The sequence below is a fragment of the Anaerosporomusa subterranea genome, assembly GCF_001611555.1.
GTDB classification, from domain to species: Bacteria; Bacillota; Negativicutes; order Sporomusales; family Acetonemataceae; genus Anaerosporomusa; species Anaerosporomusa subterranea.
The window spans coordinates 1-115,343 of the sequence record NZ_LSGP01000006.1; the positions used below are offsets into that span (position 1 = coordinate 1).

Below are 115,343 nucleotides of genomic sequence, written 5' to 3' on the forward strand. Positions count from 1 at the left end.
GTTCAGTTTTCAAGGAGCTTCGGTTGCCAGCAGCTCCGCTGCTTCCAACCGCCGTTGCCGTTACCGGCGACGCTTATATATGTTAACATAACAAAAATCGTTTGTCAACATATATTTTGTTTTTTATATCGCCGCCATTATGAGCAAGTCATTATGGTTAAGCGACTTTTATATAGTACCACGCCTCGAAAGGCATGTCAACGGCATAATGAGGTTTTACCTCAAAAAACTCGACTTGTTAATAAGCCTTCCCTCTGGCGTTCAGACGACCCGTTGAAGAGCCCGTTCCCAAGGGCGTTCAGAAGGGTCCAGGTGTTGTTACCTACGAGACTAGTCATGCGCCTGATGCAAGCTGGTTGAATAGCATCACTAGGCGGCCCGAGGAAGCGAGCGCAGGCTTTGTTACCTATAAGACTGACTTGCGACCTGTAGAACAAAAGCTTGATAGCATCAGTACATTCGCAGGTACGGCAAGCGAACTCCCGCAGGGTCATTGCGCAACTCTCGGCGCTTTAGCGCCGTTCGCCGCTCTCGGCCGTCCATGGCCTTCGCGGCACCTGAACGTCCTGTTCAATGGAGTTGGCGGCATACCCCTTGTGGGTGCCAACGGCCGAACGCTATTGCCATCCTTGGCGCGTTCGGCACTAGCGCATCCATGCGCGTCGCAGATGGCCCCCGTGCTTGAAGAGCCCGCCCGCTTACCAGAAGGTTTTTGGCATAATCCGTGTAATCTTCCGCACCGGATTCCCCATGCAATCGTACTCACCAATCTGTTCGGCAATCTCGGTAACTGCAGAGGTAGCAATCATAGGCAGTCCGAGCTGATGAGCTGCTTCGGCAATTCCCCGGGCCCCTTTTTGCACAATATCAACAGTAGTCTCTTCTGCCAAATGCGTATTATTTAAGAGAGCATCAACTCTTCCCAGGGTAGAAACATATTCGAGAATGTTCTCAACCGTTGAGGTAAAGGGCCTGGACATATTAATGACAGCAATAATTTTTAAGTATGGATTTTCGTCGGCGCCTTCGATAAGATTAAAGATACGGGCGCCGTGCACACCATAGCCAATATCCATAATAATGCTGCCCTTTCGTCTGAGCACCCAGCGCATAGATCCCATGATTACACTGCCTGCCTCACCGAGACCAACTGTATCGCGGGTTTCCCAGGCGACTACATCAAGACCCATGGCCTCTAACTCACGCTTGATGGGGCGAATGGTATAACAAGGCTCTACTGTATCCAAGTCGACAAGAGTAACTGCGTGTCCGGTCCGATGCAGTGCAATCGCCCGGTTAACTGCATTTTCGCTTTTGCCGCTGGCGTATTCGCCAACATAGGCTTCCACAATTGGCGCTATCACTGTCACATTTACACCCTCCTTGTCCCCATAAACGTAGTCCGCCTTCTTCACCGATAGTATAGCAAATGAATCAAGCAATAAATAGTTTAAAAATAATTAACAAGATAACCCCCGGTAGGCCAAGAAAGCCAACAATCAAAGCGGTAACCGCATTGATTGCGATCGTAAAGCCAAAATAGGCTCCCACCCAATTCAGTAGCCATAGTACGACGCCGCCGATCAACCCATTGTAGATCAGCTTGAACACTAATCGTATGGGCATCAACAAAACTCTGCCGATAATATACAGCAGAAGCAGACCAAAAGCGAAAGCGATGATTACATTGACATCTGGAAGGATTGGCATATAATCCCCTCCTAATAGGATTTGAAGTTTTAATTCATTCTTCTTACTAACTATTGTACCTGGAAAACACATCTCTGTCAGCGAAAACCAGCGTTACTTATGCAAATTCTATGTAACAAGGGGCAGAAAGTATGACGATTCGTCCAAAAAAAATAATAAGGGCCAACTATATGGCCCTTATTTTCGTTTCATCGATCGTCACGCGTAGGAAAAGGTGAGTGAGTAATCCCTTGTCGTCTAGCCTCTTTCAATAAATAGGCGTATTTCTTTTCCGCCGCCTGTATCTGATAGACAGCATGATCGACCAAATCAGGATCAGAGACATTATCATAATACCTCTGCGCCATCAGCCAGTCTTGACGGGCTGCTTCTACAATTTCAGATAAGTCTGCTTCATGGACTACCGGCAGCGTATCATTCGCTAACCAGTTCTCCGGATTCAGCAAGCTATTTAAATGTTCAAGCCACTTGGCCTTCATCGTCCATCCCTCCTATATATGGCTAGTATTTCCATATACAGAAGTTCATAAACTTAGACCAAAAAAATAAGAAATACCGTTAACCGCAGAGTACGCAGATTACGCAGAGGATCCCACAGAGGGCTACGTTCCCTTTGTGTACTCTACGCACCCTCTGTGCACTCTGCGGCTAAAGTTTCTATACGCTTTAAGAAAACATTATTCCATTTCTCGGCGATTTTCCAGTGCTTTAGAAAGTGTTACCTCATCGGCGAATTCCAGTTCACCGCCCATGGGGAGACCGTGACCAATGCGAGTCACGATTAGTCCAAGTGGTTTCAGCAATTTGGATAAATACATGGCTGTTGCTTCGCCCTCAACGTCAGGATTGGTCGCAAGAATAATTTCGGTAACCGAGCCTAAACGAATGCGGGTTAGCAGCTCTTTAATTCTGATCTGATCCGGTCCGACGCCGTCGAGTGGAGACAAGGCTCCGTGCAGAACGTGATACAGCCCCTTATATTCGCGGGTTCGCTCCATTGCAGCCACGTCCTGTGGCTCTTCTACCACGCAAATAAGGGAGCGGTCGCGATTCTCTCCCTTGCATATGTAACAAGGATCGGTATCTGTAAGAGCAAAGCACTGCGAGCAGTAGCCGATTTTTGTCTTCGCCTCGATAATCGACTGCGCGAACGCTTCTGCCTGTTGAGAATCGAGAGTTAGTATATGATAGGCTAACCTGGCAGCAGATTTCGGCCCAATTCCCGGCAATCGCCGGAAGTGCTCAATCAGCTTGACCAGAGGCGCGACATGCTGCATTACAGCATTCCGGGCGGCAGATTCAGACCGCCGGTCAGTTTCCCCATCTCCTGGTTCGTCATGTCATCAACCTTTTTAATTGCTTCATTGACAGCTGCCAATACGAGATCCTCTAGCATTTCAACATCCTCTGGATCCACTGCACTCGGGTTAATTTTAATCGACTGCAGCTGTTTTTCACCATTAATAACAACCTTGACAGCGCCACCGCCTGCGGTGGACTCCAATGTGCGTTTTTTCAATTCTTCCTGCGTCTTAGCCATCTCAGCCTGCAGCTTTTGCACCTTTTTCATCATTTGATTCATGTTGCCCATACCACCCATATTGCCAAACATATAATCAGGCCTCCTTATTCTTTTTCCAGTTTTATTACTTTTCCGCCAAATATCTCCTGCGCTTGCTTAACGATAGGCGGCGGTTCATCAATAGCCTTAGGCTGGGTCGACGCGACAATAGCCGCTTGGCTCTTTTCTTCGTTCAATATACATTGAATATGTACCGAATGGCCGGTTATCTTCAATAGAGCCTGTTCAATGATGGCACGATAATCATCTTTCTCTGTGCGTTCTTTCGAAAAGGGAACGGAAAAGCGTATAATAGCCAGTTTATCATCCAAAGATTCCAGATGCCCCTGCGATACACAAGCATGGACCATCCGTTTCCCGCCATTAATCAATTCCCGCAGCACAGCGTCCCAAACGCCCTTGGCAGGAGCGGTGCCTGAAGCCGGTGCAGCCGGCGCTACTGGGGTTTGCTTTATGGCCGCTTTTGGCGCGGTAGGCTTAGGCTGGGGTATTTCTTGGGCTGGGGAGACTGGAGTCAGGCTTGGACTTTGACTCACCCGAATAGATGTACCCGCGGCAAGTGCTTGCTCAAGGCGACTAATCCGCTCAGACATAGCTTGGATATCATCAGAAGCTTCCCGGCAAGCTGATAAAAGCGCCATTTCTGCCGTAATTCGTGGATCCGCCGACCATTTGGTTTCATTAATTGCCTCATGCAGCAATGAAATCCAGGCAGAGACTCGCGTATAACCAAAAGCTTCACCTTGTCTGCTAAGAGTCTCCTTGTCGCCAGTATAGGATTCAAGAGCCAAGTCAGGCGCTGCCAGGTGGAGCAACAAGCTGCGAGCATGTTGGACCAGTTCGGTTAGAATTTGTCTGACATCCCTACCTAGGCCGATTAATTCATCCAATGTTAATAGCGCATCAATAGTATTGCGGTTCGCTATTGCATCAGTTAAGCGCCAAACCCATTCATGACCGACCAGACCTAATGTACCCCGTACATCATCAACTGTCACCCGGTCGCCGCCAATCGCAGCACACTGATCAAGGATGCTGAGCGCATCCCGCATGCCGCCGTCAGCGTGAGCCGCTACCAGTTTTAGTGCTTCCGGTTCGACATTGAGCCCACTACCTTTAGCGACTGCAGCCAGGCGCGCCTCAATTTCCGAAAGAGCAATCCGCCGAAAATCGTATCGTTGACAGCGCGAATGGATGGTTGCAGGAATTTTGTGCGGCTCTGTGGTCGCGAGAATGAATACAACATGACCGGGTGGCTCTTCTAATGTTTTTAACAATGCGTTGAAGGCTTCGGTGGTTAACATATGCACTTCATCAATGATATATACTTTGTAACGACCATCGACAGGCGCAAACTTAACTGTCTCCCGCAAGTCACGTATCTCATCAATACCACGGTTGGATGCAGCATCAACCTCGAGCACATCCATTGATATCCCGGCAGTAATTTTGTCACAGTTAGGACACTGGTTGCAAGGCTGTGGTGTAGGCCCGTGGATACAATTTAGCGCCTTGGCGAGGATTTTCGCCGTAGAGGTCTTGCCTGTTCCCCTCGGCCCGGTAAACAAATACGCATGTGCAATCTTGCCGCTCGACAAGGCATTGGTCAGAGTAGCGCGAATATGATCCTGACCGATCAAATTTTCAAAGTCTTGCGGCCGCCATTGCCGATATAGCGCAACATAGGACATGCTGTTCACCCCCGAACTGATATATTCCACAAAAACCGTCATTTCCCTGCCAATGACGGGGTAGTTAAGAAAAAGGCGCGCACGATCTTTGAGAAACGAAAGAACCGTTTTTTAGCCGCAAAAACGGTTAAAGTGGGCGCATAGCGCCTGCGCGAGGGTTCCGCAGGGGAACGATGCGCATAACATGCGTATAATATTTTTCTTCGTTCCCGCTTTAACCGCAGGCGCGCAGCGCCCTTCGCGTTACTTTAACCGGCCAATCACATTCTCTTTTATCGTTTTAAAAAGCTTAAACTTTCTAGTATATGCAAAAAAAGCAGCCTGCAATCGGCTGCTAAATAACTTCTTTAGGCTTTTCGCGTCGGGCTACGGTAAGAATCAGGCACCCTCGCGGCACATGAGAGTTGTCACTTACCGTTGCTTCCTTCCGGACCTGGCGGGGTTCATGAGTTCCCATTGCGCAAGACCCAACTCCTACCGTAGCCCGGCACGAAAAACTGTGAAAATATGGCGGAGAGAGAGGGATTCGAACCCTCGGTACCTTTTGAGTACACACGCTTTCCAGGCGTGCTCCTTCAACCGCTCGGACATCTCTCCGTACGTATCAAACAAGTGAATTTACTTGCTCAGAACAAAAAATATTATACCGTGCCAATGGCTCGTTGTCAATAGAACGGTGAATGTATTATTTCCCACAAACATACTAATTGACCATACTTCGTTATAAGACAAGCTGTTGCGACGGTTTTGGAGAAGCAGGGAGCACCGCTCCAATCAGATACGTAAAAAAGGAGGAAATTCACAAATTTGCTTATATTTAAAGAAGGGCAATTTGTGATTGATCGAGAATCAATAAGTATACTGTATTCACAATCCTATTTTGAAAGAAGGTATCGATCATGAGAAAACTTAAGACCATGGACGGCAATACGGCTGCGGCGCATATATCCTATGCGTTTACCGAAGTTGCTGCCATATTTCCCATCACTCCTTCGTCCCCAATGGCCGAAGGAGTGGATGAGTGGTCTGCTCAAGGCCGGAAAAACATCTTCGGCAATCCCGTACGGGTCGTCGAGATGCAGTCAGAGGCAGGCGCCGCGGGAGCGGTACACGGATCGTTGCAGGCAGGTGCGCTGACAAGCACTTACACAGCCTCGCAAGGTCTGTTGCTCATGATTCCCAATATGTACAAAATTGCCGGCGAACTGTTGCCTGGCGTATTCCATGTCAGTGCCAGGGCGCTTGCCGCTAACTCACTCAGCATTTTCGGCGACCACCAAGACGTCATGGCTGTCCGCCAAACTGGATTTGCCATGCTCGCTGAGAGCAGCGTGCAAGAAGTTATGGACTTAAGTGCAGTCGCTCACTTATCCGCGATCAAAGGCCGAGTACCTTTTGTCAATTTCTTTGACGGTTTTAGAACTTCCCACGAAGTACAAAAAATTGAAGTATTAGAATATGAGGAGCTGGGCAAGCTTGTTGACCGGGAAGCACTCGAAGCATTTCGAGCTAACGCTTTAACACCGGATCACCCTGTTGTCCGTGGGACAGCGCAAAACCCGGACATTTATTTCCAAGAACGCGAAGTTAGCAACCGCTTCTATCAAGCCATTCCCGACATGGTCGAAGAATATATGGGCGAACTCAGCAAGCTTACCGGTCGCGAATACCACTTGTTCAATTACTATGGCGCGCCAGATGCCGAGCGCCTCATCATTGCCATGGGCTCAGTCTGTGACACTATCGAAGAAACTGTCCGCTACATGAACGCGCAGGGAGAAAAAGTTGGCCTGTTAGTGGTTCATCTCTATCGCCCCTTCTCGCTGGAGCACTTCTTCAAATATATTCCTCAGACAGTGAAAAAAATTGCCGTTCTCGATCGGACAAAAGAGCCAGGCGCAATCGGCGAGCCTCTTTACCTGGACGTACAGAGCGCCTTCTATACAAAAGACGTCAGGCCGGTCATCGTCGGCGGACGCTATGGTTTGGGCTCGAAAGAAGTACTGCCTTCGCAAATTCTTGCTGTCTTTGACAACCTGAAGTTAGAGCAACCTAAAAATGGCTTTACGATTGGCATTGTTGATGATGTCACCGGACTATCGCTTGCCGACGGGCAAGATATCGACATCACGCCTAAAGGAACCAAGTCCTGCAAATTCTGGGGACTAGGCTCTGACGGCACGGTTGGCGCCAATAAAAGCGCTATCAAAATCATTGGCGATCATACCGACATGTATGCGCAGGCCTATTTTTCCTATGATTCCAAGAAATCAGGCGGCATCACCGTGTCACATCTACGTTTCGGTAATCAACCGATTAAAGCACCGTATTTGATCAACAAGGCTGATTTTGTCGCTTGCCACAACCAGTCCTATGTCGACAAATACAATGTTCTCGACGGTTTGAAAACAGGCGGAACCTTCCTGCTAAACTGCGTTTGGAGCAGCGAAGAACTGGAAGAAAAGCTACCAGCCGCTATGAAGCGATACATTGCTGACAAAAAAATCAACTTCTACACCATTGATGCCGTAAAGATCGCCCAAGAGATTGGTCTGGGCGGCCGGATCAATATGATTATGCAATCAGCCTTTTTCGCACTAGCACAGATTATCCCAGCAGCAGACGCGAGTAAATACCTGAAGGATGCAGTGGAGAAATCGTACGGCAATAAAGGCCAAGCGATTGTCGCCATGAATAATGCCGCCATTGATTTAGGAGTTTCCGCTGCTGTCAAAATCAGCGTACCAGCTTCCTGGAGCGAAGCCCTAGACCAAGCCGCTGCGACGGTTGATGTTCCTGGCTTTATTGCTGATATCCTCGTTCCGATGAACCGTCAGGAAGGCGATAAACTGCCGGTCAGCGCCTTCACCGGCATGGAGGACGGCACCTTCCCCAGTGGTACCAGCGCTTACGAAAAACGCGGCATTGCTATCGATGTGCCGGAATGGCAGCCAGAGCATTGCATTCAGTGTAACCAATGCGCCTTTGTCTGCCCCCATGCCTCCATTCGCCCAGCACTACTGAATGCTGACGAAGCGCAAGCCGCGCCTGAAGGCTTTGTGACTAAGCCGGCTGTCGGCATTAAAGATCTTTCCTTCCATATCGCCGTCTCCCCACTTGACTGCGCCGGCTGCGGTAACTGTGCTCAAGTGTGCCCAGCCAAACAAAAAGCACTCGTTATGAAACCACTTGCAACCCAGTTGGAGAGAACTGCACACTGGGACTATGCAGTTCAGGTTTCACCGAAAGCCAACCCATTGAATAAGCAAACCGTAAAGGGCAGCCAGTTTGAACAACCGTTGCTTGAATTCTCCGGTGCTTGCGCCGGTTGCGGCGAAACGCCGTATGCCAAGCTGATCACTCAGTTGTTCGGTGACCGGATGATGATTGCCAATGCCACTGGTTGCACCTCGATTTGGGGCGCTAGCGCACCAAGCACACCGTATACCACCAATCACCGCGGCCATGGTCCTTCCTGGGCAAACTCATTGTTTGAAGACAATGCCGAATATGGTCTTGGTATGTTTGTGGGCGTAAAACAACTCCGTGATTCACTGGCTGAAGAAATACAAGCCGCTTGCAGCTTAGACATTAGCGCCGAGCTAAAAGCCGGTTTGGAAGATTGGCTGGCAAACAAAGACAACAGTGTCAATACCCGTGAACGTGCTGACAAGCTAGTTGCTTTGTTAGAAGCCGCAGACCTTACTAACCCTGCATTGTCCGCCATTTACAAGAAAAAAGACCTGTTCGTCAAACGCTCCCACTGGATTTTTGGCGGCGACGGCTGGGCTTATGACATCGGCTACGGCGGTGTTGACCATGTTCTCGCCTCAGGCGAAGATGTCAATATCTTCGTATTTGACACTGAAGTGTACTCCAATACTGGCGGTCAGTCCTCGAAGGCTACTCCGACCGCAGCCATCGCCAAATTTGCCGCCAGCGGTAAACGCACCAAGAAAAAAGATCTCGGCATGATGGCAATGAGTTACGGCTATGTCTATGTCGCGCAAATTTGTATGGGCGCCGACAAGAACCAAGCCCTAAAAGCGATTGCCGAAGCAGAAGCATATCCAGGACCATCCCTCATCATTGCCTACTCGCCTTGCATCAACCACGGCCTAAAAGCCGGTATGGGCAATAGCCAGTTAGAAGCTAAAAAAGCTGTCGAATCTGGCTACTGGGCAATGTATCGCTTCAATCCGACTCTAAAAGATCAAGGCAAGAACCCCTTTAGCCTGGATTCGAAAGAGCCGACTAGCGACTTCAAAGAATTTCTCATGGGCGAAGTACGCTACTCTTCCCTCAAGAAGCAATATCCGGAGCAAGCAGACGCCTTGTTTGACAAGACTGCTAAAGACGCTACCGAACGCCTGGCCTCGTATAAGAGACTGGCAAAAGCTGAAGCCTAGTCCATAGCGAAAATAGCCCTTATCGGATAAACCGATAAGGGCTATTTCTCTAAGAGAGCTCAGGATATGATAGCACGAACGCCACTAGCGGCACTATGGACGACTAATCCCTCCACCTTCTTCTATGAGACGTGGGCGAAGTGATTGAAATGAAATATCCTGCGGATATGAAATAATTTGCTGCGCAAATGGTGAAATATTGCGGTTCAAACCGCAATTGTGAAATGAAATCCGCCTGCCAACTCTTATGCACAGCAGTGCATTTCATACGGCTTTGCCGTATTTCACCGCTCAGCGATTTCACCTGCCGGCAGGCGGATTTCATTGAAAAACCCTCTGAAATTATAATAATTTCAGAGGGTTTTTCTTGGCGGAGGAGGTGGGATTCGAACCCACGGACGGTTGCCCGTCACCTGATTTCGAGTCAGGCTCGTTATAGCCACTTCGATACTCCTCCAAGTGTAAATATGCATTTTTACTCTGGTTGCGATTTGCGGCGCATACGAAAAAACTGTTTCATAATCGCCGAGCATTCATCAGCACGAACCCCAGCGGTTACTTGCAGACTATGGTTAAGTGCTTGATGTTGAGTCACATTAAACACCGACTCCACAGCGCCCGCTTTATAATCAGCACTGCCGTATACCAAGCGGTCAACCCGGCTCATTACCAACCCGCCAGCACACATGGGACACGGTTCTATAGTAACATAAAGCGTGCTTCCGGTCAAACGCCAACGTTTAAGTTTCTCACATGCCTGACGGATAACAATCATTTCAGCGTGCGCCGTCGCGTCATGCCAAGTCTCGCGCATGTTGTGAGCTGAGGCGATCACTTCGCCATCAAGCGTCAGAATAGCGCCAATTGGCACTTCGCCTAGCTGATATGCCTTTTCGGCTTGCTCAAGAGCTAGCCCCATGAAGTAGCTGTCATCATTCATCTGTCTACACCAATCGTTTTCATCGACATTGATAGATACAAACGGCAGATTATATTTTATCACACGCATGCCACATTATGCAACTAGGTTTTGACACTAGGTTTTATCTGCCTTCCCTAATACCCTTACCTGTATCACTACGTAGGACTCTCACTCGCAGGAACTGCCCAAGTAGCTCGATGGCTATAACCAACAATAGAATAGCGAAAATCAGAGTTGACACTTCATGGTACATAAACAGCTTCATACTGATAATCAACTGGGTACCGATACCCCCGGCTCCCACAAATCCCAGAACAGTAGCAGAACGAAGGTTACATTCCCAGCGAAAAAGCGTATACGAAAGAAAGATCGATAAGCTCATGGGAAAACGGACAAATAGGAATTCTTGAAACTGGTTGCAACCACTTACTCGAGCAGTTTCTACTAACCGCAAATCCACCGCTTCGAACATCTCACCATACAGTTTGCCGAGAATACCAGTACTATGGGCAGCCAACGCTAGTATTCCCGGGAATGGACCTAATCCAACGGCAACGACAAATATGAGCGCCCACATGAGTTCTGGAATGCCCCGCAATAAGCCTAGCAGGGCACGCACAAAGTAGTAAACTAGCCACCGTAACGACCACTGAAGCTTCCCCAGTCGCCGAACATCAAACTCTTCCCCCTGCGGCCGGATCGCAACAACCGACAGAGGTAACGCAAATACAATGGCGAGAGCTGTCGACACAAGGGAAATCTCTACTGTTTCCCATAGTAACTTCAGTATTTGCCATAGAAATGGCGGACTTGTTTCCATCGGCCACAAGCCGGCAATAAAGCGTTGCACCGCTCTTACATTTTTAGGCTCTAATAACGTCCCAAAGGATACCCCCGTATCTAAGCCGCTATAAAAGATGCTGAGCAGCAGCCCTATGGCAATCAACCCATTTAACCAACCGGTCATTGAGGCAATCCCTCCTTGCTCCCGGTACTGGCCAACCGCGAATACCCGGCACTCTCAACAAATTTCTCGGGCGGGCCGTCAAAGCAGATACTTCCTTGCTCAAGCATTAAAATACGATCACAATACTTAATCGCATGATCGAGTTGGTGCAGATTCATTATCACAGTCTTACCCTGCAGCTTTAGCGATTGAAAGTTAACCAATATCAGGCTGGCGGTTGTGGGGTCGACAGAAGCAATTGGCTCATCGGCAAGGAAAATATCTGCTTGGCTATAAAGTGCTCTGGCTATAGCAACTCGCTGCTGTTGCCCACCCGATAATTCCTGACAACGTTCGCTAATCTTATCATCAATATTCAATTTCTCTAATATCTCTCGAATCTCGCCAGTTTCCCTCGCAGGCATCGCCATACGGCGGATTGTTTCATACCATGAGGCGCCCGCTAAGCGACCAAGAATCACATTACGTCTGACATCCAAACAGGGTATAACGTTATGATTCTGATAAACAGTAGCTATTCGCCCGCGTAGTTTACGCAGTTCTCCCCGAGTTACCGTACTCATATCGATACCAAAGAGAGTAAGGCCGCCGCCTGTCGGAAAGATTGCACCACACAGCAAACGCATAAGAGTGGTTTTACCAACTCCACTTTGACCGACAACGCCTACAAACTCCCCTTCGCTTATCGTAAAGGAAGCCGACTTCAGCCCCTGGCCATTCGAATATATTTTTGATACATTGTTTGCTACAACCAATTTCATACTAATCACCCTTAAAAAGAAGGCAGGAGACCTCTCCTGCCTTCTTGCCTATTTTTTCGGGTTTAAGAGACCAAGACGTTTTGCTTCCCGTTCGGCTTCAGCGTAATTGGCATCCGTTACCTTGGCAAATGCTGTCGCCCGCATGAGCTCAAGTACGGTAGGGTCCTGCATTGTGAGGAAGGCGTCAACAATTTTGGTTTCAAGCTGTTTATCAAAGCTGTCCCGTACAACCCAAGGATACCCTTCGACCAAGTGTTTTTCAAGCACTCTGATCTTCGCTTTATCCACAGTTCCCTTTGCGATAAGGCGATTTAAGATACGACCTTCGATACCGCCGGCATCTACTGTTGCATTTTGAACAGCTTGAGCAGTGGCATCATGACCGCCACTATACACCACATGCTTGAAATCATCCGGCACCTTAATTCCCGCTTTATCCAACATGACCCGTGGGTAAAGCGAGCCTGACGTAGAGCTAATGTCGCCAAAGGCGAATACCTTACCTTTAAGCTCTGCCACTGATTTACTATCTTTTTCAGTCGGCGCGATAATTAAGCTATAGTATTTCGTGGTATTCGTTTCTTGGTCAATTTCGGTTACGATGGGATGGATTTTTGCGCGTTGCTTAGCTTGAACATATGTAAGTCCACCGAAATACGCAACATCGAGCTTATCATTGGCCATCGCCTCAACAACACCTGCGTAGTCAGTTGCAACAAACAATTCCACCGGCATATTTATTTTCTCAGACAAATATTTGCGAAACGGCTCATATTGCGCTTTTATTTTGTCAGGAGCTTGATTGGGAACCAACCCAACTCTAAGCACCTCTTGTTTGGCTTTGTCCGCTTTCTTCGCGTCGGTTCCGCCGCAGCCAGCGAGTACAAAAATGGCGAATACTATAAATAGTAATACAGTAAATAACTTCTTGTTCAAACTAAATCCCTCACTCTTTATTTTTTCACTAATTTAGTGTATGGCGATAGCAGCAAATAGTCAATAGAAAAAATCTATTACTTTTATAGATAAAATCTAAAGTCAATTAGAGACAACAAAGCCCCGAGCGCTCTGCCGCCTTCATCTTTGCCGCCTGATTATTGGTGGAGATGTTCTGCAAGACAATGACATCACCTTCCATCTCCTGACTTCGGGGATATGGATGATCTTGCGACTGCCGTCCCGCAAGCAGGATCTCTGGCGTTCACCCTAGCAGCCAGTTTCAATAGATTTGCATTAGATTTTACAGCTTCTGCAGTAGGCCTCAGCAGCCAAGCAGGAACTTTCTAATTGGTGTCAGAATTTATCATTAAATGACGAATGAAGGAGGCACAACCTATGTACGATTATTTTAAAGTATTTATAAATAATGTACTTGATTATCTGGATGAAGGTGTCTACTTCACTGATTTAAACAAGAATATTCTCTATTGGAATAGCGGTGCTGAAACTATCACCGGCTATCGATTAGATGAAATCGCCATGCAAAAGTGCTGTCAAGTCATATCTCATACCAATATTAACGGCGAGCAGCTTTGTGACAAACAATGCCTAAGCACAAAAGTTATTGAAGAAGGAAAACTACAAGAAAACTTTATGTTTATTGTCCATAAAGAGGGGCATCTCGTTCCTGTCACGATCAGAACCTTCCCCGTCCATGATAAAGACGGCGAAATTACGGGCTTCATTGAATTAATCTCCGATAATTCTCGTCAAAAGCTCGGGCAGGATAAGGTGGGCGCTTTAACTAAAGCTGCCTATATTGACTCTCTTTCTGAGTTATTCAGTAAGCAATATATCGAAAATAGACTGCAAGCAATGCTGACGGAAGCGCCTGAAAAGAGGAAAGCGTTTAGCATCCTATATATCAACATTACTGGTTTTCGAGCGATTAATGAGGTGTATGGCGTTTCAAGAGCCGATAGGCTGCTGAAAATGGTCGCAAAGAAGTTGTCCACCGGTATTAGTTTTCCCAGCATTATCGGGAGGTGGCATGGAGCAAGCTTTATTGCCGTTGTGGAAACCACCAATAAGAGTCTGCTCCTGCTTCTGGCAGGTAAATTAAAAACGCTCATTTCTGAAGCTGACTTTTCCGTTGGCGAGGAGACTATACCCATTAAGGTGTCGGTCGGTTACGCAATCTCGCAAAGTTATGACACGCTAGACTACATCATAGAGCGCGCTACTAAGGCTTCCCTTGATGAAAAAGAAACAGAGGAGCCGCAAACGAGTAAAGTCGCACCCGCTATAAATAATCAACAGAAAAATCGCTTTCACTCTATCAGATCAAACCGGTGATCACATTATTATTGTTTAACCCAGAATAAAACAAACTAGGAGGCCGGGGGTTGTGTAAAAACACAGCCCCCGGCCTCCTAGTTTATATCTCGGCTTACAAATCGCGATCGGCAAAGGAAGCCTCGGGCTGGGGCTTTACCAATTCTTCGGCTCGCGTTAGAGCAAAATATTGAACGGCGGCGACGAGAATCAGCGCTACGCCAATCAGATAAATGCTACTATAGTTAGAGGCTTGATATGCAGAAGGTTTCGCTGATTCGTGTCCGCAAGCCGCATTGTTCAATAGTCATTCAAATGGTCTGGCGGACGAATGGCTATCTGTCGCCTGCCGTCACACATTTACTGTCCTATGCGGAGAATAACCTACGTTTAAGCGAATAGAAAAGATGCCCACGCTTTGCTAAGAAACAAGAGACTTCAAGAGCCCTATGACTCTTGAAGTCTCTTTAACCTTCTTATGGTGCTCCTGCGAGGGCATGACCCCTCTTAAGTTAAGTTACTTGGTAAAATACATACTCTTTCCTTGTTTCGATTCGCTTCGTATCTAAGCTTAGCCTCCTCAAATACCGCCTTTTCATGATCTGTTGTAAGTTCTAAAGAAGGCACAGGCATTGGATGCCCGCCAGCATTTATGGCTACCATCGAAAATAATGCTGTTAAAGCACAATTTGACGATTTCTCCTTATAAAGATCCTCCACGGACACGACAACTGAAACCTCCATAGAAGATTTTCCGACAAACGTCAAGTAGGCGTGGCAAGTTACTAAATTTCCGACATAAATCGGCTGATGGAATATAAGCTCATCTACCCTGGCTGTTACAACACTTGAACGGGCGTGTTTATGGGCAGCAACATACGCTGCATTATCCATCATCTTCATTATTTCTCCGCCATGAACATTTCCGGCAACGTTTGCTTGATGAGGAAGCATTACCATAGACATTGTTACAGTAGATTCTTGTATTGTTTTGCTTTTCATCTATTAATCCCCTTTTTCTGCTCCGTTGATCCGGTTACTAAGCTTACAGTATGTAGTCTTAGTTTGAATTCACTGGAATATACGAGGCCATTACGATACAAAGTTAACCTTGAAGCTGATGGTCTGGTTTCTATTAGTTCGCCAACGGACTCCAATGAGAACTATCCAGACTCACATAAAGAAGACAGCCTATAGGCCTCCGACCTAAGAGGGCGGCGGTTTACAGGCTGCGCTAAAAATTCCTCAATATATTTCAGACATCTAACGTTTCAAAGTAGCTTTTCCATAAGTCAGCGTATTGTTTACTGGACAAGCGGCAATACATTTAAAGCAATTGATACATTGTGCGTTACGGACATTTTGGCCGGCAGAAACCTGAATATTCATTGGGCAAGCCTTGTCGCACTGTTTACAATTCACGCAGGTCTCTGGATTTCTTTTGATCGTAAAAAACCGCGTTAGACTCGCCACGCCAAACTTAATACCCTCTGAACAAGCATAGTTGCAAAAAGGTCTTTCAAAGAAAAGCGCAACTGCCAAAAAACCGCCTACAACGAGAAGAGCTGCGGTTTGAACGGTTCGCCCTCCAGCAACTGCCATAAAAGATTTATAGGCATTAATCGGAACTACATCTGTGAGTGTCTTAGCGCCCAGCAGCAATACTGCCGCCATCAACAGGTACCTCGAATATTGTGCATAGCGCTGAAACTTTGGCGGCATTTTAAGTTTTCGCTCCCAAAAAAGCGATCCTATCTTCCCGAATATATCCTGAGCCGTTCCAAATGGACAAATCCAGCCGCAGAAATAGTTCCCGGCAACAAAGGCCAACGGTAACAAAATAATCAGTACTGGCCTGATACTAGAGTATAATCCGGCTACCACTACTAGTAAAAATATTATTTGTACTATGTTTCTAATCTGCTGCATCCTTTGCAAATCTGCGAAATTCGCCTTGCCGCTTTGCAGCTTACAATTGTTAATCATCTGTAATCACCTTTCCACATGCAATTTGATTGCTTACTCTTTGCAATAGGATATCAGGTGAATTTTATATTTTTATTAGATATAGATTAAAATCAGGTTAGAATTACGATTAACTCATGAAAAGCAATAATTATTTAGGCATCACGATTGAGGACACCGACATCGGAATACCAACAGAAGATCAAAGCAAATCTTTAACCGTTTTTACCGAGTTGATAAATCCCGGTCTTGCACTCCTAGCGCCAAATGGATTGCAGATCATCAAGTCTTCTGTAAAATCGTAATGCCAGAACCTGTAGCGGTGAAGTAACCATCGAGAACATAACGGGGATATCACCGCCGTAAATGCACAACCTACAACTACGAAAGGCCTGTTTAGCAATCTTATCACTCAAGTAGCCTAAAATGTCGGGAGGTAAAACACCACATATGGAATTGTTCCTTGTTATACTGCTTCTGCTATGCTTGATCGCTCTATCCAATATTTTAAACCGGTTTATTCCCTTTGTTCCCGTACCATTGATTCAAATTGGATTAGGCGTCATTGTTGCCTATCTTCCCTCTGGTATACATTTGCCGTTAAATCCCGAGTTATTTTTCGTATTATTTATTGCTCCCCTTTTATTTAATGATGGAACACGTATGCCAAGAGAAGCGCTATGGAATTTACGGTTGCCGATTCTTTGGCTAGCGTTGGGATTAGTATTTGTTACAGTATTTGTTATGGGATATGTTATTCATTGGATGATTCCATCGATTCCCTTGCCAGCAGCTTTTGCATTAGCGGCCATTCTATCACCGACAGACGCTGTTGCCGTTGGAGCTTTAGCGGGACGAAGCGCTCTACCCAAGGGAATAATGCATCTTCTTGAGGGAGAAGCCTTGATGAATGACGCTTCCGGTCTGGTCGCTTTTAAATTTGCCGTTGCGGCAGCCGTTACCGGTTTTTTTTCATTGGCGCAAGCAACAACTAGTTTTTTCCTCATTTCTATTGGCGGACTTGTTAGCGGGATATTACTTTCATTTGTTATTATACGCTTGCGTCTATTCATTCGCCGTTTAGGAATGGAAGACGCAACAATGCATATGTTGATCCAGATTCTAACTCCTTTTGTCATTTATCTGTTTGCGGAAGAAGTCGGAGTATCAGGTATCTTAGCTGTTGTCGCAGGCGGTATCATTCATGCAATTGAACGTGATAACTCAGAATCAAGGATGGCAAAATTGCAAATAGTTTCAGTAAGTACCTGGTCTGTCATTCTATTTATTTTAAACGGAGTTGTGTTTTTGATTCTCGGGTTACAGATCCCAGATGTGACAAGAGTAATCTTCCATGATATTGCAATTAGCAATACCCAGGTTATTTTCTACAGCATTGTCATTTCTCTAGCCTTGATACTACTTCGATTTGTCTGGAATTATTTATTTTGGAATGATAAGTGGATGTTGGAGAAGACAGATCTGCATATCTCACGCATGCGCTCTGTTCTCTTAATTTCTCTATCCGGTGTCCGGGGCGCTGTTACACTAGCCGGTGCATTTTCCATTCCCTATGTCTTACAGGACGGAAGTCCCTTTCCTGAGCGTGCATTAATTATCTTTCTGGCGGCTGGCGTTATTCTTTTTACCCTGGTTTCAGCCAGTATTATGTTGCCGATCCTAGCTAAAATTGGCGTAAACTCTATCGTTTCAAATCAAGTAGCGGCAGAATATATAGCCCGCAAGAAAATTATGAGGGGCGTGATTCAAGCATTAAAAGAAGAAATGAATTATGAAAACAAGGCAGCAACTTTGTCTGTCATTTCTCGTTACTATGAATTCAGGCAACTGCCTCTAAAAAATGAAAACAACTATTCGATAGGACAACCCTTCGGACAGGAAATGGCTATTCGCATGATCGGACTTCAGGCCGAGCAAATAGAGACAGAACATTTACTGCAAACCGGGCAGATCTCTCAAGATACAGCATACCACCTTCAAGAACACATCAATGCAGTGGAAGTAGCTTTGTCAAATAAACTACAATTTCAATTATTTCATTTCATTGCTTTAGTAAAACGAGCTATCTCTAGATGGCTTTCGTCTAACCAAGAAACAATAAAATCGGAAGAATACCTGCTCGCAAAAATAGAATTATCTAAAGCTGCGATTGCGGCCATTAGAGAACACATGAGCGAGGAAACGCGACAAGCTTCGCTAGACCTTATTGTCAGTTATCATAAGTCCATTGAACGATTGAGTACAAAGGCGCAGCATCCGCAAAAAAGAGCATTGTTTACTAAACAAAAAAAGGAACTACAGCTAAAGGCCGTTCAATTGGAGCGAAATGAAGTTCAAGCTCTTTTTGAAAGCGGCGAGATCAGCCGCGACATTGCAAATAAGTTACGAAAATCAATTAATTTTTTCGAAGCAACTATTCTCGATGATGACCTTAGCAGCTAATTCAGGAAGGCACCGTCACCTTTTTATGTTAAAACACATACCATATTAGTGGTATATTTAACAAAGTAACGTGAGATGACATGAAATGTCCTACATTGAAGTAGGAAAAGGGGTCAAGATTTTCGTAGAAGACTTGAACCCCGATGGAGAGAAGACAGCTCTCTTTATTCATGGTTGGCAGCGTATCACAAGATATTCGGGTATCAAGTTTGATCAGCTTCCCCGACATGGAAGCAGCCCCAAAATTGCCCTAGAAAAGCACAGATAAGAAGTGCGGACTCATCCTCCGACCCCGGTTTTCATTCAAGCCCTAAAACTTTTTTCTCCTTCTCGTTGTCATCATCCATACTCGTTCCCCCAACCTACTTATCTTCGTTTGGGCGTCAGATAAGTACGACTAGGATTTAGATGGAGTTAAAACTTCACCTGAATCCTAGTCGTATTTTTCTACCTAGCTCAATTTTCCCTTTCACTCATAAATAACTTAGCGATTTCCTTTAGTGCTAATGGAATTAGGCTAAACAGTATTACTAGCCCCCAGTCTCCTGCTGAAAGCATTTGAACCTTAAATGCACTTGCAAGAAACGGCACTGATATAACTACAAGTTGTAAAATAAACCCGACTACTATCGCACCGATTAGGTACATATTAGAGAATAATCCAACTTGTAAAATTGACTTAGTAGGATTTCTCATCGCTAATGAGTAGAATAACTGTGAACCAGCAAGAACTACAAATGCCATCGTTCTAGCATAGGTTAATACCTCTTCTGGTATAGTCTTTGACCCGAAGCTATAGCCGTATTCACGCAATCCAAAGTAGAAGGCAGCTAGCGTAAGAGCCCCAATTAGAGTTCCGCCAAGTATAGCTCTAACGCCGGCACCATTTGCAAAGAAGCTTTCTTTGGGATCTCTGGGTTTTTTCTTCATAACATCTTTATCACCAGGATCCACACCAAGAGCAATAGCCGGCAATGTATCAGTAATTAAGTTAATCCAAAGTAACTGAGTTGCTAGAAGAGGTACTGGCCAGAAGAATAATACGGATATAAAGATGGCAACAACCTCGCCTAGGTTGCATGAAAGAAGGAATATGACTGATTTCTTAATGTTATTGTATATATTTCTTCCTTCTTCTATCGCATGAACTATCGTGGAAAAGTTATCATCTGTAAGTATCATATCACTAGCACCCTTAGAAACGTCAGTACCTGTGATACCCATCGCAACGCCTATATCTGCCTTCTTTAGTGAAGGAGCGTCATTAACGCCGTCACCAGTCATAGAAACTATATTCCCATGTGACTGAAACGCTTGAACTATTTTGACCTTATGCTCTGGTGATACTCTGGCGAATACTCGATAATCCTTTATTCTTCTTGAGAATTCTTCATCAGATAATTCATCGATTTCAGCGCCAGTAATACTCTGTTGTATAGAAGCTGCAATTCCAAGTTCCTTGGCAATGGCAACTGCTGTATTTTTGTGATCTCCAGTTATCATTATCGGAGTAATACCAGCGCTCTTAGCTTCAACTATTGAATCCTTAACCTCAAGTCTAGGAGGATCTATCATACCAACTATCCCAATGACGGTTAAGTCTTTTTCCATTGCTTCCGGGTCGATGATACTAACAGTATCTTTAAATGCCGCACCAAGAACTCTCAATGCATTATCTGACATTTCTTCAGCAATCTTTAAGTAATTTGCTTTCATCTCTTCAGTTAATGGAATAACTTGACCATTAACTAAGGCGTTTTTTGATATCGTTAGAATATTATCGATCGCACCTTTGGTATGAACCCTATATGCATTTTCTTCCTTATTGAGAGTAGACATTAGCTTTCTATCTGAATCAAATGGCCTTTCGCCAACACGTTTATACTCTGAATGCAGCGTTCTTCTGGCTAGGTTATATTTATCACCAAGTACAACTAAAGCAACCTCCGTGGGGTCACCTGTGCTTTGTCCATTTTCATAGGTTGCATCTGAACATAGAACAAAGGATTTCATTAGTTCCTTTTCGTCTTGTTCTGCAGTCTGTCCCATTGCTTCCGCCTGGACATCCTTGAGGTTATCGAAAGTATAAAATTTTACAACCGTCATCTTGTTCTGAGTAAGTGTTCCTGTTTTATCCGAACAAATTATGCTTACAGAACCAAGTGTTTCAACGGCCGGAAGCTTTTTAACTATCGCGTTTATCTTGGACATTCTAGTAACGCCTAGTGCAAGAACGATAGCAACTATAGCCGGCAGTCCTTCCGGAATAGCAGCAACAGCTAAGCTTATTGCTGTTAAGAACATCTCAAATAAATCTCTCTTTTGGAATAGGGCAATGATAAATATTAGCACACATATTCCAATAGCGATGAATCCTAATGTCTTTCCTAGCTCATCCAGCCTCTTTTGTAGTGGAGTCATTTCCTCAATATCTTCATCCAATATCGTAGCAATCTTGCCAATTTCAGTGTCCATCGCGGTTGCTATAACAGCACCTTCACCTCTGCCATAAGTAGCTAGTGTTGACATAAATGCCATATTTGATTTATCGCCAATAGGAGTCTTAGGGTCTTCGTGTAAATCATCTGCATTCTTCTCAGAAGGGACAGATTCTCCCGTAAGCGCTGATTCCTCTATTTGAAGATTGGCACTTTCTATCAGCCTAAGATCAGCAGGTACAAATCTGCCGGCGTCAAGGACGATAATATCGCCAAGGACAATCTCTTCTGAATTGATTTCCTTTACTTCTCCATCACGTCTTACCAGTGATCTTGGAGTAGTCATTGCCTGAAGTGCTTCTATTGCCTTTTCCGCTTTGTACTCTTGAACGACACCGATAACTGCGTTCAAAACAACTACCAAAAGGATAATAACTGCGTCTACATATTCGCCAATGGCAACAGTAATAACTGCTGCGCCTAGCAGAACATAGATTAACATATCCTGAAGTTGCTCAAAGAATAACGAAATTAAGCTTTTTTTCGGTTTACCCTTTAGCTTATTTGCTCCATACTTCTCAAGTCTAGCTTTCGCTTCTGTCGTAGTCAGTCCCGTAGCTGGGTTGACATTTAGTTCGTTCAGAGCTTCTTCCTGTGATTTTGAAAACCACATACAGTCACACTCCTTTCATTTGGCTATATATTCAAGCGACCAATCCCGTCCTAAGAGAGGAAGGCCCTTACAGGCTTGCTTGTCGGCGCATAAATACATAGGAAAATTAGCCTGGATGCTGACGCGGTGTTAGAAGTTTAACCACTATGACGAAGGTTATGTATACGCGAATAGCGCTGTCCATAATTGCAAGTATGGAATATCACATGTAGCCAATACTCGGATGCGTCATTTTAGCCTTTTCCAGGGAACTGCCGGATCATGGATACCGTGGAATATAGTGGTTGAATCCGGCCTACTTTATATCATTTTCTTTCATTGATCATCTATTCCTGCCAAAACAGGCAAATAAATTCAAGTAATAAAGAGCTAACATCGAGTCACCAGGTGCCACACGATTCAATACTATACAGTAATTTATAATTTGGAGATGAATAGTGTGAATAGCATCAGGGTTCGCTTGCTGATCTGCTTTCTCCTGTTGTGTGGGCTACTAGCCGGATTTGCATCTACTGCGCTGGCCGCTCCCAGCCTTCATTGGCAAACAGAACAGGTCTATTACGACAGCCACGGAAGATTGATTATTGAAGGCTACTTCTATAACAACGGCACCCAGACAATTACTTGGATCAATTGGCAAGAATTAAAAGTTTATTTTCGTCAGCACAATACCCGATGGTGGTTGCAGGCAGCAGCGACATTCAACGATTTAAATGTTACGTTATACCCCGGCGATTCTGTCCGTTGGACATTCCGCATTACCAACGTAAGTAGGGCTTACTTCAACTATTATGATGTCAAGTGGAATGTCAATTATCAGTATCGAGCTACGCGGCTCTAGGAAGAATACTATTCTATTAGGAACAAACCAGAAAATTCATAGATAATACGGTCAAAGCAACAGGCTCCATAGACTAAATGTCTACGGAGCCTAATTCACATATGGGGCGCCCGGGAGGCCTCGAACCACCGGCACGCAGATTAGATTACTTAGCTTGTTTTTGCCAGGAGAACTCAGCCAATCCGTTAATTCGTTAAGAGTAACTTCTGCCATTCTCTATGTTCTTATGGCCCATACATAATTGAATAAAATTATGTAAAAGAGGCGAGATATACTTGTTTTTATGATAAACAATGCTAAACTGCCTCTTAAAATAAAGCCCATCTACATCTACGATAGCTAATTCACGATTTTTTACTTCCTTTTGAACTGCCATCCTTGACATTACTGAAATTGCAAGCCCAGCAGCCACAGTATTCTTAATTGTCTCAGCATTATTATAAACTCCATATATCTGCCAAGGGATTCCTTTGCTATTCATCACTGACTCAAAAAGTTCACGAGTACCACTCCCCTCCTCTCTCACAATAAATTCCATATTATCAATTTCTGATAGCTTGACACTACCTTTTTGGGCTAAGGGATGAGAGACACCACTCACGAATACAAGCTCATCATCCATAAACGGCTCACACAATATCCCTGGGGAATGAATCTTACCTTCAACCAATCCTATATCCACCTTATCCAACAGCAACATTCCTTCGATTATTTTTGTATTGTTAACAGATGAAATAATTTTGACATTAGAATTGCATTTAACAAATTCACCGATGATATCACTCAAAATGCAAGTTCCGACAGTAACACTCGCACCTAGCCTTATGACTCCATTATGTTCGTGCTCACGCATCACATCTTCCACTTCTCTACTTAGATTTACGATGTGCCGTGCATAAGTCATCAACTTTTGACCAGCAATAGTAAGAAATAGCTTCCGTCCAAGCCTTTCAAACAATTTTACATTGTAATACTTCTCAAGCTCCGCGATTGTCTGGCTCACTGATGGTTGTGCTATGTGAAGTTTATCAGCCGCTGCTGTCATATTTCCTTCATCAGATACACACAAAAAAACATTCAAATGTCGCAATGTCATAGTAACCCTCTTTTTTCGCTATAGGTAAATGCCTATCATTTTAATAGTATTATAGTATTTTACATGTCGATTTTCAAATGTTATTATCACAGTAGAAAGAGGAGGAGTCTGCGTGACAATAACCAGTAACTCTAACAGAATAGCACCAGGAGTTTGTCTAGCTGGTGCTATAGCCATTTTGGCCTGGTTTTTGGGAAGATTAGCTCCATTAATAGGCGGCCCGGTATTTGGAATAGTATTAGGCATGATTATCGCATTTTGGAAAAGACCCTCCAATTTCGAGAAGGGTATTACATTCACATCAAAAACAATACTGAAAGCTTCTATCATACTACTTGGATTTGAAATGAATCTGTTTAATATCTTTGAAGTAGGCGGCCAGTCTCTGTATATCATGGTTTTTACATTAAGTGCCGCATTTATTACCGCAGGGATTGTCGGGCATTATTTAAAGCTTGCAGGAAATACAAGTATCTTAATCGGCGTAGGCACTGCAATATGCGGCGGCTCGGCAATAGCCGCAACGGCCCCTGTTATATCTGCCACCGATAAAGATGTTGCCTATTCGATATCAACAATATTTTTATTTAATATAGCCGCAGTATTTGTTTTCCCCTTCGCAGGTCACCTTCTCGGCATGAGTGATATTGGGTTTGGGATGTGGGCAGGAACTGCAATTAATGACACTTCTTCTGTTGTTGCTGCAGGATATTCTTACAGCCACGAAGCAGGTAATTTCGCTACAATAGTAAAATTAACCCGTACACTGATGATTGTACCAATCACATTAGCACTTGCTATTTTTACAGCAAGAAAAAACGGCAGCAACAATAGTTTTAGCTTCTTAAAAATATTCCCATGGTTTGTTTTAGGCTTTCTTGCGGCTTCTGTTATAAGCACAACAGGATTTATTGCACCTTCTATTGGCAAAATGCTTGCCCAGATTGGAAAGTTTTTTATCATCATGGCCATGACTGCCATAGGTCTAAATACACATCTAAACGATCTAATCAGCAATGGTATTAACCCCATACTTCTCGGACTATCGTGCTGGATAGCGGTAGCTCTTATATCACTTATTGCGCAGTATAATTTGATGCTATGGTAACACGGATAACAGCTGTATTTTAACTTTAATCGTGCGGTACATGATTATTTACCCCTTCCCCTATGGGATTCGCGCTCGTCGGACTACGCAAGCGACAAAATAAGTAAAATCGTCCCTAGAATGCAAAAGGCTTCAAGAGCTAAATACTCTTGAAGCCTTAATTTCTATATGGTGGCCCGGGAGGACTCGAACCACTGCACGCGGTTTAGGAAACTACCTAGAACAGTAAACTTGTTCTATATCACCTAATCACCTAGACAGTTTATAATATGCCGCTAGAGAGGTAATAATATCATGATAGGAGTAGTCATCCTCTCAGTATATTTCTACAAGATTCTATATCATTTAAACCTTAATTAACTCGTAGTTACTTATAAGGGGGAGTTTATCCGTGACATTATGCCAATTAGATGACGAGAAGAAAAAGCATCTTCGAGATAAGCTAGAGGAAATATCAATAAAGACTAAAATCATCGTTGATGCGCTGGATCATAAAGAAGGATGTCTATTATGTGAGATCAAAACTATTAAAGATCTCTCCCTAGAGTTAAATGAATTGGCCTCCCTCTATCACTTCCAAACGTCCTTTTTATCCACGGTAACAGGAATGGAGGAAATAACCAATGCCGTCACAACCCTGTCAGAAAAAGGACATGGAGCTTTGATAGCCATAGAACAGACTGACAGTTTGGAACAATTCATCATCGCCTGTAACACTACCGGCACTTTTATCGGTGCAGAAGCATCGGCATTACTTTTGGAGTCTATCTTCTATCCGGGAAATCCTTTGCACGATGGCGCGGTAATCATTAGAGATGGAAAAATAGTATCTGCAGGCTGTGTACTCCCCCTATCCATTGAGAAATATACTAAGGAGGGAAAAAGACTTGGAACCCGTCACCGTGCCGCGCTTGGGCTAAGCAACCGTACCGACGCTATTATCCTCGCTGTTTCCGAGGAAACAAGAAAGGTATCCGTAATTCAACATGGTGTTTTGCATCCTATTGGGGTTAATATGTGCGAACACGGTATAAATCAAAATTTCAATCCCGCTGCTATCGACTATCAGCCCCTGAATAAAACTTTACAATAGTCTCAGTAAGTATGGGGCGACCCTGCGTCATAGGCGGGCAACGTGAGGCGCAGTTTACTTCGGGAAATCCATTTACACCGAAAAAATACGCTCCCGACTTATGCTACTTCACTCTTAGCTAAAGATTCTCGCCCAAAGTGATTTCTTTTTGTTTTTTTCTGCTATTGCCCTTAAACGCTCGTCCACTAATTGAAAGTGATTATTTAAAGCTAGGCCTTGAGTATCTATTCGTTCTGTAAGAATATCTATAGTTTCTTTAGCCTCTCGCAACTCTTCTTTAAGTTCTGCTTTTGTTTCTTGCAACTCTTCTTTAATCTTTGTCGTCTGTTCTTGCAAAGCTCGGCTCATCGCTTTGTTTGCAGCATTTTGCATAAGCCTTTGCATCGCCTGTTCAAGCTCTGCAACAGTAACTTGCCTAGCCATAGGCACAATAACTTCCCCAGCCATAGGCACAGCTTCTTTTATCTCTATTGCTTTATTAAACTGAAATTCTGGTAGCCGCCACTCTTCGCCGTAAGCTCCTACTACCTTTTCCGCTTGGTATTCTCCAGATTTTATTCTCCTGCGTATAGTATCTTTAGAAACACCTAGTAATTGAGCTACTTGATCTATGCTTAAATCACCCAATGTCTAATCCTCCCTATGCAATTGCATATACATTCTGCATACCGTCCGCAAACACTATATGAATTCTCGCCAGACAGTATATGCACCTGCATGTGCAATGAAAAAAAGGGCACACTGTTACAAAAATAAAATGCCCCTGGTGTTAGGGCATTTTATTGAAGGAGGCACTTGAAAATAATCAAGAATGGGGCAGTTTCGATTTTCCCAGTGACATAAAATTATCAGATTGAACAAGAATCGAAGTCATCAAAGCTGAAAAGCAGAAGTATGATGATAATGATGATGATAATCGCACTTCCACTTCCGCCAAATCCGCATCCGCCAAAGCCACGGCCCATAAAACACACCTCCTAGCTAGATATAATTCATAATATGCTGAATGAAAGAAAACGGTTACGATATAGAAAAACCGCCCACCGGTGAAGTGAATCCTGGCTAAGGAGACGAATTAGAAACCCTATGCGTAGAATTAATCAAGACTACGCACACTGGCACCGTTTCTCATGCGGTGTCAGTTTTGTTTTTAGATGGCAACGCTCGTAGTCGTAGTAATGAATATACTGTTCAATCGCTTCTCGGGCTTCGTCGATGGTAGTGAACTTACGTCGCTGTATCCATTCAGTCTTCAGCATGCCGCAGAAGTTCTCCATACAGGCGTTATCTAAGCAATTGCCTCGTCTTGACATTGATATACTCTTGGGTCAGGCGAAAATACGTGTGAGAGATGTATTGGAAGCCTTGGTCGCTGTGGAGTACTAGTCCATCGGCGGCCTTATCTTTTTGTAGCGCATCTTTAATTGTCCTGGTTACAAGATTGATGCTTTATTCTGTTCCAAGTCTATGACTAATAATAAGGCCATCGTATAAATCTTTGATTGCCGGGTAAAAGACGCCTTGTTCCGTGTGTATATTGGATAACTTGGTCTGCTATCGCTCTATTCTTCTTCATTAACATAATCCTCTCACCGAATCTATGCTTATCTCATTTTTACTACATTTTGCACTATATTTGGAGAGTTTTGGGTATAAAAAAGACTGCCGTCAATACTTTGTCGGCAGTTTGAGATGCAATGCATATTGCATTTTTTTGTCTGGTTGTAAATAAATATACGAATAAAATTAATAAATAAACAAGAAGATTACTTATAATAGTGATTACAGAATGTACGCATTCTTGTGAAAATCTGAACGTACACTATGTGATAAACTTAACTTTTCAAGACTATAGATATTTATAAACATCCGTGTTATTATGGTAAACATATTGTACGTTCTACTGGCTAAACAGCATACGCTATTGGTATGGCATTTGCAATATATGCCTTCCGGCTATGAGCGAACCGCTTATATATGTGTTTGTGCTAAAAATATAGCTATGATGCATACATCTAACGCAGCTTATACTTAAACGGATGTATGCTGATAGTTTTTCAATATATATGCAATTCTTACTATTATAAAAACTGTCGTTCCTTAGTACGGATTGTTGCAAACAATTGAATAGTTGTCAGTTGAGAAAAACTTAGTTTTCAAGTACGTTGTTGTAAAAGAAGGAGGAACTTATGTTAATTTTGTTAGGTTTTATCGTTTTAATGGGATGTCTTGTAGTCGGTGTCCGGAAGGGCGGTTTGGGATTAGCCGCAGTGTCTGGCATTGGATTAATTATTTTTATTTTTGGAATGGGCTTGAAACCAGGGAACCCACCGGTTGATGTTATGCTAACCATTATGGCAGTTGTTACCTGTTCAGGTTTTTTACAGGCGTCTAAAGGCTTGGATGTTATGCTTAAATATGCTGAAATGTTTTTGCGCAGTAATCCAAAGTATATTACAATTTTGGCGCCTATTACCACATGGTTCTTAACTGTATTGTGCGGTACCGGTCATGTAGTGTACGCAATGTTCCCAGTTATTTATGATATTGCTATTAAGCAAAATATTCGTCCGGAGCGCCCGATGGCCTCAGCTTCTGTTGCATCGCAGATGGGGGTTTGTGCCTCCCCAGCTTCAGTAGCAGTTGTTTCTGCAGTGGCTATACTTGCTGCCACGTCACATCCTTTTGGCGTAATGCAAATTCTTTCTATTTCTATTCCCGCCTCATTGTGCGGTGCTTTTGCCGCTGGATTGTGGAGTTTGAATCGGGGCAAGGATTTAGAGAAGGATCCAGAATTTCTTGCTATGATTGCTGACCCTGAGAAAAAAGCATTTGTGTATGGCGAAATAGAGGGACAAAATCTGGCAAACAAAACTTTGCCTGCAAGCGCCTACAGAGCGGCTGGTATTTTTCTGCTTGGAATCGTAGCAATCGCGATCTTTGGCAGTTTCCCGCAACTTTTACCTCATTTCCCTAATGCTAAAGGAGTCTTGAAACCGCTCTCTATGACACCGACAATTCAACTATTGATGCTTGCGATTGCGACGCTAATTATGCTTTTCTGCAATGTAAAAGCATCTGATGTTGCTTCTGGTTCCGTATTTAAGTCAGGAATGGTTGCCATTGTCTCGGTATATGGTGTTGCCTGGATGGCAGATACCTATTTTAGCGCTTACCTTCCAATTATGAAAAAGACTCTTAGCGAAGTAGTCTTGGCATATCCTTGGATGTATGCGGTTGTGTTATTTTTGGTTTCCAAGCTTATTAATTCCCAGGCAGCTGCAGTTACAGTAATTGTGCCTATGGCGCTTAGTGTGGGGGTAGATCCATTGCTTATTGTGGGCTTTATGCCTGCCTGCTATGGCTACTTTGTTTTACCGACATATCCCTCAGATCTTGCCTGCATCGGATTTGACCGTTCTGGCACTACCAGAATCGGTAAATATATTATAAACCACAGCTTTATAATGCCTGGGCTAATAGGTGTCGCAACAGGGTGTTTTGTAGGGTATATACTAGTGCATTTAATTTATTGATTTATCCTTCACATGTAAGTCCCCAAAAGGAGCCTTCGGCTTAGTAAATGTAGAACAAGCGATGCGTAAGTGCTAATCATTGGTAGTAATGCAAAAAGGATCCGTAAGCTAACTGCTTACGGATCCTTAATTTATATATGGTGCGCTCGGGAGGACTCGAACCACCGTCATACTACTTAAGCGGCAAGTAAGCAAAATCAAAACAAAAGACTTCAAGAGCAATCCTCTTGAAGTCTTAGAAAAAATCTCTGGTAGATCAGGTAACTAGCACTAACACTGTTTCACCTGAAACCATACAGCGTTCACCTTCTTGTTTAGGCATAGACACTAGCAGTGCCCTTTTTATTCGAGCTGAGTGGTATTTGCTCGCCAGTATAACTATTACCCATCAAACCATAGACATCTTTCATCTCATACACGCCTTTTCGCCCGTAAATGAAGCAAGCAGCTCTATATGCGCCCTCTGCGTATGCGGTACGCGAAAACGCAGTATGAGTAATTTCGATTTGATCATACTTCCCACAAACTAATACTTTATGACGTCCCGTAATATCGCCTGCCCGGATGGAATGAATCGGGACTAAATCATTATGTTCGCCCGACTTCTCAAATACCTTTTTAATGGCCGAAGCTATCTTTTCCGCTGTGCCTGACGGACTATCTTTTTTATTCTTATGATTTTCATCAATGACCTGGAAGTCATAATCAGAAAGTAGTCCCGCTGCAATTTGAGCCATTTTAAGCAAGACATTGACTCCCAAAGTGATGTTCGGAGCAATTGCCACCCCAATTTCCCCTTTTCGAGCTAAAACCTTTATCCGCTTTATATCCATCTGGCTATAATCACTAACAGCGGTTACCACATTTACCTTACACTTTGCCAGAGTGGACAAATGATCCCTAAGAAATTTAGGTGAAGAAAAGTCGATTAGTATATCTGGTTTATAGATATTTAATTTCTCTTCAAGATTTGCTGTAGTCTCAATCGTAATACCCATATACGGCCTATGTAAAACCTCACCTAAATCCATGCCGGCATTATGACTATTTTCCCGGCATAAAACCATTGAGAGCACATTTTTATTAAAAAGATATTCAGACACAATTTTCCCAGTCGTGCCTAACCCAATCAATGCAACTTTCATACGAGTACCTCCTTGATCAACTTACAACTTCATGATAACACCAGAGTTGTAAATGGTCAAGTTGGGGAATCTGTTTACAGACATCCTTTATATTCCAAATGTCTTATCTCAATAACGTCCCTACAATACAGACATCATCCCCCAGAAAAGCAAGCGGCTCCGTAGATCAAATGTCTACGGAGCCTTACAATCATATGGTGCGCCCGGGAGGACTCGAACCACCGGGTTTAGGAATGCGCTTCTTAGACTTGCACCAAGTTGCTCACAGCAGCGTAATTACTGAATTACGCCCCTTTTATTTTGCGTATTATTGCGGTGAAAATATCATATTTTCCGTGAGTTTCACGGCAAATCCGAGGGGATTTTTCATCTCCGGTCGAAGAGCTTCTAGGCCCAATACCGCATTCTCTCGTGTTGTCAAACTAGCCCTAAAGGATGATGTACTATAGTGGATTTCTTAGAGAGAATACGGCTAGCATAAGCGACCTACATCATAGCGCCGTGACACTTTTTAAACTTTACTCCGCTGCCACATGGACAAGGATCATTACGCCCAGGATTTTCCATAGCAATCTTCTCCAAAATATCTGGCTGTAATCTAGCATGAATGTATTGCATTGGATCTTGAGAGTTCTGTTGTAATTTTTTTAGAATTCCTATCATGTGAAGCTCGGCGGCATGAGATGCCATTTCAGATGTCCATTCTGTGGCGTCAAGATAAATCATATCTTCAGACCGTTGCTCGATATCTTTAGGTTCTATTCCTATACCAATTATGTGTTCACTATTGGGATAGAGGTGTTTCGTAACCACGCAATACTTAGAAAGCATCGACCGTCTGCGTTTTCTATAGTCTAGCGGGGTTTCTCCCTCCTCTAACCCAACAACAAGGAATACATAGCTTGGTTCGGCCGGCGTCCTTGACACAACGACGCGAGCGCTACAATATACGTTTTCATCTTTTGGTGCTCGTACTAACTGACCTAACAAAGCAAGAGACAAAGTTTGCCTCCGATTCCGATGTTCCGCTGAAAGAAATCTTAGTAACGTCTCTTGGTACTTAGGGCTTGAGTCCTCCACTTCGTACAGGGAGCCATCTAATGTATGGAATGCAAATGTATCTATTAACTTATCCCAAGAGCAACTTGGCCTTCGCCATTCTTGCATCGCATACCAATCAGGGCTAGAAGTAAGTTCAACCCACAACCCCTCCGCAAGCACTAATCCTGGTTCCGCTTGCGGAGGTTGGTATGATGGAATAACGAACGTAAAGTCACCCTGTTCATTCCATGACTGCATATAGAAGGCTAGCAACTCCTCTTCTCCGGCTGCGCTTTGAAAGCGACGCGAAGTAACGAACCGTTCTTTTTCTGTTAAATACCGTATTAGATCTGGAGCCGTGTCCAGAGTATTAAGCACTATTTCAGTAGTAACGTCATCAAGTACATGTACATATTCACCAAAATGTGCGAGCGCTCCAACGGAAAATGGCGAAAGATTCTCACCTTTGTCCAGCATTAACTGCTCCATCCATGAGGAAACTAACATCAAGCTTCCACTACCGCCATAATGCTGTCGGCAACGTACACCAGCCCCCCTAGCGACTGCAATTAAATGAAATTTCATGCGATCAGAGGGCGGCAATTGGATTGGGAACGGCTCCGAGCAACTTCGGTCGATGAACAAACGGCTCGGATACTGTTTGATCCATCTCTTAGCCCCTAGCAGTTGATCTACCGATTTCTTGATAGCACTCCTATACCATCGACCCCAATCGACCTCCAAAGAACCCGTATTAGGAAAGGCACACGATTTATCTGAGAATATAATTATATGCTCACCAAAAACAGCAATTGCATCGCATACTTCCTTACCATCAGAACTATTATTTTTCTTTCCCTGGTCACGAAATAAATTAGAGTATGTCCACAATGAAAGAAATGATTTATGGCATAAGACATTCAGCAGTCGCTCGCTTTCATTTAATCCGTCTGACTTGAGTATTCCCATGCGCTTCTCCTTTGTTCTTCGTGTTAACATTTACTACTAATAGCAATCGTTTTCGTGGACTTCTGAACGGTTCTGATATCCTTTTCATATCTTCAATATTAAGCTTATAATACCTCCTGGATTTCCCAAACAGACCAGCGACGCTAGATACATTGCTGGTAGCTTAGATACTGGGTACAACTTTCTAGAAAGGATTGATTCCCTAACAAAAGCAAAGAGAAACTTATTAGATTTTGGTCTACTTCTGACACCAATGTACTCCCCTCTTTTATACTCCAAATATGACCAAGTAAAGACGTAGTTATTATACTAATAAATTTTTCAAGTTCTCCCCATGTTACACAGGCTTCTTCCCACACAACTGCGGGATCATGGCAGGGGATGACTTTAAGTCATTTAACACCCGCACAGGCCGTAAGAAAAAAATAATTTAGTCTAAAAAAGTAAGGAGAGCGATATTTAATCGCTCTCCTTTATTGATTAGGATGAGTCACTGTTATTATTTGATCAATAATGCGGAAACAATTGGGAGAAACCTGCGCTTCGTAACCAAAATGCTTTCGCTCATGTATAAATTTCAAAAATACAAGAATGACTTTATAACAAAAAAGAGATGGATTACTCCACTCTTTTAATTAGGAAGCCTATATGACTTTCTCTGTGCATAAACAGCATAAGCCATTGAGTGCGACCTATTATTACGAAACTGATTTTTTAACTTTTCCCAAAACTGAGCTACTCCAAATGCACCAGAAGCAAGACTATAAGGGTTACTATTCATGACCCCATCAGCTATTGAAGACCCGATACTACCGACTGTACAGATAGTCTCAAATGTAACTTTAGGCAGTCCGTTTTCTCCCATCCTGCGCGCTAATTCATCTTTCTCCTCAGAAACATCCTCGATAAAACCTTCAATCTTCTCGTTTGCCTCTCTAAAAGGCAACTCTTCGATGCTTCCTAAAAATCTCTCAATACGTTTTCTGAATCGTTTAAGTTCATCATTATACTTTTCTTTGAATTCTAAGATTTCACGAAAATCCTCTATCATAGTAGGGGCAGGGAGTATATCCTCTAATACCCTTGCACGTAGTCTACTTCGATTAGGAGGATAAAAGCCAAACGTTCCCCCACCAAAAGCACTTAACCCACCATATCGGTCAGTAATGGGCTGATAATTAGCTACACTACTAATACCTACTGCTAAATAAGTCATGAAGTAACCAGCGATTTGCTTTTCAATATAATACCAGTTATCTTCTCCCTTAATTGCTAATTTACGTTCAATTAATTCTTCTAAAAGCGTAGATAGTTTTTCAGCATGAATCTCTTTATAATATCGCTTCAATACTGAATTACTGAGCTTGTCTTGATGAACTTGCTGAAAACCAAGTTTTCTTGCAGATTGTAATGGTCGAAGTGTACTACTAGTTCCGTGAGGTATTAAATCCAATAATTGAATAAAGTCGTCTTCAAATCTTTCAATTCTCCATGTATATTCCATAGGATTAATAAGATTTACTAATCCATAGCTTAACAATTGCCTCATATGAGGTTGAAGTTTTTCAGGATTGTCGGCAAATTCCCTTGGAACAATACTTCCTACCCTATCCCAATATAAAAGGGTTTGAATGAGCCAAGGTGTTTCAGGTATAGAAATGAAAGGAAAGTAAAGGGCATTTCGCATAAAGATCACTCCTAAAAAGTAATAGCATCCTCTCTATTTATCCTTTATGTTCATTCTATCTATAATCAAATCCCATTTGCCAAGAAATTTTGCACCTTCATCGTTCAGTGACTTATCCACTCGCTCATTAACTAGATACCTATACAATCGTTCATTGTTACTACTGGTTGGAGTTAAGTCGTTTTTAGGGACAACAAAGAAATAGTTTCGATCCCACCAGTAGGCAACTACGAAGTCGCATGATTCATATTCTTTCTCAGTTACAGTAAATTGTACGCGGCTGACATTTTTAAGGCTAGTAGTATATAATCGTTGCCTTGTTTTAACTTCAACTTTTATCTTGTCATTATTTTGAGGATTAAGCAACACCAGGTCGCATCCACTTTCACTTAGGTTTTGGTATACCTCCCACTCGCTATCCTTAACCACCTTAACATACAGCATGAACAACGCAGACTTTTCTCCAATTTCCATCAATAAATGTTGCAGATCTTGAGAAAGTTTTTCCTTTCTTTCCAAACTAACACCACCCTATTAGCTCCTTTCGACAGGTCTAATAATCTATCCTTTTACACTAGATAAAGCAAAAAGACCGCTGGACTTACCCCTGTCAGTAGACAATGTATAATGACAAGTTATGAAACCTCTGCACCGTATTCAGCATCTAATTAAAATTCTGGAAGTGGACGAATTCGTGTTTTCACAGTCAGCGCAGCGTATCTTTAGTCTTAGCTATAATTGCAAAATCTCAGAGTGATAACGCTTGTGTTGCAGATTGTTTTAGCCCTACTCTATACTCTTCGATGTGCTCTATCAAGAGTTTGATATCAGCGGGTATTTCTTCAATTCTAAACTCATCTATAATACGATAATCCGACAAATTAACTGAATACTTGTTACGGACTTCAGTCCTAAGCAAACTCAACACTTCCTTTCCAGGAACAATGCTCATTCGCGAATCCAAACTATTCCAATCACGATCAAATAAGGTGATAGTTTGGGTAGTAACTGTAGCACTATCTTCTTTTGCATGGCAAAGAAAGCTGCTCCGTTTCGCAATATACTGGGCTTGAACCCTGCTTTTCATAGTACTAGTAATCCGATCCAGCATTTTGCATATTACATTTTCTTTGATAAGAAAATCAGAGCTGCATTTTGAACGTTCACTGAGTGATTTTAAAAAAGCTCGTTCTAATACTGGAATCTCTAAAAGATAGTTCTCGATCTCTTTCCGTTCATGGATATGTGCCAATTCTAAATGATGGTTTAGTTCACTCAAAATGCTGGAACCCTCTTCTCTTGACCAGTAATCTCGATCAAAGATGGCTCCGACGCGAATTTTCGTCTTTAGTGCAGATTTAAACCCCCAGGCTAAAGATTTAATTCTTTCCCATGCAGAGAATCCACCGGAAGTCAGAATAGTAATATCATTTCCAGAAGCCAATTCTACGAACCCAAGTTTTCTTGCAAATCTCCTAATAATTTTAAAGTCATCCGGTCCCTCAAAAAACAATAAATTTCTCGTTCGAGCAAGTTGGGTTAGTGTTATATTCTGAACAGACCCTATCGCATCTAAAGCGGCTTGTACTCCTTCAATATCCCGAAGCCTTTCTGCAGCGTTTTTTCCTTTATCGACGAGTAATATTTCTGATGCGTCAGCCTCTCCCATTATTTCGGCTGAATGTGTCGCAATTATAATATCAGGGCCACAGTATCTTAAAATATTAAGTAGTTGTCTTTGCACATCCGGATGTAGATATATTTCAGGTTCATCGACGATTAGAATTGTAGATTTTTTTGCTCGCGCAATATGCGTTAATAATTGACACCATATTTGAAAACCAAAGCCTGCCCAATAAATTTCTCGAGTCATCCGATTTTCAAGACAAAACATTGCTAATTCCGAAGTACCGCTAACACGATGTGGGCGTTCAACTTCCATTCCAGGCCAGGTATCCTTAACCAACTCGGCAAATTCTTGGAAGTTATCAGGATTATACCTCCAGTAATTTCTAAAGTGCCTACATGCCTTATGTGTTGCAAGATTTCGCCGTACTGTTTCCTCTGTCAATATAGCCTCTCTATGTTCAACAGGTCCCAAGACAGGTACAAAATCAACTGTTATGGGATATTCTCGTCTAAAAGCACTCGGAGTGCTAATCGGTCTCCCCTGACTCTCTGTTATGAGATAAGATCCCCCAGACTTCGGAAACAATAGAATTAACTTATTCCCATTAGATAGTCTGAAAGATACTGTGGTATCAGTGGCTACGTAATCAGTATGAATATTTTCTATAGACATTGGTAAAGTTTCTTCCGATATTGAATAACCTTGCAAAATGCTACCCGAGATACTAATCACAGATGGTCGCTTATGCAGCGCCTGACGTATTCCCAGAGCTAATATGCGAAACGCATTAATAATTGTTGATTTACCACAATTATTAGGGCCAACCAGAATGTTCATCTTATGAAATTTTATATTATACTTCAAGAAAGCCTTAAAATCCTTAAATTCAACAGAAGTAATAGTAATCGGTTTTTGCATATATTACACATCTCCTGACTTAATGCAAAGTAATGCCACTCATATATTATTCATACAAATACAAAAATCCTGCAAGTCTTCCAGAACCTTGCAGGATTTTACATTATCTACTACAGGATAGATTCAACGTCTTATCTCGTCCGAGCCTGTGCGACCCAAAGGGCGGAGTATGTGGGCAGGTAGTGGGAGCGCAGCGGACACGTTAGCTGTCCACCATATCCACATATCCATCAGGCCACTATTTTAGCCCGCCCATTCCCATTCCTGACGGTTTCGGTGCATCCACGGACAAGGTTTTGTTTTTCCCTATTCACGGCAAAATTCACGGCAGAGCAATAAAAAAAGCCCTAGCCGTAAGCTAGAAGCCTTTATTTTTCTGGTGCGCCCGGGAGGACTCGAACCACCGGCACGCGGTTTAGGAAACCGCTGCTCTATCCACCTGAGCTACGGGCGCATATTATTTTGACCGCAAAGTAACGTTATTTAGTATAGCATTCTAGCTGCGACCTGTCAATTCACTTACAAACCGTCTCGGACAACCTACTATCCACAGCCAAATCGGCACAGTTCCGGGTGTTTTTACTTATTTGCTCTGAGTTGTCCACAGTTTAGCAGCAATTGTGGATTAACCTGTGGATAAAATGACTAGGATTCAGAAGACCTTTAACTCCACCTGAATCCTAGTCGATAACTAATCTGGCCACAGATTATGGTCATTAGACGCGAAATGTATCGTCAGCAGGTCTGCTCCAATCGACAAGCACTCCGGTGGTTTCCCACAGATTCGTCAACGCTAATTTGAGCGTTTCCAGCGAATCCAACGGCTTTATTTCCAAGTGCTCCAAATCCAGCAATGTTGCACGCGCATGCGGCATGATCCGCGGCTGTTTTAAATAATCTTCAACTTCCTTGCGTTTGATAGGATTGTCTAGAATAACCGTAGCAGTCTTTGCCGCGGGATCATATTCAATGCGACCAAAGCTCTTTCCAAAGTGGATAGCTACTTGATATTTGTTTTGCATTTTGCAACTCCTTTTAAGCTTACTAAGCAACTTGTTTCCATTATACGAAATTCGACACTGTATGAAAAGGCTTTCTCGAATTACTAACATAGATTGCGCTATTTCCCTGGAAATAGCGGCAGGGGATGTGCGGATTAACGCTTAGGCAAAACAGTTATTACTTTAGTAATTGTGTTATTTTCGCTGTCGCCGATGGTAAGCCTGCTATCACCAACCGTCAACCCTGAGATTTGATAGGTATTCTTGCCTCGGGAGACCACCTGGATTTTGTTTTCGACTGAGATGAGAACATAAGGCTCTACCCCACCGCTAACTGTCAGCCAAATCGATTCACCAGCATGAACCTCGTGAGAGGAGAGTTTCACCGACAATGGTTGCTGACTCATCATGTCAACCGCCAATTCGGCTGGCTTGTCTGCCAGTCTATTTTGGGTAATAGGTGCCCCAAAAGCAAGCGAAGTTGTAAGCAGCAGCATAGCCACAATATTCCACACTAATGCTTTTTTCATAAAAATTCAATCACCTCACTTTGCATCGTTTCTCTACTATTTAGCGAAAAAGCTTTATTTACTATTCTTCTTTGCGATACATCGGCTTCAGCCGCTGTTCCAACGGCATTTCTGGTTTATAGGCTGCTTGCTTGGCCAAACGGTACATTTCAACTTGACTATTTAGCTTTTCTCCTTTAGAGCGTCGGCCTAATTTACGGTAGGTGCCGTCGCTTCGCAGTATTTGCGCCCTCTCTGTATCGCTAAGCTGAATATCAAAAACGGTTTTGATTCGTTCGATATGCCGTTCATCATCAATCGGAAAGAGCAGTTCCACTCTGGCATCGAGGTTGCGCGGCATCCAATCAGCACTAGAGAGAAAAACCTTCTCATCACCGCCATTGGAAAAGTAAAACATGCGGCTATGCTCAAGAAAGCGACCAACGATGCTGCGAACCGTAATGTTTTCACTGACACCTTTAATCCCAGGCAGCAGGACGCATATACCGCGAACGATCAAGTCAATTTTAACTCCGTTAGTCGAAGCTTCGTAGAGCTTCTTGACAATTTCCTTATCAAGCAGAGAGTTCATCTTCGCAATGATGCGTGCTGGTTTTCCGGCCCTCGCCCAGTGGATTTCCCGATCAAGCAGTTCAATAATCCGTCGCCGCAATCCCAGAGGCGCCACGACGAATTTGTTCCATACCGGCGGATCAGAATAACCGGATAGCATATTGAAAAAGGCTGAGGCATCAGCGCCGTATTGATCATTGGCAGTAAACAAGCCCATATCAGTATAACCACGAGCTGTCGCGTCATTATAATTTCCTGTCGCTAAATGCACATACCGCTTAATTCCCGTGCTTTCCCTGCGTACGATTAGACATATTTTGCTATGGGTCTTTAAGCCGACAAGTCCATAGATCACATGGCAACCCGCTTCTTCCAGCCGCCTTGCCCAGAGGATGTTATTCTCCTCATCAAAGCGCGCTTTTAATTCTACTAGTACGGTTACCTGCTTACCATTCTCAGCCGCTTGGGCTAAAGCCCGAACGATCGGTGAATTGCCGCTAACTCTGTACAATGTTTGCTTGATTGCCAACACCTGTGGATCGGTTGCAGCCCGCCGGACAAATTCGATGACAGGCTCAAACGACTCATAGGGATGATGAATAAGTACATCGCGTTCACGAATAGCGACATATAAATCTTCAACATCCAGTAATTCAGCCGGTGTCTGTGGTACAAATGGAGCATATCGTAGTTTTTCATAGCCTGCCAAGTCAGCAAATTTCATAAAACAAGTGACATCAATCGGGCCGGGAATATCATAAACATCACACTCGCCAACCTTTACCGCGTCTATTATTGCCTCGCGCAGATGACGGCTACCGGCTTTATCAATTTCTAAACGCACCGCCTCGCCATGTTTCCGCTGACGCAATGACTTTTCTACCTCGGCGAGTAAATCCTCGGCATCTTCCTCATCAATAAATAAATCAGCATTGCGGGTAATCCGAAACGCAGCCATGTCTCTTACCTTGTGACCGACAAATAGGTGTTGACAGTAGGCCTTAATGATATCTTCAAGAAAAACAAATTTCTTCTTTTTAGTATGTGTTGCCACTTCCACAAGGCGTGGCAGTACAGCGGGAACCTGTACAACAGCCATTTTGTTCTCTCCCTTTGTTGCCGCTAGAGAAATGGCTATATTCAAACTGCGATTTGACAGAAAGGGAAACGGATGACTTGCATCAACCGCCAGCGGTGTAATGACAGGATATATCGTGTCTAAAAAGTAATTTCTCGTCCATTCCTTTTCCTTCTCAGTCAGCGAGTCCAAAGGAACAATAAGAATATCCGCTTCGGTTAGCTGGGCGATGATTTTCTTGTAAAACCGATACTGCAGCTTGACTAAATCTTGGGTTAAGTCTGCGATACTGGCTAGCTGCTCACTCACAGTCATTCCTGCGGAATCTATTTTGTTGATTCCGCTTTCTAACTGTTGTTTTAGCCCAGCAACACGAATCATAAAAAATTCATCCAAATTTGAACTAGTTATCGCGATAAACTTTAAACGTTCAAGTACTGGCTTCTGCTTATCGTCAGCTTCCTGCAGCACCCGACGATTAAAGGAGAGCCAGCTCATTTCCCGATTGAGAAAAAACTCGGGTTTATCATAGGCGTTATTCATGGGGACCGCCTTTCTAGAATAGCCCGAATGCCGAAAACGTTTTCGAAAAATTCGACTTTATCGGCAAAGGTCCACTCTTCTAGTGATATATCGTCAACAGATTCGACCTTCAGAGTCATTTCATCACCTTTGAGAGAGATCTCTTTTACAACAGCCTTCTGACGATGGCTGCGATCAACCGCATCCGCCAAGCGAATAATTGCCGACAGTTTTGCTGTTGTTACCTTTTGCTCTGGCGTCAAAGCGGCGAAATGAGCATCGACATTTGACGGAGTGCCCTTAGAGTGGTAGTGGGCAATGTTCGCAATAACCAGTTTCTCTGCTTCGGAAAATCCCAAAATGTCAGACGAAACAATCAGCCGATACGAATAAAAGTAGTGTCGCCGTAGACTAACATATTTCCCGATGTCATGCAAAATTGCCGCGACCTTCAGTTGCAACCGTTCTTGTTTCCCTAGTCCATACGCCTTACTTAATTTTTCAAATATCTGGAGAGAGGTTTTTTCCACACTTATGGCATGATTACTATCATATTGATACTTTTTGCCTAAGGAATGAGCCAAGCTAACCGTCTGGTCTTCAACCGCATCCCACCAGGAATCGCCGGTTTTTTCCGCCACATGGCGCAGTATAATGCCATCGTTAAAGTGTGCATTGGAAAAAACGATTTCTTCAATTTTCCCTACGTTGAGAATTTGTTTATAGAGAACAATGGTGGGCAGAACCATTTCTGCTTTTTGTTCGGTAAGGTCGAAGGTTTGCATCAACTGTGGCAAATTCAACTCTTGAACTTTTTCATATAGAGCGTTAAAATCGTCCAGACTAACAAACGATAGCGTTTCGGCCTGGTCCCTACCAAGCATTTTTAGAACAAATCGCGTTTCACTGCCAGAAAGGACGAGGTAGCGGATCTTGTGGGGACGTAATTTCTGCTCCACCGGCTCAATGGTGCTATAAATATACTCAGATAGGACCTTGTGAAAATGAGCCGATTCGCGTTGCTGTTTATCAAAGCTTTCCTTGATTCGCAAGGTACCAATATGTATATTCTGTTGGTATTCAATATTAGGCTCTTTATATAGAGTAAAACCCAGTCCGCCAGAGGAAATATCAACAAATAGCAGTGGCTCGTGTGAATTGTTTAGCCCATTCATATCGATAATCCGAAACAAAGCAATATATTTAAAAAATATTTCCTGTGTCATGTCGGCTACTTCAACCTGAAACCCTGTTTTAACCCGAATTTGGTCAATAATATATTGCTGATTTTCGGCCTCTCGCACTGCGGTAGTAGCAACGAGACGATAATCGCGTACTCCATATTCACTCAGCATCCGCCGATAGCCCTTAAGTAATTCGCAGGTTTGACTAACTGCACTAAAGCTGATGCGACCGGTTTTAAACGTCTCCTCGCCTAACGATACGGGGAGACTAGCGCGTTCAATTATTCTAATGTCTTGCAGGCTGTTGAATTCGGCAATTTGGATGCTGACTTGTTCTGAGCCTACATGAATAGCAGCGAAAGTATGGATTTGCTTAGCCAATCAAATCACCTCACCTTAGTATTCGACAACAATTTGTGAAAAACCCTTTTAACCCCTTAGTTAGAGTATTGGTTTTATCCAATCAATACGTTTTTTTGCTTACTGTACTATTTTTCTACAAAAACCCTCCAGAGAAAAAGGTTTTTTGCCAAAACGAACGGAATTATTGCTGTGTGAGGGGTGATATCATGACGGAGCGTATTGCGATTATTGACCTTGGCTCAAACTCGGCCAGGCTTATCGTCATGCACATCTACGCCAACGGCGCATACAACCTGGTATATCATCAAAAGGACCCTGTGCGGCTTAGTGAGGGCATGAGCTCCGAGCACTTGCTACAGCCCGGAGCTATGGAACGCGCGATCGCCACCATGCAAGTGTTCGCCCATATGTGTAACCTCTTTAATGTAGATAGAGTTCTCGCTGTAGCGACTGCCGCAGTACGCAACGCCCGCAACGGCGGCGATTTCGTGCGCGAAGTGGAGAAAAGAACCGGCATCACACTCGAAGTCATCAGCGGTGATACGGAAGCTTTGCTCGGGTATATCGGCGTTATCAACACTATCGCTGTCAATGATGCTGTATTATTTGACTTAGGCGGCGGCAGCACTGAGCTGACTCTAGTTCGCAATAGCAAGCCGGAAAAAATGATCAGTCTACCCTTTGGAGCTGTCTATTTGACAGAGAAATTCCAGACTGCTGATCGCGTAACTGAAGGTCAACTGGCTGATTTACGCAAATTTGTCAGTGAACAGCTAGCACAAGTCCCTTGGCTGAAGAAATTGGCTTTACCGATCGTTGGTATCGGCGGCACCGCCCGTAATATTGCTAAGATGGATCAGAAACGCAAGAACTATCCGTTTAATAAAGTGCATAATTACCGCCTGGGACGGCTTTCCTTTGATGAGCTGTGGCGGGCATTAATGGTCACTAGCCTCGGGCAGCGCAGAAAATTTCCTGGCCTTAGCACAGAACGAGCCGACATCATCGTAGCCGGATCGACAATTGTTAAAGGCCTATTTGACGTCACTCTAGGAACCCATCTTATCATTAGCGGATGCGGCGTCAGGGAAGGACTCTTCTGGCGTGACTATCTGTCACGGAATGGCGGTAGTCAGACAATTGATGACATTCTCATGCATAGCACTGATAACATGCTGCGGTTTTATAAAGGTGATATCAATCACTGCCACCAGGTCGCACGATTAGCCTTGTCGATGTTTGATGGCTGGCAAGAGCTTCACAATTTAGACGACCGTTCACGCAAATTGCTGCATGTCGCGTCTCTGCTGCACGATATTGGCATCACGATCAATTACTATGATCACCCGCGTCATAGCGCCTATCTGGTGGAAAATGCTCGTTTATTCGGCCTAACGCACCGTGAACAAATGTTGACCGCCGTCATCGCCGGTTGGCATAATGGTCCAACCAAATTTGTTCGCAACCGCATTTATGGCGAATTCTTCGATGAAATTGACTGGCAAACGGCTAAAAAGCTCTCACTCATCCTCGCCATTGCCGAATCGCTTGATACCACGCAAATGCAACTGATCAAGTCTGTTGGCGCCAGCCTGGAAGATGGCAACGCTATACTTGACCTGCAGGGCACCCAGGCGTCGGTGGAGCGCCAATCGCTTGAGCGCATGGTTCGCTGGTTCCGGAAGGAAATGAATACTGAGCTGATTGTTAAATAATAACAAATGCGGACGGGGTCTTTGAGGGACAAGTACGTTAACCGCAGAGTGCGCAAAGTATGCGGAGGGTAACAGAGGGCCACTGTGTATTGTACAAAACGGGGAAAAACGATTTTTGACCGGTTAAAATAACCCGGACATATAATAACAAACGCGGACGCTGTGAGCGTCCGCGTTTCTGTTTATTTTTTCATTCCTGACGCAGCTTGGATGATGGCTACCATCCATTCCGCCGTCTGGTACAAATGAACTTCCTTAATATATTCGTCGGTTGTATGGACCTTGCTCATACCCACAGCCAGTACGGCGGTAGGAACGCCGTAAGTGTTGAAGAAGTTCGCGTCACTGCCGCCGCCGGTTGCCTCGGTAGACGGTGTAAGACCGATTGCTTCAGCCGCCTTAACTGCTGTTTTGACTGGCAAGGAATCGGCAGCCAGTACAAATGGGCCATAGGCTTTTTTCACGCTGATTTCGGCTTTCGCGCCATTCGCAGCAGCTACCTGTTCAAAGGTTGCCACCATGCTTTTTGTCTGAGCATCTAATTTCGCCATATCGCGGCTGCGCGCTTCGCAGAAGATTTCAACTTTATCAGGTACAATATTGGTAGCCCCGCCACCCTTGATTAAACCAACATTGGCGGTTGTCTCATTGTCAATCCGACCTTGCTTCAATTCTGCCAGGGCCTTGCCAGCGACCACGATGGCATTAATGCCTTCTTCAGGTGCCAGTCCGGCATGCGCAGTTTTGCCATGCATGATGACATCAATTTTGTTCTGCCCGGGCGCCTCAGTGATAATTTTGCCGGGGATACCACTCGAATCAAGCGCAAAACCGAAGTCGGCCTTCAACCAGCTGGGATCCATATTTTTTGAGCCGTTGACTCCGCCCTCTTCTGCGACGGTAAATACGACCTGAATGTCGCCATGTGGCAGGTTCTGCTCATGGATAACCCGCAGAGCTTCCATAATTGCGACAACACCAGCTTTATCATCACCGCCAAGGATCGTATCTCCCGCTGAGGTTATGATTCCGTCCTTCAATACTGGTTCAACACCTGCACTAGGTTCCACACAGTCAAGGTGAGCGCTCAGTAACAGACTAGGCGCTCCAGCTACGTTGCCCTTCAGGAAAAAGTATACATTTCCACAGTTGCCGCCAATCTTTTGGCCCACATCATCTTCACTGACGCTAATTTCCCAGCCGTAAGACGCTATTTTTTGTTTCAAAACGTCCGCTACTTCTCGTTCTGCTTTGGTTCGGCAGGTAATCCGCACAAGCTCAAAAAATTCACTGAGTACTCGCTCTTTATTAACCATACTCCGCCTCCTCATATATGTAGATAGGATTGTTTTCATAGAGTATACATATTAGCTAAAAGATGCCCTTATTCCTGCCGAATAGTCCGCCTGTACAGGAAAAATTGCCGGTATCACCCTTATATCGCATACGGCCAACCGGACTCTAGGAAGGCGGTTTTGCCTGCAAAAGCCTCCCTCTGGATACAACCTCAGAGCCAAATTTCGCTCGCAGCTTATCAACTGCGGTCGCAACAGCCAGTTTTTTTTCCGCATCGCCGTCAAACAATGAGCATTGCCCGCTGCCGGTTGTTAGGTTTGACAACGTGATGCCCAACAAGCGGATTCCTTCTTGTGTCGCAGCTTTTCGCGTCAATTCCCAAGCAGTTGTATAAATCACCTCATCCAGACAAGTGGGTTCAGCTAGCGTCTGGCTGCGGGTGACAGTTTTGAACGACCCCCACCGAATCTTCACCGTCACTGTTCGGCCAGTCAACCCCAGCAGCCGGAGCCGCCAAGCAACGTTAACCGCCAATCTAAGTAGCTGTGTCCGAACTTCGTCCGGGTCGTAAATATCATGTTCATAGGTTTCTTCATTTCCCACTGATTTTGGTGCATGCTCAGCTACTACTGGCCGATTATCCTTGCCAGTTGCCAGTTGTTTTAGCTCCGCAGCAGCGTTGCCCAACCAAGTCTCCAGTCGAGACAATTCAACAGCCGCAAGTTGGCCAATGGTCTTGATTCCATGATCTGTCAAGATCTTTGCCGTCACCGCACCCACTCCCCAAAGACGGCTGACCGCTAGCGGAGCAAGAAAATCCTCAATTTCTGTTGGATGCACAACAACTAGGCCATCTGGTTTCTTTAAATCAGATGCCACTTTAGCCAGAAACTTATTTGGCGCTACACCGGCTGAAGCAGTCAAGTGAACCTCGCTGCTAATGCGGTCTTTAATTCGCCTTGCTATATCGACAGGGTCAGGGTACAACCACTCCATGCCTGTCACATCAAGAAACGCCTCATCAAGCGAAAGTGGCTCAACCAAAGGCGAAAAGTCGTCCATGATTTGACGGATTTGCCGTGATACCTGCGCATAGCGTCGATGATCGCATGGCAAAAAAATACCGTGCGGACAGCGACGCTTGGCTTCTGTCGCCGACATCGCTGAACGCACGCCAAACCGTCTAGCCTCATACGAAGCGGTCGCGACTACTCCCCGCGAGCCGCAACCGCCAACAATGACCGGTTTGCCTCTCAGTTCAGGATTGTCACGCTGCTCGACCGAGGCGAAAAAGGCATCCATATCAACGTGAATGATCCAGCGTTGCGTAAGCGTTACCCCCCTAGCAGTCTGTTGCAAAAGTAATAGCTTCCAACAGTAAATGAGACTAGGAACAACGGAGAACGTTTCCACGGAGTACACAGAGGGTACACGGAGGACACAGAGGCGAAAGAAATATTTGCCAGCTTTGCTGACTCAAACATTGTAACCCTCCGCGGAATGGTACCCGTACTTCTCCAAAACAGATAGACTTTTGAACGGTCTCAGGGGAAAATCAGAACAGGCAGGCGTTTCCTGCCCCATAACCTAGCCTGCTCTAAATCGTCATAATAAACGTCTAGGCAATCTCCTTGGATTGCCTCACCTCTGTCCTTCACAGTTGCCGCTCCATACCCAGGCACGAAGATCCTGGTTCCAAATGCAATATCCGGTGGTGCAGCAATGCAGAGTTCTCCTAAGCCAATACTGAGCCGGTACGTACTGGCCGTTACACCAAAATCAGGATGATCGCTATCTTTGCCCGTACTCTCATGGCCGGCTGTATAGGCCGTCACTTCCATTATCCGGACATACGGAAATACACGCCTTGCCGCCATCTCATCCAACCCCTGAGTGCTCAGCGCGATAAATCCCACCCACAGCAATGCAATTAACAAAAGTTCAACAAAAATCACCTTACGCAAAAGCGACCGTCTGATCGATGGCTTTGGGGTCATCGGGCTCATGGCGTCACCTCGCATGAAAACTAGCCCATCCACGCCTGGTGCGAGTCGGAAAATTCTGCTTAGGTTAGGCGTATAAATACCTTACCACATTTCGACGTTTTTTTACCAGCATTTTCTTCATACAGAAAAAACGGGCCGCCAAAATGTAAAGACAATCTGTGCACGCAGTGGGAACGTTCCCTTACTCAGGTGCGCAACGTCCTTCGCATTTTCGCGGCTAATTACCGTTCTTTACCTGTCAAAAAGTCTCCAACCCCGGTTTTTGATTTTCTTTTTCCACTGCAAGCTGATAATACTGATTAAGTTGTCCCTCCAACCTACCGCTGGCTGCGATCACTCTCGCGTCTGGGAAGTCCTCTTGGTCAATAAAATTGTGCAACGATTGCTTGAGCTCGTCAACCTGCTGAATAATTTGGCTGAATTGGCTATTTTGCATTTGGGTTGTATTTTGCCCCTGTGCTGCCACTTGTGAAGTTGGGGCAGTTTGGGCCATGACTGATTGATTAATTAGCCCAGGTGCCGTTTGATTAGTCATCTGGTTGGTGGTTTGATTCATCGTTGTTCCCCTTTCGTCAGAAAAATTCCTTTGTATTCTATAGATTATCTTTCCCGCCATCGATTGCAATCATGCGAAAATCCAAAGTGGCTTTTCTCAAGTTGACCATCATGCTATAATTTGGATATAGGCTGTGAATAGGAGGATACTATGCGCGAATATAAAGTTTTAGAAGTCAAGAAAAAAAGCACATTTGGCTTCTCCCGCCTCGATGCCTCAGGTCTGGAGCGTATTCTGAACGAACAAGCCGCCGTTGGCTGGTTTTTTGATAAAACCCTCGATGGCGAAACGATGTTTCTCGATAAGGACACAGTAATGCTGGTTTTTTACCGGGAAAAGTAATTAGATCAATGCTTTGCATTTTGCAGGGACAAACTAAACGATGATAAGCATCTTCTCAACAAAGTAGAATTTACGGAGGGATAACTATGGAAACAAAAATAACAAAACTACTCGGCATTAAATATCCGATAATTCAAGGTGCGATGGCCTGGGTATCAGAAGCAAACTTAACCGCAGCAGTATCAAATGCCGGCGGCGCAGGCGTCATCGCTACCGGCGGCCGGACGACAGACTGGGTGCGTGACGAAATCCGTAAGACCAAAACCTTAACCAATAAGCCCTTTGGCGTAAACGTTATGCTGATGGCACCAAACAAAGATGAAGTCGTTGAAGTAATTTGCCAGGAGAAAGTGGCGTTTGTCACCTTAGGCGCTGGCAATCCTGTGCCGTTTTTTGACGCGTTCCATAAAGCCGGTATCAAAGCGATTCCCGTCGTACCCAGTGTAAAGTTGGCCAAACGTGTTGAAGCGGCTGGCGCGGACGCAATGGTCATTGAAGGAATGGAAGCTGGCGGGCATATTGGCACTCTAACTACTATGGCTTTATTAACCAACGTCATACCTGAAGTGAGCATTCCGGTCATTGCAGCCGGCGGTATTGTCGATGGTAGAGGCATGGCGGCAGCTCTGCTCATGGGAGCATCAGGCGTGCAAATGGGGTCTCGCTTCTTGCTGGCGGAAGAATGTACAGTTCACATGAATGCCAAACAGCGGATCATTGCTGCCAGCGATACAGAATCGGTGGTAACTGGCTATTCCCGTGGTCATGGCGTCAGAGGTCTGAAAAGCAAGTTCACGGATAAGTTCTTAGCTCTCGAAGTCAGTGGCGCTCCAGATGAAGAGCTAAACAATCTGGCAACAGGGACCAATAAGTTAGCTGCGGTTGACGGTGATGTAGAAAACGGCCTTGTTCAAGTGGGACAAAGCCTCAATAGATTGCGCGAAATCAAGCCGGCTCAGACACTTATTGATGAAATCATTGCCGAGACAGTTCATCTCCTATCAACTGCAGCCTATCTGGTAAAATAGACTTAAAAGGCTCTTCTCGCCAAACTTCGGCGGGAAGAGCCTTTTTAATTGGATTAGATGAGTCCTCATTTTTTGCATCAATTTTTAAACGTACTGCGAGTTAACTCCAAAAAGCTCAGCACGACAGGCGACAACCACTTATCCTTATGATAGGCAATCTGTGTGTACATTCCAAAATCCGGACCACTCCACGGCAACTCAACCAATAAACCGCCTGCTACTTCTTTTTCGATATAAATCGTCGGCAAAATTGCCAACCCTAGTCCACCGATGACGAACTGTTTGATTGCCTCGATATTTTTCACCTTCATAAATGAGCGTGGCTTAATCGAATTGGCTTCTAGGAGTTGCTCAATGAACGCTCTATAAGCGCAACCTTCTTGGGTGACAATGAAATCTTCTGTCGCAAAGTCCGAAACTGCTATGGCAGATTTCTGTGTGAAGGAATGTTCTGGCGAAGCAATCAGCGACATCGGTTCTGGGCATAGTATTTCCGTAGCAAGACTTGGATAAGGAACCTTGCCTGTGAGAATGAAAGCAATATCTATGGTATTGTTTTTTAAGTCATTATGAAACTTGGCCATATCACCGAATCGCAGTTCAATGTCAACAGCCGGATGTTTCTTGCGAAAATCTTTCAAAAGTAACGGGAGACGAACCACAGAAAACGTTTCACTGGCACCGATAATAATCTTCCCATAGCCGCCTTCTTCGCTAGACACTGCATCAGCAGCTTCAGCAGCCAGCTTAAGAATACGTTCTGCATAACTGAGAAACCGTTCGCCTTGCCGAGTCAAACGAATACGATGCCCCAGCCGGTCAAACAGCTTTACATTCAGTTCTCGTTCCAAAGATTGAATATGGGTCGTTAATGTAGGTTGCGTATACCCCAAATGCTCCGCAGCCTGTGCAAAGCTTCCGGCACTGATGATGGCAATAAACGTTCGCAACTGTTTAATTTCCAAAAGCGCTTCCCTGCCTATACGTATTTTCTATCGTTTCGATTTATACAACTAATTATACATATAAACAATATCATGCTACATTGTAGTTAACAAGTATGAAGATCTAATTGTAGGGGGAACGAATAATGAGTGAGCAAATGAATCCGCAGCAACTGCTTGGAGCCCAGACAGTAGAAGCGTTACAGAAAAACAGATTTAGCGCCGCCTATTTTGAAACTGCCCAAGCCGCTTTAGAGACACTTCTATCCGTCATTCCGGCAAACGCAACTGTCGGCATCGGCGGGTCGTGGACACTAATCCAATTGGGCTTGGTCGAGAAACTGGAAGCGCGTGGCAATACCGTCTTTTGTCACCATAAACCAGGCTTAACCCCAGAGGAAATATTGGATATTCGTCGCAAACAGCTTACCTGTGACGTATTCTTGACCAGTACCAACGCAATTACCGCCGATGGTAGACTGGTCAATACAGATGCCACTGGCAACAGAGTCGCAGCCATGATATTTGGCCCAAAAAAGGTGATCGTTCTGGCTGGTATCAATAAAATCGTGAGCGACCTCGAAGCCGCGCAAGAACGCATTCGCCAAACAGCAGCGCCGCAAAACAACATCCGGTTGAAACGTCCTAACCCCTGTGTACAAACCGGCTACTGTGTGGATTGCCAAGGTCCTACACGGCTATGTAATGTTAACACCGTAATTCACAAGCGTCCGCCAGTATCGGATATACATGTTTGGATAGTGGGCGAAGAACTAGGCTATTAGGCCGGACTCTTTAAATAGACAGGCTCTCACCGATTACTCGGCGAGAGCCTGTCTATTTACAACCGCGAGGCAACAAAAAACGACTATCAACTCTTTCGGTCAATAGCCGTCTTTTCTTTGGCGGAGTGGCAGGGATTTGAACCCTGGCAGGCCTCACGACCTCTAACGATTTAGCAAACCGTCCTCTTCAGCCACTTGAGTACCACTCCGTGTATGAAAACTGCGTGTCATTGTGAAGTTTTGCCATCTTTGAGTAAAGCTGGCGGAGGGGGTGGGATTCGAACCCACGGTCCCTTGCGGGATCACTGGTTTTCAAGACCAGCTCCATAAACCGCTCGGACACCCCTCCGTGTCCGACACATTCAATATTATAACAAACTGACACCCGTGTGTCAACAAATGTATCTAAGGAAAATATGGTTGACTATATGCTACCCAAGAAGTATAGTGTAATTACCGCTCTAAATTCAGAGTAAAACGCAAGGCAGGTGAGAAAAATGGATGTAGACCACCCTAGTCCATCGTGGAAGGTATATTTGACCAGTATCGAAGGGAGTATACCCATTTTTCCCGCCTGCGAATTTCGGCTACTCTGTGGTGAGCAAGCCGACTAGGCGTAATTTGATTGATTGGACTTGGACAATCACATAGATGATACGCCTTCCGCCCTTATTGGGAACAATGGCTATACTCCCCTCAAGAGAAAGGGGGAGCATTATGCTTTGCATGTATAAAAGCGACGGTGATACGTTGCTTGAACTAACAACTACTTCCTGTGAGAAGGGGATTTGGTTTAACCTTATTAATCCGTCTGTAGAAGAATTGTGCTTGGTCGCAACGGCAACAAATGCACCAATGGATTTTTTGCGAGCAGCCCTTGACGAAGAAGAACGCTCGCGTACAGAAATTGAAGACGACTGTCTGCTAGTCATCACTAATATCTCAGTCATGCGCGGTCTGGACACCTATGATACCCTGCCGCTTGCCATTATTCTCACTCCAGATCATATTGTTACTGTATGTCTGGAAAATAACCGAGTGCTAGGGGACTTCAATCCCTCGACAGCTAAAACCTTCAACACGATTAAGAAGACTCGCTTCTTATTTCAAATACTTTATAAATCTGCTTCTTACTATTTGATGTATGTTAAGCAGATTAACCGTCGCATTGATGAAATTGAACGTCAGCTTCGGCGATCCATGAAGAACCGTGAGCTGTTTCAATTGCTCGAACTGCAAAAAGGCTTTACGTTCTTTTCGGCGTCTTTGCGCGCGAACGGCATTGTGCTTGAACGCCTCTTGCGCATCCGGATGAACACCCAACTGCAGCATATCATTAAAGTATATGAAGAAGACGAAGACTTGCTGGAAGATGTCATCATCGAGAACAAACAGGCAATAGAAATGGTCGAAATGTACAGTCACGTCTTAACCGGCATGATGGACACGTTCGCTTCGGTTATCTCGAATAATCTAAACATGGTTATGAAATTCCTGGCGTCTATGACTATTCTGCTAGCCATCCCCACCATGATTTCCAGTTTCTTCGGAATGAATTTAGTTATTCCCTTTGGCGCGGAACACCCGCTGGGATTCTGGTATGTAGTTTTATTCTCGTTTGCCCTCGCGATCATAGGAGCCTATGGGTTATGGAAAAAGGGAATGCTATAGAACTGACTGAAGAACCCGCTATCGCGAACTCTTTTGCTCATTGAAACCAAAATCACCCTTCGAGGGTGATTTTTTTGCCTTCTACCACTTTCTTTAAGATAAGCCCCGCTTAGAGGCAGGAGCAGTAGAGTAGTTTGGTCATCAGGTAAATCCTAGTGGAATTTTCGACAAAATATTACATATTAAGAGGACTTTCGTCCTTATTCCAGAATAAAACATGGAGATCATTTCCTGGGAGTCAACTTCAGAACTTTAGTAATCTCACTCTTGTTATAACAAATGTTTCCAATAGTTCTCTTAATGTGGAAGCACGCTGAAATAAGGCAAATACTAAGGAGGTACTACCATGAGTCGCAAAGCAATACTCGTCCTAGCTCTCTGTTTCTTACTAGTCGCTAGTCTACCGATTGCTGCTGGTGCCAACCCGACGGCCGCCAACAATGTTAACATCCTAATCGTCAGCAATGCTCCTGGCGCTGTTCAAGAAGTCGCCAATGGCAACGGGCAAATCAACTGGGAAACGGATACCGTTGAAGCGGTTGGCACTGGCGTTCCTTCTGCTAATGTCCACCACCCAGCTCAGTCGAAAGGAAGCGCCCGCCGTGCCGCAATCGTTGACGCACAGCGCAACCTGCTCGAAGCAATCAAAGGAGTGCAAGTAGACTCCGAAACGACCATGGAAAATCTGGCTATCGCCAGCGATACCGTAAAAACTAGAGTTTCTGGTCTAGTAAGAGGCGCTCGCATCGTTCGCGAACAAGAGTTGCCTGATGGCTCCTATCAAGTTATCATGGTTATTAAAATGTACGGTCATGGCGGACTTGCCGGCGCGATTGAAGACAGACTCGCTCCCACCATCCCACAGCCGCTCCCCCCGATCAGCTCGACATACACTCCGTCAGTCGTAGACAACCAGTATCAATACACTGGCTTAGTTATCGACGCGAGAGGTCTTGACCTTGAGCGTTCAATGGGACCGATGGTATTTGACACTGAAGGCCGCGTCATATACGGCAATATGTATGTTGAACGCAGTTATGTGATAGATACTGGTCTCGTCGACTACGCCAGCTCTGCTGACACTATTGCACTAGCGGAAAAAGGTCAGTCTCGCGCTGGCAAAAATCCGCTCTTTATCAAGGCAGTTGCGGTAAAAGACCACAATCGTAACGTTATCATCAGCAAAGCTGACGGCGATGCGGTTCTGGCCGCCAGCAGCTCGACTGGGTTCTTGACCAAGTGTGCAGTAGTACTCGAACATTAATCTAGGCCGGACCCATCTATGTTTCACCCGTAGGGGGTATGCCGTCCAGTGATGCTAATCTACTAATCTGCATCAGATATTGCGAGTCTCATAGGCAACAAAAAATGGGGCGTCTGAATGCCCCTAAGCTAACTGAAAAGCCATCCAGGAATATTCCTGGATGGCTTTTCAGTTTCATTTTCAACGTCGCTGTAAAGACAACGAGCTCTCCGGTTGTAATAAAATCCCGTCTAAATCCTGCGGACACTCGACTTGCGTATAGGTACCTCCGCCAGGCGGATTAAAGAGTATGGAATGAATTCGCAGACGATATGCAGCCGATCCACACAGGCCTCTATCGAAGCTCATTTGGGCTGAGATAGGTTCTAGCTGACCATTCATCCGCAGCAATGCACCGTCGTCATCAACAATGCACAAGGCGGCCTGATCATTAATCGCAATCTCATCAGCACGCCGGCAGGCTGAACAATACAGCCACACGGCGCCATCTTCATCAAGCTGTGCCCGCATCGGCCTCACTTGCGGCGCGATACCACTTACAGTCGCAACAAAAACTACTTGCCCTTCTAGCAGGGCTATGACTTCGCGTTCGTACACACGCACCCCTCCACGCCTGCCGCCTACTATTCCCGATATATACTATTACGGAGAGGCAAAAAAAGAACCAGAAATAAAAAAACCGCCGATACCTATGAGACTTAGCGGCATTTCTAATGATAAGACTTTATAGCATCGCTGAAATATAGGAAAGAGCGGAGAACGTTAACCGCAGAGTACGCAGAGTACGCGGAGGGCACCCGCAGAGGGCACTATTTTTTAATGATACCGTAACCCTCTGTGTACTCGACGTTCCCTCCGCGTACTTTGCGGTAAAACGTATCTCTCAGTTCGTCACACACTGAGCACAATAGCCATATACCTCAAAATGATGATGACAGGGCTGAAAATTGCTACTTTTCATAAATGCAGTCACTTCCTCGCCAACAGGGCAAACCGGAATATCAACCGTCGAACCGCAGCTAAGGCAAATCAAATGGTGGTGATGTGCGCCAGTAAATTCAAATCGTGCCTTGCCATCAGAAAAAACCGCCTTTGAAAGCGACCCCGCCTGGGTCAAAAGCTCCAGATTTCGGTAGACTGTGCCTAAGCTAATATTAGGCTGGCTTTTCTTTACTTGCTGAAAGATGTCATCAGCAGTCAAATGCGCCCGACTACTGCGAATCACCTGGAGGATTGCCTGACGCTGTTTAGTAGTCCTTACTCGGTTAGGCTTTTCTAAAGTATCCATTATAATCCCCCTTCCGTCTAAGCTGCCTTAGCCGCAGCAGCAGTTTTACGCCGCTGATGGGCACGACAGCCGGAAGCAACCAAATAGCCAGCGACTGCAATCAAGATAATTGCCGCGCCGGATGATAGATGCAATTCATAGGATAGCCATAAGCCTGATAAACAAAAGGTGATACCAAAACCGATTGATAGCAGCATAATCGTCTTTAGGTCGTAACTAAATTGCTTGGCGATAGCCGGTGGAATGGTCAACAGGGCGATGACCAGAATAATCCCGACAACACGAATCACAATGACAATCGTCAGGGCGATCAGAACATACAGCAGGTTCTCCAAGAGGCGGGTGTTAATTCCCAATACCCGGGCAAATTCCTCATCAAACAAAAACGCTTTCAACAAAGGAAAATACGCCCACACTGCGAACACGATCACCGCGTCCAGCACCAGCATGAGGTTAATGTCAAGACGCGATACAGTTAAAATATCGCCAAATAAATAGGATGACATATCGGGCGGGTAACCGGGAGTTAAGGCAATAAACAAGATCCCGAGCGCCATTCCGAGTGACCAGAACATCCCAATCAGCAAATCTGAGTTTGTTCTGGTACCCCTCTGAATACGGGCAATGCCAAGAGCCGCGCATACCGCAAAGCCCAATGCACCGATCATCGGTTCGATTTTCAGGAAGTGTCCCAAACCAATGCCGCCGAATGCAGTGTGAGCGATACCGCCGCTCATCATGACCAATTTCTTTTCACTGATGATAGCGCCCATAACGCCACAGACAATACTGGCTAGTATCGCGCTGATAACAGCGTGTTGCAGAAAAGCAAACTGAAATAATCCGTCAATCATTAAGCAATATCCTCTCCGTGATATTTTAGAACCCGATGCGGCACGCCGTGGGCGATAATTTCCACTGGACAACCGAATACTCTTTCGACCAGTTGATCGTTTAGCTCGGTCTCACCATGGTAGTGGAGGCGTTGATTTAAACAGGCAATCGTGCGAATGTGTGAGGAAATCACGCCCACATCGTGCGTGACAATGACAACCGTCAGCTTCCGGTTTAGCTCTTTCAACAAACCATAAATCTGCTCCTTTGAGCGGGAGTCGACACTAGCCGTCGGTTCATCCAATAAAAGAAGTTTTGGTTCTGCAGCCAAAGCTCTGGCAATCAGAACTCTTTGCATTTGACCGCCTGACAATTGACCGATTTGACGATTTTTTAGATCGCCAATATCCAGCTGTTCCAGTACGTCTTCAACAAATTGGCGATCACGGTTGCTGTAGGAAAAGAAAGCAGACAGCCGGGACGGCAAACGCCCCATCAGCGCAACATCCAACACGCTGGCCGGAAAGTGGCGATCAAATCGGGAAAACTGCGGCACATAGCCAATCAGACGGCTGGCTTCAGCCGGACTGCGACCGAAAATAGATATGCTGCCTTTACTCGGAGAAAGTAGTCCGAGGATGGACTTCAACAAAGTGCTTTTACCGCCGCCGTTCGGCCCAATAATACCGAGAAAATCCCCTTCAGGCACGGTTAATGTCACATCTTCAAGGGCACAAACATCATCATACCAAACGCTAACCTGATTGCATTCAATTGCATTCATTGATTATCTAGCTCCTTCTGCAAGCGTCTTGGCGATACTCTCTAACCCGCCGATGTAATCAGCCGCAAATGGAGAGATCTTCTGCGTGACACCGCCGATTTCCGCCGCAAAGGTTTTTGCCTGACGGCTATCCATTTCTTCTTCATACAGGATCGCCTTAAAGTTCTCTTTCTTGGCCCGCTCAATTGTCTTCTGCAATTCTTGCGGAGTCGCTTCCTTACCGCCCGCTTCCAGTGCCAGCATATTTAAGCCATAGTCGTTAGCAAAATAGCCAAGTGACGGATGGTAAATAATAAACGTCTTGCTTTTACTGTCTTTTAGCAGATTTTGAATCGTCTGATCAAGCTGACGCAGTTTAACAAGATAGTCTTGTGCATTTTTCTCGTAAACTGCCTTGTTTTGCGGATCAAATGCCGCCAATTCAGCGGCAGTGGTCTGAACCATCACGATAGCTCGCTTAGGGGATAACCAGATGTGCGGATCACGTTCTTCATGAGCATGTCCCTGACCATGCTCATGACCGTGTTCCTCCAATTCCAGCTCCGGATATACGGCCCGGGAGGCTGCCGCCAAGTCGATAATGCGTACTTTCGGATTCAAATCACGTACTTTCGGCAAAATACTAGCTGTCTCAGCTGGGACCTGCATAACAAAATAGAGAGACGCTTTGCTGAACTGCGTCATCTGCTGTGGAGTCGGCGAATAGGTTTCAGCGCTTTTCCCAGGAGGAATCAAAGTCACAACTTCCACTAAATCGCCAGCGATCGCTTTGACCCATGATTCCTGGGGTACAATAGAAACAGCGACAATCGGTTTAGCTGACGCCTTAGGTTCTGCCGCCGGGCGGGAGAAACAGCCGCTGAGAACAAAAGTTAGGCACAGCATGACAGTTAGCAATCGGGATATGTACAACAAATAGAACACCTCTTATTAGTAATCATTACTATTATCATATACCCATATTATCTCCATGTCAAATCTAGATTATACAAGAAAAGAAGAGACGCTAACCGCAGAGTGCGCAGAGCATACAGAGGGGCCCGCAGAGGGCTGCGTATAGATTATTGTATTTCCAGTGATATACAAAAGCCGCCTTTCGGCGGCTCAACTCAACTATCTTCCTGCGGTATTCGTATATCGGCTAGAATGGCAAGAATCTCTTCTCGATTAGCGGCATCAGCATAAATCACGCCCCAGCCCAAACTCGCCTGAAACAAGCCATCATAAGCAATATCGCGGTATGAGCGTAATCGGTACGAGATTCCCTGATCTTGTAAGACAGCTTCCAGGAGACTTGCCTCAATTTCATGTTCCAATACACCAATAATGACATAGTCCATTCAAAACACTCCTTTCGACATCCGCTTTTCATAGTCTAAGGGTTGTCGGGGCAAAGCAGCAGGTGTATACTGTACATATTAATGTTGTTAAGGAGAATACGCATGATCACAACAACACTGTTTTCTGTATTTGCGATCACTGCATTTGCTAGCTTCCTGCAAACCATAACCGGTTTTGGTTATGCACTGGCGGCGGCGCCACTACTTGCTTTTTTTATGGACCCTAAAGATGCCGTTATGATAGTTCTAGCAACTGGCGTCATTACTAAAGTAATGCTGCTACTTGGCGCCAAGGTCGAAGGCCATTTCGCTGACATTGCCCCGTTGTTCCTAGCAAGCCTAGCCGGTGCTCTCCCCGGCGCCTATATTATCACTTCGATCAGCGCGGATGCGTTAAAAGCGTTTATTGGTGTCACATTGCTGGTAACAACCTGCGCTATGTGCGCTAACTACACAGTCCGGGTTACCCGTCCACGATTAGCGGAAAACCTAGTTGGCATGGTTAGCGGTTTTCTCGGAGCGACTACTAGCCTGAGTGGACCACCTCTCGTATTATACTATTTAAATGAAAAAACCGAAAAGGAACGCCTCCGCGCCAATTTGACCCGGTACTTCCTGCTCGGCAATCTAGCCACTCTACTGTTGTCATATGGGTTTGGAACACTTCAGCCAGCTTCTCTGCTAATGCCAGTCGTAGTCAGCATACCAGCGGTCGCATTTGGCGTATGGTTGGGCGAAAAGCTATTCAACCGCTTAAATCCGCAAGTTTTCCGGCGAATCGCAATCGGCGTGATCTCGATCAGCGGAGTTATGACCGCCTATAACGGCCTATCACATTTTCTCCAATCAGGGCGTTGATTGAACGCTCTGTGACCGAACGTCAGACCTCTTGCGGGGGCTGACGTTTTATTATGGGCGGATCAATACCTCGTTAATGACAGTTGTAACATATTTTGCATCACATGGCTTTAATATGTAGTAGGAAGCTCCTAAGTTCAGCGTTTCAAGCACTTTACCGTTTTCACTCGCGGCGCTGATCATGATGACCTTAACAGCAGGAAGCTCCGCTCGGATCATTTTTAAGGCGGAAATTCCATCAACTATCGGCATACCAATATCAAGTGTAACAATATCAGGCTGGTGACGCTTACATTCTTCGAAGCCAATTTGTCCGTTTTCCGCCTCAGCAATTACTTCATGGCCAGCGTCAGTCAATATGTCCTTCAACAGCGAACGGAAAGCCTTCGAATCGTCGACAATCACAATTCGCGCCACTAAAATCCCTCCAAGCCCCGTATCTTAGCTTGTAAGCATCTCTTGCATGATGGCTAGCGTTTCTTCAATATCCTGCTTGCTAATACCCCAATGAGTAATCATTCGGCAAGCCGTAGGGCCGATCGGTTTAACCTTGACACCGCGATTAAGCAGCCGACTGACTACTTCCTCGCTGCAAAGCCCTAACGGGCCGAATTCAATCTGCACAACGTTGGTCATGGGAATAGTTAAATCAACCAGTCTCTCATCAATGGCAGCCAGCCCCTCAGCCAGCATCCGGGCATTTTCATGGTCTTCGACCAGTCGTTCTGTCATGGTTTCCATCGCCACTAACCCCGCTGCAGCCATATGGCCGGCTTGGCGCATGCCGCCGCCTAAACGTTGGCGAATCCAGCGAGCTTTCGTGATAAATTCAGTACTCCCCAAAAGAAGCGAACCAACTGGAGCGGCCAGACCCTTTGAGAGGCAAACTTGCATAGCATCTACTGGCGCACACAGAGTCCGAGAATCAACGCCCAAAACAGCGGCTGCGTTAAACACTCTGGCTCCATCAAGATAAACAGTCAATCCGGCTTCGTGCGCCAGTTCACACATTTGCTCCATATATTCAGGCGGCAATGGAATACCGCGATTCAGGTCATACGTATTTTCTAAACAAAGCAGTCTAGTTACCGCTGTCTGTATTCCAGACGGACGGATTGCCGCCTTGACCGACCGAACGTCAAACCGGCCTTCGGTTGCCCGTAGAGTTCTTGCCTGCACGCCGGAAAGTGCTGCTAAACCGCCAACTTCCAAGTTATAGATATGGGATTCTTCCCCGACAAGCACTTCATCGCCCCGCTGTGTCAACGCCATGACCGCAACTTGATTAGCCATCGTGCCGGATATGACAAACAGGCCAGCCTGTTTACCAAACATCGCTGCCCCGACAGACTCTAGCCGTTTAACAGTGGGGTCTTCCCCCAGAATATCATCACCCACCTCAGCCTGCATCATTGCCTGACGCATAGCAGGCGTCGCCTGAGTCACTGTATCGCTGCGGTAGTCAAGTATCTTATCCATTACAAACCTCCCAAGGACGATAGTCCTAGCTAGTATTCTTTAGTATTCCCCATTTTGGTAAATATTCCTGCATGCAGCCTCTCTGCGGAATACCCGCTCTATCAATGTTTAGCTTTGCCGAACGAGTTTACGAGGAGTTCGGCTATTCCCAACTATGTACGCTAAGCACTATCTATTCACAGCGCCGTAATGGCGTTCAGATGCCTCAGATGCTAGGAAGCCCCTCGGGCCCAGTAGCGACGCGTACATCCGGTACGCTAGCAATGGGACCGAGGGGCTGACAACGCAGATGGGGTATATCAACGCCATTACGGCAAGAGGCAGAAGCCGCCCTGGCACATCGCCATCTCCACATCCGGATCATGCTCCATCGGTAGATTGACCCGAGTTGTCAGTTCACAATCTGCCCGCATATAGCGAATCTCATGGACAAGTAATTGATAAATGACGATACTGTCAACATCGCCTTCCGCGATGTATTGTTTCATTTCTGGCATATCGACAAACATCATATCCCGTCGTACACGAAACGCAGGGTCACCAGGTTTGGTCACATCCTTCATCCGGCCATAGATAGTGAGAACTTCCTGGTCGTCACCAACAAAGCACAGCTCGATCCGGGGATTTTGCTGCATCTCGGCGACTTTCTTCGTATCATAGCGACTAAACAGCCAAATTCGCCCCTCACGGTCAATGTATGGTTTCATCGGGCGAACGCGGGGACGATTTTCGTCAATAGTGCCCATAAAACCGACTTTTGAGCGCACCAGATTAATTACTTCAGCTTCATACATATTCTTTCCTCCTCCAACCAAGTTTTCGTTACTTACGATATTTGACACTTCTGTCTAATTCCCTGCCCTCGCCTTAACGCAGACGGAGTGAATTAGTCGAGGATCGGAAAATCAACTGTAAAGGTAGTCCCTTGCGGGCCTGTAACAACATCAATTTTGGCGTTGTGACGTTGCGCAATTCTGAAGCATATCGGCAACCCTAACCCTGTTTTCATATCTTTGCTGGTAACAAACGGAGTGCCCAGCTTCTCTAATACTTCCGGCTGAATTCCTCCCCCGGTATCGCTGACAGACAAAAAGATATTGCCCTGTTCAAGGCCGGTTTTGATGGTAATAACACCCCCGCGACTCATGGCCTCTAGGCCGTTGTGCACGAGATTTAGTGTCATTTGCCGGATTTCTTTTTCGTCGAAATCGCTTTCCGGTATCTCGCCTAAATCCAATTGTATTTCATGGCCCCGGTGGCTGGCATCAGCCTGCAACAGCGGATACAGTGATTCTAGCAGCTGATTGAGGTTACCGTGCTTCATCTTTACCGCTTTATCCTTTGCTAATGATAGAAAATCGCTAATAATACCATTTGCTTTATCCACTTCTTCAATCATGTCCTGGATTTGGCTATGATAGTTTGCAAACACCTCTTTTTGCTGGAATAGCTGCAAATAGCCTCGTACTGTGGTCATTGGATTGCGCACTTCGTGGCCAATGCCAACAGCCATTTCACCAACAATGTCCAACAAGCCGAGACGCGCCATATCGGCCTCGACCCGTCGTTTATCAGTTATATCAGTAGCTACACAAAGGACAGTTGCAATCTCTCTTTGCAAATTGTATTCAGGAATAAAACGAACTGTGTAAAATCGCTGGCGATCACGCGGACCACCCCATGCTTCAAATTGCTCCGACTGACCTGTCTCAAATACGGCTGCTAGTTTATGCATCCAAGGCAAATAGGATTGCGAAGGCAAGTCCCTTTCACCCCAGGCATCATCAACAGCCAGAGTTTCCGGCATGGCTGCGTCCAATAGCGCTGCCTGATTCGCATAGATCCGATCATATTCTCGATCATAGCGACCTATACAATCTGGTATGTTTTCAATCAGTTTGCGATAGTGCTGCTCACGTTGCAGCAGTTGGCTTGTCCGGCGCCCCACCGTTAGTTCGAGTACTGCATTGACTTCTTCCAGTTCTGACTGCGCCTTCTGACGATCTACAATTTCTGTTTTTAATGCAGAATTAACAGTCTCAATCTCACGCACTTTGTCCTCGAGCTGGGCTTCACGATCTTTAATCAGACTAACGCTGGATTGAATTTTCTTGCTCATGGTGACAAAAGCCGAGCAAAGGTTGGCCAATTCCCGGGGAGCATCCTTCAAATATCGATTTATTCCAACTAACCCATAATTCTCCTCCGCTACTAACTCTGACTGCTTGATTAACCATTCAATCGGTAGTGTTATCCGGTTCACCAACAAGGCTAGCATCGGTAGTATCGCTAAGACAAGCAGCAAAGTCGCGCCAGCCATTAGCAAAAGTTGCTGATAAATAGGGAAGAGAATTTCGTTTTCATCTATGCTGCCGACTAATGTCCAGTCACGTTCAGGCAGATGTCGATAAGCGCCCAAAACTTTGTCGCCCATATAGTTAACCCCGCTATCGCTGCCATTCTCACCGAGATGCGCTACCGTAAATATATCAGCAGAACGATTTAGCTTCATGCGTAAAGTGCCCTTGGCGAGGCCTTTGTTACGCAAAGCATCTACATCCCGGGGCTGGGCAATTAACATTCCTTCCCGGTTGACCAATACTATTTCACCGGTTTGGCCGACCCAATTGTCACGTAGCATCGCTTCTAACGTCGTTGTCCGTACAGAACCAAGGACTAACCCCTGAAAAGCTCCCTCCTGATCATAAATTGGAGCGGAAAAATTGATCACAGAAAGACCGCTATTACGACCGACAACAATATCAGAAATGAACTCTTTCCCCGCGATTGCGGCTTCAAAGTAGGGCTGACCGATTGTTGAAGGAAACCGGATGCTACTACTCAGGGTAGAAATTCTAAAAATACCTTGTTTATCAATATAGGATATGGAATCAAAATGGCCCTTCTCTTCCTGCATCAAATATAGCATTGTCTCCATTTGTTGCAAGTTAAGTGTCCGAAATACCTCCATCCGACTCATTCCGCGTAATTCATTGGAGCGTTCTTTAATCCAAGCCTCAATGATCTTTTGCTGAAACTCAACCCGCTGGCTGATCAATTCCAACTTTTCTTTCTTAGCTGCTGTAAACTGTCCAAATGTATAAATAGCCATAATCAACAAACCGGGAACAACAACAATTAAGACCGTCCATAACCTGAATTGTCGAAGCAAGGGCTGGTTGATCATGTTTTTGTCTCCTTACTTAAAATTTAATCTCTGACAGGAGGCTAAACCGCTAGAAAAAATATAGTTATTAGTAATACTTCTCCACTCGTTTTGTAAATCCTTGGCTTTTTTTATAATTTTATGTAAAAAATTAGATCACGTGAATATATCTATTCACGTGATCTAATTTTGTTGAAACCGTTCTAAAAAATCATCAAATATCTACATATTCATCCAGTGTAGCGCCAGAGGCAAGCATAGGTGTTACCATGTCTTGAGTCGCTATATTAGCCACAATGACGCGTGGCGCACGGGCCGAGACAGCAGCAGCAAAAGCCCGGGAAAACTCTGCTAAGGTTTCTACGGTCGTTGCCTGCACACCAAAGGCTCGCGCAAATGAAACGAAATCCACCGGCGGCAAATGGCAGGACATATAGTGTTGCTCAAAATAGGCATGCTGGAGTTGACGAATCATGCCCAAACAACTGTTGTTGATGATAATCGAGATGATCGGCAGATCATTAACAGCCGCCGTATATAATTCCGCTCCTGTCATTTTGAAGCCGCCGTCACCAGCAATATGCACTACCCGCTTATCAGGCGACGCCAACTGGGCACCGATAGCTGCCGGAAGTCCGAAACCCATCGCGCCAAGTCCGCCGGAAGTCAACCAGCTACGGGGATTCTCAATTGTTAGACCTTGGGCAGCCCACATTTGATGTTGTCCGACGTCTGTTGCAAAAACAAACGGTTTACCGGTAGTTTGCTCGGCAATATTTTGCATGATCGCAATTGCTGTCAGGCGGTCCGGGTTACACTCCGGTTTGGATTCTTGCTGAGACGCGAGCTCCTCTTGCCACTCAGCGGTCCTTCTCGGTTGCAAACGACTGAGCAATTGAGTCAGCAGGTCTTTCATATTTCCAGCCAAGCCGATATGAGCAGAAACGTTTTTATCAATTTCCGCTGGATCAACATCGATATGAATAACGATTTTTCCAGCTGCATAACTAGCCCGATTGCCTGTTACCCTGTCACTAAACCGGCTACCAATGGCGATAAGTACATCAGAACAACGCACTGCGTAATTTGCAATTTTATGGCCATGCATTCCTGTCAGACCAAGAAACAGCGGGTGCGAGCCCGAAAACGCCCCCAACCCCATCAACGTGCTGACAACCGGTACTTCACAGGTCTCAGCTAGTACTCTAATTTCGTTGGCAGCTTCGCCGGAAATTGCCCCGCCGCCAACCATAATAACCGGACGCTGAGCGGCTTGAATCGCGATGGCCGCCTGCTCAAGCCGTTCGGCGTGGTATGTTTGCACTGTCCGTTGTTGCGGGGCAGCCGCTGGCGAAAAGTCGATTTCCATCGTCTGAATGTCACGCGGCACATCGACGAGTACAGGGCCGGGACGACCAGTTCTGGCGATATGAAACGCTTTACGCAGAATGTCCGGCAGGCACTTTGGATCTTTGACCAAGAAATTATGTTTTGTCACCGGCAGAGTAATACCGGTAATATCGACTTCCTGGAAGGCATCCCGGCCGATCAGACTTGTTGGCACTTGCCCGGTGATGGCCACTACCGGCGATGAGTCCATATAGGCAGCTGCCAATCCGGTAACCAGGTTTGTCGCACCCGGTCCTGACGTCGCGATACAGACCCCTACCCGACCGCTGGCTCTGGCATAGCCGTCAGCAGCATGAGCCGCTCCCTGCTCATGCACAGTCAAAACGTGCCGGAGCGGGGCGTCATACAGGGCATCATACAGTGGCAAAACGGTTCCACCCGGATATCCGAACACCGTATCAACCCCTTGTTCTATTAGGCACTGAACAATCGCTCTCGCTCCTGACACTTTCATACACAGTCACTCCTATTAGATACTAGGAACGTTTTACCACTGAGGACACAGAGGGTGACGTTGAGGTCACAGAAGTTATACTCTATAATTCTACTAAGATATTGTAACCCTCTGCGCACTCTGCGTACTCTGCGGTTAACGGAACCCCGTATCCCTTATTTTTTCAACCACGGCATCATGCCGCGCAGCTCTTTGCCTACAGTTTCAATGGGATGAGCTGCTTTTTGACGGCGTAGTGCATTAAAGTTTGGACGGTTGGCTTGATTTTCAAGAATCCAGTTTTTGGCAAAGGTGCCATCCTGGATTTCAGCGAGCACTTTTTTCATTTCAGCCCGGGTAGCATCGGTAATGATCCGGCTGCCGGTCACGTAGTCGCCGTACTCGGCGGTGTCGCTGACTGAATAGCGCATTGCAGCCATGCCGCCCTCGTACATCAAGTCAACAATCAGCTTCATTTCGTGCATACATTCAAAGTAAGCTGACTCCGGCTGGTAACCTGCTTCCACGAGAGTCTCAAAGCCGGCGGCGATGAGCGCAGTGACGCCGCCGCAAAGGACTGCCTGCTCGCCAAACAGATCTGTTTCGGTTTCTTCCTTGAAGGTTGTAACCAGCACACCGGCCCGGGTGCCGCCAATGCCGCGGGCATAGGCCAAAGCTAGATCTTGACAATGGCCGCTAAAGTCCTGATGGACAGCCATCAGACAAGGTACTCCGTTGCCTTCAGTGAAGACACGGCGAACCAAATGGCCGGGGCCCTTAGGCGCAACCATAAACACATCGGTTTCTGCCGGTGGCTGAATTTGGTTAAAATGAATGTTGAAGCCGTGGGCGAAGGCCAGAGCGGCGCCCGGTTTTAGATTCGGAGCGATATACTCACGATAGACAGATCCCTGCTTTTCATCTGGCAGGAGAATCATCACCACATCGGCATCTTTTACAGCATCAGCGACAGTTGCGACAGCCAGACCGCTATCTAATGCCTTTTGCCAGGATTTGCTGCCTTCGTAAAGGCCAACTGTGACTTTAACACCATTGTCGTGCAGATTAAGTGCATGTGCGTGGCCCTGACTGCCATAACCAATGATTGCTACGTGCTTGTCTTGGATCATTTCCCATTGTGCGTCGTGATCATAATACATTTTGCTCATATTCGTCTCTCTCCTCACATTGATAAATATTACTATTGCTTCTCGCCAATCCGATCAGGCCGGTGCGAACCATTTCCACCAGACCGAATGGCGCTAAAACCTCTGCCAAAGCGTCAATCTTGGACTCATCACCTGTAATCTCCATCGTCAAGCTTTGTTGATCGACATCCACGATACTCGCTCGAAAGACCTCTGCTAGTTTTAAGATTTCGCTGCGGCGCTCCCCTGCGTTGACTTTAATCAAGGCCATGCCTCTGGCTACTGATTCTTGCGGTAAAACCTGCACAGCAGCCACTTCAATCAACTTTTTCAATTGTTTAACCACCTGGTCAACAACCAACTGGTTCCCAGCCACGACGGCGGTGATTCGCGAGTACTCGGGTACATGGGTGGTACCGACGGCCAAGCTGTCAATGTTAAATCCCCGCCGCGCGAACATACTCGTTACCCTGACCAGAACCCCTGGTTGATTTTGCACCAGAATCGATAAAACGTTTTTCAAGCTGACCTCCCCTTTCATTATAAAATAGCAAATCGCCCCTATTGACTATTCATCAATAGGGGCGATTTTCGCGGTACCACCCTACATTATACTCTACGCCTCGAAATTGAGGCTTCCGGTTAACGTCCGGTCTCGCTCTTGCCTAAAGCACATGCATGCAGATCAGCAAAAGAGTTCATGGGTGACTTCAATGACAGCTCCGCACCGGTTCGCAGCATCCACCGGCTCTCTGAGCGGTTGGTCTATCACCTTTTCCCAATCATCACTTGTCAACTATATAATTGTTAAAATACAACAAAACCTGCGAAAAATTCTTTGCGTAAAGAAATTTTCCGCAGGGTCTTTTATACCCACGGTGTGATGCAGCATTGCACCTTGCATCGCTCGGTCCAGACCTGTTATCCAGCGGAACCCTAGATGCACTTTCTTGCCCATATGTGTATTGTGTATACAATATCACAAGGCAAATGTGTTTGTCAAGGAGTTAATTTGCAAATAAATACCGCTAAATACTTCTTGACAGACAACGAAAAACCAGTGTAGTATCTTGATTAAACATCATATTTTGTTTAACCAAATGTAATGATAGGGACACAGTTCAGCAGATTTCCTTACAGAGAGCTGTCGGTTGCTGGAAGACAGCAGGATACGCTGATACGCATCACCCTGGAGCAGACAGCTGAAACTCAGTTCATGAGGAGTAAGTGTGTACGGTTTCTCACCGTCAGATGAGAGTGCATTGTTGGATGCACAGTAAGTGGCCGTTAGCACGGCAATTTAGAGTGGTACCGCGGAAGCTGTTTAAGCCTTCGTCTCTATGTATGTAGAGGTGAAGGCTTTTTTATTTCAGATATAGTAAGGGAGGAACGTATTATGCTAACCTTAGACCGGATTTATCACGCTTCATTCGTCTTGAAAAATGTGATTAGACAAACAGACTTAATTTCGGCGCCAAACATCAATCCGGAAAGTAAAATTTATCTAAAAACGGAGAACTTGCAGGTGACTGGTTCGTTTAAGGTGCGTGGCGCCTATTATAAAATCTCACAATTACGTGAGGATGAAAAGACAAAGGGCGTTATTGCCTGTTCTGCAGGAAACCATGCGCAGGGTGTTGCTTTGGCGGCAACAGAAAACGGTATTAGGTCCCTAATCTGCCTACCAGATACTGCTCCTATATCGAAAATCGAGGCTACTAAGCGCTATGGCGCCGATGTTTGCTTAGTTGAGGGCGTCTATGATGATGCTTATCAAAAAGCCTTACAATTGCAGGAGCAAGAGGGCTATACCTTTATTCATCCGTTTGATGATGAAAATGTCATCGCCGGTCAAGGAACAATCGGCCTCGAACTGTTAGAACAGCTTCCCGATGTGGATGCAGTCATTGTTCCTATCGGTGGCGGCGGACTGATCTCCGGTGTAGCTTATGCGATTAAATCGCTAAATCCTAAAGTTAAAGTATATGGGGTGCAGGCATGCGGTGCTCCTAGTATGCTAAACTCTGTAGAGCACGGTAAGCTTGAATGTCTGAATTCTGTGTCTACCATTGCTGATGGAATTGCTGTAAAAGAGCCAGGTAAGCTTACCTTCGAACTCTGCAGCAAATATGTAGATGGCATTGTAACCGTTACTGATGATGAAATCTCCACAGCAATCTTGACACTGATCGAACAGCAGAAATTAATCGCCGAGGGAGCCGGTGCGGTTGCCGTGGCGGCTGCGTTATTCAACAAGGTGCCGGTTAAAGGCAAAAAGGTTGTTTGCCTAGTCTCCGGCGGCAACATTGATGTGACCATTCTTTCCCGAGTCATTAAACGCGGTCTTTTAAAATCAGGCCGTTCCTATGCTCTTACGATTGAGCTTTTGGACAAACCCGGCCAACTGAAAGGCGTTTCCCAAACCATTGCCGACCTGGGCGGAAACGTTATTTCCATCCACCACGAGCGGGCCAGCGAGGGTACTGATATCAACGGTTGTTTTTTACGTATTGTACTGGAAACAAGAAATTACGCACATATCGAGCAAATTAGGCAAGGGTTAATTGACGCAGGATTTACGATAGTGTAATCCAGCTTCTCGCTTATTTCATGACCTCATTAAGCAAAGTATCATAACTATCGATCACTGCATACTTCACCGTTTCACTACTAATTTTCTTAAAATGCTCACTTGCACAATGTACTTTCAGCTCTTCTAACTTCCGCAGCTGCATTGAAGACATATTGCCTTTTGTTTCCGCAACGAAGTAAACGTGCTTGACCTGATCTTCGTGAAAGGCAATCGCCCAGTCCGGATTATATTTCCCGATCGGAGTATTGATATAAAATCCCCTAGGAAGTTTCACATAAACAGCAACTTCACTGCATTTGTCTAACTCAGCCGCAAAGTTTTTTTCGTTCGTAGAATCATAAATAATATGATCATAGAGGTGCCGATCCGCCTGCATAGCATTGACGCCCAGACGCCCTTTAAGCGTCGGATTAGTGAAAATATCGGCAGAATACGCGGCTTCGAGTTTGTTATAGGTTATATGTTCAATGATAACTGTCGCCTTCTGCTCATTAATTAGGTTCGAGGCTTTGATAATAAACTCTTCCGGATTACGGTGAAATTGCCCGAATATGAGTTTTTCAATTCCTCTTAAAATGGAACCTACCGCATTGCGGGTTAATCCTGTCTCAGCTACAATCTTACCGATAAGGTCATACTTAACGCTTGTGTTAACTGTTAAATCTACTTTGTTCGGTCCGCCGATGACTTTTGTAAATCCTTCACCGCTTTGGAGCGCTTCTTTGGACTTGATCGTATTCATTTCCCCCTGCTCCACCTTGAAGAAGATCTGATTCACCCTAAGCTGCTTATTGAGTGCGCAGATCGATTTTTCAATCAATTCGTCTGTAGCAAAATCGACAACATACGCTGACTTGGCATTAATCTTACTCCAAAGCGCCTTGAATTCCTTCATTTGCAGTTTTGTATCATTTACCTGTACTACAATATTATTGCTTCTAGCATCTTCGGGAGCAAAAGCCTGCGGATTGTAAATGGAGCCAAGAATCTGAATGATAGCCGCTTTATAGGGAGTGAAATCTTCGGCCACCGCTAAAGTACCAGCTTTAAGATCTTCATAGTATTTTTCGGTTAGTGCATTGTTATCATTAATATAGCTATTACGGATTAGAGTATTGATAAGCCTCTGGGCTAACTTATGGTCAAAGACCTGTCCGTTCAAACCATTTGCATCTCGCATCAGCTTGTTGGCGAATAAATCTGCTGCGACTTCTCGCGGTCGATCTGCCACAACCTCGGCAATTTCAGTTTGCAGGCGTTTAGCAAAACTATCATAGCTCTCATTGGCAATAACAGTAAGGACATTAATATTGTGGACCTCCCCACCCAGTACATTACTGTCCATACGCTCACCATTGTTATTAACACACAAGCGAAGCCCCCGTCCTACCTCCTGGCGTTTGCGTACTTCAGATCCGCTTTGCTTTAACGTACAGATTTGAAAAACGTTAGGATTATCCCACCCCTCTCGAAGAGCAGAGTGGGAGAATATAAAGCGCACTGGTTCTTTGTGATCCAATAGTCGCTCTTTATCTTTCATAATCAAATCATAGGCATCCGCATCGTCGGAGGTATTTTCCTTTTTGTCGCCGATTATGCTATTTGTAATTCGATCCTTTTTCTTATCAATAGAAAAATAACCCTTATGAGTATTATTGGCCGTTATTTTACTTAGGTATTTTACATACTCATCTTCACCAAGTGCAAGTTGCCAATCGGCAAAAGCCGCATCATATTCTTCTTCAAAGATCTGTGCGTATTCGCCATTAAACGCTTTCCCAACAGCATCATACTGCTTATATTTTGCAACCTCATCAATAAAAAACAAAGATAGTACTTTGATTCCATGATAAAAAAGCTGGCGTTCCCGCTCCAAATGCGACTTAATCGTTTCTCTGATCTGAATACGTCGAATATGCTGCTCATTTACAGAACCAAGAACATAACCAGCAGCAATGACTACACCATTCGTAAATTCAACCGCATTCGTTAAACCATTGATCTGGGATACGATATAGCCTTTATATTCATCCAGTCCACCAGACTGCGTATAGAGATTGTAGCCTTCTTTTATAATTCTGGAGGCTTTTCTTATACCACTAGCCCCTTTAATTTCAAATTCTAAAGTAGCTGTTGGCGAATGATCACTAGACAAATTAATTTTTTCCAGATATAAATAGCCTTCAGTTCCGGTAGTACCAGAAACTGAAATCCCTTTGACAGCGATTTTCTTAACCAGCCGTTTATTATAGGCTTCCAGAGCATCCAGGCGATAGATCAAGTTATATATTGCACCCTTCTTATGGGTTGCCGAATAACGCAGGGTCATTAATGGCTTAAACTCCTTTAATTTCTCCCTGGTGGCAGCGCCCTCCACCGACTGTGGCTCGTCGATAATGAGAATTGGATTGGTAGCAGCAATGACTTCAATCGGACGGCGGGAGCGGAAGCTATCCAGCTTCATAGAAATACGTCTGGCATCTATCCCTTTGGCATTAAAAGCCTGGGAATTAATGATCATCACATTTATTCCGCTGTCATTGGCGAATTTATCTATTTTGGCAAGATTCTGAGAATTATAAATAAAGTAACGGAGCTTCTTATTGTATTCTTCTGCAAAGTGATCACTGGTCAGCTCGAACGACTTAAAAACGCCTTCACGAATGGCAACAGAAGGGACCACTACAATAAACTTGCTCCAGCCGTAGCGTTTATTTAGCTCAAACATGGTTTTGACGTAGGTATAGGTTTTGCCAACCCCTGTCTCCATCTCCACGGTCAGATTGTATCTTCCCTCTAGCTGAATCGACGGCTCGATTTGGCACTGTCTTTGAATTCGCTGTATATTCGCCATAATCACATCATCGGTTAGCAGCACTTTTTTATTATTAAAACCAGTGATGTCTGTATCACCAAGACTAAGCTGTTCTGCACCGGTTACTCTTCCCTTGTCGACGATATAGGTAGCGGAAACATTAGGCTGACCGGCAAAAACATCACATACCGCTGCAGCCGCATCAGCTTGAAATCTTTGATGTTTAAACTTTAGCTTCATTTTCTTCTACCCCTTATATCACCTTTACTGTTGTCGTTGGTGCATGCAACTTGAATATTTCTTCAACGTTGATTTTATCGGAGCTGTTGGCGAAGCTGCTGTCTCGCAATACCACACGCAGAGGTCGGCGTCTAGCAATCTCCCGAACAACATGTTCAGAAATCTTCTCTGCAAAACAGGCGATCAGTGCCCCTTCATCAACAGTATGAACAGAGACAGCATCAATTGCTTCCATCTTGTGGCTGAGCGATAAAGGCAAGCCCCAATCGAGCAGTACTCCATATAGTAAGTCTAAATCTGTACGGTCTTCTTTGATATTCGACTCCAGTCCAGCAAGCATTGACTGGCTGTATTCATTGGCGGCATAATATACATCTTTCATGTTTGTGCTGTCAATTTTTAAGACTCTGAAACCAATATCGACTGCAGGCTGCGGTTGTTCATCAATTTCTAGTTGACTGTTCAAATTTTCACTAATGCGTTGTCCCGCTCTCCGAATCCGTTCTTTGCCTATTTCACTAATCGTCTTATAGCCAGCCTTAAACGCTTCGCTCTTTGCATCGCATGCCTCAGGAATTTGGACCATGATAAACTTCCGATTACCAGCATCTTCAGCATTTAGTTGCATGACAGCATCGGCAGTTGTTGCTGAGCCTGAAAAAAAATCTAAGATGATTGAGTCTTCATTAGTTTTTGATACTTCCATTAAATATTTAATTAGCGTGCTGGGCTTAGAGTAATCAAACGGGATGCTTAGGCTATTGACTTCATGCGATCCGATTTGATTAATATGACCTTCAATAAAACTATTGGGCTTTGCTGATGAATTATCAATTACGTCTTGCAGATATGTCTTTGTATATACATTCCATTGCGCCGGGTTGCCATCTTGGTTAAGCAAATTTGATGATCTAACTTTTTTAATAACAATTCTATCTTTTTCTTCCTCAAACTTTTTTCGAGTCCATCGCCAAATACCATCACCTAAAGCAGGCCTTTCGGGGGGAAATGTTGATCCAGGTGGTATAATCTTACTGCCATCCGGGCATTCAATCCAAAAACGTTGCTCGGGATTTCGATTTTGGATTGTTGACATATACAATCTAACCAGCTGGTATCTTTCTCCTTTTCTTGGGCCATCTTCATCTACCATATTATAGGCTGCGTGGTTAAGCCCACCAAAAAATGTTGTTGAATGATTGATATCTTTTACATACGTTAATAAATAATCAAAGTTAGGCGCCCAATAATCGCCCTTATTATTACTTTTTTTCGTAATTCGACCAGCACAACCAACAAAATTAGCTTCACCAAAGATTTCATCACAAATTTTTCTCAAGTTGTGAACTTCATTATCATCAATACTAATAAATATGACACCATCTTCTCTTAGGAGGCTCTGCGCAAGCTTTAAACGCGGGTATAACATGCTGCACCAATCGCTGTGAAATCTCGGGTTAGCTAAATTATTTTGCCGGAACTGAATATTGCCTGCTTCATCTCTATATTCGATCTGTTCTTCAAACTCGTCCTTATCTATTTTAAAATTATCAGTATAGACAAAAGAATCTCTCCCGGTATTATATGGGGGATCAATATAAATCATTTTTATACTGTTAAGATAGCTTTCTTGCAACAGCTTTAAAACCTCAAGATTATCGCCTTCAATATATAAATTACCTGTACTCTCCCAATCTTTACTTTCATCCAGACAGGGGCGCAGTGTCTTCCGTATAGGTGTATTACCCTCGACAATTGCGGCTTTTTTGCCCACCCAAGTAAAGTCATAGCATTCCTCGCCATCAATGATATCGTCTGACAGTTCCTGCTTCAGTTTTTCAAAATTTATCACTTTCTTAAGATGGCCGGTTTCGTCCCTCATTTCAGTAATGACCTGGGGAAATAGCGCTTCTATTCTTTCGATATTCTTCTGCGTCATATTCATGCTCGCCATTTTTAACTTTTCCATGCTGCTCCCCCATCCATTTACTTTTAAGAGCTCACCGAAAGGTTCCTCAAACCGACTAACCATGTTATACCATTTTCTCATTCGATTATCGCTTTTCCTCCCTGATACGTAAGAAAGACCGTTAACGCAGTCTTTGGACGACGAGGAAAGCTTAGCGACAAAGTGCGGAAAGAGCGCAAGCAGCGCAAGAAATGAATTTTTTTACTAATTACCCAACTTTCTCTGCCATCTTCAGCGAATTTCTAACAGTTGGCGTATAGAGCTTGGTTCGGCAACCCACGTATATACTTATGGATATAACAAAGCCGCCTCCCGAAGGAAGCGGCATAACGTATTGTCATCACTAAATAAACAGCCCTTAATTATTACTCAGGATCACAGCCAATAAAGCTATACCGCCAATCGTCTTCAAGGCTTTTTCGTGCCGCTCCTTTTCCTGTTCCTGGCGCTCATGCCATTCACGATAGTTCTCATTATGGCGTCGTTTCATTTCGCGTTCATGCCGTTCGTTTTCAATGCGTTGACGTTCGCGTTTTTCCTGCTCTTGTTTTTGTTTTTGTTTTTGATCTTGTTTTTGCTTCTGGTTTTGGTTTTGGTTATGATCTCGATCATAGCGATCATCCTGTTGTTGCCTGGACGATGAAACATTATGTATCGGTGAAGCTTCAATTACCGATGCGCCAAAACCTACTTGCAGGATACCAACCATAGAATAGATGGCTATTTTTTTTGCTATACGATTCATAAAATATCAACTCCTTGGTTCTTATTATGAATGGCAAACTTTAGAATTCTTTTTGAGAAAACAAAAAACCGCCACCCCAGAGGGTGAGCGGAATCTCTGCATCCAGCAACTAGTACCAGGTGAAGCTATCACCTGACTAATTACTCGACGAGCCAATTGCAATTTCAATCAGAAGAGCTGCAATTTCACGCAGCGCACCGTCATGGCGATCTCTTTCACGCTCTTGGCGGTTATGCCATTCTCGTTCGCTTTCATGCGAGCGCCGCCTCATTTCGCTTTCATGCCGTTTATTTTCTTTGCGCTTCCGTTCATCATGTTCACGCCGCCGTTCATTATCTCGACGCTGTTCTAATCGTACAGTCCGCAGAGGACCATCATTATGTAATGAAGAAGCTTCGATTACTGATGCACCTAAGCCTACTTGCATGATACCGACCATAGAGTAAATCACATTTTTTCGTTATGCTATTTATAAAAACATTTCCCCAATTGTTTACTGTCTGTACTATAACATATAACGACAAGAATATGACAGTATAACGCTCGGCTAATACCATTACAAAGACTTTCTGGTCATGCCCGCATCACCTGGGATCCCAGGTGATGTAGCCGCGGTCTCGTAAGACTGTCAGCATGTGGTGTGTTGATTCAACGCTCACGCCGATTGCGCTGGCAATTTCGCAGACGGTTGGCGTGTACTGTTCAGTACGGTTTGAGAGGTATTCTAAGATTGCTTTCATTTTGTTGTCTGGCATATTTACCCCGCCTTTGCGAACAATTGTTTGTGTTGTCATTATATAATTATGACTGTATGTTTGTAAAGGTGGAGATTGGTGGAAATTAAAAAGCCGCCTCACCAGAGAACGGCTAGTCATCGATTACTTATCAATATTACAAACAAGGTGCTGATTTTGAACAGGCACTCCTAGCTTAAAAGAAAATTCTAATGCTAAAACAAAAGCTTCTTCGTAGTCTTTAAATTTGTATACTCCCACATCATCGTTATTTTGATTGGGCATCATTACCTCGAACATGCCATCATTACAACGCAAAACTATTTGGTTCATAAAATCACTCCTACGCATCGATGCTACGTAGACTATTCAACTTAGAAGTAGAATATCCCTTTTACTGAAATTAAAAGCCGCCCACGGAGAGTGAACGGGGTATGATCTCAATAATAGACGGCCTGTACTATTGTGAAATTATTAAAATGCCCCTGGTGCTAGGGCATTTTAATGAAGGAGATAATTGTAGACTGTCAATAATAGATGGGATTTCTCAGTCTTCTCTAAGAATTAAATAATCGAAGTATCATTATCAAAGCTAAAAAGTAGAAGTATGATAATGATGATGATTATAATCCCACTTCCACCAAAACCATTCCCGCAGCCTCCAAAGCCACGACCCATAAAAACACACCTCCTAGCTTGAATCTAATTCATAATATGTTGAATGAAAGAAAACTGTTACGTTATAAAAGAACCCTAGCCAAAGGGGCAGGGCTGGAGTGGTGAGCGGAGTCATACCCTGAGCGATGTTTTTTAGTGCAAAAATTAAAATGCCCTGGTGTTAGGGCATTTTAACCGAAGGAGGAAATGCAGGAAATTACGAATGGACGGCGTGCCCTATTCTCACGCTATTAAATACAGCTAGAACTATCGTCGTTAAAACCGCAAAACAGAAGTAGTATGATGATGATGATTATAATCCCACTTCCACCAAATCCGTTTCCAAAACCACCAAAACCGCAATTACGACCCATATGTACACCTCCTAACTATTCTATGGTGTATTATATGGCAGAGGAAAGGATTTGGTTACTGCATTAAAAACCACCCACCCCGGAGGATGAGTATTTTATTTTTCCATAGTATGAATTATTTACAACTGATGTATATTACATTCATTTGCTCGCATCCGCTGAAAAGCAAACGGCCAGACCATGCAGAGAATCCTTGACAACTTTAAGCAAGAAATAAAAATTTCCACTGTTGCAAAAAATGATGTAACCGTTTATAATTTGGATACGTTACGGATCGTATCGTAATGTACTTAATAAAACTATCTAGTTAAAAGAAAGGGTTGTAACAATGAAGAATCTTAAATTAGAAACCGGAATTGGTTCCATACAGTGGTTTGTGTTTTTACTTGCCAACTCCTTAACGCTTCCTATTGTAATTGGTCAGGTCTTTAATCTTTCGGTTGTTGAAATTTCAGGATTAATGCAAAGAACATTTTTGGTTGTAGGTTTATCCTCTTTATTGTCAGCATGGCTAGGTCATCGACTGCCAATACCTGATGGTCCAGCAGGTATATGGCTTGGAGTATTCGTTATAATGGGACAAATGGCGGCAATGCAAGGATTGGGACAGACTGGAATTCTTCAATTATTGATGGGCGGGATGCTCGTAAGCGGAACGCTTCTGATTATAATTGGCTCACTAGGCTGGATGAATCGTATGCTTAAATTTTTTACACCGCTTGTCAATGGGGTTTACCTAATGATTTTAGCCTTTCAACTCGGTGGTGTTTTCTTAAAAGGAATGATTGGAATCAACAATGCATCAAGCCAAATTCATATCGGCAATGTCGTTGTTTCTTTTGCCGTATTTGCTTTAGTTCTTGCTCTCTCGATTTGGGGAAAAGGCTGGATGAAAAGTTATGCTGTTCTGATCGGAATGTTGGTTGGTTGGTTGGCTTTTGTTCTGGTTAATGGTGCACAGATGGTGCCCCCGTCATCAACTATAGTGTCAATTCCTAAAGTATTTTCATGGGGATTACCGCATTTGGACGTCGGTATGGTTATTTCCTCTATCATCGTCGCATTTGTTCTAATATCCAGTATTATCGCTAGTATTGCAGCTATGCAACAAGTACTCGGGGAAAGAGAGTCCGCAGCAGAGACTACCAGACAACTGAACGGTGAAAGAGGCAGTTTGAAAAACGGGGGGATTGTCGGCGGGGTAAACACGATCCTGTCGGCGGTATTTTCAACGGTTGGCGTTGTGCCATTCTCTGTCGCTGCAGGCTTTGTACGGATGACTGGTCAAAGCCGTATGTTGCCTTACTTTATTGCTTGCGTTACCTTGGTAGCTGTTTCGTTCTTGCCGGTGATATATTCCATGCTTTCACTGCTACCTGGTCCAGTTGCCTATGCTGCCATGTTTGCTTCTTTTACCCAAATGGTTGGTATCGGTTTGATCTCAGTTCTTAAAGAGCCACTCGACCAACGTCGGCTCACAATTTTGGGTGTGTCGCTATCTCTTGGAGTTGGTGTGATGTTTTTACCGCAAATAGTCTTTTCCACCTTGCCGACCGTCTTGCAATATGTACTCAGCAACGGTGTCATGGTCGGTATGCTCATTGCCCTGGTATTGGAACAAGTTTGGAAACCCTCATCCAAATAAAAACGTGCTCAATACTAACTTGTTTCAAACCCATCAGTTTTTGGTATAATGTTGAGGGTTAGAATTTTTTAATCTTGTCTGCAATCCCAAACATTCACATTAAGTGAGGAAATCGATATGAAAGATAAAAAACACATTTCATGTCACTCAGTAGGACGCCCTCGAAGCGAAGCATCCAGAAGGGCTATTATTGAAGCAACTATTTATTTACTGGAAAACAACGGATATGCAACCTTATCAATTGAAGGTATTGCTGCACAAGCAGGGGTGAGTAAGGCAACTATCTATCGCTGGTGGAAAAACAAAGCTGCTGTTGTTATGGATGCTTTCTTTATATCAATCACGCCCCAGATCCAGTTTCTCGATACCACATCAACTCGGGAAAACTTTCGGCGGCAATTACAAAGCCTTGCTAAGGTTTTCAATAGTACTATCGGACAAACTATGCTAACTATCATTGCCGAAAGCGGTAAAGACTCAGAAGTAGCTAGATCATTTTATTTGTCTTATCTTGCTCCTAACCGTTTAGCTGCAAAGAGATTCCTTGAACGAGGAATTGCACAGGGAGAAATTAACTCCTCGATTGATCAAGATGTAGCCTTGGACATGCTCTACGGACCTATATACTTTCTTGTGCTTATCTATAAAAAAGAATTGGATGAAACGTATATTGATACATTAGTAGACCAGGTATTGAGAGTGTTATTAAAAGAATAGGCATTAGAATCGAATAGGGGTAGGTCATTTGAGCGAAGATCTAAATACAGAAATTCTAGAAAATTAACCAAGGTTTGTATATGCAAAGATATTAGCCGTGCATCTATAATGAAGGCTATTGCTAGCGGTGCAGATACCTTGGAGAAAGTACAGAAAGCCACTGGAGCCGGTTCCGGCTCATGCGGTGGAAAAGATATACACCGAAAATAATCGAACTTTTACAAACTCAATAGCACTAATCGCAAAGTTAGCCCGTGGCATTACGCCACGGGCTAACTCAAGCTAGATATAAAATAGGACCAGGAGTTATGCAGTACGCACCTTCCCAGTCTTAAGTTTTCCTTCAGGGACCGTCTAAAAAGCATGCGCTCTATAGACGGTCCCTTTTCCTGCAACCCTATTATTGTTGTCCAGAGTGTCCAGAGCTGGATACTATAATTGTCCGCAAGTCCATTAATTTCAACCAAAAAATCATCTAAACTGGTCAGTTCGAAACCCTATACGTGTCCGCCAGTTCAGAGTACGCTTAGAAAGTGTCCGTGGGTCCAACGAATAAATGTCATTCTGAATAGCCAGGCAGTTTACGCACCCATCGTGTATCTGGTGACCAACTACCAATACCTTGTTCTGCGGCATAAAATAATGTAAAAATCTATATTACAAATACTTAGGATTGATCGAGTTAGAAGAACTAGTTGATGGATAGTTTCTTTCTACAACATTAAACAAAACTGATTCAACAAGGAGAGAATATCGTGAAAAAATATGACGTAGTTGTAATCGGTTCAGGTTCTGCCAATATAGTCTTAGATGCGGCTATTAGTCAGGGTTTGAGGTGTGCCCAAATAGAAAAGGGAAGGTTTGGGGGAACCTGCTTGACACGTGGTTGCATTCCCACAAAGGTTATGGTTACAGCGGCAGACTATATTAGAGAAATCGAAGACCTCCCGAAAATCGGCGTAGATGTTGCTCCGGCTCGTATGAATTGGGAAAAAGTATCTCAGCGCGTATGGCAAAAGATAAACGAGAGCAAGGACATTCTAGCCTATTATCAATCTTTGGATAATGTAGATGCATATCAAGGAACTGGCTATTTTACGGGAGAAAAAAAACTGCAAATAGCAATGAATGATGGTACCCTATCGGACGAATTCACAGCAGATAAGATTTTCATCGCTGTGGGGGCACGTACAAATATAACGCCCATTGATGGACTGGAAGAAGCCGGTTATCTTACTTCAGAATCGCTTTTTGGCGAAAAATATCCCCCAAATCCCTATAAAAGTTTAATCATCATGGGTGGAGGACCCATTGGCACTGAATTTGCCCACGTATTTGCCGCTACGGGAACAAAGGTCACTCTGGTACAGCGGAATGTTCGTCTGTTAATTAAAGAGGATGAAGAAATCTCTGCTCAAATTCTAAAGGAGATTCGCAATCTTGGAATTTCCGTATTTTTAAATCATATAGCAACTGCAGTAAGGGTAGCGAACGGAGAAAAAGTTTTAACCCTTGAAGATAGATTAACAGGTGAAACTACGGAAGTGCGTGCAGATGAAATCATGCTTGCATCCGGAATCCGTCCAAACACAGATACGTTGCATCTAGAAAATACATCGATCGAAACAGACAACTGCGGATGGATCCGTACGAATGAATTTCTAGAAACGAATGTAGAAGGTATTTGGGCCTTTGGCGATGTCAATGGAGAAGCTCCTTTTCGCCATAAAGCCAATTATGAAGCTGAGATAGTGACCCATAACTTATTTGGCGGGCATCAACCAGAAGATTGGCGTTGGGCCCGTTATGATGTTGTACCTGCCGTAACCTTTTCTTATCCCCAGGTAGCTCATGTAGGTCTGACAGAGCAGCAGGCTGTTCAGGCAGGTTACGATGTGGTCACAGCTAAACATCATTATTCATCAACTGCTAAAGGTTTTGCCCTGGGCTTTAATCCCGGCGATGAGCATGACGGATTTGTAAAACTGGTGGTAGATAAAAGCGCGAACACCATTTTAGGAGTACACATAATCGGGCCGCAAGCTTCCATCTTGCTGCAACCGGTTGTTAATCTTATGAATGCCGGTGAAACAAAAATCACCCCCATACACCCAAATATCGCGTCCAAAACGGTTAAAGAATTGCGCGAGTCCAGGCTAACCCGCAATTTAGATCCGCACTCCGTGATCAGTGTAGGCGAAACAATGACACCGCACCCTTCCTTATCAGAAGTTATCATGTGGATCCAGTATTATTTTGGCGGAAGATAAGCATCACTTCCTAAAAACCAAAGAATCCTGGAGTTACCAATAAAAGCAACTCCACCTGCAACCGCTGCATCTCTCAGAAGCATAGGGATCCGGACATCTTTTCGTCGTATTTGGTTGAAAGTGCAGATCTTTGCTCATCGGTCATTTTTTCTTTACGCTATTTTTCTTTAATTGTCTCTGGTTCCCCACCAACCTCGAGTTTTAGATTGTACGTGTCCGTACGCTTCCTCTCTAGCTCAGTAAATAACTGGCTGAATTCGGTCAAAAAGGGCACCTTACGCTTTACGTAAAGTACCCTTTTTGTCGTCTAAACGGATATTCCTGTTAGTCGAGACAGCTCCTGACGGTACTTGGAACCCCGCCATCGTACCGGAAAAGAGGGTCTTTAAAATTCCAATTTCGGTAAAGGATAAAGCGAACTGCATCTGCCATATTGGAAAAAAGATGTATAACATATCGGTAAAACCGTCATGTATAAAATGTGCCACCCCCCCGGTTAATAGCGCTCTTCTTTGTGCTGGGCTATGTATACAAGCACTTTTATTGTCCATCATCTCTCCTCGCCTACTATTTCACAATTACTTCTTTTATTCGGTTCGGACCCGCGATCAATATAACACTCTGCTTCCTGGACTGATGCTTGCCTGGCAATCTCTCCTATATCATCTATTTTGTACTCTTCGGCCGCTTTTTTCAAGGCATCAGAATATAGAATGGTTGAGCAAAATGTAGGATAATGCCCGCCAGGCCCTCGGCAGATTCTGTCACTTAACTTACATTGAGCACATTTACCATAATCGCCCATAATTAACTCTCCCTATTAGTAATTGATGTCTGATTTACCTAATGGTTATCTACCCTTTACTGAGAAGAACGAATCATTTCTTCGCTTACTTGTTGCAATTCATTCACCATATCTGTAATGGATTGTGTGGCTTTAGCATTTTCCTGGGCAATTATAGCCGTTTGCTGGGTATTACTAATAACTTCTCCAAACGAAGAATTCATTTGATCTAGCGTTAGGTTGATGCTCCTTACTGCATCAGTACTCTGAACGGATAATTTCCGTACTTCTTCAGCGACAACTGAAAAACCCCGACCTTGATCTCCAGCTCTTGCAGCCTCAATCGCTGCATTCAGTCCCAATAGGTTTGTTTGTTTTGCTATCTGGCGAATAATATCTAATATCTTATGGGTGTTTTTCACATCTTTTATGGCCTGGCTAGATAACTCCGTAACTGCCTGCATTGTAGCAGCTAATTCTTCTTGGGACGCATTTAACTCTTCAACTGTAGCAGCCACATTGTTAATTGCTTCATTAATACGGTGTGACTGTTTTATAAGAAGCTGATTTTTATTTTGTTTTTGAGCCTCAAATATCACTTTTTTTGCCATTCTGCTTATTGATTCAGGAGTTCCTTCCCTAGGGGGACTTGCAATAACGATATGGTCAGACCCCAAGCTATTTCCATACTTAGAGAATAGCAATGATCCCTTGCCTACATAACCCTCATTTCCAATAATATATTTGGCACAAGATAGCTTTTGCCTGATTAATTCCTCTCTAGTTTCTGTTTCAAATGCCACGACATTAACGTTTATGTGATTTATCTGGTATTCCTTAAAGTATTTCAAAATGACATCGGCGCCGCCTTGATTATTATTGAAAATGACTACGCTTTCGCCAGCAGGTATTTTGGCAATCTGTATGAAGAATATAGCAGGAGCACGCATTTCAATTGCACATACTTTTTCAGCGCCAAAATCATTAATAAATTCTTTTTCCCGGGTGCTATAACATACATAGATATCTGCCATCGTATTGCGATAATCGCCTAAAGTAGCCCTCTGTGTTACCACTAAGTCGCCCAGTGTACTTATGACTACTTTTTCAAGTTCATATGCAGCAGAATCATTTGGCCCCACTACAACAAGCTTTAATGACATGATCATTCCTCCATACGGAAAATTGCAGAATTTTACATGGAAGCAATACGAGTAGGGGAAGCCTCTGTCCACAATAGCGTCCTGATCATCGCCTGCAGACGTTCTTTGATTTCTGCAGTATCCTCGGAAATAGGGTGTCCGTCATTATCCTTCGTCGTTAGGCAAAAACCTGGAGCTGTTTACTTTTTGTTCGACGGTTATATACCCTGCAATCCGTACCATCTCATTCTCCTACCATGTTTCTCTCATACCTGTCTTACTTTAACGTGAAACGTTCCTCGCGATAAGGCAAGGAACGTTTCGCGTAATCCAACTTTATTTAATATACCTAACTTTCGGGTAAAGTGCTTCTAAAGCGGCATTTTTGCGCTCATTAAACGCTATCTTGTTCTGCTCAAAAATATTGTTTCCTTCTGCATCAATAGAAACAATTAGTGGTCCAAATTCTTTTACTCGACTGACCCATAATGCTTCAGGCATCCCCAGATCCATCCAGTGTTGGCTTTCTATTTCTTCTACGCACGTTGCAGCTACTACAGCACAGCCAGCGGGGAATACACAATGCAATGCTTTATGTTCCCTGCATCCTGCTTCTGTATTAGGCCCCATACCACCTTTACCAACAATTATTTTAACACCGGTTTGTTCAATGAATTCTTTTTCGAATTTCTCCATTCTCATGCTTGTAGTTGGTCCAATCGAAACCATTTCATATTTATCATCTGTACCTTCAATTTTTCGAACAATAGGACCTGCATGGAAAATAGCACCGCCTTTAAGATCTACCGGTAATTCGCGGCCCAGCTCGATAAGTCGTCTATGCGCTACGTCCCTGCAAGTAACAATATGGCCATTAAGATAGATAACATCGCCAATTTTAATATCTTTTAAGTCTTCGTCTGAAACAGGCGTATTCAGGATTTTTTTCATAACACAACCTCCTTATGAGTACTAGATTGGTAGCTTAAATCACTGTTAAATATGATAGTCCCCCGGCGATGCGCCCAGCAGCCAATATTAACTGCGCAAGAAATAACCGATGGATGACGGGCTGAATTCTCAATGTGCACTCCCATAACCGATTTTGTACCCGTTAATCCTTGAGGTCCAAGTCCTATAGAATCAATAGCTGCAGCCATTTCTTCTTCTAAAGCAGCTGCTTTTGGATTGGCATTGCGGCTTCCAAGCGGACGCATCAGTGCTCTTTTTGACATATAAGCTGCGGAATCAATAGAAGTGCCTATACCGAGGCCTATCAATAAAGGAGGACATGCATTCAATCCATAGGAGGTCATGATATCAAGAACAAACTTGACAACTCCTTCGTACCCTTCACCTGGCATTAAGGTTTTCCCTTGCCCTGGAAGCGAACACCCGCCGCCAGCCATGTATACGTCTAATTCTAATTTATCGCTATTCGGAATGATATCCCAGTATAGCCAAGGCGACTCTGTACCTGTATTGGTTCCAGTATTCACTTCATCAAATGTTTCAACTGAATTATGACGAAGAGGCGCTTCTTTCGTCGCGATAAATACTGCATCCTTCAGAACCTTTTTTAAGTCATCAATATAAGGAAACTTGGAACCAACCCGTACGAACATTTGAATTAAACCTGTATCTTGACAAGAAGGTCTGTCTAATTCCGCCGCTTGTTGTTGATTTTTTTCCATACATTCATAAATCATTTTTGCCATCGGCATTGTTTCGCTTTCACTAAGTTCTTTTAACTTAGCAGTTACATCACCTGGCAGTATCTTGCCAACTATGCCCACGAATTTTGCAATTTTTCCGGTAAGTTGCACCAAAGCTTCTTGGTTATCCATTTGTAATCCACTCCTTCTTTTTTACCAAATTCAATAACTTGACCTACCAAAGCCCGATAACCTTCCACCAAATAGAGCCCAAGCCTACCCATACAACCATATAGACAATTGACAAGATGAAACCAAGCTTCCAAAAAGTCCCCTGGTCAATATATCCTGCGCCAAAGTAGACAGGAGCAGGCCCTGTTGCATAATGTGTGAGACATCCCATGAGGTTTGACATGAATGCGAGAGATAACGCGGCGAGATATGGAGGAGCCCCAGCAGCCACCGCAACCGCAAGAAAAGCAGAGTACATGGCAGTTACATGGGCGGATAAACTGGCAAACCCATAATGACTATAGAGGTAAGCAAACAGCAAAATCGCCAACGCAGGGACCCATTCTACGCCTGTGAGCATTGCTCCGACGCTTTTGGCAAACCAGGGTATAAAACCTGTTTTATTGAGATAGTCTGCAAGGCCGACGAGACTGCCCATCCAAACCATCGTATCCCATGCGCCCTTTTCTTCAAGCACGTCTTTCCAGTCTAATACCTTTGTAGCCATCATTACAGATACCCCGAGCATGGCCACAACCGTAGCATCTAGTTTGGTAAACTGGGCCGTACTCCACAAGGTGAGAGCACCGACAAAAACACAGGCGATGATCTTCTCGGCTGTACTCATCGGTCCCATTTTTTCAATTTCCTTAGCGGCGATTACCTTTGCTTCTGGTGTTTTCGTTACCTCGGGAGGATAAATTTTGTAAAGAATATATGGGACTAAGGCAAGAGAAACAACGCCAGGAACGAATGCAGCCAGCGCCCATGTTCCCCAAGAAATGGCTACGTTTACTGTCTTGGCAGCTAAGAGAACCATTAATGGATTGGGAGCGCAAGATGTCATAAACATTGCCGATGTAACACAGTTACCTTGAAATGAGGTTTTCATCAGATAAGCGCCAACCCGTCGTGCGGAAGGACCAGGCTCTGAGTCAAAGGCAGAAGATAAGCTGCGCACGATAGGAAACATAATACCGCCGCCCCGAGCCGTATTCGACGGAGTGGCGGGACTAACGATCAAGTCACTCAATACCAGCGTATATCCCAACTTTAGTGTACTATCGCCGAAAGACCGGATTAGCATATAGGCGATACGTCGGCCTAGTCCTGTTTTGATAAACCCTTTGGCGAAAAGAAAAGCTGACACGATTAACCAAATTGTACCATTACTGAAACCCGATAATACCTCCGCTGGCTTTAAGACCCCTAACAGAGCAGTGAAGGTAATACTGATGAATGCGACTGATCCGATGGGCAAAGGCTGCAGAATAAAGCCCAGGATTGTCGCAACAAATATTGCCATCAGCTTCCATGCCTCTGGCTTTAATCCGACCGGCACGGGGATAAACCAGAGAATAACACCTACCGCGATCACAATAAGTCCACGTGTTAAGTTATTCATTACCCACTCCCCTTTAAAATTTCTTGTTGCCGCTTGAATCTTTTGGGTTTAGCATAAGAAAAGCGCAATGGTATAATTGATTTAATCAATGGCAGGAGAGGAGCTTATGGATTTACGACAACTTGAATATTTTCAAATGGTCGCAAAACTCAAAACCCCGCTCTGCCGATCCGTCTGTAGAAGCAGCCGTCAAGTGAATGAAAACAGACCAAGATTCCGAATCCCAGTAAACATTGAAAAACTTATTTCATCTGAGATAGCCTCACTCTCTCAAGCGCAGAGGGTGAAAGAGATAGAACAGAATATGCTTTCCAAAGGGTATCGTGGTACAGCCATAGACTTAGACTATGCTGATACAATGTCGGGGATTGAATTTGAAAAGTTATTAGGCAAAATATTCACAGCCCGTGGTTTTAAGGTCGACTTTACCTCCGTAACTGGCGATATGGGAGCAGACCTAATTATTGAAAAGCTTGGAGAGCGAACAGCGATTCAAGCCAAATGTTATAACAGTCTGGTATCGGGAGATTCGGTACAACAGGTTTTAGCTTCCAAAGCAATTTACAACTGTCAAAAAGCAATAGTTGTGACTAATTCGTATTTCACTAAAGGCGCAAAAGATTTGGCTGTGAATTCAACTCGAACAAGAGATAAAGTATACCAGGATTTAGCCCTCAAGCAAAACACAATACAAATCATTGGTAATTCTAAAGCAAATACACCGCCCAAGATGGACGGTGTATTTGCTTTATGCGACCTGCTCCTTACTTTGATCCTCTGCATCCTGTGTGCATTCATCAGTGTTGTTATTGCCAAAGTAACTGGATATCTCTCCATACAATTCCGTCCATTGCTCATCGCTTTCAGCCATAATCTGCTCGCCAATTTTTATGTACCGTTCAGTTTGCTTACGGCTTTCGGCAGTCCTTTATTTGCCTCAATTGATTCTATGGAAAGTATTTTCATCATATTACCGGCAGAAAACTTAAGGGCGTTTTTCAAGATATCAAACAGGCGACCGATACACCCCAGAGAATGCACATATAGATACTGGCAGTTTTGCCCCTCCACCAAAGAAAACACGCTCTCACCAGGAAGACTTTCATTGAGCTTCTTGAGTACCCTCATAAAAGCCAGATAACCATCGGGCAACGTATACCGCTGAAAGTGGATGATTTGGCTCTTTTCATAAAGCTCGGCGAGGAAATCCTCATTACGAATCACATCGTAGCTGCAGAATATGACGAATGGAATCCCTGCCTCCCAAGCCAAGTTCTGCAAGTACCGTATTTAATTTGTCATCGTCGGTAAATGCGGGACGCTAGTAATTGTCTTTTAATAACTGGATAATCGGGAAGGTTTGACATTAGGTTCAAACACTTAATTTTAATCATAAATACAAAAACTACCATCAAAAAATGGTAGTTTTTTTCTGAACCCTATTAATGTCCACGAGTCAAATGACCCTATTAATGTCCAGGACGACATTTATTCCGGTCAGTCACACATTTTATTACATATTTTTGTACTATATTGGTGGAGACGAGGGGATTCGAACCCCTGACCTCTTGAATGCGAACCAAGCGCTCTCCCGACTGAGCTACGCCCCCAACTATTACCTTATTATGTATTCGTGTAGAGATATTATTCTCCTTCTGGCCGGAAAAAGTTTTTTGTGAATTTTTTTTTGCAATTCTTTTCATCTTAGAACGGAGCGGGCAAGGACACCTCTATCGTTTGCCCCTTCTGCGAGAAGGGACTCTTGATCTACTTCTAATCGTCATTATCTGCCCCAACGATTAACAATAACCACTCCGCTGAGCGCCAGTACCCCGCCAGCCAGGGTAAACAGTGTTGGCATTTCTCCCAACCACAGCCAGGCAATCAGCACGGCCACCGGCGGTGAGAGATACAGAAAACTAGCCGCCCGCGACACAGGTACGATGGACAGGAAATAGGCCCAGCTTGCATAGGCGACCGCTCCAGGAAAGACGCCTAGGTAGACAACTGCCATTGAGGCGGAAAGCGGAGCGTCTGTAATCGCCCCGGTCAGACCAGGCAAGAAAACCAGCAGCGGTAGAGTGCCTGCCCAAACCAGATAGGCTGTTAATGGTAAGGCTGAGTAACGCTGCAGCAGTGGTTTTTGGATAACGATTGAAAGCGCAGACGCAACCGCTGCCACCAAAACCCATAACGCTCCCGCGTCAAAGCGCACTCCCTCGCCTTCACCCCAAGCGATGAGCGCAGCGCCGCCAAAGCTGACGACAATACCCAACCAGCCGAACGGAGTTACTTTTTCACGCAAAAACACCGCTGCTAAGACAGCTGTTATAACCGGCGTGGCATTGATCAAAAAGCTGGCCGCACCAGCAGATACGGTGACTTCGCCATAGTTGAGCGCAGTATGATACACCGTAATCCAAAAAAATCCAAGTAGAGCGATCCGCGGTACATCCTTGCGTTCGGGCAGCGGAATGCGCACTACGGCAGCATAAGCCGCCAGCGCCGCTGAAGCGCAGAGAAATCGGAACAGAGCCAAATGTCCAGGGCTAAATGCGGCCAAACCGGTGCGAATCCCTGCAAAGGCAGAGGCCCAAAGAATGATGGCGCATGCCATGGCGGCGAACGCTGCCGCCATATATCTCGATGCAGATACGCGCTCGCTGGCACTGGTCTCCGCCTGTGAATTTTCCATAATAACCTCCTTAGCAGTACCAAGAATCCTTTACTGCAGACACAGAGAATTTTGTTTTATCGTAACATAACTTAATTTAATAGGGAATAACTGAGCTAAATTTATTAAGTTATTGAAAAATGCCGAAATAAGTTATAACATAGGCGATACAACCTTTAAACTAGGAGGAAATATTTTGTTAGCAGCATTACTTCATGGAATAGTGTTAGCCTTCGGGTTAATCCTCCCTCTTGGCGCACAAAATGTATTTGTCTTTAATCAAGGCGCCTCACAACCAAGGTTTAGCGATGCAATTCCAGTTATCATTACAGCTTCACTTTGCGATACTTTACTCATTTTGTTAGCTGTATTAGGAGTTTCTGTCATTGTGTTAACAGTTCCCGTATTGCAAACAGCCATCTTTTCTATTGGAATAGTATTTCTAGTTTATATGGGGTACTCGATTTGGAAGAGTGATACTGCAAACTTTAACCAAAATGACGCAGCAATGCCAATAAAAAAACAAATTGTGTTTGCCATGTCAGTGTCGCTGTTTAATCCTCACGCAATTCTTGATACGATTGGTGTGATTGGAACGAGTTCACTAAACTACGCTGGTTCAGAAAAAGTGGCATTTACTGCTGCCTGTATTTTTGTTTCCTGGCTTTGGTTTCTAAGTCTTGCTGTAGTTGGAAAGATTGTAGGTAATTTTGACTCTGAAGGTAAAATTCTTAAAAGGATAAATAAAGTATCAGCAATAATCATATGGACTGTAGCCGTATATATTGCTATTCAGCTATACAATACATTCTGAAATCGGCAATTCATTTGATACTGAGATCATACATGGATTGATAGATAACTGAACTCCAACTAAAAAACGGACCAAAAAAATAGTAAAAATTAAAGCCGATGTTCCTTAGTGCAGGAAAATCGGCTTTCTTCATGTCCAAATTTGCTTCCACGTTGGTTGGTAGACCTCTACATGTTAATGCAGTCCGCCATGCCATCTGTGCACTCTGCGGTTATCGTCCCTTATTTCGTGCTTACGCTGCCGGTTTCTCCTGCTTCATAATGCTCCAAACCTCAGTCAACCTGTCGTCGCCGACGAAGTTCAGAGTTTGCTGTCGGCGAATGGCGTCAACGAGCACGTCGCGCACCGGTTGATAGGTATCAGTCAGATTCTGCGCATCTTTGAACATCGTAAAGCCATCACCGCCTGAGGCCATGAAATCGTTAGTCACAACTTTATATTTACCTTCCAGTTTCAGCGGTTTGCCATCACTCATGACCACTTCTACTACTCGCTTGCCTGCAGGCATCGATGCATCATAGATAACTTTGATACCAGCAAACTGCAGCATGCCAATCTGTTCATTGCGGATACCATATTCGAGAACGCTGAGAACTTGCGCCCCTGTCATTTCGGCAGTGACCAGGGTATTGTCAAACGGCATTACCTCATACAATTGACCCATAGTTACCGTGCCCATTGGAATGCTGGTTCTGAGACCGCCGCCGTTCTGCAGAGCGATATCGGCGCCGACCGCCTTTCTGATGACATCTGACGACCACTGCCCTAAGAGTGAGAGCTGTTTGCGATCATGGGACAAAGGATGGGTTGTTTTACCGAGAACGATATTTTTTACTGGATCAATTTCTGCTTTAGCTGCATCCAGTATTTTAGCTACACCAATATCAGCGGTCAGTATCGCCGGATCCATCTCAATCAGCGCAGCGCTCGATGCTAAGACTTGTTTCGATCCGGGGACATAGAGCAGCGAAATTTTGCCAACAGCGCGACCGTTGTAACGTGCTTGCACCACCGGTACATTTTGCGCCTTGATGGCATAGCCCTCGTGTGAGTGACCGGTAATCAGTGCATCAACACCAACGCTTTTTTCGATAAATTCAGCTGCCTCACCAGTCAGAGCGCCGTTCTGCTGGTCAATTGCACCGCCGAGATGTGACAGTACGATAACAATGTCAGCCTGACGCTTCAGTTCTGGCAGCAGTTCGCGAAAAGTTGCCGCCGGATCGGCAAACGTCAGCCCGCTGACTAGCTTAGGGCTGGCCTTATAAGCAGACTCCGGTGTTGCCATGCCGACAATCGCAATTTTAACACCCTGTTTTTCAATGAGCATGTATGGCTTGGCAAAATCAGCAGCTTTGTTCGTCTTATTGTCAAGAATGTTGGCAGCAACAAATGGAAAGCGCGCTTGCTTGGCGCGAACTTTCAGAGTATCAATTCCCCAGTCAAATTCATGATTGCCGAGAGTCATCGCGGTAAAGCCAATGTTGTTCATAACATCAACCACAGTTTTGCCATATAAAAGATTGGAGTCCGGACTACCCTGGAACATGTCGCCCGCGCTGAGGATCAGCGTTCCCTCAGGATTCTTCGCCCGCTCTGCGCGCAACCATCCGGCTAGCTTTGCCGCGCCGGGATTTTTTCCAGCTTCAGCCAATGCGCCGTGATAGTCGTTAACTGTCAAAATATCAACTTGAACGTACGAAGGCGCAGCGGCTACCGGCAATGCAATAGACAAAACCAACAACAAGGCCAACACAAGGATAGAGGGGCGGGAGTACAGGTTTCTCACGAGTTCCACATCCTTTCTCTTTTTGCTTTCGCAAGAACGAAGTTACGTTTACCACAGCGTACACAGAGGATCTGTTGAGGAGGGAGTTATTATTGTACAGTGCGCAGGACATGCGCATATTTTTTTGTGTATTCCCTTTGCGCAGGCGCACAGCGGCCTTTACACAATCGCTAGCCTCCGCGGGTGTACCCTCTGCGCACCCTCAGCGCACTCTGCGTACTCTGCGGTTAGAATCTCCAGTAGCCCTCTCTGCGGTTAGCGTCCTCCATCAATCTCACTCAACTGGCACCGCTTCCCGCCGGCAGAAAGAATAGATAAACTTTTCCTTCACCGGCTGGCCGATGATGGCTGTCACCGCTTCCGCGTACAGAGAGAGCTGCACCGCGTAGCGCTCGGCAAGCTGCCTGGCATCGGCTGTATAGTCAGTTTTATAATCAAGCAACACCAAGCCGTCTGCTTCAGCAAACAGACAATCTAGTGTCCCTTGCACAAATACGCTGTCACCGCTGCCTTGAGTTGCTGGCGCGAACCGTTCGGCAGGCAGCATCAGGCTAAACGGCAGTTCTTTCTTGACCCAGAGAGCCTGCTGCAGTCTCTTGCCTAAATCGCTGGTAAAAAATGCAGCTACCGCGTCAATGTCTACTGCCGCAGCTTCCTCTGGCAGCAGAAACTCCGCCGCTGTCATGAATTCCACTTGTCGGGCAATGTCGGCTTTGGTTAGGCCTAATTGGGGCTGGATGCGCTGCATGACTAAATGAGTCACTGTACCGAGTTGCGCACCAGTCAACTTCTTTTCGCCGGTAAAGCGGGGCCGGGAATACAGTGTCGGTGTATACAACAGTTTTGCCTCCGCTGCGGTTTCTGCCATCCGGCGCTTGATTTCCGTAACTGTCAGCTTGGCCGGCTGACCGACTACAGCCGAATACGGGTATTGCCAATTCAATATCCGCCGAATCTCGGCGGCATCGCTGCTCACAGAAACCGGCTGTAATTGCCGCATCTGTTGCCAAAGGTCGGATTCCTGTTCGCCCTCGGCCTGATCACTGCCAGTATCTGGCGTGAAATCGAGAGTAATCTGCCAGCACGAACTATTAGTATCGATTTCCAGTCCTTCCGGAGTAGCATTATCGGTTATGCCTGCCGCTTCCCGCAGTGGAGCGCCGTCAGGATGGCGAACCAAGGCAGGGACAATCCAGTCGAGATATGTCTTGGCGGCGGCAGTTTGCGCTTCTGGCAGAGTCCGCGCGCCTAAAGTTGCTGATTCGGCCCAGGCTATGCACTTAGCCGCCAGATCCCGGGCTGAACCAACCAGAATCAGCCTTTCTCTCGCCCGTGTCAGGGCAACATAGAGTATCCGCAGTTCCTCCGCTTTGGTTTCACGGCGAAGCTGCTGTGCAATCGCCCACCGTGCCAGCGTCGGATAGCGATAGCCTTGATTTGGCAAGGTGACATAGGGTCCGATTCCCCAATCGCGGTGACACAGCACCAACTCACGGGTATCGCTAAGGTTAATTTCCTTGCCAATATCAGCGACAAACACGACCGGGAATTCCAGTCCCTTGCTTTTATGGATACTCATGATCCGTACAACATTTTCGTTTTCACCCAAGGCACGCGCTACCGCAAGATCAGCACCCCGTGCGGTGAGCGCTTCGATGAAGCGGAGAAAGCGGAACAAGCCTCGATAGTTGGTTGCCTCATATTGACGGGCCCGGTCGAACAGGGCCCGGAGATTTGCTTGGCGAAAGGCGCCGCCAGGCATGCCGCCAGCATAATCATAAAAGCCAGTCTCTTCATAAATCAGCCACAGCAATTCCGCCACGCTGCGCCGCCGGGCCAATGAGCGCCAGCGAGCGATAGTGGTGATAAAAGCGGCCGTCTTCTCTTTAAGCAGGGGCTGTTGAGTTTCCTCTTGAGCCATTGACAGCAGCAAATCCCATAGATCGCGGTGATGTTCCTTGCCACCATCAGCGACTCGCAGCAACGCCAGCTCTTGACCGCTGAAATGGAACAACGGCGAGCGCAGTACTCCCGCCAGATGGATGTCTTGGCGGGGATTATCCAGTATCTGCAATAGGGAAACAATGATGCCAACCTCTGTTTCCCGGAAGTAACCTGTATCCATGTCCGCATAGCAAGGAATGCCAGCCGCCCGCAACAGGTCAAGCATTGGCTGTGCCTTTCCCTGAACCGACCGCAATAAAATGACAATATCCCGCCACCCTAATGGCCGGTAGCCTTTCGTCTCTTTATCATAGACCTGATGCCCGCCCTGCATCAGTTGGTTAATACGGCTAGCAATCCAGGCAGCTTCGCGGCTAAACGAGTCCAGCGCAGCGCTGCCGTCATGGCTTGATTGTCCAGCCGCAGGGTCAGACTCAGATTCAGTGACCACAGCTTGCTCTGCTTCTGTATCCTGAGGGCGGCGTTCCAGGAGATGCAGTTCCACCCCGGCCAGACTATCCGCGCACGGCGGGTAGTCGAGTCCGGGATTCAAGCGTTCAGCCTCACCGTAGTCAAGCTCGGCGACCGCTTCGGTCATCAACTGACCAAATAAGAAATTAGACGCATGCAGCACGAGCGCCCGGCTGCGAAAATTGGCAGCCAGGTCGATGCGGCGGCAAGGTCCAATGCCCTCTGACGGGTAAGAGCGGTATTTTTCCATGAACAATCGCGGCTCAGCTAAACGGAACCGGTAGATGCTTTGCTTGACATCGCCGACCATGAAGCGGTTCGGCGGGTCGTCACGAGTCAGGAGCACGAGTATCGTTTCCTGCACGCCATTGGTATCCTGGTATTCATCCACCAACACCTCGGCGAAACTTTCCCGCATCTGTAGGGCCGCGGCTGACGGCTTGGGATCACCGGGAGAGCTAGATTCATCAAGCAGGACAGCTAAACAAAAATGCTCTAAGTCGCTGAAATCAAGCACACTCTTTTTACGCTTTGTCTGAGAGAATGCCGTGGAAAACGCGATAACCAGCTGCGCCAACGCGCTGACCAGCGGGGTAAGCCCCCGCATATCTACAATCAAATCGGCACCGCTGCGGGCGAAATAGCTGTCTCGAATTCCGTTAACAGCCTTCTTCACCGCATCACGCCGCGATTTAAAGTACTCTCTACGGTCTTCGTCACCACCACGTACGGTTTTGAGTTTAACGAAATCCAGCCCGACAAAGGCCTGTTCCAGTTTCGCCCAGGAAAGGCGGGCAGCCAGGATGAGTTCACCAATTATTTCACTGTCGGCGGCAAATGTCTCAGCATAAGCGCCAAAGTCGGGATCAGCTTCTGCTTCTCTGATCAGTCGATCCAGCGCCCAGGCCCGATTCTCCAGTTGGAGCAGAATTTCCTGCCGCAAAAGGTTCGACCAAGGCGTATCATCAACGCCTGTCTCTGCCGGCAAATCAAACCGGCTGGCTAGCTGGCGCAGCCAGTGTTCAGGCCAGGGATGGCTGCGGGAAAATTCGTAGAGATTAAGCACCAACTGCATCAGCGTATCGTCACCGTCGGCGTCAGCGTAGTGGTCGATCAATAGGCTGAACCCCGGATCATCTGCCTCATAGCAATCGGCAAAGACTTGCTCTAGCACATCAGCTTTCAGCAGTTCCATTTCAGCTGCCGCGCCGACACGAAAGCCGGGATCAAGGTCAAGCAAATAAAAATACTTGCGTACGACAGACTGACAAAATGAATGGATAGTCGAGATATTAGCCGAATTTAACAGAGCCGCCTGTCTGGCTAAACGGCGGGAAAACTTCTGTTGCTGCATGGCAGCAATCCGGGCGGCGATACGGGATCGCATTTCGGCGGCAGCCGCGCTGGTAAACGTCACAACCAACATACGGTCAACGTCGATCGGCTCCTCGCCCTGCGGGCCAGGCATGGTAATTTGATGAATGATGCGTTCTACCAGCACCGAGGTTTTCCCTGAACCAGCAGCAGCCGCAACCAATAAATTGCAGCCCCGGGTTTCAATGGCTTGGATTTGTTCGGACGACCAACCCACTACCTACCCCTCCTTCCCGATCAGGCTAAAAATCGTATCATCATCAAGCAAAGGTAGTTTGGCAAAGTCATTATCAGCCAGCATCCGATCAAATTGGCAGACTGGCCGGAACCGGCAGCGCTCACAAGCGGTTCGACCAGCCAAGTCATACGGTCGCAGATCAATATCACCACTGAGAATTCCTTTGGCTGCTCGCTGACATTGCTGCTCCACATGGTGCATCAACAGCGTGAACTGTTCCTGATCTTTTAAATAATGAGCAGTTTGTTTATAGAAGGTTCCCTTGTCTGGGTTAAAGCCGATCTTCAGAAACTGCGAGTACTGACGGATATTTGCGTCAAGCAGTTTCACAATGTCCGGATCAGCCAACACCCAGCCAGGCATTTTCATCTGCGCGTTGAGCTTTTCTGCCACTTTGTCCGGTGGCAGGAACGTAGACCCAGTCACGCTGGGCCGTTTGAGAAAATAATACAGCACTCCCGCCGGCAGGCAGTCAGGCGCCCCTGTCAGCAGTTCACCTAACCGGCACGAAGCCAACAGATACAGCAAAAGCTGCAGCTTCAAGCCATGGTACACATCCAGCAGCTCCAACCAAGCGCCACCTGATTTATAATCAATGACTAGAAAATACTTTTTGCCATTGTGTTCGGCGCAGTCTAAGCGGTCAATCTGACCGGCCAACTCAAGCTCGATGCCATCTTCCAGTTGCAGCAAAATCGGCGGCAGCGAGTCGCCGCCTAGTCCAAAGGATTGCTCCAGCGCGATCGGCTTAAACGAACTCCCGCGGTCGAATTCCACCAGCCGCCAAATGACAGTTTCGGCAGTACGCCGGATTCGCCCCTGAATATGCCGATACTGTGCGTTTGACAACAGGATCTCATTTTGCAGTTTCGGGGCAAGCTCGCCGACAATCGATTCACACAGCGAGGCGGTCTCATCCCGGCTCAAATCGCCCCAGTTCCGGCCAGACTGATTCACCGCTTCGCCAAACGACTTGACGACCGCATGCAGTAGCAGTCCCATGCCAGGCGGTTCCAGTTTGAAAACCTGGCGTTCCCGCAGCTTCAGGCCAAAGCGGGCAAAATGCTGAAAGGGACAGGAATAAAACGATTCAAACGCAGTTACGCTGCCACGCAGACGCGACCCACGCGATAGCCAGAGCTGTCTGGCTAGCTGAGGATCAAGCTGAGTTTCGCTATTTGAGTGAAACAGCCCGGATAGCGCCAATCGCAATCCCGCTTTCCGTTCTTCATTTTCAAGACAGACATTATATACGTCAAGCCACACCGGACTAAGGTCTTCCGGTTTACCGCCCGATTGGCGCAAGCTAACCGCCAGTGCCGAAGCCGCCCGGCGCGGATGGGCAATAAACGATTTTTCCTCTCCCGGCAGTGGCTCGAGCCGCAGGGATCGCACCGAAAATCCGGGGTTAGAGCCGCCCTGAACTCTCAGCTTGAGCTCGTTGACTGCCTGGGAAAGCTGCATTCCTTTACCCTCTTCATCAGCCAAGGAATAACTGACCCACAAGTATTCACTGGCCCTCGTTAACGCGAAATAGACCAGATAGGTCTCCGCAAAGGCCTCAGCAGCCGCACCTGGCGCCAGCTCGACTCCCATCCCCTTCAGCAACAGGCGTTCTTCATCACTAAATAGACTGTCCACCTTACCGCGTCTCGGCAAAACCCCTTCATTGACTCCTGGCAGATAGACGGCTTTGGCTCTAAGCAGACGCGTCCGGTCAAGCGAAGTGACTGTAACATGATCCAGCCCTGACGGAATCAGCCCTAAGGTCAATCCCTCAAGACCTTCACCCAGTATTTCGCCATACTCTTCAAGCGTCATTGCCTGATCGCCACAACAATCAACCAATTCATCAAATAGACCAATAATTGCATTCCAAAGCTGGCTGTGTTCTTCAGCCAGCGCCAAATCACCCGCCGCCTCAGCCTCTTTCGCCCAGGCTTCTAAGGTTTGTGGGGCGTTGATCGCAATCAGGAAGCCAAATAGCTTGCCAGTATACTCAGCCGCCGTTTTCGACCGGCGGCACTCGGCAGCTAGAGCAGCAAGCGGTGCAATCGCCTGGCGGCGGATGGTGTTCACCGTATCAAGATATTGTTGCCCCGCCGCGTCAGGCTGTTCATCTTCATCCAGCGACCAGCGGCGCATGAACCGCCAGTCTTCTTCCTGCAGCCAACGCTTGCCGCGAATACCAAACTCTAACACGTAATTTTCCAATAGATCAATTTGTTCATCAGATAAAGGAAATAAGCCTGTTTTCAACGCACGAAATACCGGCTCATAATCCCAGCGTTCAACAATAGCCTCGACTGACGACCGCAGTACTTCTGCCAGCGGATGATGCACAGCCGGGCGGCGGCGATCCTGAAAACAGGGAATACCGTAATCAGCAAATACAGTGGCGATGATGTCAGAGTAAATTGCTTCATCTCGCACCAGGACTGCCGTATCTCGCCAGCGGTAGCTCTTGTCCCGACATAAGCGAATAATATCGCGGGCGATCCCCTCAATCTCAGCCCTCCGGTTAGCTGCTTCAACGATAACAATGTCCTCTGTTTGAGCAATTTGTTTAGAGGGGGCTTCACCCTTCACCCCTGCTAGTGACTGTTCAATATAGGTCAGTAACGAACTAGCTGCAAACCGGCCCGGACTGCGGACCTCCTGCGCCTCAAACGACAATTGATTATCCTTGGCCAGCTGTTTGATGAGAGCCGCCGTCACTGCCTGGCGGTAAAATAAATCGACCTCCTGTTTATCTTCAGCCTCATGCCGGTCCAGACACAAGGTTATGGTCAAGTTCTCTGCTACGTTAGCCAGTGCGCCGAGTACACCATATTCTTGTTTGGTAAACCAATCAAACCCATCAACAAATACAGTAGAACCACGCAGGCTGGAGCGAGAAATCTTGTGCAGCAGCATACCCAGATAGTCCTGCGGATCGGCGTAGCGCCCGGCGATTAACCCCTCGTATGAGGCATAAACAGCGGCTAGATCAGACAGTTTCGAGCCAAGCGGTGAATTGGACGCTTGTACCGCCGCCTCGGCCAGAGCCCGGGGGTTAACGCTGTAGGCCTTGAACTCGCTAATCAGAGAGGCCATGGTCTGTGCAAACGTTCGCTGGTGAGCTGCTTGCCGAAATACAGTCAGTTGATCCTCATTATCAGCCAATGCCTGGCGCAGAATCATGCGCTTTGATAGGTCGCTTAGCTGCGGCCGGGCTGCGCCGCCGGTCTCCATCAGCACAGAATGAGCCAGCCGACGAAAGCCATAAACATGTGCACGGCAAAAACCGCCGCCGCGAGCTAACTCCCGTTCGGCCTCAAAGGTGGCTTGCTCAGGGGTAAGAAGAATCAGCGGCGGCCCTAGTGGGTCACGCCGCATCAAGTCTCGTATTTCTTTCAAACAGGCCGAAGTCTTGCCAGACCCGGCCCGGCCATATAAAAGTCGGATGCCCACGGTAACCCTCCCTACCTATTCGTGTTCGGATTCGAGCACCTGCAAAAATAGCTTCAGTAATTCTGGATCAAATTGAGTACCCGCGCCCCGGCGCAGTTCTTCAATCGCCTCAGTCTTGCTCAGGGCATGGCGGTAGGGGCGTCCTGCGGTCATTGCCTCATAGGCGTCTGCTATCGCCAAGATACGGCACTCCAGCGGAATATCAGTATGCTGCAAACCCAGCGGGTAACCGCTGCCGTCCCACTGCTCGTGATGTTTAAGAACCAAGTCTGCGACAGGTACCAAAGCAGGAACACAGCGGGCAATCCGGCAGCCGATTTCGCAATGCTGCGCAATTTCCTGTCGCTCATCAGTCGTCAATCGTCCAGGTTTCATGACAATGCGTTCATCAAGGCCAACGTTGCCGATATCGTGATAGCGGGATAACAGGTGAAGATTCTCTACCTGTTCTGAACTTAGTTCCAAAACTGCAGCCAATTTAACTGCATATTCCTCGACTCGTTGCGGATGACCGCTTTTAAAGTAATCTCTGGCTTCCACGGATTGAAACATGCCGTCAAGAATAAACTGGCGGACGTTTTCGTCGCGCAACTGCTTTTGTCGATACATTTCGTTTTCCGCTTCGATGAATAGAGTATTCATATCAGTCGGACAACCGCGCATAGCATGACCTATCGACAGGCCAAGCCTAGCGTTTGGCAGCAGTAGATTGTATTCGTCGACCTCTTGACTGATTTTTCGGCAAATTGCTGTCAGTGTTTCATCATCTACATTTGGCAAGATCGCAGCAAATTCATCACCGCCGATACGTGCAATGTGATCCTCCGCTCGGAAACAGCGTTTGAAAAGATCAGCCACATCTACCAGTTGTCGATCTCCCTGTTCATGGCCAAGGGTGTCATTAATCAGCTTTAGTCCATCCAGATCGCAGACAACGATCCCGACAGAACATTGCTCGTCTTCGCCGAAATGCCGCATTTCCTGTTCAAATCGGCTGCGATTAAACAATCCGGTTAACGAATCATACAGATTGAGATAACGCAGTTGCTTAGCCATCATCACTCGTTCTGTCGTGTCCCGCTCAATAGCGATCAGTTCCTCACCACAGCCGGTCAACCAGACTTCCCGACCGTAGGCTCTACCATGATATTCGCCTTCATAGGTAAAACGCTGCGGTCGTCCGGTTAATAATACTTGTTCCATCGCTTGCTGGTAGCGGTCTGTAACCGACGTCTCATAAATGCTATCAATTTTCTTACCGACTAGGCGACGATCTGGCGGAGTTTGATAAAAGCCGGGCCGCGTATACAGCTCAAGAATGACACCATCTAAATCCAGCCGGGTCATCACGTCAACCGACGTTTCCAGGATGGCTTTGAATCTGGCTTCATTCAACCGGATTTGTTCTTGGGTGTTCTGCTGTTGGGAGATTTCTGTCTGTTCTTGTTTGACTGTGGCCCTCAATAGTGTGTTTTCTCTGCGTTCCCGAGCAGCCCAGCTAACACTACCAGCCACAAGCACGAGCCAAAACCATATTTCCATATCGCATTCCTTCATTCAAAATAATCGAAAAAACAATTGTGAACTTATTCGCGATTCGCAGCAATGGTTCCTGCGCCTGAACAGAAAAAAGACTGCTAGACCGTTGTCATGATCGAATACTGCCGCATACCGATGTATAACTGGGAATACCTATATCAAGTTTACATAATTAAAATTAATGACCTTTAGCGCGTTTTGCGTTTCTGCAACCGATAGTGTAGTATATGGACTACGCCGAACTTCCCAAAGGAATACGGGGGAACCAATATTAGTGGGGTGAATCCGCTATCAAGCGGTAGGGATACCTTCCGTCCCGAACCCGTCAGCTAACCCCGGAGGCGATTAGAAGGAGGAAACAGAATATGAACATGAAAGTGTTTAAACGTACAATCGTAACTATGATGGCTGTTGTCACACTGGCAACTAGCTTGATCACACCGGTACTCGCAGCCGCGCCAGCCAACTATAAACAAGCGATCGATATTGTTGCGACCGCATACGCGCCAGGCCCTCACGATAACGGTAAATGGGGCAACCTGACCCACATCGGCACCCAGGTGCGTCCTGGCATCATTGCCGTCGACCCGCGCATTATCCCGTTGAAATCGAAGGTGTATATTGAGTTTCCCGATGGCACTGGCAGGTATGCCATTGCTGAGGATACCGGTGGCGCAATCAAAGGAAATCGTATCGATATCGCAATGTGGACAGTTGATGAAGCATACAAGTTTGGCATGAAAAACGTTAAGCTGTATGTAGTAGAATAGTTCTTAAAAAAAACACCCCGAGAGTCAATTGAACTCTCGGGGTGTTTCTGCGCGTTACTATTTAAACACAAAAATATCCAATAGACTCAGTACGATTTCAAACGCGATCAAGAGAATAACTGCCCATTCGAGCCGAGTGCCACGGCTGGCGTGAGCCAGACCGGAAAACACCTCGGTGATATCTGTTAAGACTTCTGCTTTTTGGCGAATCTTCTGGTAGCGCTCTGATACCTCAAATAACCGTCCCATTTCGTCATACAATCGACTAGCTTCCGCATTGTTCCACGTAATATCCGGTTTATCGAGTAACATGATGTATGACACCATGTTCAGCTTAAAACCGAAGATCTTTGCCGATAGCTTGGCCAAACGTCGGTCAGACATATTTAAATTACCCATATGCAAAAATGTAACGATTTCTTCTATTTCATCTAACAGACGACTAATGTCGACCTCGATTTTTTCTAGTGCCACCGACCTTGCCAACATAGTCGCGACGATTTCGCGGTGATAGCTTTCTTCCTGCGCGATTAACATCCGGTCATTGCTTACATAGGGCATGTCTGCTTCAGTCAGATCTGTCACTGTTTCGAGAATGTAGTCGTCAACATATTCGAAGGCTCCTGTTGTCAAACTCTTTTCAATCTTCCGCAGGTAATTTACAACATCCATCATTTCGTGATGTTGAAAATTCAAAAAGACTATACTGCCAAAATGGTACAGATATACTCTCTTTCCCTCCGATTGACGAGTGATTCCCTCCAGTGATTTCCCAGCAAGAATCAGCGTCTCCTCCCAGCGGAATTGTCTATTGATGCCAAAATGCTCGGCAATTTTATTTAGATCGATTTCATTGGCCAGCACGACCGCTTTAAATTCTGACTGCATAAACAGCCTCCTAGCTTGCTCTTTTATCCAAATTATAACAGAAAAAGCAGAATACTTCCATCGCCTGGTTGCCATGCATGTCCCGGTCACCGTTCATTCATTTTACAGACTCACAAGCAAGGAGTATACTAATGGTGCATACTGGTAACGAACGGAGGGATTATCTTGAACCTGGAAAAAGCAGTAGAACTGCAGCGAGACGCGCTGATTAAATCAACGCAGGAGATTCTCGCTATTCGAAGCGTAGAGAACAATGCAGTCAATGGCAGCCCCTTTGGCGAGGACGTTGGCCTGGCGCTCGACCGCGCGTTGCAGATCGCGAACAGACTCGGATTTCGCACTGTCAATCTAAATGGCTATGTCGGCTATGCGGAATATGGCAGCGGCGAAGACTATGTTGCCGTTCTGGGACATCTTGATGTAGTGCCTGAAGGCAGCGGCTGGACGTACCTGCCGTATGGCGGAGAAATTCATGACGGCAAACTGTATGGTCGCGGTTCGACAGATGACAAAGGGCCGACGATGGCTGCCTTGTTCGGTCTAGCTGCTATCAAGGATCTCAACCTGCCGTTATCGAAACGAGTGCGGATTATCTTTGGCACCAATGAAGAGACTGGCAGCAAAGACTTGCAGTATTACGCAGCACGCGAAAAACCGCCAGTGGCCGGCTTCACCCCTGACGCATCTTTTCCCGTCATCTATGCGGAAAAAGGCGGCTGCAAATTTAGGTTGTCTAAAAATCTCTCTGCCGGGATATCTGCTGTCCGACTGCTTGCACTTAACGCCGGTGAACGGGTGAATATCGTGCCAAATCGAGCGGAAGCCGTGCTGGTTGCTGACGAACCGCAAAAACTATTTAAGGCCTGCGCCGCTTTTGCCGCCCGGCACAATGCTAAAATCGACGCCTCGCTCGCCGCGGACGGCAACGTCTGTCTCGTCTCGCACGGTAAAGCGGCACATGCCAGCTTGCCACATCAGGGAGTCAATGCTGCTATGCAACTACTGGCATTTCTCGCAGAATGTGAATTGCCCACCGATCTGCTATCATACTGTCAAGCAGTTACCACCGCCATTGGTAAAGAGACGGATGGCAGTTCGCTCGGTATTGCTTACCGGGACGATGAGTCTGGCAGCCTTACGCTAAATGCGGGTCTGCTCCGTTTTATCGATAACCAAATAGCTCTGACCTGCGACGTTCGTTTCCCTGTCACCTGGAGTGGCGAACAGGTAGTGGAAAGAGTACGAATCGCCGCAGACCGCCTTGGTATCGACGTTGAGTCAGCTTCGTTCGGCAAACCACTCTTCTTTGCTAAAGACCATCCCCTTGTCGCCACTTTGCAGCGTGTATTCCGCGAAGCAACCGGATCAGATGTTGAACCAATAGCCATCGGCGGCGGCACCTATGCGAAACACTTAGCTAACACCGTAGCCTTCGGTCCGCAGTTTCCCGACCAGCCTGACCTCTGCCATCAAGCAGACGAATATATTGCGCTTGATGATCTCGTGCTCTGCGCCAAAATCTACGCTTACGCGATCTACGAGCTGGCCAAATGATGCTACCGCAAAACAGGAAAAAGCAGGTCGCCTTAGTAACTGGCGCAGCCCACGGCATTGGCCGCACAATTGCCTACCGACTCGCGGCAGAAGCAAGAGTGTTTCTGGTCGATATCAATGAGGCGGCTGGCGTAAAGACTGAATCGAGTCTACGCGATGCAGGATATGAAGCAACCTTCATTCAGGGAGATGTATCAGTCGAAGCTGACGTAATCCGGGTGGCAGAGAGAGTTGCCGCCAATTGCGGCAAGCTCGACTGGTTGGTAAACAATGCGGGTATTTCCCAATTTAGTCCGCTGTCCGATATCAGCGTGGAGGAATTTGACCGCGTTCTTGCCGTCAATCTGCGGTCAGCCTTTCTCTTTGCCAAATACACATTGCCGCTGCTTCTTGCTGCCGGCAGTGCCGCGATTGTCAATATCTCCTCCTCGCGGGCGTTAATGAGCGAGCCTGGCAACGAAGCCTACGCCGCCTCAAAAGCTGGCCTATTAGGGCTGACTCACGCGCTGGCTAATTCCTTGGGGGGCGCGATTCGTGTGAATGCGATTTGTCCGGGTTGGATCGATGTCAGCCAAGGCGCAGCCACGCTAACCCCGCAAGATCACGCCCAACACCCGGTTGGCCGGGTAGGCATCCCGGAAGATATTGCCGAACTGACAGCGTTCCTGCTTTCGCCAGCCGCTGGCTTTATTACCGGACAGGAGTTCGTGGTCGATGGCGGCATGACAAAAAAAATGATTTACGTCTAACCGTATTATGGTTTTCATAAAAAGAATATCAATTTGAAAAATTCAATTTTCGATTGACAAATACTCATTATCCGTTTTAAACTAGAATTAATTAAATACACTCCAAGGGGAGTAACCTTTACAGCAAAGTCGTCAGTGCGGGTGAATAGCCCCGGCTTTGTTGGCGACATTTATGTTGTTGGTAAGACCTTGCTTATAAAATAAGCAAGGTCTTTTTATATACATAAGCGAAACGAGCTTAAAGGATCTTACACAACAAAATAGAGGAGGAACTAGTGTGAAAAACCAGTGGTACAAGTTGACTGCAGACGCTGTTGTGTCTGAATTGCAATCCGACTTGAGCCAGGGATTGTCAACCGGTGAGGCTGCCCGGCGTTTAGCCCAATACGGCTATAACGAACTGAAGGAAAAGCCACATGAACCGTTATGGCGGAAGTTCTTAAATCAATTCAAAGATTTTCTGGTGCTGATCCTCATAGCAGCTAGCATCATTTCCGCACTAGTCGGCGAACCGGCTGATTCTCTGGTCATTATCGCCATCGTTCTTTTGAACGCCGCATTGGGCGTATTCCAGGAGGCAAAGGCGGAAAAAGCACTCGACGCTCTGAAACGAATGAGCGCCCCCCACTCAAAAGTTATCCGCGATGGGCATGTTACGGTAATCCCGTCGCGCGAATTAGTCCAAGGTGACATTATCCTGCTCGATGCAGGCGATTATATCCCCGCCGATGTGCGGATTCTGGAATCGTTTAACTTGAAAGTCCAGGAAGCCTCTCTGACAGGCGAATCAGTGCCAGTCGAAAAAGAAGATCGCCAGCTTGATGGCGAACCCGCCCTAGCCGACCGTGTTAACATGGGCTTTATGAGCACAGTAACAACGTATGGCCGCGGCAAAGCAATTGTTATCGGTACAGCGATGAATACTGAAATCGGCAAAATTGCCACTATGCTACAGGATGTCGCGGAAGAAAAAACGCCCCTGCAAAAGAAACTGGAAAGCTTCGGCAAGGGTCTCGGCTTTGCCTGTCTGGTGGTCTGCGCCGTAGTATTTGTCATGGGTATTTGGGGCGGCATGCGCGATGGTACTCTTTCAACCGCTGAAATCCAGCTCATGTTCATGACCTCAATTAGCTTGGCAGTAGCTGCGATCCCGGAAGGATTGCCCACCGTCGTCACTATCGTGCTGGCGCTCGGCATGCAGCGCATGGCCAAAAAGAACTCCATTATGAAAAAACTGCATGCAGTAGAAACGCTCGGCAGTGTCTCGGTCATTTGCTCAGACAAAACCGGTACACTGACACAAAACCAAATGACTGTAGTTAAGGCCTTCGCCGGCGGCAAGCTCTTTGCACTCAGCGGGGAAGGTTACTGTCCGGAAGGTCAACTTACCTGCAATAACGTGCCCATAGACCTAGCGGTCGAACCAGACTTTGCACTTTTGCTGCGCGGCTCAGCACTGTGTAATGACGCACAGCTTGATTACATACCTGAACAAAATGCCTGGTCGATTGTCGGCGACCCCACTGAGGGCGCATTGGTTGTGGCTGCCCGCAAAGGCGGCTATGAACAAGAGGCTCTCACAAGCCAGTTCCCCCGTGTGCAGGAAATTCCCTTTGATTCAGCCCGAAAAATGATGACCACCCTGCACCAGAGACAAGAAAATTTACGTACTTGCACCAAAGGCGCTCCCGATGTTCTGCTGAGCCGTTGTGCCTATATTGCGATTAACGGCACCTCCCGTCCCTTAACAGACGCAGATAAAGAAGTCATTCAAGCCGCCAACCGGGAAATGGCTTCACAGGCACTTAGGGTGCTGGCAGTAGCCTACCGCGACTTTGATGCCGTCCCGGATATGACGAAAGCGGAAGACATCGAATCCAACTTAGTATTCATTGGTCTCCTGGGCATGATTGACCCGCCTCGTACAGAAGCAAAAGAAGCGGTGGCGCTTTGCAAAACTGCCGGCATTCGCGCAGTCATGATTACCGGCGATCACCCGGATACTGCGTTCGCTATCGCCAAAGAGCTCGGAATTGTTGATCATCCAGATCAAGTCCGAACTGGCCGCGACCTGGATTCCATGTCGCCAGAGGAATTGCAGCGTGCAGTCCAGACCGCCAACGTCTTTGCCCGCGTATCGCCAGAACACAAAGTGGCCATTGTCGAAACGTTACGCAGCAACATGCAGATTGTCGCCATGACTGGTGACGGCGTCAATGACGCACCCGCCTTAAAACGAGCCGATATCGGCGTGGCGATGGGTATTACCGGCACTGATGTCACCAAAGAAACGGCTGACATGATTGTCACAGACGACAACTTTGCCACCATCGTTACAGCTGTGGAAGAAGGGCGCGTCATTTACGCTAACATCAAGAAGTTCGTTTACTTCCTGCTGGCCTGTAACGCGTCCGAAGTGTTGACTATCTTCTTCGCGATTTTGTTCGGCTGGGCTATCCCCCTGTTGCCCATTCAACTATTGTGGGTCAATTTGGTGACTGATGCGTTCCCAGCTCTGGCTTTAGGCATGGAAAAGAAAGAGCCTGATGTCATGAACCAGAAGCCCAGAGATCCCGCCGAACCCTTATTAACCCGGAATTTAAAAATTATGATCGCTGTCCAGAGCGCGGCAATCGCGGTTACGGTTCTAGGTGCTTTCCGTTACGGCTTAGCCGTCTACAACGGTGACCTCGAGATCGCGCGGACCTTCGCCTTTATCACCTTGATCACCACCCAGATTGTTTGCGCCTATAACGCCCGTTCGGAACACTACTCCCCCTTCGCCCTTGGCGTTTTCAGCAACAAGTACCTAAACGCTGGCGTGACCCTTTCCTTTGTCTTGCTGCTGCTGTCCCTGTACGGACCGTTGCATGTCATCTTCAAAACGATTGAGCCTACCTTGACTGAGTGGATGCTGATCGTCCCCATCACATTCATCCCCTTCATTGCAACAGAAGTCACGAAGTGGATACTGAACTCCTCAGCCAAAGCCAAAGAATCCAACCGCGTTTCCGCATAAGAACCACTAAACCGCAGAGTGCACAGAGTAAGCGGAGGGTAGCAGAGGGCTACCGGTTCTTCTATAATAAGCAAAGGAGCCATGGACGATAAAGTCCATGGCTCCTTTGCTTATCCAGTTGTCGAGGACCCCAGTTTCAGACCGTTCAGAAAGTGCCAGATGTTGTTACCTATGAGACTAGCCAAACGCTTGATTTAACATAGTCGATTAGCATCACTAGGCAGCCCGAGGAAGCGCGCGCAGGCTTTGTTACCTATGCGACTGATATGATGCTTGTAGAAGAGAAATGTGGTAGCATCAGTACGTTCGACGGGTACGGCAAGCGCGCTCCCGTAGGGCTAAGTGCGCAACTCTCGGCGCTTTAGCGCCCTAGAGTTGGCGGCCTACCCTTTACGGGTGCAACGCAGATGGTGCTTTATCAACGGTCTGAGTCAAAGCCCGGCTAGTTTGACCAGCAACGGGGCTATCAGCGCGGTCTCAAAGCCGACTAGGCCGATAGCCAGGGCGCTCATCGCACCTTGGTGTTCGCTTTCTTGAATCGCCCGACTGGTTCCCAAGGCATGTGCGGCTGCACCGATAGCTAGGCCGCGGGCAGTTTCATCGTTGATCCGCAGCATTGTCAGAACTTGCGGTCCAATGACTGCGCCCAGGATGCCGGTCAGGATAACCAGAGCTGCTGTCAGCGGCGGCAGACCGCCAATAAAAGACGAGACATCCATGGCAATGGGAGTGGTCACTGATTTAGGTGCTAACGATAAAATGATCTCCGCTGGCGCCTTGAATAACTGGGCAAGTACTAAGACCGAACCAATTCCAGCGATGGCGCCAATTATGCTGCCAGCCACAATAGCCGGCCAATCCCGCTTCAGGTTTTCCAGTTGGCGGTAGAGCGGAACTGCTAATGCAACCGTGGCCGGTCCTAGCATAAAGGATAGACCGCGCGTCTCTTTGGCATATGTTTCATAGGGAAACCCGCTTAATAGCAGCAATAAAATGAGAACACTGACTGACACCAAGACCGGATTGAGCAATTGTATAGCCAACTGTTTTTGAAGCTTCACCGCACCCTGATAGACAGCAATAGTTAAAAGCACGGTCACCAGAGTTGCAAAAATTGGGCTAGACTCAGTCATGATCCCGCCTCCTCTGCCGCACGATCGCTTGCACTGTAATTCCCGTAGCAGCCAGAACAGCGAGGAAGCTTAACCCCGTAATAAGGAAAATCGCCAGCCAGTGCGTGGCGATAAGTTCAAAGTAAACCAGTAAACCTACTCCTGCCGGTACGAAGAACAAGCTCATATTATCTAACAGCAACTGAGCCGCTGTTTCCACTTGTCTGATATCGAGGATTCCGCTGAGAAGCAGTCCAGCCAGCAAGACCATGCCAATTACGCCGCCAGGTAGGGAGAGTTCAAAGTATTGGCTAATACCTTCCCCAGTTAGATACAGAGTTGTAAGTATGAGAAATCCCTTAATCACCGATGCGCAGCTCCAATCAATTCGCTGAGGCTGGAAATCTGACTTGCCCTCAGATACTCCTCAAGACCATGGATAATGTCGATCATGGCAGTGGGATTGGTAAATGAGGCTGTCCCTACCTGAACCGCCGTCGCCCCAGCTAAAAGGTACTCCACTGCGTCCTCGGCCGTCACAATGCCGCCAACGCCGATGATAGGGATAGAAACCTTTGGCGCGATCTGATAGACCATGCGCAAAATGATCGGCATTACGGCAGGGCCGGATAACCCGCCAACAATGTTCGCCAAAACCGGCCGACGCGTCCGTGTATCAATTTTCATGCCAAGCAGCGTATTGGCCACGCACAGACAATCGGCTCCTGCCGACTCTGCTGTCTGCGCCATTTCTACCATATCGCCGGCATTTGGGCTTAGCTTGGCGATCAGGTACTTGCCGGTAGCTTTGCGTACGGCCGTCATGACCCGGCTCAGTTGTTGTGCATCAGAAGCAAACACTTTACCGCCGCATTCTACATTTGGACAGGATACATTGACTTCAATGGCGGCTATGCCGGGAACAGCGTCAAGTTTACGCGCCAGAGCCACAAACTCGTCAACCGTGTGTCCAGCGATACTGATGATAACCGGCGTTGTCAGATCGGTCAGTTTCGGCATTTCCTCAAGCAAAAAACTGTCAACTCCGGCATTCTGCAAACCAACGCTATTCAGCATCCCGCCATATGTTTCAGCCACCCGCGGCGTGCGGTTGCCCTCTCGCGCATTCAGCGTCACCGTCTTAGCAACGACGGCGCCCAAGCGATTGACGTCATAAAATTGGCTGGCGCTCTCGACACTAAACGTGCCCGCTGCCGGCATAACCGGGTTGTTCAAGCGAATATTTCCCAAATTTACAGCTAGTCGGCCCATGTATATCACTCCATTCTTTAATGTGACAAATCTTGTTCAAGGCGTAGCCGGATTAATGTTATATTTTATAACAAACTCAAAAGTTTGTCTATCTAAACAGGAAAAAGTCAAGGATCATGCGAATAGTTACCGTTAGTGCTAAGAATCATAGAGCAATACGAACGGAGTGAAAGTATGTATAAATTCAAAAGCGATAATCAAAGCGAAGCGTTCAATTGGGAAAGTCTTGGTGACATTGCCGTAGGCCGGGCTAATCTGGGCTCAAATATGCCGGTTATTGTTTATCGCTTATTTCAGTTTACCTTACGCGACGTGCTGAACCGGGAATATGGCTGCGAGCAGGCCAGCAACCTGTTACGAGCCGCAGGGAAGCTTGCCGGCACAGAGTTTTGTAAAAATATCCTGGATAAAAATCTGGATTTTAATAGTTTTGTCGCTCAACTACAAAAGAAATTAGCAGAACTGCGGATCGGCATTCTCCGCCTGGAATCGGCCGACATGGAAAAACTGGAATTCGTTCTTACCGTAGAAGAGGATTTAGACTGCTCCGGACTGCCGATTACTGAGGAATCCGTTTGCGACTATGATGAAGGGTTCATCGCCGGAATACTCAATGAATACACTGGCAAACACTTTACGGCAAAGGAAATCGATTGCTGGGCTACCGGGGACCGGACCTGCCGGTTCCAAGTCACCTGCGATAACTGATTTTTTAGGTGGTTGTATGAGCAATCAAGATTTGCTGGTATTGAAACAATTGCAGACCGGATTAAAACTATTGATGCAAGGCAAATATCCGGACGAAATTACCGTCGAAGAGTGTAGCCAGCCGCTGGCGGAGGTTGTTCAGGCCTTCAATCGTCTGGCTGGGCAGATGAAGGAATTATACGAGTACACAGTGCCGTTAGCCAGAGGCATTCTACATGTTGAACGTCCGGGGAAAACGAATTTCTTGGCTGGCAGCATGAAAGAACTCCATTCCAAGCTTAATCATTTAACCTGGCAGGCACAACAAATTGAAAAGGGAGACTACGCGCAAAGAATTGATTTCATGGGTGAGTTTTCTCTTGCGTTCAATTCCATGGTGGTTAAATTAGAAGAGCGGGAACGGCGCTTAAAGGAAGAAATTCTGATCCGGCAAAAAGCCGAGAAAGAAGTTCGCTTACAGAATAAATTAATCACTGATAGCATCCACTATGCAGCCGTCATCCAACGCTCCATATTGCCAGACGCAGCGCTGATAGCCAGCCATACCACAGACTCCTTCATCATCTGGCAGCCCCGCGACATTGTCGGCGGCGATTTTTACTGGTTTGTCCCCTGCCCCAACGGATTTATGGCTGCGATCATTGATTGTACCGGGCATGGTGTGCCAGGAGCATTCATGACGCTGGCAGTCAGCCAGATGCTCAAAACCATGTTAGATTCAGGGATGGATTATACGCCAGCTGATGTTCTTACTATTTTGGATGAAAAAATACGGGAAACTTTTTACGCTTCAGGAAAGAACCAGGAACACCTATATGCCGGTCTTGACATGGGTCTGATTGCCGTCAACCGCAAAGGCCACAGAGTGGCCTTTGCCGGCGCTCGGCTGCCGCTTTTTCATCTACATGGCGGGCAAATTACGGAAATCCCCGGTTCCCGGCGCAGTGTCGGCTACGAAAGCAAGGGCCGCCCGGGTAAAAAATCCCGCCATATTCACTTTGAAAATAGAGTTATCGATTACGAAGCTGGTGACAGACTGTATTTATCCACCGACGGTTTTTTTGATCAGCACGGTAGTTCTGACGCTAATCCGTTTGGAATCGATCAGTTTGCAAAGCTGCTCAGGGGTAATGCTTCGCTGGCCTTGCCTGAACAGAAAATGATGCTTCTGGACAGCCTTAGAGTCTACATGGGCAATGAAAAGCAGCGGGATGACATCACAGTTATCGGATTTGGGCTTTAATAAGGGAGGCTTGTCTTGTGATTAATGAAAACTTGCATCAACTGATTGGCGAATTAAGCAGCTATGGAATTATTATCAGCTTTAACGGTTCATTTACCCAAGGAATTATTGAAGAAATCGGCACAGCAATCACGTCCTACTTACAAACAGAGAAAAATACCGACGAAACCAATATTCACAATGTATTTTCCATATATATTGAGCAGGCACAAAATATCAAAACCTATTTTGTAAAGAAATCCGTTGATAATGACAAGTATGAAATCAGTCGCCGGGCTTTTGAAAGCATCATCGTCATCGGCCGGCATAATGAACAGTTTTTTGTCTGTTCAGGCAATCTGGTGCACAATGATGATATCCAAAACTTAAAAGATCGTATTGAACATGTGAATTCGTTATCCAAAGATCAGCTAAAGAAATATTATAAAGAAACACTGAGAAAATCGGCCTCCCCTTGTGACAACGCCGGATTGGGAATCATTGATATGGCTCGCAAGGCGGCGTTTCCGCTTGAATATATGTTCATGCCGCGTGATGAAAACTATGCTTTTTTTACGTTAAAAGTCACGTGTAATTAGCGAGGAGGTTTTGCCATGGAACTGTTATACCGGGCGAGTACAAAATCCTCGCCGGAAGTAAATTTCAATCCGGATACAGGCATCTTGAAAATATCCGGCCAGTCCTACCCAGAAAATGCATCCGCGTTTTACCAGGATCTATTTGGTTGGCTGAAAGACTATTTGCCGGCAGCTTGCGGCAAAATTGTCGTCGAGCTAAGCCTCTCCTACATGAATACCAGCAGCACCAAATGCTTAATGGATATGATCTACATGCTGGAGGACGCGTTTAACACCGGCGCCGACATCTGCATCAATTGGCACTATACGGCAAAAAACAGAAGTATGCGGGAATGCGGTGAAGAGTTCCGGGAAGAGCTCAGTGTGCAGTTCAACATAATCCCAGAGGAGCCTTCTAACTAATCAGCAGAAAGATGTTGCAACTCTTGCAAAAGAGGTGGTTGGATTGACTAGCAAGATTCGCCAACTGTTTCAGGAGGAATTGGAACAATTGGCGCAGATCAAAAGCATATGCAATGACCAACAGTATAAGAATAACGAACTGCTTGATCACTACACCAGTATGGCAAATATCTTCGAAAGAAATCTCCAATCGATGATGAAGATGACGAAAATCAGCGATTCGCAGCAGTTGTACTTGCAGGAGATACAGCATGAATTGGAGCGGGAAATTGAAGAACGAATTAAGGCGGAAGAGAAAGTAGCCGACTCCTACAAACGGCACCGGCGAAATCAGTTTTTGCTTGATTTGGCAGAAGGAAACCGCAGCTTTGATGAAACGGCATCGAACACGGCGCGGCAACTTAAGCTATATCTACCAACAATGTTTCATGTCTTTTATTTACAGTTAACTAGTTGGCAAGGGATTCCCTTCAGTCGGTCAGCCGTGGATGCAGCCGAAGTACAGGCAGCTATCGATACACTGGTGGACAAGCTCAATGGCTGTCAGAGACTTGTTGCCTGGGAATGGGGCGACGGTATCGGCCTCCTGCATCCTGCTTTGCCGAACGAGACAAAAGAGCAGCAAATTAACACGGGGCTGGGATTAAAGCAACAATTAGCCCGTAGTTTTTCTCATATTGAATTTGCAGTAGGCGTTGCCGGCAAGCAGGGAAAGATGGACAGCTTCGCTCATCATTGCTATCAGGCGCGAGCGGCCGCGGCTCTTGGCTGTCGGCTTTGGCCGGGACGGGCTGTGTATCATTTTCATGACGGCCAGGCATATCAGCTGCTTTATCCGCTGGCTGACGGGCAGGATGCTGAAGAATTCATCGAAAGAATGGTAGGAAATTTACTTGATTATGACCGGAACAATAACACTGACTTAATGATAACCCTAAAGAGAATTCTCCAGTCTTCCAATTTGAAAGTAGTTGCCGAAGAGATGTTTCTCCATCACAAAACGATTGTATCCCGGAAGCAACGCATAGAAAGTATTTTGGGCACATCGCTCGAACCGTTTGATGTCCGATTCAATATAGCTATTGCCTTACATTTGCTGGAGTTCCGCTGTTAATAGCAGCAGATAATTGATAATTATCCGTTTGAGATAATAATAATAGAAAACTCAAGAATAGTACGTTTGTCGGAAAACCTCCTTCCCGAACTCCTCAGAAATGCTCAAGCGCTATCGCCTATATAGAGGCCCATTATCCTCCGATGATATTTCGGAGGATTTTTTCTATCTTCGCAAGCAATAGGAATTGAATACTGTATTTGTTATAGTAATATCAAGGACTGCTATCTGGATTACGCAGTTCACATTTTATCCACTTGCAGTAAATGCGATGATTACAGGCATGATGAGAAAGCCGGGGTGAGACGGTGTTTGACTTCCCTATAACGGATAAAATAGATGACCTCTTCAATATCGTGCCTATACCAATGCTGTTAGTGACCAAAGACGAACTGCAAGTGGTGCGCTTAAACCAAGCCGCCGCTAAATTTTTGGATATTACGGACGGAGCAGATCCGATAAAGCTGCTAACTGACATCTTTGACACTGAGCATGAAGAGTATATTGCCTGGGTGCATTGTCTACAGGGAAATGACATCCCTGAGACGGAATTATCGATGCAACGGCGAGAGCAGCAGCTGACTGTCATTGTCTATGCTGCACAGATAGATTTTGCCGGAACGCCGCATCTGCTGCTCAGTTTAATAGATAGTACTGAGAAATACAGCCGGATCAAACTGTTGGAACAGCTTGCCGCCAGGGATGATATGACCGGATTATTAAATCGCCGTGCATTCCGGGAAAGCTTGGAATCAACATTGCTAAAATCGAAGGAAGAAGAAAGCGAGTTTCTTCTAGCCTTTATGGACTTGGACGATTTGAAAAAGGTCAACGATACCTATGGCCACCGGGAAGGAGATTGGTATATCAAGACGTTCACATCTCTTCTCCGCAAGGCGTTGCGTAAAACCGACATTGCCGGCAGGGTCGGCGGCGATGAATTTGCCGTAATCTTCACCCAATGCTCGCGACATTATGCCGAACAGACGATTTGGCGCCTTCAGCAGCAAGTGGAAACCATTGCCTCATCGTTAGATAAACCTTTCATCATGGGCGTGAGTATCGGCTTGATCGCGATAGAGAGCTGGATGGAAACTGATGCTGACAGCTTATTGAGCATAGCGGATGATGCCATGTATAAGCAGAAATCTCGCCACTGTCGACAA

General features: G+C 45.8%; 95 protein-coding genes, 6 tRNA genes, 1 other RNA gene, 1 riboswitch and 2 other annotated features (1 of these 105 running past the window's edge). Of the genes, 32 read left to right on the top strand and 70 right to left on the bottom strand.

All coding sequences use genetic code 11. The annotated features are described in order from the left end of the window. Positions 1 to 698: 698 nt before the first annotated feature. The 8 genes from AXX12_RS02175 to AXX12_RS02210 form a co-directional block, all read right to left on the bottom strand. Positions 699 to 1,361, bottom strand: coding sequence for a hypothetical protein (locus AXX12_RS02175; RefSeq protein ID WP_082816679.1), 663 nt, complete (start codon positions 1,359 to 1,361; stop codon positions 699 to 701). 73 nt (positions 1,362 to 1,434) lie between these two features. Beyond that, positions 1,435 to 1,710: a pro-sigmaK processing inhibitor BofA family protein gene (locus tag AXX12_RS02180; RefSeq protein WP_066237537.1), complete on the bottom strand. Its 276-nt coding sequence runs from the start codon at positions 1,708 to 1,710 to the stop codon at positions 1,435 to 1,437. A 188-nt stretch (positions 1,711 to 1,898) separates the two neighbouring features. Continuing rightward, a complete protein-coding gene (locus AXX12_RS02185; protein WP_066237540.1) occupies positions 1,899 to 2,189 on the bottom strand; it encodes a YaaL family protein in 291 nt (96 codons plus the stop codon). Positions 2,190 to 2,387: 198 nt separating this feature from the next. Further along, positions 2,388 to 2,987 (bottom strand): recombination mediator RecR, encoded by a 600-nt coding sequence (recR, locus tag AXX12_RS02190; protein WP_066237543.1) that lies wholly within the window; start codon positions 2,985 to 2,987, stop codon positions 2,388 to 2,390. Next, positions 2,987 to 3,322: a YbaB/EbfC family nucleoid-associated protein gene (locus AXX12_RS02195; protein WP_066237546.1), complete on the bottom strand. Its 336-nt coding sequence runs from the start codon at positions 3,320 to 3,322 to the stop codon at positions 2,987 to 2,989. Before AXX12_RS02195 ends, recR begins: the two co-directional genes overlap by 1 nt. Positions 3,323 to 3,336: 14 nt before the next feature. Further along, the gene (dnaX, locus tag AXX12_RS02200) at positions 3,337 to 4,983 is read right to left on the bottom strand and encodes a DNA polymerase III subunit gamma/tau (RefSeq protein ID WP_066237547.1); all 1,647 of its coding nucleotides are present in this window, start codon (positions 4,981 to 4,983) and stop codon (positions 3,337 to 3,339) included. A gap of 373 nt (positions 4,984 to 5,356) precedes the next feature. Then, positions 5,357 to 5,456: signal recognition particle sRNA small type (gene ffs, locus AXX12_RS02205), an RNA gene on the bottom strand. 35 nt (positions 5,457 to 5,491) lie between these two features. Next, a tRNA-Ser gene (locus AXX12_RS02210) sits at positions 5,492 to 5,580 on the bottom strand. A gap of 302 nt (positions 5,581 to 5,882) precedes the next feature. Here AXX12_RS02210 and nifJ point away from each other — a divergent pair. Beyond that, on the top strand, positions 5,883 to 9,392 hold the full coding sequence (gene nifJ, locus AXX12_RS02215; RefSeq protein ID WP_066237551.1) for a pyruvate:ferredoxin (flavodoxin) oxidoreductase: 3,510 nt from the start codon (positions 5,883 to 5,885) through the stop codon (positions 9,390 to 9,392). A 368-nt stretch (positions 9,393 to 9,760) separates the two neighbouring features. Here nifJ and AXX12_RS02220 read toward each other — a convergent pair. The 5 genes from AXX12_RS02220 to phnD all read right to left on the bottom strand — a co-directional run bounded on the left by AXX12_RS02220 (position 9,761) and on the right by phnD (position 12,978). Continuing rightward, positions 9,761 to 9,849: transfer RNA gene (locus tag AXX12_RS02220), tRNA-Ser, on the bottom strand. An 18-nt stretch (positions 9,850 to 9,867) separates the two neighbouring features. Next, positions 9,868 to 10,332 carry a tRNA adenosine(34) deaminase TadA gene (tadA, locus tag AXX12_RS02225; protein ID WP_074431324.1) on the bottom strand — a complete coding sequence of 155 codons (465 nt, stop codon included), beginning with the start codon at positions 10,330 to 10,332 and terminating at the stop codon, positions 9,868 to 9,870. Positions 10,333 to 10,435: 103 nt separating this feature from the next. Next, positions 10,436 to 11,281, bottom strand: coding sequence for a PhnE/PtxC family ABC transporter permease (locus AXX12_RS02230; protein ID WP_082816657.1), 846 nt, complete (start codon positions 11,279 to 11,281; stop codon positions 10,436 to 10,438). Beyond that, entirely contained in the window at positions 11,278 to 12,042 is a 765-nt protein-coding gene (locus AXX12_RS02235; protein ID WP_066237553.1) for a phosphonate ABC transporter ATP-binding protein, read from the bottom strand. Before AXX12_RS02235 ends, AXX12_RS02230 begins: the two co-directional genes overlap by 4 nt. A 48-nt stretch (positions 12,043 to 12,090) precedes the next feature. Continuing rightward, positions 12,091 to 12,978, bottom strand: coding sequence for a phosphate/phosphite/phosphonate ABC transporter substrate-binding protein (phnD, locus tag AXX12_RS02240; protein WP_066237556.1), 888 nt, complete (start codon positions 12,976 to 12,978; stop codon positions 12,091 to 12,093). Positions 12,979 to 13,377: 399 nt separating this feature from the next. Here phnD and AXX12_RS02245 point away from each other — a divergent pair, with 399 nt between their 5' ends. Both AXX12_RS02245 and AXX12_RS19140 read left to right on the top strand, forming a co-directional pair. Further along, positions 13,378 to 14,337: a sensor domain-containing diguanylate cyclase gene (locus AXX12_RS02245; protein WP_066237559.1), complete on the top strand. Its 960-nt coding sequence runs from the start codon at positions 13,378 to 13,380 to the stop codon at positions 14,335 to 14,337. A 237-nt stretch (positions 14,338 to 14,574) separates the two neighbouring features. Continuing rightward, positions 14,575 to 14,718: a hypothetical protein gene (locus AXX12_RS19140; protein ID WP_156478570.1), complete on the top strand. Its 144-nt coding sequence runs from the start codon at positions 14,575 to 14,577 to the stop codon at positions 14,716 to 14,718. Positions 14,719 to 14,823: 105 nt separating this feature from the next. Here the strand turns inward: AXX12_RS19140 and AXX12_RS02250 are convergent, their stop codons facing one another. Then, positions 14,824 to 15,318 (bottom strand): acyl-CoA thioesterase, encoded by a 495-nt coding sequence (locus tag AXX12_RS02250; RefSeq protein WP_197470624.1) that lies wholly within the window; start codon positions 15,316 to 15,318, stop codon positions 14,824 to 14,826. 261 nt (positions 15,319 to 15,579) lie between these two features. Continuing rightward, the gene (locus tag AXX12_RS02255) at positions 15,580 to 16,302 is read right to left on the bottom strand and encodes a 4Fe-4S binding protein (protein ID WP_066237561.1); all 723 of its coding nucleotides are present in this window, start codon (positions 16,300 to 16,302) and stop codon (positions 15,580 to 15,582) included. Between the two features lie 429 nt (positions 16,303 to 16,731). Here AXX12_RS02255 and AXX12_RS02260 point away from each other — a divergent pair, with 429 nt between their 5' ends. Next, on the top strand, positions 16,732 to 18,744 hold the full coding sequence (locus AXX12_RS02260; protein ID WP_066237563.1) for a Na+/H+ antiporter: 2,013 nt from the start codon (positions 16,732 to 16,734) through the stop codon (positions 18,742 to 18,744). A 456-nt stretch (positions 18,745 to 19,200) separates the two neighbouring features. On the opposite strand, the gene AXX12_RS02270 is transcribed toward AXX12_RS02260, so the two are convergent. Continuing rightward, on the bottom strand, positions 19,201 to 21,855 hold the full coding sequence (locus AXX12_RS02270) for a calcium-translocating P-type ATPase, PMCA-type (RefSeq protein ID WP_066237570.1): 2,655 nt from the start codon (positions 21,853 to 21,855) through the stop codon (positions 19,201 to 19,203). 439 nt (positions 21,856 to 22,294) lie between these two features. On the opposite strand from AXX12_RS02270, the gene AXX12_RS02275 reads away from it, so the two are divergent. After that, the gene (locus tag AXX12_RS02275; RefSeq protein WP_066237573.1) at positions 22,295 to 22,696 is read left to right on the top strand and encodes a hypothetical protein; all 402 of its coding nucleotides are present in this window, start codon (positions 22,295 to 22,297) and stop codon (positions 22,694 to 22,696) included. 193 nt (positions 22,697 to 22,889) lie between these two features. Here the strand turns inward: AXX12_RS02275 and AXX12_RS02280 are convergent, their stop codons facing one another. Beyond that, positions 22,890 to 23,792 carry a LysR family transcriptional regulator gene (locus AXX12_RS02280; protein WP_066237576.1) on the bottom strand — a complete coding sequence of 301 codons (903 nt, stop codon included), beginning with the start codon at positions 23,790 to 23,792 and terminating at the stop codon, positions 22,890 to 22,892. Between the two features lie 112 nt (positions 23,793 to 23,904). On the opposite strand from AXX12_RS02280, the gene AXX12_RS02285 reads away from it, so the two are divergent. Both AXX12_RS02285 and AXX12_RS02290 read left to right on the top strand, forming a co-directional pair. Continuing rightward, positions 23,905 to 24,900: a YeiH family protein gene (locus tag AXX12_RS02285; RefSeq protein WP_231881759.1), complete on the top strand. Its 996-nt coding sequence runs from the start codon at positions 23,905 to 23,907 to the stop codon at positions 24,898 to 24,900. 391 nt (positions 24,901 to 25,291) lie between these two features. Next, positions 25,292 to 25,993, top strand: a complete 702-nt coding sequence (locus tag AXX12_RS02290; protein WP_066237578.1) for a diadenylate cyclase — start codon at positions 25,292 to 25,294, stop codon at positions 25,991 to 25,993. A 114-nt stretch (positions 25,994 to 26,107) separates the two neighbouring features. Here AXX12_RS02290 and AXX12_RS02295 read toward each other — a convergent pair whose 3' ends face one another. Continuing rightward, entirely contained in the window at positions 26,108 to 26,620 is a 513-nt protein-coding gene (locus tag AXX12_RS02295; RefSeq protein WP_066237581.1) for an excisionase family DNA-binding protein, read from the bottom strand. Between the two features lie 479 nt (positions 26,621 to 27,099). Continuing rightward, positions 27,100 to 27,306, bottom strand: coding sequence for an integrase core domain-containing protein (locus AXX12_RS18645; protein ID WP_074431321.1), 207 nt, complete (start codon positions 27,304 to 27,306; stop codon positions 27,100 to 27,102). 876 nt (positions 27,307 to 28,182) lie between these two features. Between AXX12_RS18645 and AXX12_RS02300 the strand changes: the two genes are divergently transcribed. After that, positions 28,183 to 29,529 carry an anaerobic C4-dicarboxylate transporter gene (locus tag AXX12_RS02300; RefSeq protein ID WP_066237582.1) on the top strand — a complete coding sequence of 449 codons (1,347 nt, stop codon included), beginning with the start codon at positions 28,183 to 28,185 and terminating at the stop codon, positions 29,527 to 29,529. 314 nt (positions 29,530 to 29,843) lie between these two features. Here the strand turns inward: AXX12_RS02300 and dapB are convergent, their stop codons facing one another. The 10 genes from dapB to AXX12_RS02350 form a co-directional block, all read right to left on the bottom strand. Beyond that, positions 29,844 to 30,674 (bottom strand): 4-hydroxy-tetrahydrodipicolinate reductase, encoded by an 831-nt coding sequence (dapB, locus tag AXX12_RS02305; protein ID WP_066237584.1) that lies wholly within the window; start codon positions 30,672 to 30,674, stop codon positions 29,844 to 29,846. Between the two features lie 486 nt (positions 30,675 to 31,160). Then, positions 31,161 to 32,684 carry a YecA family protein gene (locus AXX12_RS02310; RefSeq protein WP_066237587.1) on the bottom strand — a complete coding sequence of 508 codons (1,524 nt, stop codon included), beginning with the start codon at positions 32,682 to 32,684 and terminating at the stop codon, positions 31,161 to 31,163. A 631-nt stretch (positions 32,685 to 33,315) separates the two neighbouring features. Further along, complete coding sequence (locus AXX12_RS02315) at positions 33,316 to 34,371, bottom strand: hypothetical protein (protein ID WP_066237589.1); 1,056 nt, start codon at positions 34,369 to 34,371, stop codon at positions 33,316 to 33,318. Between the two features lie 33 nt (positions 34,372 to 34,404). Further along, a complete protein-coding gene (locus AXX12_RS02320; protein WP_066237592.1) occupies positions 34,405 to 34,890 on the bottom strand; it encodes a hypothetical protein in 486 nt (161 codons plus the stop codon). A gap of 229 nt (positions 34,891 to 35,119) precedes the next feature. Next, entirely contained in the window at positions 35,120 to 36,919 is a 1,800-nt protein-coding gene (locus AXX12_RS02325; protein WP_066237595.1) for an ATP-dependent nuclease, read from the bottom strand. Between the two features lie 377 nt (positions 36,920 to 37,296). Continuing rightward, positions 37,297 to 37,373 (bottom strand) — tRNA-Arg (locus AXX12_RS02330). Positions 37,374 to 37,635: 262 nt separating this feature from the next. Continuing rightward, complete coding sequence (locus AXX12_RS02335; RefSeq protein ID WP_066237598.1) at positions 37,636 to 37,941, bottom strand: hypothetical protein; 306 nt, start codon at positions 37,939 to 37,941, stop codon at positions 37,636 to 37,638. 134 nt (positions 37,942 to 38,075) lie between these two features. After that, positions 38,076 to 38,450, bottom strand: a complete 375-nt coding sequence (locus tag AXX12_RS02340) for a hypothetical protein (RefSeq protein ID WP_066237601.1) — start codon at positions 38,448 to 38,450, stop codon at positions 38,076 to 38,078. Between the two features lie 61 nt (positions 38,451 to 38,511). Beyond that, complete coding sequence (locus AXX12_RS02345; protein ID WP_066237604.1) at positions 38,512 to 40,623, bottom strand: RNA degradosome polyphosphate kinase; 2,112 nt, start codon at positions 40,621 to 40,623, stop codon at positions 38,512 to 38,514. Continuing rightward, the gene (locus tag AXX12_RS02350) at positions 40,620 to 42,167 is read right to left on the bottom strand and encodes a Ppx/GppA phosphatase family protein (RefSeq protein WP_066237607.1); all 1,548 of its coding nucleotides are present in this window, start codon (positions 42,165 to 42,167) and stop codon (positions 40,620 to 40,622) included. Before AXX12_RS02350 ends, AXX12_RS02345 begins: the two co-directional genes overlap by 4 nt. Before the next feature lie 188 nt (positions 42,168 to 42,355). Between AXX12_RS02350 and AXX12_RS02355 the strand changes: the two genes are divergently transcribed. Next, positions 42,356 to 43,864, top strand: coding sequence for a Ppx/GppA phosphatase family protein (locus tag AXX12_RS02355; RefSeq protein ID WP_066237610.1), 1,509 nt, complete (start codon positions 42,356 to 42,358; stop codon positions 43,862 to 43,864). A gap of 182 nt (positions 43,865 to 44,046) precedes the next feature. Here AXX12_RS02355 and AXX12_RS02360 read toward each other — a convergent pair whose 3' ends face one another. From AXX12_RS02360 to AXX12_RS02375, 4 genes are all read right to left on the bottom strand, one after another. Beyond that, positions 44,047 to 45,180, bottom strand: coding sequence for a M20/M25/M40 family metallo-hydrolase (locus AXX12_RS02360; protein WP_066237613.1), 1,134 nt, complete (start codon positions 45,178 to 45,180; stop codon positions 44,047 to 44,049). Between the two features lie 145 nt (positions 45,181 to 45,325). Continuing rightward, a complete protein-coding gene (locus AXX12_RS02365) occupies positions 45,326 to 46,519 on the bottom strand; it encodes a DNA polymerase IV (protein WP_269448380.1) in 1,194 nt (397 codons plus the stop codon). Positions 46,520 to 46,704: 185 nt separating this feature from the next. Then, a complete protein-coding gene (locus AXX12_RS02370) occupies positions 46,705 to 47,166 on the bottom strand; it encodes a 3D domain-containing protein (RefSeq protein WP_066237615.1) in 462 nt (153 codons plus the stop codon). Between the two features lie 238 nt (positions 47,167 to 47,404). Next, a complete protein-coding gene (locus AXX12_RS02375) occupies positions 47,405 to 47,722 on the bottom strand; it encodes an aspartyl-phosphate phosphatase Spo0E family protein (protein ID WP_066237618.1) in 318 nt (105 codons plus the stop codon). A 150-nt stretch (positions 47,723 to 47,872) separates the two neighbouring features. Here AXX12_RS02375 and AXX12_RS02380 point away from each other — a divergent pair, with 150 nt between their 5' ends. Both AXX12_RS02380 and AXX12_RS02385 read left to right on the top strand, forming a co-directional pair. Further along, positions 47,873 to 48,064, top strand: a complete 192-nt coding sequence (locus tag AXX12_RS02380) for a DUF4177 domain-containing protein (protein ID WP_066237621.1) — start codon at positions 47,873 to 47,875, stop codon at positions 48,062 to 48,064. Between the two features lie 86 nt (positions 48,065 to 48,150). Continuing rightward, on the top strand, positions 48,151 to 49,092 hold the full coding sequence (locus tag AXX12_RS02385; RefSeq protein ID WP_066237624.1) for a nitronate monooxygenase: 942 nt from the start codon (positions 48,151 to 48,153) through the stop codon (positions 49,090 to 49,092). A 77-nt stretch (positions 49,093 to 49,169) separates the two neighbouring features. Here the strand turns inward: AXX12_RS02385 and AXX12_RS02390 are convergent, their stop codons facing one another. After that, complete coding sequence (locus tag AXX12_RS02390) at positions 49,170 to 50,057, bottom strand: LysR family transcriptional regulator (protein WP_066237626.1); 888 nt, start codon at positions 50,055 to 50,057, stop codon at positions 49,170 to 49,172. A gap of 125 nt (positions 50,058 to 50,182) precedes the next feature. Between AXX12_RS02390 and AXX12_RS02395 the strand changes: the two genes are divergently transcribed. After that, on the top strand, positions 50,183 to 50,821 hold the full coding sequence (locus AXX12_RS02395) for a lactate utilization protein (protein ID WP_066237629.1): 639 nt from the start codon (positions 50,183 to 50,185) through the stop codon (positions 50,819 to 50,821). A gap of 118 nt (positions 50,822 to 50,939) precedes the next feature. Here the strand turns inward: AXX12_RS02395 and AXX12_RS02400 are convergent. Together AXX12_RS02400 and AXX12_RS02405 are read right to left on the bottom strand one after the other, a co-directional pair. Further along, positions 50,940 to 51,030 (bottom strand) — tRNA-Ser (locus AXX12_RS02400). A gap of 51 nt (positions 51,031 to 51,081) precedes the next feature. Beyond that, positions 51,082 to 51,170 (bottom strand) — tRNA-Ser (locus tag AXX12_RS02405). 368 nt (positions 51,171 to 51,538) lie between these two features. Here AXX12_RS02405 and AXX12_RS02410 point away from each other — a divergent pair. Next, positions 51,539 to 52,492 carry a magnesium transporter CorA family protein gene (locus AXX12_RS02410; protein ID WP_066237632.1) on the top strand — a complete coding sequence of 318 codons (954 nt, stop codon included), beginning with the start codon at positions 51,539 to 51,541 and terminating at the stop codon, positions 52,490 to 52,492. Positions 52,493 to 52,838: 346 nt separating this feature from the next. Next, a complete protein-coding gene (locus tag AXX12_RS02415; RefSeq protein WP_066237635.1) occupies positions 52,839 to 53,756 on the top strand; it encodes an LPP20 family lipoprotein in 918 nt (305 codons plus the stop codon). A gap of 180 nt (positions 53,757 to 53,936) precedes the next feature. On the opposite strand, the gene AXX12_RS02420 is transcribed toward AXX12_RS02415, so the two are convergent. The 6 genes from AXX12_RS02420 to AXX12_RS02445 all read right to left on the bottom strand — a co-directional run bounded on the left by AXX12_RS02420 (position 53,937) and on the right by AXX12_RS02445 (position 58,002). Continuing rightward, positions 53,937 to 54,353, bottom strand: coding sequence for a pyridoxamine 5'-phosphate oxidase family protein (locus tag AXX12_RS02420; RefSeq protein WP_066237641.1), 417 nt, complete (start codon positions 54,351 to 54,353; stop codon positions 53,937 to 53,939). A 286-nt stretch (positions 54,354 to 54,639) separates the two neighbouring features. Then, the gene (locus tag AXX12_RS02425; RefSeq protein WP_082816663.1) at positions 54,640 to 55,044 is read right to left on the bottom strand and encodes a Fur family transcriptional regulator; all 405 of its coding nucleotides are present in this window, start codon (positions 55,042 to 55,044) and stop codon (positions 54,640 to 54,642) included. A 17-nt stretch (positions 55,045 to 55,061) separates the two neighbouring features. Next, positions 55,062 to 55,898, bottom strand: a complete 837-nt coding sequence (locus tag AXX12_RS02430; protein ID WP_066237646.1) for a metal ABC transporter permease — start codon at positions 55,896 to 55,898, stop codon at positions 55,062 to 55,064. Beyond that, a complete protein-coding gene (locus AXX12_RS02435; protein ID WP_066237647.1) occupies positions 55,898 to 56,662 on the bottom strand; it encodes a metal ABC transporter ATP-binding protein in 765 nt (254 codons plus the stop codon). Before AXX12_RS02435 ends, AXX12_RS02430 begins: the two co-directional genes overlap by 1 nt. Positions 56,663 to 56,665: 3 nt before the next feature. Then, positions 56,666 to 57,577 (bottom strand): metal ABC transporter solute-binding protein, Zn/Mn family, encoded by a 912-nt coding sequence (locus AXX12_RS02440; protein WP_156478571.1) that lies wholly within the window; start codon positions 57,575 to 57,577, stop codon positions 56,666 to 56,668. Positions 57,578 to 57,771: 194 nt separating this feature from the next. Beyond that, positions 57,772 to 58,002 (bottom strand): hypothetical protein, encoded by a 231-nt coding sequence (locus AXX12_RS02445; protein WP_066237648.1) that lies wholly within the window; start codon positions 58,000 to 58,002, stop codon positions 57,772 to 57,774. Positions 58,003 to 58,104: 102 nt separating this feature from the next. Between AXX12_RS02445 and AXX12_RS02450 the strand changes: the two genes are divergently transcribed. Beyond that, positions 58,105 to 58,860, top strand: coding sequence for a sulfite exporter TauE/SafE family protein (locus AXX12_RS02450; RefSeq protein WP_066237651.1), 756 nt, complete (start codon positions 58,105 to 58,107; stop codon positions 58,858 to 58,860). Positions 58,861 to 58,911: 51 nt separating this feature from the next. Here the strand turns inward: AXX12_RS02450 and AXX12_RS02455 are convergent, their stop codons facing one another. From AXX12_RS02455 to ilvN, 7 genes are all read right to left on the bottom strand, one after another. After that, on the bottom strand, positions 58,912 to 59,277 hold the full coding sequence (locus tag AXX12_RS02455) for a response regulator (protein WP_066237653.1): 366 nt from the start codon (positions 59,275 to 59,277) through the stop codon (positions 58,912 to 58,914). A 24-nt stretch (positions 59,278 to 59,301) separates the two neighbouring features. Next, positions 59,302 to 60,339 carry a GntG family PLP-dependent aldolase gene (locus tag AXX12_RS02460; protein WP_066237656.1) on the bottom strand — a complete coding sequence of 346 codons (1,038 nt, stop codon included), beginning with the start codon at positions 60,337 to 60,339 and terminating at the stop codon, positions 59,302 to 59,304. Between the two features lie 308 nt (positions 60,340 to 60,647). After that, positions 60,648 to 61,133, bottom strand: a complete 486-nt coding sequence (locus AXX12_RS02465) for a pyridoxamine 5'-phosphate oxidase family protein (protein WP_066237659.1) — start codon at positions 61,131 to 61,133, stop codon at positions 60,648 to 60,650. A 92-nt stretch (positions 61,134 to 61,225) separates the two neighbouring features. Then, complete coding sequence (locus AXX12_RS02470) at positions 61,226 to 63,526, bottom strand: PAS domain-containing sensor histidine kinase (protein ID WP_066237661.1); 2,301 nt, start codon at positions 63,524 to 63,526, stop codon at positions 61,226 to 61,228. 193 nt (positions 63,527 to 63,719) lie between these two features. Then, on the bottom strand, positions 63,720 to 65,369 hold the full coding sequence (gene ilvB / locus AXX12_RS02475; protein WP_066237665.1) for a biosynthetic-type acetolactate synthase large subunit: 1,650 nt from the start codon (positions 65,367 to 65,369) through the stop codon (positions 63,720 to 63,722). Positions 65,370 to 65,524: 155 nt separating this feature from the next. After that, positions 65,525 to 66,517 carry a ketol-acid reductoisomerase gene (gene ilvC / locus AXX12_RS02480; RefSeq protein WP_066237667.1) on the bottom strand — a complete coding sequence of 331 codons (993 nt, stop codon included), beginning with the start codon at positions 66,515 to 66,517 and terminating at the stop codon, positions 65,525 to 65,527. Further along, positions 66,498 to 67,019 carry an acetolactate synthase small subunit gene (ilvN, locus tag AXX12_RS02485; protein ID WP_066237669.1) on the bottom strand — a complete coding sequence of 174 codons (522 nt, stop codon included), beginning with the start codon at positions 67,017 to 67,019 and terminating at the stop codon, positions 66,498 to 66,500. Before ilvN ends, ilvC begins: the two co-directional genes overlap by 20 nt. Positions 67,020 to 67,073: 54 nt before the next feature. Then, positions 67,074 to 67,291, bottom strand: a binding site (T-box leader). Between the two features lie 301 nt (positions 67,292 to 67,592). Further along, positions 67,593 to 67,839, top strand: a binding site (T-box leader). 53 nt (positions 67,840 to 67,892) lie between these two features. Here ilvN and ilvA point away from each other — a divergent pair. Further along, a complete protein-coding gene (ilvA, locus tag AXX12_RS02490; protein ID WP_066237671.1) occupies positions 67,893 to 69,086 on the top strand; it encodes a threonine ammonia-lyase in 1,194 nt (397 codons plus the stop codon). Positions 69,087 to 69,099: 13 nt separating this feature from the next. Here the strand turns inward: ilvA and AXX12_RS02495 are convergent, their stop codons facing one another. From AXX12_RS02495 to AXX12_RS02515, 6 genes are all read right to left on the bottom strand, one after another. Next, entirely contained in the window at positions 69,100 to 72,144 is a 3,045-nt protein-coding gene (locus AXX12_RS02495) for a type III restriction-modification system endonuclease (RefSeq protein ID WP_066237674.1), read from the bottom strand. A gap of 13 nt (positions 72,145 to 72,157) precedes the next feature. Then, complete coding sequence (locus tag AXX12_RS02500; RefSeq protein ID WP_066237678.1) at positions 72,158 to 74,113, bottom strand: site-specific DNA-methyltransferase; 1,956 nt, start codon at positions 74,111 to 74,113, stop codon at positions 72,158 to 72,160. 358 nt (positions 74,114 to 74,471) lie between these two features. Then, positions 74,472 to 74,858 carry a hypothetical protein gene (locus AXX12_RS02505; protein ID WP_066237680.1) on the bottom strand — a complete coding sequence of 129 codons (387 nt, stop codon included), beginning with the start codon at positions 74,856 to 74,858 and terminating at the stop codon, positions 74,472 to 74,474. Positions 74,859 to 74,994: 136 nt separating this feature from the next. Then, complete coding sequence (locus AXX12_RS02510) at positions 74,995 to 75,297, bottom strand: hypothetical protein (RefSeq protein ID WP_066237683.1); 303 nt, start codon at positions 75,295 to 75,297, stop codon at positions 74,995 to 74,997. Between the two features lie 145 nt (positions 75,298 to 75,442). After that, positions 75,443 to 75,613, bottom strand: a complete 171-nt coding sequence (locus AXX12_RS19555; protein WP_197470625.1) for a LexA family protein — start codon at positions 75,611 to 75,613, stop codon at positions 75,443 to 75,445. A gap of 123 nt (positions 75,614 to 75,736) precedes the next feature. Continuing rightward, positions 75,737 to 75,925, bottom strand: coding sequence for a hypothetical protein (locus AXX12_RS02515; RefSeq protein ID WP_066237687.1), 189 nt, complete (start codon positions 75,923 to 75,925; stop codon positions 75,737 to 75,739). 1,026 nt (positions 75,926 to 76,951) lie between these two features. Here AXX12_RS02515 and AXX12_RS02520 point away from each other — a divergent pair. From AXX12_RS02520 to AXX12_RS02530, 4 genes are all read left to right on the top strand, one after another. Next, a complete protein-coding gene (locus AXX12_RS02520; RefSeq protein WP_066237690.1) occupies positions 76,952 to 78,268 on the top strand; it encodes a purine/pyrimidine permease in 1,317 nt (438 codons plus the stop codon). Positions 78,269 to 78,385: 117 nt separating this feature from the next. After that, on the top strand, positions 78,386 to 78,985 hold the full coding sequence (locus AXX12_RS02525) for a TetR/AcrR family transcriptional regulator (protein WP_066237693.1): 600 nt from the start codon (positions 78,386 to 78,388) through the stop codon (positions 78,983 to 78,985). Between the two features lie 108 nt (positions 78,986 to 79,093). Next, positions 79,094 to 79,195, top strand: a complete 102-nt coding sequence (locus AXX12_RS19745; protein ID WP_231881761.1) for a (2Fe-2S)-binding protein — start codon at positions 79,094 to 79,096, stop codon at positions 79,193 to 79,195. A gap of 545 nt (positions 79,196 to 79,740) precedes the next feature. After that, positions 79,741 to 81,255: a dihydrolipoyl dehydrogenase family protein gene (locus tag AXX12_RS02530; RefSeq protein ID WP_066237696.1), complete on the top strand. Its 1,515-nt coding sequence runs from the start codon at positions 79,741 to 79,743 to the stop codon at positions 81,253 to 81,255. Positions 81,256 to 81,530: 275 nt separating this feature from the next. On the opposite strand, the gene AXX12_RS02535 is transcribed toward AXX12_RS02530, so the two are convergent. The 5 genes from AXX12_RS02535 to AXX12_RS02560 all read right to left on the bottom strand — a co-directional run bounded on the left by AXX12_RS02535 (position 81,531) and on the right by AXX12_RS02560 (position 86,472). Further along, positions 81,531 to 81,809: a hypothetical protein gene (locus AXX12_RS02535; RefSeq protein WP_231881763.1), complete on the bottom strand. Its 279-nt coding sequence runs from the start codon at positions 81,807 to 81,809 to the stop codon at positions 81,531 to 81,533. A 307-nt stretch (positions 81,810 to 82,116) separates the two neighbouring features. Then, complete coding sequence (locus AXX12_RS19955) at positions 82,117 to 83,202, bottom strand: methyl-accepting chemotaxis protein (protein ID WP_066237706.1); 1,086 nt, start codon at positions 83,200 to 83,202, stop codon at positions 82,117 to 82,119. A 315-nt stretch (positions 83,203 to 83,517) separates the two neighbouring features. After that, complete coding sequence (gene ttdB, locus AXX12_RS02550; protein ID WP_066237709.1) at positions 83,518 to 84,132, bottom strand: L(+)-tartrate dehydratase subunit beta; 615 nt, start codon at positions 84,130 to 84,132, stop codon at positions 83,518 to 83,520. Beyond that, the gene (gene ttdA, locus AXX12_RS02555; protein ID WP_066237711.1) at positions 84,129 to 85,028 is read right to left on the bottom strand and encodes a L(+)-tartrate dehydratase subunit alpha; all 900 of its coding nucleotides are present in this window, start codon (positions 85,026 to 85,028) and stop codon (positions 84,129 to 84,131) included. Before ttdA ends, ttdB begins: the two co-directional genes overlap by 4 nt. A 43-nt stretch (positions 85,029 to 85,071) precedes the next feature. Continuing rightward, positions 85,072 to 86,472, bottom strand: a complete 1,401-nt coding sequence (locus tag AXX12_RS02560) for an anion permease (protein WP_066237714.1) — start codon at positions 86,470 to 86,472, stop codon at positions 85,072 to 85,074. Positions 86,473 to 86,578: 106 nt separating this feature from the next. Here AXX12_RS02560 and AXX12_RS02565 point away from each other — a divergent pair, with 106 nt between their 5' ends. Beyond that, positions 86,579 to 87,613, top strand: a complete 1,035-nt coding sequence (locus tag AXX12_RS02565) for a restriction endonuclease (protein WP_066237717.1) — start codon at positions 86,579 to 86,581, stop codon at positions 87,611 to 87,613. A gap of 393 nt (positions 87,614 to 88,006) precedes the next feature. Here the strand turns inward: AXX12_RS02565 and AXX12_RS02570 are convergent. Both AXX12_RS02570 and AXX12_RS02575 read right to left on the bottom strand, forming a co-directional pair. After that, positions 88,007 to 88,082: transfer RNA gene (locus tag AXX12_RS02570), tRNA-Ala, on the bottom strand. Between the two features lie 173 nt (positions 88,083 to 88,255). Continuing rightward, positions 88,256 to 89,167 carry a DMT family transporter gene (locus AXX12_RS02575; RefSeq protein WP_197470626.1) on the bottom strand — a complete coding sequence of 304 codons (912 nt, stop codon included), beginning with the start codon at positions 89,165 to 89,167 and terminating at the stop codon, positions 88,256 to 88,258. A gap of 175 nt (positions 89,168 to 89,342) precedes the next feature. On the opposite strand from AXX12_RS02575, the gene AXX12_RS02580 reads away from it, so the two are divergent. Beyond that, positions 89,343 to 89,960 carry a LysE/ArgO family amino acid transporter gene (locus AXX12_RS02580; protein WP_066237720.1) on the top strand — a complete coding sequence of 206 codons (618 nt, stop codon included), beginning with the start codon at positions 89,343 to 89,345 and terminating at the stop codon, positions 89,958 to 89,960. Between the two features lie 232 nt (positions 89,961 to 90,192). On the opposite strand, the gene AXX12_RS02585 is transcribed toward AXX12_RS02580, so the two are convergent. The 4 genes from AXX12_RS02585 to AXX12_RS02600 form a co-directional block, all read right to left on the bottom strand. Further along, positions 90,193 to 91,749 carry a bifunctional metallophosphatase/5'-nucleotidase gene (locus AXX12_RS02585; protein ID WP_066237723.1) on the bottom strand — a complete coding sequence of 519 codons (1,557 nt, stop codon included), beginning with the start codon at positions 91,747 to 91,749 and terminating at the stop codon, positions 90,193 to 90,195. Between the two features lie 274 nt (positions 91,750 to 92,023). Further along, positions 92,024 to 95,755 (bottom strand): helicase-exonuclease AddAB subunit AddA, encoded by a 3,732-nt coding sequence (addA, locus tag AXX12_RS02590; RefSeq protein ID WP_066237726.1) that lies wholly within the window; start codon positions 95,753 to 95,755, stop codon positions 92,024 to 92,026. Positions 95,756 to 95,758: 3 nt separating this feature from the next. After that, positions 95,759 to 99,229, bottom strand: coding sequence for a helicase-exonuclease AddAB subunit AddB (addB, locus tag AXX12_RS02595; RefSeq protein WP_066237729.1), 3,471 nt, complete (start codon positions 99,227 to 99,229; stop codon positions 95,759 to 95,761). A 15-nt stretch (positions 99,230 to 99,244) separates the two neighbouring features. Next, on the bottom strand, positions 99,245 to 100,771 hold the full coding sequence (locus AXX12_RS02600; protein ID WP_066237733.1) for an HD domain-containing phosphohydrolase: 1,527 nt from the start codon (positions 100,769 to 100,771) through the stop codon (positions 99,245 to 99,247). Positions 100,772 to 100,993: 222 nt separating this feature from the next. Further along, positions 100,994 to 101,128, top strand: a riboswitch (cyclic di-AMP (ydaO/yuaA leader). Between the two features lie 5 nt (positions 101,129 to 101,133). Between AXX12_RS02600 and AXX12_RS02605 the strand changes: the two genes are divergently transcribed. Then, on the top strand, positions 101,134 to 101,538 hold the full coding sequence (locus AXX12_RS02605; protein ID WP_082816669.1) for a 3D domain-containing protein: 405 nt from the start codon (positions 101,134 to 101,136) through the stop codon (positions 101,536 to 101,538). Between the two features lie 57 nt (positions 101,539 to 101,595). Here AXX12_RS02605 and AXX12_RS02610 read toward each other — a convergent pair whose 3' ends face one another. Then, positions 101,596 to 102,426, bottom strand: coding sequence for an RMD1 family protein (locus AXX12_RS02610; protein ID WP_066237735.1), 831 nt, complete (start codon positions 102,424 to 102,426; stop codon positions 101,596 to 101,598). Positions 102,427 to 102,591: 165 nt separating this feature from the next. Between AXX12_RS02610 and pepV the strand changes: the two genes are divergently transcribed. The 3 genes from pepV to AXX12_RS02625 all read left to right on the top strand — a co-directional run bounded on the left by pepV (position 102,592) and on the right by AXX12_RS02625 (position 107,748). After that, positions 102,592 to 103,980: a dipeptidase PepV gene (gene pepV, locus AXX12_RS02615; protein ID WP_066237738.1), complete on the top strand. Its 1,389-nt coding sequence runs from the start codon at positions 102,592 to 102,594 to the stop codon at positions 103,978 to 103,980. Next, entirely contained in the window at positions 103,977 to 104,729 is a 753-nt protein-coding gene (locus tag AXX12_RS02620; protein ID WP_231881764.1) for an SDR family NAD(P)-dependent oxidoreductase, read from the top strand. The genes pepV and AXX12_RS02620 overlap by 4 nt, the downstream gene beginning before the upstream one ends. 277 nt (positions 104,730 to 105,006) lie before the next feature. Continuing rightward, complete coding sequence (locus AXX12_RS02625) at positions 105,007 to 107,748, top strand: cation-translocating P-type ATPase (RefSeq protein ID WP_066237741.1); 2,742 nt, start codon at positions 105,007 to 105,009, stop codon at positions 107,746 to 107,748. Positions 107,749 to 108,179: 431 nt separating this feature from the next. Here the strand turns inward: AXX12_RS02625 and AXX12_RS02630 are convergent, their stop codons facing one another. Genes AXX12_RS02630 through AXX12_RS02640 form a run of 3 tightly spaced genes read right to left on the bottom strand, consistent with a single transcriptional unit; the run spans position 108,180 to position 110,132 of the window. After that, the gene (locus tag AXX12_RS02630) at positions 108,180 to 108,881 is read right to left on the bottom strand and encodes an LrgB family protein (protein ID WP_066237744.1); all 702 of its coding nucleotides are present in this window, start codon (positions 108,879 to 108,881) and stop codon (positions 108,180 to 108,182) included. After that, positions 108,874 to 109,227, bottom strand: coding sequence for a CidA/LrgA family protein (locus AXX12_RS02635; RefSeq protein WP_066237750.1), 354 nt, complete (start codon positions 109,225 to 109,227; stop codon positions 108,874 to 108,876). The genes AXX12_RS02630 and AXX12_RS02635 overlap by 8 nt, the downstream gene beginning before the upstream one ends. Next, positions 109,224 to 110,132, bottom strand: a complete 909-nt coding sequence (locus AXX12_RS02640) for a dihydroorotate dehydrogenase (RefSeq protein ID WP_066237753.1) — start codon at positions 110,130 to 110,132, stop codon at positions 109,224 to 109,226. Before AXX12_RS02640 ends, AXX12_RS02635 begins: the two co-directional genes overlap by 4 nt. A 174-nt stretch (positions 110,133 to 110,306) precedes the next feature. Here AXX12_RS02640 and AXX12_RS02645 point away from each other — a divergent pair, with 174 nt between their 5' ends. From AXX12_RS02645 to AXX12_RS02670, 6 genes are all read left to right on the top strand, one after another. Then, positions 110,307 to 110,840: a V4R domain-containing protein gene (locus AXX12_RS02645; protein WP_066237755.1), complete on the top strand. Its 534-nt coding sequence runs from the start codon at positions 110,307 to 110,309 to the stop codon at positions 110,838 to 110,840. Between the two features lie 16 nt (positions 110,841 to 110,856). Then, a complete protein-coding gene (locus AXX12_RS02650) occupies positions 110,857 to 112,083 on the top strand; it encodes a SpoIIE family protein phosphatase (RefSeq protein ID WP_066237758.1) in 1,227 nt (408 codons plus the stop codon). 17 nt (positions 112,084 to 112,100) lie between these two features. After that, positions 112,101 to 112,661, top strand: coding sequence for a SiaB family protein kinase (locus tag AXX12_RS02655; RefSeq protein WP_082816671.1), 561 nt, complete (start codon positions 112,101 to 112,103; stop codon positions 112,659 to 112,661). Between the two features lie 15 nt (positions 112,662 to 112,676). Next, positions 112,677 to 113,063 carry a DUF1987 domain-containing protein gene (locus AXX12_RS02660; RefSeq protein ID WP_066237761.1) on the top strand — a complete coding sequence of 129 codons (387 nt, stop codon included), beginning with the start codon at positions 112,677 to 112,679 and terminating at the stop codon, positions 113,061 to 113,063. A gap of 43 nt (positions 113,064 to 113,106) precedes the next feature. Beyond that, the gene (locus tag AXX12_RS02665; protein ID WP_066237764.1) at positions 113,107 to 114,177 is read left to right on the top strand and encodes a PucR family transcriptional regulator; all 1,071 of its coding nucleotides are present in this window, start codon (positions 113,107 to 113,109) and stop codon (positions 114,175 to 114,177) included. Positions 114,178 to 114,485: 308 nt separating this feature from the next. Then, positions 114,486 to 115,343: the 5' portion of a sensor domain-containing diguanylate cyclase gene (locus AXX12_RS02670; protein WP_066237767.1), read on the top strand. 39 nt of this gene lie beyond the right edge of the window; 858 of the gene's 897 nt are visible here — the first part of the coding sequence; its start codon is at positions 114,486 to 114,488; its stop codon lies beyond the right edge, outside the window.

Coding starts and splice junctions, on each gene's coding strand:
- AXX12_RS02180 (WP_066237537.1), bottom strand. CDS start 1,710: ATGCCAATCCTTCCAGATGTCAATGTAATCATCGCTTTCGCTTTTGGT.
- AXX12_RS02185 (WP_066237540.1), bottom strand. CDS start 2,189: ATGAAGGCCAAGTGGCTTGAACATTTAAATAGCTTGCTGAATCCGGAG.
- recR (WP_066237543.1), bottom strand. CDS start 2,987: ATGCAGCATGTCGCGCCTCTGGTCAAGCTGATTGAGCACTTCCGGCGA.
- AXX12_RS02195 (WP_066237546.1), bottom strand. CDS start 3,322: ATGTTTGGCAATATGGGTGGTATGGGCAACATGAATCAAATGATGAAA.
- dnaX (WP_066237547.1), bottom strand. CDS start 4,983: ATGTCCTATGTTGCGCTATATCGGCAATGGCGGCCGCAAGACTTTGAA.
- nifJ (WP_066237551.1), top strand. CDS start 5,883: ATGAGAAAACTTAAGACCATGGACGGCAATACGGCTGCGGCGCATATA.
- tadA (WP_074431324.1), bottom strand. CDS start 10,332: ATGAATGATGACAGCTACTTCATGGGGCTAGCTCTTGAGCAAGCCGAA.
- AXX12_RS02230 (WP_082816657.1), bottom strand. CDS start 11,281: ATGACCGGTTGGTTAAATGGGTTGATTGCCATAGGGCTGCTGCTCAGC.
- AXX12_RS02235 (WP_066237553.1), bottom strand. CDS start 12,042: ATGAAATTGGTTGTAGCAAACAATGTATCAAAAATATATTCGAATGGC.
- AXX12_RS02245 (WP_066237559.1), top strand. CDS start 13,378: ATGTACGATTATTTTAAAGTATTTATAAATAATGTACTTGATTATCTG.
- AXX12_RS19140 (WP_156478570.1), top strand. CDS start 14,575: ATGCAGAAGGTTTCGCTGATTCGTGTCCGCAAGCCGCATTGTTCAATA.
- AXX12_RS02250 (WP_197470624.1), bottom strand. CDS start 15,318: ATGAAAAGCAAAACAATACAAGAATCTACTGTAACAATGTCTATGGTA.
- AXX12_RS02255 (WP_066237561.1), bottom strand. CDS start 16,302: ATGATTAACAATTGTAAGCTGCAAAGCGGCAAGGCGAATTTCGCAGAT.
- AXX12_RS02260 (WP_066237563.1), top strand. CDS start 16,732: ATGGAATTGTTCCTTGTTATACTGCTTCTGCTATGCTTGATCGCTCTA.
- AXX12_RS02270 (WP_066237570.1), bottom strand. CDS start 21,855: ATGTGGTTTTCAAAATCACAGGAAGAAGCTCTGAACGAACTAAATGTC.
- AXX12_RS02280 (WP_066237576.1), bottom strand. CDS start 23,792: ATGACATTGCGACATTTGAATGTTTTTTTGTGTGTATCTGATGAAGGA.
- AXX12_RS18645 (WP_074431321.1), bottom strand. CDS start 27,306: ATGTCAAGACGAGGCAATTGCTTAGATAACGCCTGTATGGAGAACTTC.
- AXX12_RS02300 (WP_066237582.1), top strand. CDS start 28,183: ATGTTAATTTTGTTAGGTTTTATCGTTTTAATGGGATGTCTTGTAGTC.
- dapB (WP_066237584.1), bottom strand. CDS start 30,674: ATGAAAGTTGCATTGATTGGGTTAGGCACGACTGGGAAAATTGTGTCT.
- AXX12_RS02310 (WP_066237587.1), bottom strand. CDS start 32,684: ATGGGAATACTCAAGTCAGACGGATTAAATGAAAGCGAGCGACTGCTG.
- AXX12_RS02315 (WP_066237589.1), bottom strand. CDS start 34,371: ATGCGAAATGCCCTTTACTTTCCTTTCATTTCTATACCTGAAACACCT.
- AXX12_RS02325 (WP_066237595.1), bottom strand. CDS start 36,919: ATGCAAAAACCGATTACTATTACTTCTGTTGAATTTAAGGATTTTAAG.
- AXX12_RS02335 (WP_066237598.1), bottom strand. CDS start 37,941: ATGCAAAACAAATATCAAGTAGCTATCCACTTTGGAAAGAGCTTTGGT.
- AXX12_RS02340 (WP_066237601.1), bottom strand. CDS start 38,450: ATGAAAAAAGCATTAGTGTGGAATATTGTGGCTATGCTGCTGCTTACA.
- AXX12_RS02345 (WP_066237604.1), bottom strand. CDS start 40,623: ATGAATAACGCCTATGATAAACCCGAGTTTTTTCTCAATCGGGAAATG.
- AXX12_RS02355 (WP_066237610.1), top strand. CDS start 42,356: ATGACGGAGCGTATTGCGATTATTGACCTTGGCTCAAACTCGGCCAGG.
- AXX12_RS02360 (WP_066237613.1), bottom strand. CDS start 45,180: ATGGTTAATAAAGAGCGAGTACTCAGTGAATTTTTTGAGCTTGTGCGG.
- AXX12_RS02370 (WP_066237615.1), bottom strand. CDS start 47,166: ATGAGCCCGATGACCCCAAAGCCATCGATCAGACGGTCGCTTTTGCGT.
- AXX12_RS02375 (WP_066237618.1), bottom strand. CDS start 47,722: ATGAATCAAACCACCAACCAGATGACTAATCAAACGGCACCTGGGCTA.
- AXX12_RS02380 (WP_066237621.1), top strand. CDS start 47,873: ATGCGCGAATATAAAGTTTTAGAAGTCAAGAAAAAAAGCACATTTGGC.
- AXX12_RS02385 (WP_066237624.1), top strand. CDS start 48,151: ATGGAAACAAAAATAACAAAACTACTCGGCATTAAATATCCGATAATT.
- AXX12_RS02395 (WP_066237629.1), top strand. CDS start 50,183: ATGAGTGAGCAAATGAATCCGCAGCAACTGCTTGGAGCCCAGACAGTA.
- AXX12_RS02410 (WP_066237632.1), top strand. CDS start 51,539: ATGCTTTGCATGTATAAAAGCGACGGTGATACGTTGCTTGAACTAACA.
- AXX12_RS02415 (WP_066237635.1), top strand. CDS start 52,839: ATGAGTCGCAAAGCAATACTCGTCCTAGCTCTCTGTTTCTTACTAGTC.
- AXX12_RS02425 (WP_082816663.1), bottom strand. CDS start 55,044: ATGGATACTTTAGAAAAGCCTAACCGAGTAAGGACTACTAAACAGCGT.
- AXX12_RS02430 (WP_066237646.1), bottom strand. CDS start 55,898: ATGATTGACGGATTATTTCAGTTTGCTTTTCTGCAACACGCTGTTATC.
- AXX12_RS02435 (WP_066237647.1), bottom strand. CDS start 56,662: ATGAATGCAATTGAATGCAATCAGGTTAGCGTTTGGTATGATGATGTT.
- AXX12_RS02445 (WP_066237648.1), bottom strand. CDS start 58,002: ATGGACTATGTCATTATTGGTGTATTGGAACATGAAATTGAGGCAAGT.
- AXX12_RS02450 (WP_066237651.1), top strand. CDS start 58,105: ATGATCACAACAACACTGTTTTCTGTATTTGCGATCACTGCATTTGCT.
- AXX12_RS02460 (WP_066237656.1), bottom strand. CDS start 60,339: ATGGATAAGATACTTGACTACCGCAGCGATACAGTGACTCAGGCGACG.
- AXX12_RS02465 (WP_066237659.1), bottom strand. CDS start 61,133: ATGTATGAAGCTGAAGTAATTAATCTGGTGCGCTCAAAAGTCGGTTTT.
- AXX12_RS02470 (WP_066237661.1), bottom strand. CDS start 63,526: ATGATCAACCAGCCCTTGCTTCGACAATTCAGGTTATGGACGGTCTTA.
- ilvB (WP_066237665.1), bottom strand. CDS start 65,369: ATGAAAGTGTCAGGAGCGAGAGCGATTGTTCAGTGCCTAATAGAACAA.
- ilvC (WP_066237667.1), bottom strand. CDS start 66,517: ATGAGCAAAATGTATTATGATCACGACGCACAATGGGAAATGATCCAA.
- ilvA (WP_066237671.1), top strand. CDS start 67,893: ATGCTAACCTTAGACCGGATTTATCACGCTTCATTCGTCTTGAAAAAT.
- AXX12_RS02495 (WP_066237674.1), bottom strand. CDS start 72,144: ATGAAGCTAAAGTTTAAACATCAAAGATTTCAAGCTGATGCGGCTGCA.
- AXX12_RS02500 (WP_066237678.1), bottom strand. CDS start 74,113: ATGGAAAAGTTAAAAATGGCGAGCATGAATATGACGCAGAAGAATATC.
- AXX12_RS02505 (WP_066237680.1), bottom strand. CDS start 74,858: ATGAATCGTATAGCAAAAAAAATAGCCATCTATTCTATGGTTGGTATC.
- AXX12_RS02510 (WP_066237683.1), bottom strand. CDS start 75,297: ATGGTCGGTATCATGCAAGTAGGCTTAGGTGCATCAGTAATCGAAGCT.
- AXX12_RS19555 (WP_197470625.1), bottom strand. CDS start 75,613: ATGCCAGACAACAAAATGAAAGCAATCTTAGAATACCTCTCAAACCGT.
- AXX12_RS02515 (WP_066237687.1), bottom strand. CDS start 75,925: ATGAACCAAATAGTTTTGCGTTGTAATGATGGCATGTTCGAGGTAATG.
- AXX12_RS02520 (WP_066237690.1), top strand. CDS start 76,952: ATGAAGAATCTTAAATTAGAAACCGGAATTGGTTCCATACAGTGGTTT.
- AXX12_RS02525 (WP_066237693.1), top strand. CDS start 78,386: ATGAAAGATAAAAAACACATTTCATGTCACTCAGTAGGACGCCCTCGA.
- AXX12_RS19745 (WP_231881761.1), top strand. CDS start 79,094: ATGAAGGCTATTGCTAGCGGTGCAGATACCTTGGAGAAAGTACAGAAA.
- AXX12_RS02535 (WP_231881763.1), bottom strand. CDS start 81,809: ATGATGGACAATAAAAGTGCTTGTATACATAGCCCAGCACAAAGAAGA.
- AXX12_RS19955 (WP_066237706.1), bottom strand. CDS start 83,202: ATGTCATTAAAGCTTGTTGTAGTGGGGCCAAATGATTCTGCTGCATAT.
- ttdB (WP_066237709.1), bottom strand. CDS start 84,132: ATGAAAAAAATCCTGAATACGCCTGTTTCAGACGAAGACTTAAAAGAT.
- ttdA (WP_066237711.1), bottom strand. CDS start 85,028: ATGGATAACCAAGAAGCTTTGGTGCAACTTACCGGAAAAATTGCAAAA.
- AXX12_RS02560 (WP_066237714.1), bottom strand. CDS start 86,472: ATGAATAACTTAACACGTGGACTTATTGTGATCGCGGTAGGTGTTATT.
- AXX12_RS02565 (WP_066237717.1), top strand. CDS start 86,579: ATGGATTTACGACAACTTGAATATTTTCAAATGGTCGCAAAACTCAAA.
- AXX12_RS02575 (WP_197470626.1), bottom strand. CDS start 89,167: ATGGAAAATTCACAGGCGGAGACCAGTGCCAGCGAGCGCGTATCTGCA.
- AXX12_RS02600 (WP_066237733.1), bottom strand. CDS start 100,771: ATGGAAATATGGTTTTGGCTCGTGCTTGTGGCTGGTAGTGTTAGCTGG.
- AXX12_RS02605 (WP_082816669.1), top strand. CDS start 101,134: ATGAACATGAAAGTGTTTAAACGTACAATCGTAACTATGATGGCTGTT.
- AXX12_RS02610 (WP_066237735.1), bottom strand. CDS start 102,426: ATGCAGTCAGAATTTAAAGCGGTCGTGCTGGCCAATGAAATCGATCTA.
- AXX12_RS02620 (WP_231881764.1), top strand. CDS start 103,977: ATGATGCTACCGCAAAACAGGAAAAAGCAGGTCGCCTTAGTAACTGGC.
- AXX12_RS02630 (WP_066237744.1), bottom strand. CDS start 108,881: ATGACTGAGTCTAGCCCAATTTTTGCAACTCTGGTGACCGTGCTTTTA.
- AXX12_RS02640 (WP_066237753.1), bottom strand. CDS start 110,132: ATGGGCCGACTAGCTGTAAATTTGGGAAATATTCGCTTGAACAACCCG.
- AXX12_RS02645 (WP_066237755.1), top strand. CDS start 110,307: ATGTATAAATTCAAAAGCGATAATCAAAGCGAAGCGTTCAATTGGGAA.
- AXX12_RS02650 (WP_066237758.1), top strand. CDS start 110,857: ATGAGCAATCAAGATTTGCTGGTATTGAAACAATTGCAGACCGGATTA.
- AXX12_RS02660 (WP_066237761.1), top strand. CDS start 112,677: ATGGAACTGTTATACCGGGCGAGTACAAAATCCTCGCCGGAAGTAAAT.